This window comes from Streptomyces sp. 2A115, assembly GCF_052245575.1.
GTDB lineage: Bacteria > Actinomycetota > Actinomycetes > Streptomycetales > Streptomycetaceae > Streptomyces.
In genome coordinates this window covers 1-112,443 of the sequence record NZ_JBQQCG010000030.1, presented here as the reverse complement: position 1 = coordinate 112,443, position 112,443 = coordinate 1, and the positions used below count along the sequence as shown (strand labels likewise).

Genomic DNA, 112,443 nt, shown 5'->3' with positions numbered 1-112,443 from the left:
GCGACTCCAAAGACATCACCCGCGCCTCTCTCTGCGTCTCCCCCACCACCCGGGACGCCTTCATAACCGACGTCAGGAACACCCCCCAGCCTTGATACTCACCCGCGCCCTCCGAACCCTCGGTTCCACCTGGCGCCCCCTCTACGGCTTCACCCTCCTCCTCACGGCGTTCACCACCCTCGCCGGAGGCGCCATCGTGGGGGGCGGGTTCCTGGTGGCCTGGGACTCCTTCGAGGGCGCACGGCGGGACGCCGAGTACGCCATCGAGTCCGAGGACTCCTATTCGGCGTACGCGGAGCAGTGGGACACCCTGGTGGTCATCGGTCTCATCGTCACGGTGCTGCTGCTGGACCTCGCCGCCGCTGTCGTCTGCGTGGTGCAGACCGCGCACACGGTCGCTCTGGACCACGCCTTGGAGGGCCAAGGACGGCTGAGCGTCAGGGAGTTGTGGGCGCGCACCCGCCCGTACGTCGGCGGCGCGTACTGGGCGCAGTGGCGGATCTGGGTGCGCGCCGGCGGTGTGGCGTTCCTGGGGGTCGTGCTGTGGGGCGCCGTCGACTCGAACGAGGTACCCGGTGTGGAGCCCTCGAGGATCATTGACACCACGACGATGGCGTACCGGATCGTGGGCTGGGGCCTGCCCCTCACGATCGCGGGGCTCGGCCTGCTCGTCTACTTCCGCCACTGCGTGGCCACGGCGGCCCTGGTCTCCGAGAACTCCTCCTCCAAGGAAGCCGTGAAGCGCGCCTGGGCGCTGACGCGGCGGGCACCCTGGAAGACGTACGGCATCGGTCTGCTCCTCGCGGCCTTCGTCGTGCTCGGTTTCGTCGTGCTCCGGTACGCGGCGGCCCCCCTCGCCCACCCCCTCGGGCTCGCCATGCTCTGGCTGAGCGACGACAACGTGTGGATCACCGGCGTGCTGGTCCTGATCGTCCCCACGGCCTTCGCGCTGTTGCTGCTGCCGTTGGTGGTCCTGCCGCCCGTGTGCGCGGTGGTTGCCCTGTTCTACCGGGATCTCCGCGCTCTGGAGACCGGCGACCGAGTCACCTCGGCCGTGTGAGGACCGGGGGACGACCGGAAGCCCGCAGCGGGACCGGCCCAAAACAGCGCCACATCAACCCCGTTGCGCACTCTCGTGGACACCCGTACCAATTTCTGGGAATCGGCGGAATCCGGGGAACCCATCCCCGCCATCCCCCGTCCAACTCGCATGCTGCCGGATGAGTCTCCGCAGAGCGGTGTCGGCCTCGCTGCTGGCTGCGATCGCTGACTTACCCTCTCCGCCGCCTGCGGCCGACAGCACGCCGTCATCGGCGCGCCCCCCTCCAACTGCGCCGATGACGGCCCCTCACTCCCAGCAGCACCCGTCGCCGGACCGCCATGTGGGCTGTCCGGGCTGTGCGCACCCTTGACTGGAAGAAACTTCCCGGATATCCGTGATCCCTGGAAGTTTCCTTCACGCTCGGGAGTTTCCTTCAAGCTCGCCCCTCCACGGGCCCCTCGGGCCCTCTCCGGAAGGAGCGCACGTGCACACCTCCAGACGTACGCTGCTCGCGGCTGCCGCGGGCACGGCGGCGACCGCTGCCGTCGGTGTCACCCCGGCACGGGCCAAGGACGACGGCACCAAGGACGACACCGCCAGGCACCCCGACTCGAAGCTCCGCGCTCTCATCTCCCGCATGACCCTCGAAGAGAAGGTCGGGCAGCTCTTCGTGATGCGGGTGTACGGGCACTCGGCGACCGCGCCCGACCAGGCCGACATCGACGCCAACCTCGCGGAGATCGGCGTACGGACGCCCGCCGAGCTGGTCGCCAAGTACCGGGTCGGCGGGATCATCTACTTCGGCTGGGCGCACAACACCCGCGAGCCGCACCAGATCGCGGACCTCAGCAACGGGATTCAGAAGGCTTCGCTGGCACAGCCGCGAGGCCTCCCCGTGCTCATCTCCACCGACCAGGAGCACGGGATCGTGGCGCGGGTCGGCGAGCCCGCGACGCTCTTCCCGGGGGCGATGGCGCTCGGTGCCGGCGGTTCGCGTGGCGACGCGCGCGAGGCCGGGCGGATCGGCGGCGCGGAACTGCGGGCGATGGGCATCCGCCAGGACTACACGCCGGTCGCCGACGTGAACGTGAATCCGGCCAACCCGGTCATCGGCGTACGTTCCTTCGGGGCCGACCCGCAGGCCGTGGCCGGGCTGGTGGCGGCCCAGGTGAAGGGGTATCAGAGCTCCGGCGTCGCGGCCACCTCGAAGCACTTCCCGGGGCACGGCGACACCGAGACCGACAGTCACTACGGTTTTCCGGTCATCGAGCACACGGAGGAGCAGTGGGGACGGCTCGACGCACCCCCGTTCAGGGCGGCGATCGCGGCCGGCATCGACTCGATCATGACCGCGCACATCATGGTCCCGGCGCTCGACCCGTCCGGCGACCCGGCCACCCTCTCCCGCCCGATCCTCACCGGCATCCTGCGCGAGCGGCTCGGCTACGACGGGGTCGTGGTGACGGACTCGCTCGGCATGGAGGGCGTCCGCACGAAGTACGGCGACGACCGCGTGCCCGTACTCGCCCTGAAGGCCGGGGTCGACCAGCTCCTCAACCCGCCGAAGCTGGAGGTCGCCTGGAACGCGGTCCTCCAGGCCGTACGCGGCGGAGAGCTGACGGAGGCTCGGCTCGACGCGTCGATTCTGCGCGTCCTGCGGCTGAAGGCGAAGCTCGGTATGTTCAACGACCCGTACGTCACCCATCGCGGCGTCGACCGGACCGTCGGCACCAAGGCCCATCTCGACGCGGCGGACCGGATCGCCGAGCGCACCACGACGCTGCTCGTCAACGAGGGAGGGCTGCTGCCGCTTTCCCGCCGTACGCACAAGAAGGTGCTCGTCGTCGGCGCCGACCCCGCCTCGCCGTCCGGCACCACCGGCCCGCCCACGACCGTACTCGCCGCCGCGCTCACCGAACTGGGCTTCACCGCCACGGCCCTCTCCACCGGTACGGCCCCCTCCGCCGCGGCCATCGCCAACGCGGTCGCGGCGGCCGGGGAAGCGGACGCGGTGGTCGTCGGGACGTACAACGTGAGCGCCGCCGGCTCCCAGAGGACTCTGGTGAACCAGCTCGTCGCCACCGGGCGGCCGGTCGTCGCGGTCGCCATCCGCAATCCGTACGACGTGGCTCAGCTGCCGGAATTGAAGGCCTGCTTGGCGGCCTACTCCTGGACCGACGTCGAGCTGCGCGCGGCCGTACGGGTCATCACGGGGCGGGCCGACCCGGCGGGGAAGCTGCCGGTACCGGTGCAGCGGGCGGACGACCCGGCCCAGGTGCTGTATCCGATCGGCCACGGACTGACGTACTAGACGTACGCCGCACTCCCGGCGCACCACCCCCAAGTGACGCAAAGCACACCGCATGTCTGGCGTGATCCCGCCGCGACGGGTCACGCTGGGCAGGGGATCGGGGGGTGTCATGCGCGATGCGCGTGGTGTGGGTTCGGATGGTGCGCGTGTTCATGGTCGTGCTGGTGGTGCGCGTGGCCGTGCTGCGGGGGTGGTGTGCGCGCTGGTGATGCTGGTGGTGGCGGTACTCACCGGCTGTCAGCAGTCGTCCGGGGCCGAGGACGGCAGGCTCGACGAGGCGACGTCGGCTCCTACGCGGACTTCGGGGTACGGGACGGTGTTCCTCTCGATCGACGAGTGCAGTTCGTTCGGGCGCGAGTCGTTCACCGAGGTGGCGTGCACCAGCGAGAAGGCGGCGGCGCGGGTGATCGCACGGTACGACGGGAAGGTGGGCGACGGGCAGCCGTGCCCCGCCACCACGGACTTCGTACTGCACATCAGCGAGCAGAAGCCCTCCGCCGACGAGGACGGCGACGGCGCGGTTCCGCAGGGCTACGCCTGCATGCGCAACCTGCAGCCCCCGCACCCCGGCGACCCGGGCGGCGGCGGAGGTCCCCGCACGATCGTCGGCGACTGCGTCTACAACGCGACCGCGGGCGAGGTCCGCGAGACGTCGTGCGACGGGAAGGGGAAAGAGCCCCCGGAGTACAAGGTGACCGCGGCGGTGAAGAAGCGCACCGCCTGCCCGGCGTCGACGGCGTTGTACGTCCAGCTGGGCGGGACGAAGCCGGTGGGCTGCGCCCGCCCGGTGTAGCCGAGGGCTTCAACGCCCGGTGGGCTCCAATGGCCGATGGGCTTCAATGGGCGGACGCAGCAAGGGAGTTGCTCAGCCACTGAGTGGCTGAGTGGCTGAGCAACCCGAGGAAGCCGCTTACGGACGGAGCTGGCGCTCCATCTTGCGCTTGTCCAGCTTCGAGTCGTACTTGGCCAGCGGCTTCGCCTTCTCCGGGTTCTCCTGGACCGCGGCCGAGGCGACGCCCGCCCACTCCAGGATGCGGGCCGTGGCGAGGGCCTTCTGGTCGGGGACGAGGTTCGCGACGCCGGCGTAGTGGTTCAGACCGGGTGCGGTGAAGACGTACGAGTCACGGGCGCCCTTGCCGAGGCGGAACGGCTCCGCGCCCCACGGGTCGTTCTGGCCGTACACGAACAGCATCTGGTTCGCGTGGCGCTTGACCCACGTGTCGACGTCGCGCATCGCCCACGGCTGGAACGTCATGGAGATGTCGCGCGGCACGAAGTTCCGCGGCGGCTGGTAGCCGTACCGGATCAGCTTCTTCTCGATGTACGGGAACTCGATCGTCGGGGCGCCGAGCTGCGTACCCGCCTGGTAGTAGTACGGCGTGTACGGCTCCAGGCCCTGGTCCGTGTAGAAGGAGAACCCGGAGACCTCGTCGACCGAGGCCCAGATCTCGTCGTCCGTCGCGTTCTTCGCGTCCGCCGGGATCATGTCGCAGTCGGTGAGCAGCCTGGTCTGCCAGAAGCCCCACACGTAGTCGAGGACGACGGCCTCGTAAGCCTTGTCGAGGTTGCCGACGGTGGTGAAGGTGTAGCCCTCGGCGGCCGCCACCTCCGCGTACTTCTTCTCCAGTGGCTCCCGGCGCACCAGTGCCTCGCGCTGCACCGCGTTCAGCCGGTCGCGGCACTCCTTGGTGCCGACCTTCGCGAAGAATCGGTCGTACGCCGAGTCCTCCTTGTTCACCACGTCGTTGGGCGCGACGTACGCGACGACGCCGTCCATGTCACGCGGGTAGAAGCGCTCGTAGTAGGTGGCGGTCATGCCGCCCTTCGAGCCGCCGGTGGAGACCCACTTCTTGTCGTAGATCGGCTTGAGGGCCTTGAAGATGCGGTGCTGGTCGCTGGCGGCCTGCCAGATGTCCAGCTTGGTCCAGTCGGCCGGGGCGGGACGGGACGGAGTGAAGAAGCGGTACTCCATCGAGATCTGGTTGCCGTCCACGATCTGGGTCGGCTCGCGGCGACTCGGGTTCGTGGAGACGTTGTAGCCGCCGGTGTAGAAGACCGTCGGGCGCGCGGTGTCCTTGTGCAGCACGGTGATGCGCTGCTGGAAGGTGCCCTTGGACGGGTTCCGGTGGTCGACCGGCTGGGTGTAGTTGAGGACGAAGAAGCGGTAGCCGGTGTAGGGCTTCTCCTCGACCAGGCTCATGCCCGGTATCGCGAGGAGCCGGTCCTTGATGTCCGCGCCGATGTCCGCGCTGATGTCCGCGCTGGTGCTTGTGCCGGTGGCTTCCGGCTGGGCGGCGGTGGCCGCCCCGGCCGCACTCAACGTGCCTATGAGCACCACGAGCGACAGCAGCCATCTGAGCGTCTTGCGCATGCACTCTCCCCTGGAATACGCAGATGTCCGCCGGAACCTAGCGGAGCAACTGGCGTCACACCAGGGGAGCTTGGAGATTTGTGCGCATTAGCGGAGCATTAGCAGAGAATCCAACCCGAGCTCACCGAGCCGGAGCCGACGGAGCCCTTCACCCACACGCAGCGGTGTCCCGCGTGCACGGTCTTCGGGCCCGCGTGATTCCTGTACCGCCCTCTGTCGACCGCCGGCCGGCTGCCGCGCGCCCGCACGCTCACCGTCATGTGCTTACGGGCGCCCGGCCGCCTGGGAAAGGTCACCGCGCAGATGTAACCGCGGCTCTTGTAGACGTGCACGGAACCGGTGGAGAAGGGCAGCGTACGCACCTTGCGCCCGGAGCAGAGGGCCGCCGCCTCCGCGTCTGCGGTGCCCGGACCCGCGAGGACCAGCAGTCCCGAGGCGGTCAGCACAGCCATGACGAGCGCCAGCCGTCGGCGTATCACGCCACTGCCCACTGTCGTCCCACCCACCACGACCTCCCACCGCGATCGACGTACTGATGTACGGACGCGTGACGTACCCCGAATGGTTGCGCACGGCTGGGGCGGGTGGTCCGGTGGAGCCTTTGGCTGTTTGACCTCGTTTGGGGCGACCTCGCCTGTTTACCCGTTACCCAAAAGGTCAGAATCGAAAGGCGGTCCGTCATGAATCGCTCACGAACGATCAGCCGAGGGCTTGTCGCCGTCGCGCTGCTCACCACGGCCGCCTCGGTGCCGGCCGTGGCCGACGCCCCCGACGTCCGCGACGAGGTTCCTCCCGCGCCGCCCCGCAGTGGCAGCCCCGGTCCCGTCTACGACCGGGTCGCGCACTTCTACGGCGCGTACATCGACGTGGCGAACGACCCGGGCAGCAACGCGGCCGCGGCAGAGTTGCGCAGGTTCTACCTCACCTCCGACCTCCGCTCACGCCTGCTCACATGGGAGAGGCGCAACGACGCGGACGGCATCCTGCGCTCGCAGAACGTGCCGAGCGCCTGGAAGGTGACACCGGGCGACAGCGGCATGGGGCACACGTACACGACGGTCCGGCTGACCTGGGAGTCGGGCCCGGGCACCGGCGGGGAGAAGACGTACACCTACCTCACGGTGCGCTCGGACCTCGAGAGCCGGAAGATCTCCGACATCACTTCGAAGTACTGACGGGCCATCACTTCGAAGTACTGACGGTCGCGGCGGGGTCGGGCTCCCCCACGAACATCCGCCACAACTGCGCGTACCGCCCGCCCAGTTCGAGTAGTTCGTCGTGCGTGCCGTCCTCCGCGACCCGGCCGTCGGCCATGAGCACGACGCGGTCCGCGCGGGCTGCCGTGGTCAGGCGGTGGGCGACGACCAGGGTCGTACGGCGGCCGGCGATGCGGTCGGTGGCCTGGTTGACCTGGGCCTCGGTGGCCAGGTCGAGGGCGGCCGTCGCCTCGTCGAGCAACAGGATGTCCGGGTCGACCAGTTCCGCCCGGGCCAGCGCGATCAGCTGGCGTTGCCCGGCGGAGAGGTTGCGGCCGCGCTCGTCGACCTCGTGGAGGTAGCCGCCGTCCAGCGTGGCGATCATGTCGTGCGCGCCGACCGCGCGGGCCGCCGCCTCCACCTCGGCGTCCGTGGCGTCCGGGCGCCCGTACGCGATGGCGTCCCGGACCGTGCCCTGGAAGAGGTAGGCCTCCTGCGGGACGACGCCGAGTCGGTGGCGGTAGGAGGTGAGGTCGAGGGAGCGCAGGTCCGTGCCGTCGACGGTGACCCGGCCGCCGGTGGGGTCGTAGAAGCGGGCCACCAGCTTCACGAGGGTCGACTTGCCCGCGCCCGTCTCTCCGACGAAGGCCACGGTCTGGCCGGCCGGAATGCTCAACTTCACTCCGCTGAGCGCCTCTTCGGGCTCGTCCGCGGACCCGTACGCGAAGTCGACGTCCTCGAAGGCGATGTCGCCTCGCAGGGCGAGGATCTCGAGTGGCTCGTCGGCGGCCTTCGTGGACGTCGGCTCCTGGAGGAGTTCCTGGATCCGGCCGAGCGAGACGGTCGCCTGCTGGTAGCCGTCGAAGACCTGCGAGAGCTGCTGCACGGGTGCGAAGAACAGGTCGATGTAGAGGAGGTACGCCACCAGCGCGCCGACCGTGAGAGTGCCAGCGTCGACCCGCGCCGCGCCCACGACGAGCACCGCGGCCACCGCGACCGACGACAGCAGCTGAACGAACGGGAAGTAGATCGAGATCAGCCACTGCCCGCGGATACGGGCCTGCCGGTAGCTGTCGCTGCCCTCCGCGAACCGCTTCCTGCCCACGCCCTCGCGCCGGAACGCCTGGAGGATCCGCAGCCCGGACACCGACTCCTGAAGGTCGGCGTTGACCACGGAGACCCGCTCACGGGCGAGTTCGTACGCCTTCACGCTGGACCGGCGGAAGAAGAACGTACCGATGATCAGCGGCGGCAGCGTCGCGAAGACGACCAGCGCCAGCTCCACGTCGATCACCAGCAGGGCGACCATGATGCCGAAGAAGGTGACGACGGAGACGAACGCGGTGACCAGACCGGTCTGCAGGAACGTGGACAGCGCGTCCACGTCCGTCGTCATCCGGGTCATGATCCGGCCGGTCAACTCCCGCTCGTAGTAGTCGAGTCCGAGGCGCTGGAGCTGCGCGAAGATCTTCAGCCGGAGCGAGTACAGGACGCGTTCGCCGGTGCGTCCGGTCATGCGGATCTCGCCGGTCTGCGCCGTCCACTGGACGAGGACGGTGAGCAGCGCGAGGGCGGACGCGGCCCAGACGGCGCCGAGCGCGACCTCGGAGACGCCCTGGTCGATACCGTGCCGGATCAGGACGGGCAGGAGCAGGCCCATGCCCGCGTCGACGGCCACGAGGCCGAGGCTGGCGAGGAGAGGGAGCCCGAAGCCGCGCAGGAGGCGTCGGAGTCCGTACGACTCCTCGGGCGTGACCGCGCGTGCCTCGTCGATGGCGGGCATGTCGGTGGCCGGGGGCAAGGCCTCGACCTGGGCGAGGAGTTCGGGCGTGGCGGGCATCCCGTCCATCGCCATGTCCTTGGGCTCGCGCTCCCCCGCCCACAGCTTGGGCGTGATCCCGCGTTCGGCGTCGAACTCGGCGTCCAGTTCCTCGCGTACGGAGGTGTCCTCGCACGGGCAGGAGGGCTGGGCGTGCCCCGGTGAGACGCCGCCGAGCTCGTCCGGGTCGGTGAGCAGGCGCCGGTAGAGAGGGGAGCGCTCGGTGAGCTCCTGGTGCGTACCGATGTCCGCCAGGCGGCCGTCGTCGAGGACGGCGATGCGGTCGGCGAGGTTCAGGGTGGAGCGGCGGTGGGCGATGAGGAGGGTGGTGCGGCCCGCCATGACGTGTTTGAGGGCCTCGTGGATCTCGTGTTCGACCCGGGCGTCCACCGCGCTCGTCGCGTCGTCGAGGACCAGCAGTCGCGGGTCGGTGAGGATCGCCCGGGCCAGGGCGACGCGCTGACGCTGGCCGCCGGAGAGGGTGAGGCCGTGTTCGCCGACCTTGGTGTCGTAGCCCTCGGGCAGCTCGGCGATGAAACGGTCTGCCTGCGCGGCGCGGGCCGCGGTCTCGATCTGCTCCTGGGTGGCCTCCGGGCGGCCGTACGCGATGTTGGCGCGCACGGTGTCCGAGAAGAGGAAGGAGTCCTCCGGTACGAGCCCGATCGCGGCCCGGAGCGATTCGAGGGTCAGCTCTCGCACGTCGTGGCCGCCGATGAGCACGGCGCCTCGGGTCACGTCGTAGAAGCGCGGCAGGAGGAGCGAGACGGTGGACTTGCCGGAGCCGGAGGAACCGACGACGGCGAGGGTCTCGCCCGGGCGGATCTCGAAGGACAGGCCGTCCAGGACCGGGCGGTCGTCGTCGTAGCCGAAGGACACGTCGTCGAACTCGACGGTCGCGGGGGCGTCGGCGGGGAGGGGCTTGGTGCCGTCCTCGATCGACGGCTCCGTGTCGATCAGCTCCAGTACGCGCTCGGCGCCGGCGCGGGCCTGCTGGGCGACCGTGAGCACCAGGGCGAGCATGCGGACGGGGCCGACGAGCTGGGCCAGGTACGAGGAGAACGCCACGAACGTGCCGAGCGTGATCTGGCCCCTCACCGCGAGCCAGCCACCGAGCGCCAGCATGGCGACCTGACCGAGGGCGGGGACCGCCTGGAGGGCCGGGGTGTACCTCGAGTTCAGGCGGATCGTGCGCAGGCGGCCCGCGAAGAGCTTGCGGCCGATGTGTCTGAGCTTCCCGGTTTCCTGGTCCTCCTGGCCGAAGCCCTTCACGACGCGTACGCCGCTGACCGCGCCGTCCACGACGCCGGCCACGGCCGCCGCCTGTGCCTGGGCGTACCAGGTGGCCGGGTGGAGCTTCGAGCGGCTGCGCTTCGCGATGAACCACAGGGCCGGGGCCACTGCCAGCGCGACCAGGGTCAGCGGCAGGGACAGCCAGGCCATGATCACGAGGGAGATCAGGAAGAGGACTATGTTCCCGATGGTCATCGGGAGCATGAACAGCAGGCCCTGGATCAGCTGGAGGTCGCTGGTCGCGCGCCCCACCACCTGGCCGGTCGACAGCTCGTCCTGGCGGCGGCCGTCGAGCGCCGTGATCGTGCCGTACATCTCGGTGCGCAGGTCGTGCTGGACGTCCAGGGCGAGGCGGCCGCCGTAGTAGCGGCGGATGTAGGTGGAGACGTAGACGAGGACGGCCGCGCCGATGAGCGCGCCCGCCCAGGGGGCCATGTCGCGGGTGTGGGTTCCGATGACGTCGTCGATGATCACCTTGGTGACCAGCGGTACGAGGGCCATGACGGCCATACCGGCCAGCGAGGCGCCCAGCGCGAGCACGACGTCCTTCGGGTACCGCCAGGCGTACCCGGCCAGTCGTCGTGCCCATCCCCGTTGCGGCTGTGTCACGCCTGGTGCCTTCCGTTCGTCTTGGGCAGCCTGCGCATCCTGGTCGCCCTGGTCATCCGGAAGGCACCAACACGGGATGAACCGGATTTCATCCCTCCGCAATGTTCGGAAGGCTCCGGTCGGGGCTTCGGAAGGGGTCGTCAGGGCGGCGAGCCACAGGGCGCGTCGGCGGGCCCGCTGCCGCCGCGTTTCCTCGTGCCTCTCATGGGCGACGAGATACGGGCGGACCATCGCGTTGTCCTCGCCGCGCAAGGGGCGGGAGTCGGGGTGACGGGCGGTCCGCTCATGGAAGTACGAGGGGGCGGGAGCTGGGTGCGCCGGAACGGTGACCGCGAGGCGATGGCGTCCCGAGCCGGGGAGCAAGAGCCGTAGCAGCGGCTCGAAGAGGCGGGCGATACGGTGACTCATGTCGTCAACTTCCTTGGGTTGGTTGATGGCCACGCCCCCGGACCGGTCGCACGGTCGCGGGGGTATCGCTTTGTGTAGCGATCCACTCACAGAGTGAGACGGGGCGGACTAGGCTCGCCAGAGGGTGGAGTGTGACCAGGCGTTTGTCGCAGGGGATTTGGCCATGAGCAATACGTACGGTGACTGGCTCAAGCAGCAGCGGGAGACGGCTGGGCTGACACAGCAGCAACTGGCCGAGTCGGCGATCATGACCCGTTCGCACATCGCGCACATCGAGGCGGGGCGCCGTGTGCCTTCGAAGGAGGACGCGCGACGCCTGGACAGGGCCCTGAACACGGGGAACGTGCTGAGCAGTTTCTTGCCGCAGGACGACGTGGCGGTCGAGGATTACTTCGAGGCAGCCAGGCATCTCGAACAACAGGCAACGGTGATCCGCGAGTTCGCGCCCACCTTCGTACCTGGCATCTTGCAGACGGACAGGTACGCGCGTGCCCTTCTGAGCGTCGGATACCCGCCTGCGAGGGAAGAGGACGTGACAAGATCGTCGTCACACGGCTTGAGCGCGCGAAGATCCTCACCGACCCAGTGACACCCGTAGTGTGGGCACTGCTCGACGAGGCAGTCCTACGACGCCCGGTCGGCGGCCCGGAGGTCATGGCGGAACAGCTCATGCACATCGTCCGCCTGACTGAGGACAAGCGTGTACGCACACATGTGATTCCGTACAGCGTGGGCGCGTATCAGATCCTGAACAGCATGCTGACGCTGATGTGGTTCGAGGACCAGCCCCCCGTGGCCTATTCCGAGGGCCTACAGTTCGGCAAGGTTCACGATGCCCCGGCCATCGTCGAACGACTCCAAGGCGCCTACCATCTCGCACTGAGCGACGCGTTGCCCCTACGAGAGTCCCTTGCCCTATTGAGGGCAACAGCGAAGGACTACGGACACCATGCCTGAACACACCATCCCCAGCGCGGACATACTGAGCGGTTGGCGCAAGTCGTCCTACAGCGGGACCGAGGCCAACAGCTGCGTCGAGGTTCTGGACGACCACCCCTCAGGGTTCCCCGTCCGGGACTCCAAGATCCCGAACGGTCCTGCCCTGGTCTTCCCTCCGGCCGGTTGGTCATCGTTCGTCACAGCCGTCAAGGGCGGTAAGTTGCCCGCCTGAGGGGCGCTTCGGACCGAGCCGCACCCGCCCAGCGGACCAGTACCCATAGCCAGAGCGTGAGCACTTCCCCCCGCCGCCATCGCCCGCAGCTGCGGCACGTCACGCAACTTCCTCTACGCCAACTGGAAGTCCGCCTCCGCACTGCACCTGCTCGCACTCAAATCCGAACTCGCGCACGCGTCCGGGCCGCCGGCGGCCCGGACGGACTGCCGGACAAAAGCCCTAGTAGCTCCTCCCCCACTCTCGACTTCGCTCGAGCCCGGGGAGGGACCCCCATCGGAGATCCATCAGAAGCCCCCTAGTGCACCCGGTCCTCGCCGCTCTCTGGCGTGCCCTCGTCCGGAAGGTGCACATCGTTGACGGCGATGTTCACTTCGACGACTTCCAGGCCCGTCATCCGTTCCACCGCCGCGATCACGTTCTCGCGGACTTCCGCGGCGATGTCGGTGATGCTTATCCCGTATTCGACGACGACCTGGAGGTCGATGGCGGTCTGCTTCTCACCGACCTCGACCTTGACGCCGCTCCCAGTGCTTGAGCGCCCTCCCGGGACCCGGTCGCGCACCGCCGCCATGGTGCGAGTGAATCCGCCGCCCAGTGCGTTGATTCCCGGGACCTCGCGTGCGGCGATCCCGGCTATTTTCTCCACCACCCCGTCCGCGATGGTCGTCCGGCCGCGGGTCCCCGGCGGTTCCTGAGGCCCGGGCCGTGCGGCCTGCAGCATCGTGCCCACGCCGGCGCGGGGCTCAGGATCGGCCTTCTGCAGGGTTGAACTGTTCGGCTCCGTCATGCGAAGCCACCTCCTCGGGCGATGCATGGGCTGCCGTAACGGGAGGGGCGGCCGTCGGTCGCCGCGTTTCCGCGCTGCCTTCCCAGTACCGTGCGGGGCACCGGATATGCCCGCACGGCGTCACGTCTTGGCGCCTTCCAGGCGGGGGGAACAGGCGGCTTCCGGCCGTCCGTCGGACCGGGAATGAGGACTATGCTGCTGTACGGACGTCCCAGACCCCGGCGGCTTGTCGTTGCTCGACACAGATGGTGCGGGGAGCGGACCTTTCGTTCGTCACCCGGCGCATCCCTGGAGGGAGCTGGGTGGGTCCTCTGTCCTGTCGCACAGGCAGTCGGGCCGACCGTTGCTCCACCTCCGCCGAACGTACGTCCCTGCCGGGAGCGGGCCAAGGGGGCCGGGAATCCCTGCGTCACCGCGTGCGCTGCCGGATGGCCGTGAGAACCGAGGCATCTTGCCCCTCCCACAGCTCACCGTCTACCGCCATGACCGAAGGAAACGGGCACTGCTGACCCTGTCCGGTGAAATCGACCTGGAATCGGCTCCACTGGTGCGTACGGCACTGGACCGGTGTATTGGCGACGGTATCCGCACCATCGATGTCGACCTCACCCCCGTCACCTTCTGCGACTGCAGCGGCCTCAACGCCTTCCTCCATGCCTCCCAGCAGACCACCGTGACGGGCGGGACCCTGCGACTGCACTACCCGCCACCGATGCTGGCCTTGCTGGTCGACCTCGCCGGCTGCGCGTTCCTGCTCCTCGGCCTTCCGTTCGGGCACCTGCCACCTCCTTTCGGTCTGCCCCGGCCACGGATCCAGGCAGAGGCAGGCACGGAGGGAGCGATGGCGGATGCGTGAGCGACCGCATGCGCACCATCGATGTCGGCCTCACGGCATCCCGGGTGCCGCGACGCCTGGACACAGTCCGTAGGGCCCGCCGGAGGAGTAAGCTGGGGGTTACCGAGAGTATTTCGCGCACCGGCCTCCACGCTCGTGTCGTTTTCGGCGATTGGCTACGCCGGGGCCGGTTCCGACCGGTCCGGAGCAGGGTTCGCATCATGACTGCGACCGTTTCGTACGCGCCGACACTCGAAGACCGGCCCTCCCCTCCGTCTCTCCGCATGTCGCTGGCTCCCAGTGGTTCCGCACCGGCTCTGCTGGACGGCGCCTGGTGGCCGCGCTCCCGCGATCTCTGGGCGGAACTTCCTTCGCTGACGGCCGTGCTCGATCCGCTGTGGGGGCGGATCACCAGGGTCACGGTCAATCCCGCACACTGGCCGACCGTCCCGCACAAGGTGCCCGTCGACGGGCATGTCGTGAAGGTGGGCTCGTTCCTGGCCGAGCAGGATCCGCACCAGCTGTTGCTCCTCTCCTACCGCATGGGCCGCTGGGACCTGCTGGTGATCCCTCCGCAGACGACTCCCGTCTCGGCCGCCTGGCTGATGGCCGCCGCGAGCGATCCACTGCGCACGTCGACCGCGAGCCAGCTGATGGACGAGGCGGCGCGCCTGCGCACAGTGACGGAGACCGACCGGGCCGTGGAGGCGGTCTGGGACGCCGAAGGAGGCCATGCGGCAGGCGGTCCACCCTCCCGTCCACGGATCCCGGCAGTCACTGCTCCGGTACTCGGCATCCCGTCGGTCATTCCTCCGAATCCGGCCAAGGGGATGTGAGGGCCATGGAGACCTTCCTGACCGTGGTCGCGCTCCTGGCGATGGTCGCCCTGGGCGCGTTCCTGATCCACCGGTTGAACAACCAGCACGACGAGCGCATCGCCGCTTTCCACTACGGCCGCTCCCGGCCTGCTGCCCGGGGACCGGCGCCATCGGCCCCGCAGAAGGTTCGCGGACGCGCCGGAACGAGCGGCACCGGCGATCGCCGCGACCATCGCGACGGGGGACGTGGGCGGCTCCGGCCACGGCGCCGGACCCGGATCCGGACGGAAGAGAAGTGAGCGCCATGCACCCCGTCAGGCTCCTGGCAGACACCAGCAGTGAGCCGGTGCTTCCCGGCACCGCGGTCTTGCGGATGGAGACGACACCCAAGCGGACGGGGACGTTCGACGGCGCGTGGTGGCCAAGGTCTCGCGACCTCGAAAGCGAGCTGTCCGGCCTGGTCACGGCCCTGACGGCTCGGCTGGGCCCCATCGCCCGCGTCGGTCTCGACTCGAGCGACTGGGACGAAACCCCGGGGCACCTGGTCGTCGAGGGGCATACGGTCCACATCGGCTGGTCCGCCGTCGGAGACAGCACGATGATCGTCACCCGGGGCGACCAGGACCATTTCCTGTTCCTGGTGATCCCTCCGCAGACGGCCCCCGCGCCCGCCCGCGCCGCGATGGCCATGGCCGTACGGGACGACAACGCCGTCTCGGCCGAGCATCTTCTCGCCGCCGCCGGCATCACCCCGGCCGGCCGGGGTGACATACCGCCCGGCTCTCCCCACTAGCGGGACCAGCGGGAGCCGCACCGCTCAGCAATCGCACAACCCGCAGCCCAGGACCCCGGCCGCCGCACCGCAGACGACAGGCCGGGGTCTTCCCGCGCCGTGTGCTTCCCGGACCGCTCGGGTTCCGGGACACGAACGACGTAAGGAATGTGAGAACGATGGGTGTTGTGATCACCGTGCTGGTGGTGTTCGCAGTGGCCGGGCTGATCCTGCTCGCCAAGAGCCTGCGCAGCGTCCAGCAGTACGAGAGAACCGTCTCGCCTCCGACATCCGTCGGCCGGGGTTCGCGATGGTGATCGCGGAGACGGACCACCTGGTGGGATGCGCCTTCGGATTCCCGGTACGCGGCGACGGCTTCTGGCGGCTCGGATGTGACGGAGCATCACCGCACGGCATCGAGCAACTCACCGAGTCAGGCGGCGTCTTCGCGATCACCGACATCCTGGTCCGCCCGCACCCGCAGGACCAGGACGTGGCCCGCCGGTTGCAGGAGCGGCTGCTGACCGACCAGCAGGCGGCACTCGGCGCCACCGTGGTGGACCGGGCCGACCGCCCGACGCTCACCGCGCTCCGCTCCTGGGGATGGCTGGACGTGGGAGAGATCTGGAGGCCGATCAGCGCCACGCTGCGGGTGCTGGTCCTTCCCGTCGGGGAACCAACCGACGCGCGGCTGGAGAGCCTTGCGCACGATGCCTGGACGCGGTGGCCCGGGTGAGGTCCCACCGCCGGTCGGCCCGTATCCAGGCGCTGGTCGCCGAGCAGGCGGCCCGAGGCGGCGCCCGGGTCGGCGTGGTGGACGTGTGCACCGCGGCCGTGGCCGCGCTCCCGGTCGGCGGAGCCGGAGTATCCGCGATGTCCCGGACCACGACAAGCCATCCGCTGTGCAGCACCGACACCATCAGCGAGCAACTGGAAGAGCTCCAGCTCACCCTGGGCGAGGGGCCCTGCGTGGACGCCTTCCTGCACGGCTCGGCCATCCTGATACCCGATCTGCTGACCGGCGCAATGCAGGACCGCTGGCCCGTGTTCGCCGATGCCGCTCTGGAAGCCGGAGCGCGCGCGGTCTTCGCGCTCCCCTTGCAGATGGGCGCGATCAGCCCGGGAGTTCTGGACCTGTACGCCGACGTGCCGACCGTGCTGGACACGGAGGAGCTGGCCGACGCGCTGGCCTTCGCCGATCTCGCGACGCTACTCCTGCTCGACGCGCGCATCGACGAGAGGGGCGCACCGGTCGACGGAGCACTGGCAGATCGCGGCTTCGAGGACCTGGGCGGACACCGGGCGGAGATCGACCAGGCCACCGGCATCCTCACCGTCCAACTCGGCGTCGGCATCGACGAAGCCTTCGTCCGGCTCCGCGCCTACGCCTATGCGCAGGGACGCCGACTCGCCGAGGTGGCCGCCGACGTGGTGGCCCACCGGCTCCGCTTCTCCCCCGACGCGGAACCAAGACGGACCGACGAGGAAACCTGACGCACCGCTGCCATCCGATGAACGTGCTGTACTTCCCGCCCCTTCCCGGCGGGACCAGTCTCAAGCGAGGGTGTCACGATGAATCAGCAGCTCCTGGCCAAGACCTTCGTCGAGCTGGCCGACAACCTGGTCGCCGACTTCGACCTCATCGACTTCCTGCGCCTGCTCACCGACCGCTGCGTCGGCATGCTCGGCGCAGGCGCCGCCGGGGTGCTGCTCGCCGACCGGGACGGCAAACTCCGCGTGATGGCCGCCTCCGACGAACAGGTACGCCTGCTGGAGCTCTTCCAGCTCCAGAACGACGAAGGCCCCTGCCTCGAGTGCTTCCGCACCGGCACACAGGTGATCGTCCCCGACCTGACCCGAGAGGTCGACCGCTGGCCGCGCTTCGTCACAGCGGCCCACCGCAGCGGTTTCGGGGCAGTCCAGGCGCTGCCGATGCGTCTGCGGGACGAGGTCGTCGGCGCTCTGAACCTCTTCCGCGCCACCCCGGGCCCCTTCGACCCGGCCGCCACATCCGTCGCCCAGGCCCTGGCCGACGTCGCCACCATCAGCCTCCTGCAACAACGCACCACCCACCGCAGCACGGTGCTCAACGAACAGCTGCAGGCGGCGTTGAACAGCCGGGTACTGATCGAGCAGGCCAAGGGGAAACTCGCCGAACGCCAGAACATCGACATGGAACAGGCCTTCACCGCACTGCGCGGCTACGCCCGCGCCCACAACCGACGCCTGTCCGACGTCGCCCGCGCCTTCATCGACAACTCCGAACGCCTCCCCGGTCTCTGCGTCTGACAGCACCCAGAACGCGAAAGCGACCGCGTCGCCCCCGTGCACCCGGGACGTTGTCACGATGCCCTTCTCAGGTCGTGGGCGTCGGCCATCACCTGGTCGCGCAGGCGTGCGCAGGTGCGGGTGATCAGACGGGAGACGTGCATCTGAGAGACACCGAGCTGTAGGCCGATGCGGGCCTGCGTCATCTCGCAGAAGAACCTCATGTACAGGATCTGCCGTTCGCGTTCGGGCAGTGCCTGCAGCAGGGGGCGGAGCGCCTCACGGTTGACGACCCGGTCGAAGCCGGGCTCCATGCCACCGAGGGTGTCGGTCAGGGGGTGGCTGTCCTCCCAATGGCCGGGCACAGCGTCCAAGGACCGGGCGGTGAAGCTCTCCAGCGCCCCCTGACCCAGCCGTACCTCGGCCTCGGTCAGGCCGGTGTGTGCGGCGATCTCGTGGACTGCGGGGAAGCGGCATCCAAGCGAAGAGGACAGCTCATGGTCGGCGGAGCGGACCCGACTGCGCAGCTCCTGTACGCGCCGCGGCACATGCACGACCCAGAGTTCGTCACGGAAGTGCCGCTTCACCTCGCCGAGGATCGTCGGTATGGCAAAACTCGGGAAGGCGGTGCCGCGACTGGGGTCGAAGCGGGCTACCGCCTTGACCAGGCCCAGTTGGGCGACCTGCTTGAGGTCCTCGAAGGTCTCACCACGATGGCGGAAGCGCCGGGCGAGCCGTGCGGCCATCGGCATCCAGGCGCACACCACCTCATGCCGCAACGCGGACTTCTCCGGGCCGCCCGGTAGGGCAGCGATTCGGCGGAACGCGGCGTCGGTGTCCGGCGCGTCGTCGTAGTCGTCGGAGGGGTATGCGGTTCGTGGGCTCTGCGTGCGTTGGTCCGGCATGGGCACGTGTCTCCCTGATGGGTGGCGTCACTCACCGTGGGAGCCGGCAGACCGCAGCGCACACGGGAGCAGCGCAAGCTGCTCCCACGGGCGTGCCTCCGGTCTGAAGCACACCGGCCGAGTTCCCGGACAGCCCGCTTTCAAACAGCTCTCCGCGACATAACTGCGGCTGCCCACGGGCCCCGTACCCTGGCTCGTCGCCGCGTCCCACCCCGTCCTCGACAAGCTGGTCGGCGCACTCACCGTCCATCTGCCTGCGGCGCAGTGGCCCCGCGCCCCCAACGGGCCCCGGCGCGGCGCCGATCCGGGGCTATGCTGCTGAACAGACGTCCCAGACCCAGGCGCCGCGACCGCCCATCGGCCACGATGGGAGTCCCGCACGACTTCCGGCCCCCTGAACCGAGGCGCGTCATGCCCGCTCCGCGGCAACCACACGAACTCCAAGGCTCTGAGCCGTCCGCGATGGACACGGTGCGTCTGCGCCGGCTGAACCGCTGGCAGGCCGAGGGCCTGCGGGAGGACCTGGCGGATCTGTACGTGGAGTCTTCCGTCGCCGCTCCCGGTGAGGAGTTCCACGACCGGCAGAAGTTCCTGCACCGCCTGGCGGGCGACGTACAGCTGCCGGGATTCGACATGCTGGTCGCCGAGGCAGAGGCTTTGACCGGCTGTGTCTCAGGGTTCCCCGTGCCGCGCGACGGCGCCTGGTGGGAGGGATTCGACGGACCGCTACCGCAGAACCTGGAGCAACTGACCGCGTCCGGGCATGTCTTCGCGATCCTTGAAACTCTCGTCCATCCGCACCAGCACGCCCACGGGCTCGCCCGCCGACTCCAGGAGCGTCTGCTCTCCGACCACCAGTCTTCGCTTGGTGTCACGTTGGTGGATCAGTCCGACCGTTCGACCTTTGCCGCCTTCAGGAACTGGGGCTGGCAGGAGGCGGGACAGATCCACCGCCTGCCCGGCCCAACGAACTTACGAGTACTCGTTCTTCCTCTTGGCGAGCGCACGGCGGAACATCCGGACGGCCTCGCCCACAACGACCAGACCCAACGGCCCGAGTAGCCCGGCGCCGGCCGGACGCGGTGCGTCGGGCGCCCTGCATCACGCGGACTTCGTCTCCCGGGCCGTTCAGCTCCTGCCCGGCGAGGCGCTCTTCCTCTACAGCAACGGACTCACCGAGGCCCGTACCTCCCAAGGCACCCGGTTCGGCAGGAGCGGCCTGGCCGCTCACCTCACCGCGCTGCCGGACACCTTCCCAGCAGGAACCGCCGACGATGTCGCGCTCATCGCACTCAGCGCCACCCGCCACGGCACCCTCCGGCGCCTCGGGCATCGCGCACACCAGCCTGCCCTCCCACCCCCGATAGCACTTGACCAGACCGAACGGCCGAAGATCCGACGGGCCGGTGTTTGAGATCCCCGAGGTGGGCTACACAGGAGGGGCGTCCGACGGCCGGCCCGGGCGAAGGCACCGGAGAGTTGAGCTCACAGCTCCCGGTGCCGTCCGCTGGAGGACACTCCGTCACCCCCGGTCCGCCGCATGCAGGCGCCGCAGCGCCCGGCGAAACTCCCGCTGTATCTCTTCCGGGAGCGTCTCGTCCTTCGTCGTGGCGACCAGAGCCGCAGCCACGTCCCGGAGCTTGATATTGCAGTGCTGCGACACGCCCACCAGCAGATCCCATGCCCTCCCGCTAGAACACGGCGCCAGTGCCATCACCATGCCGCGCGCCTGGTCGATCACCGCACGGGTGTCCAGCGCCCGCCCCAACTGCTCGTTCTTGGCACGCAGATCGACGACCTCGGCCAGCAAAGCCGCATCGCCTGCCGAAGCCACAGCCGTCAGCAGCGGTCGTTCTTCAGGGGGCGCGGTCACCTGGCGTATGGTGCGTATCTCGGCAGTCCTCACAACGCAGTCCTCACAACACAGTCGTCGTGCCCATGGGCGGTCAGCGGCGCGCCAGTTGCCTCTCACCGGCCGCGCCGGGCTTGTAGGGCAGGCCGTAATAGACCGCTTCGAGGACATCGATCTTGTGTGACTCGGTGTCGACGACGTCGAGGTCGCGCCATTCCCGGACATCGGCTGCGTGAATCATGACCTCTCCCTACCGAAGGACTTGCCTGGTCGGCATGAATCTCCTCGTAGGTCTGCCGTATGAAGCCGCCGCAGCGCACGACGCAGCGCACGATGGATCTGCCCCGGGAGCTGCTCACCCTCCGAGGTGGCAACCACAGCCGCGGCCACCTCCCGGAGTTTGAGATCGCACTGCCGTGAGACATCCACCAGCAGGTTCCTGGCCGCCCCGCGACGGCAAGGGGTCAGGGCCATCACCATGCCGCAGGCCTGGTCGACCACCACACGGCCGGACAGTGCCCGCCGCAGCTGATCGTTCTCGGCGCGCAGCGCGACGACATCCTGCCGGACCGGCGCGTTCCCCCACGAGACCTCGGCCTTCAGATCCCACCATTCTTCTTGGATCACAGTTGTGCGTTGCATGGCACGTGCCTCTCCGGGCTCTCGACGTGTCCGGCCTGGCTGAAGCCGTTCCGGATTCCCTGGCCGCTGGGTCGCTGCACGGGTCACCTGCGGTGTTCGCGGTCCTGCCGGTCCTCACGCCTCCAGCGCGCTCGGTGCTGACGGCTGTAGCGACGGTCCCAGCGGTCCTGACGATCCCGGCGCTCCTGATAGTCCCTGTAGTCCCCGAGATCGGACCTACTGCCCCGGCCCCGGCCCCGGCCACGATCGCGGCCGTAGCGGGTGGCCATCAAGACCAACACCGCCGCGGCCACCCACCAGATGGGATCGAGGAAGCCGAAACCGAACAAGACCATGATGAGGATGAGTAGCAGGACCAACACGGCGGACCTCCCCGGGAGCGGGACACGGCATCGATACCGGGGACTGGGGCCTCACGTCACAGCGTAGTCCTGCCCAAAGATTGCGGATACGGCGCGACATCAGTGCGTCCTGTCCGGCACGGATGGCGGCTTGACACCTATCCGGGAAATGCAGGGAGGGCCAGCGTGCGTCGTGCCGCCCCGGCCCCCGGCAGCGTCGCACCGCCATCGCGCTCCCCAGGGGGCGCACCCGGCGCCTCAGGGAGCAGCCGCCGTCCCTCGAGCCCCGCGAGCACTACGTGACTCAATGGGCCGCCGCCCATGAGCAGTTCGTCGAATCACCGCAGAAAGCCGTCACCGAGGCGGACGCGCTGCCGGCGCGCCTGGCAAGGGACCGCGCGGTTTCCCTGACGGCGAGCAGTTCAAGGAGCAGTTGGCTGCCCTCTCCATCCGCCACGCCTGCTTCGTCCAGGGTTATCGCCGCATGCACACAGCCACCCGCGTCCCTCGCCGACCAGGGCCACGCGCCGTGGCCGCCGACCCGACGTCATGCGAAGGGAAGGAGCACATGATGGCGCACGACGCCGAGCCCGCACGGCAACCCCCCGGCCGGGGGCCTATGCATTTCGCGATTCGCTCGCAAATTCCGGCGAAGCCACTCGAATGAATCGTAACCAGATTCCTCTGCGAAATACCTAATGGGCCCGATGGCGCTGATTGCTTGCCCGGGCGGGCGAGGGGCAAATTCACCACAGGGCGATTCTGCCCATCGGAGACAGCCAGGCACTACTGGCGGAATGGAGACGCACCACCGGAAGATCACACAGGTCCCGGCGTGAGGCCACCGAAGGAACCGTTTTAGGTGCGCCACCAGGAGCGAACCCGATTAGCGATCTTGCGTGCAGCGTAAGAGTGATCGACACACGTTACGGGATACACGCCTGTCATGGTCACGCTGCTACGCCAAGACATTCGACGCACGGAGGCCTAAGAAGAGTACTGGTTGATGCAACACACGAGTATGTCCGAGCCGCACTGACCGTAGTAATATTGAACGCGGGTTGGTTCACTCTCACGTGCAACCGCCCGGAAGGGCGACTCCGGCGTGTATACGCCGGAGTCGTTGCCTTGGCCGTCAGCACGACAACAAGAGATGCTTCAACACTCGCCTCGCGGACCTCGTGGACAGAGAGCTCGCAGACTGGAAAGTCCCAGGGCTGCCGATCCGGATGCCCGGACGCGATATTCCGTGGGGCCGACACGGACCGGTGCCCCGCTCAGGAAGGAGGCGGCATGATCCAGGCAGCCGATATCCGTGAATGGCGCAACCAGGATGTCGTCGATCCGAAGGGGCACAAGATCGGCGTGCTCGAAGCGGTCTACGTGGACACCACCACCGATGAACCGGCGGCGGCCACCGTCCGGACCGGATTGCCCACCCGGCACCGTCTGGTCTTCGTCCCCCTCGATGAGGTGCTCTTGGGGCCGGGCTATCTCAAGGTGCCCTACGCCAAGAGCCTGGTGAGAAACGCTCCTTCGATCGGCACGGATGACGTTCTTCCCGCCGAGCACGAGGAAGCGATCTTCCATTACTACGGCATGGCCTACCAGCCGGGCGCGGGCGGCGAACGGCAACTCGCACGCCGCTGAGCGACCGCGCCCAGTCCAAGGGAGGTGTCCGAGCCATGGCGCTCTTCCTGCTGCTCGTCCTCATTGCCGTCATCCTGGGCATCATCGGCGTGGCAGCCGAGGGCCTGGGCTATCTGCTGATCATCGGCATCGTGGTCCTCGTGGCCAGTGTGGCCTTCGCCGCCGCCCGAGTGTCCCGGCGTGCAAAACGACGTCCCCTCCGGTGACAAAGGAAGACGATCGTCGCCGGACTCTCACCTCACGGCAAGTCCACGCCCAGGAACAGCGAAGCGGAGGATGCGGCGTCACACGGCTTGAGCGCGCGAAGATCCTCGTCGACCCCGTAACCCCCGTAGTGTGGGCGCTGCTTGACGAAGCGGTGCTGCGTCAAGCGGCGCCGAGAGCTGGAAGGCCTGGTTCTTCGGCTCGCTGGACGACCAGCCAGCTCAAGGCCGCTCTGTCCGCGGACCCGAGCGTGCCGTGTCCGCGGGCGGCCTGAGCCGCCTGCCGAACACTCAGCCGCTCTGGACCAGCCCCGCCACGAGTTTCGCGACCCGGGCCCGGGACACGTAGGTGGTGTCGACGACCTCGGCCTCCCGGTTGAGCCAGGGCAGAGCGCGCTGGTAGTCGGCCAGATGGTCGAGCCGCCACTGCAGGGCGCCGATGCTCTCCGGGTCCATGTCGTTCTGGATGCGCTCGACCAGGGTGTCGTGGTCGGTGTCGAGGAGCAAGTGGCGTAAGGGGATGCCCGCTTCGGCCAGGCCCGTGCGGATCTCCCGCCAGTAGGACTTCTCCAGCACGGTCTGGGGGACGATCAGCGTGCCGCCCACGTGGTCCAGGACCTGGCGCGCGGTTTCCACGACCAGGCCGCGCCACGGTGGGAGGTCCTGGAAGTCGCGCCGGGGCTTTCCCAGGATGTGCAGCAGCATGTAGCCGACCTGCTCGGCGTCGAACAGTGTGGAGTCCGGGAGGAGGGAGGTGAGCTCTTTCGCGGTCGAGGTCTTGCCGACGCCGAAGGCGCCGTTCAGCCAGATGATCATGCGGTCGGCACCGCCGGGAACGCCTCCTTGGGCGTGCTCGTCGGCGTGTATCTCCGCGTACTCGCGGTGGTTGGCACCAGGTCCTTGTGGATCGCCCGGGCCACGGTCTGGATCGTGGTGACGCCGTAGTTCATCGTGCTGTTGCCGTGGGTCAGGATCGAGATCGTGTAGTCGCGGCCGCCGCCCTTGAACGTGCCGACGCTGTGGACGCGCCAGCCGTGCGTGGAGCGGGACAGCCAGCCGTTCTTGACGTGGACCGACACGGAGGAGGGCGCTCCCGCCGGTGTGCCCCAGCGTTGCGAGGAGATGACCTTGCCCATCAACTTCAGTGTGTACGCACGGGAGTTGTCGCTCAGAACCGAGTTCCTGGCGGTGAGGAGGGCGAGGAGTCTCTGTTCGTCCCGGACGGTGATCTGGGTGAGACCCCAGTAGCCGTCCGCGCCGGGCTTGGTCTGGGTCATGCCCGCGGCGGTGAGGAAGCCCTTCACCTTGGAGACGCCCAGCTGCCTCCAGAGCTTGGTGGTCGCCGCGTTGTCCGACTTGGTGATCATGGCGGTGGCGAGGTCGGACTCACGCTGGGTCAGGAGGCGGTTGTGCTTCTTCGCGTCCCAGAGGAGCGTCGCGAGCACGGTCACCTTGACGATGCTGGCCGAGTCGTAGGCCTTGGTCGATCTCAGGGTGCATGTGGTGTTCGTGCTGCGGTCGTGCAGACCGACGGCGACCGTGCCCTTGCGGTTCGCGAGCGCCGCGGTGATGTGCTGCTGAAGCTTCCCGGCCAGGCCCGCCTTGGCGGACGTACAGCTGACCTGCGGTGTGGTGGCGGCCGCGGCGGGCGTCGCGGCCACGGCGAACGGTACGAGCATCCCGGCGCCGAGGCTCGCACAGAGCACGCGGGCACGCCGGGATATCCGGTGAGTCACAGAGCTTTCCCATTCCCTCGAGTACATACGGGTGCACGCCGGCGCACCCTCGCCTCTCCTGACTCACCGAGACGGTTGAAGGTTGTACACGTGTTCCATGAACGGGAGTTGGGAGTGGGGATTGCGGAGTGGGGTCACCGTGGCGCGGGCCATGCCATCCGGCGGTGGTCCTCCACGACTTCAGGGCCACACCGGCCCACGACCGACGGATCACGAGTCCGATGAGTCCGATGAATCCGTTGCGCCGGTCAGCGGTCCGGGGACAGGGATTTCGGCCTCCGGATCGTCGTAGGCGGTCAGCGGAAGTCGGGCGCCCCGGCTCTCCGCGATGCGGTGCACGTCCCGCAGCGCCTCCGCCATGCGGGCGGCCAGGAAGCGGAGTTGCGGGCCGGTGGCCTTGTGGTCGGCGAGCATGTCGGCGGCGTGGTCGAGGAGTTCGACGGACATACCGAGCTGCACACTTTCGATGTTGTCGGCCACGCGGGAGACGTACCCGGTCCCGTCGGTCACGAGGTAACAGGGCTTGCCTTCCGGGCCGGCCCACGGGAGCAGTCGCGCCGCTTCTGTTCGGCCGCCGGTCACGCGGTCACCTCCACACCGTGGATGTGCCGCGGTCCGATGTCGACGCCGTGCACGGCGAGCCAGAGGGCGCGTCGGCGGGCACGCTGCCGCCGCGCTTCCTCGCGCCTCTCATGGGCGACGAGATACGGGCGGACCATCGCGTTGTCCTCGCCGCGCAAGGGGCGGGAGTCGGGGTGACGGGCGGTCTGCTCATGGAAGTACGAGGGCGCCAGAGCGTCGTGCGCCGGAACGGTGACTGCCAGGCGATGGCGTCCTGAACCGGGGAGCAAGATCCGTAGCAGCGGCTCGAGGAGGCGGGCGATACGGTGACTCATGTCGTCAACTTCCTTGGGTTGGTTGATGGCCACGCCCCCGGACCGGTCGTACGGTCGCGGGGGTATCGCTTTGTGTAGCGATCCGCTCACAGAGTGAGACGGGGCGGGCTAGGCTCGCCAGAGGGTGGGGTGTGACCAGGCGTTTGTCGCAAGGGAGTTGACGATGAGCAGCAATTACGGCGACTGGCTCAAGGCGCAGCGCGAGGCGTCAGGACTCACGCAGAAGGAGTTGGCCGACGAGGCGATCATGACTCGCTCACATATCGCGCACATCGAGGCGGGTCGCCGCATCCCCTCCAAGGAGGACGCGCGCCGTCTGGACAAGGCTCTGAACACGGGGAACGTACTCAGTAGCTTCCTGCCGCAGGACGACACGGTGGTCGCCGATCACTTCGAAGTGGCACGGCAACTTGAGCAACAAGCCACCATGATCCGCGAGTTCGCGTTCTCCCTGGTGCCTGGCATCCTCCAGACGGAGAGGTACATGCGTGCGGTCCTACGTACCGCCTTCCCACCATGGAGTGAAGACGAGTGTGACAAGGTCGTCGTCACGCGGCTTGAGCGCGCGAAGATCCTCACCGAACCGGTGGGGCCCGTAGTCTGGGCGCTGTTGGATGAGGCAGTGCTTCGGCGCCCGATCGGTGGCCGAGATGTCATGACGGAGCAGATCATGCACATCGTCCGCCTGGTCGAGGACAACCGCGTACGTGCGCACGTGCTGCCGTTCGGCTTGGGTGCTCATCCACTCCTGCAGAGCATGCTGACGCTGATGTGGTTCGAGGACCAGCCGCCAGTGGCGTACACCGAGGGCATGCGCGTGGGCAAGATCCACGATGCCCCGGGCATGGTCGAACAACTCCAGGGCGCTTACGATCTCGCCCTGAGCGACGCACTGCCACTCAAGGAGTCACTCGCCCTGCTGAGGGCGACAGCGAAGGAATACGAACACCATGACTGAGCGCACGATATCGAACGCCGCCCCGCTCAACGGCTGGCGCAAGTCGTCCTACAGTGCGAACGACGCGGGCAGTTGCGTCGAGGTGCTGGACGGGTACCCGTCGGGCATCCCCGTCCGGGACTCCAAGATTCCGAACGGCCCTGCCGTGGTCTTCCCTCCAGCCGGTTGGTCATCGTTCGTCACGGCCGTCAAGGGCGGTAAGTTGCCCGCCTGAGTGGGCGCTTCGGACCGACCCGCCCCCGCCCAGCGGACCACTACCCATAGCCAAAGCGTGAACACTTCCCCCCCACCGCGTTCAAACACCGCTCGTTTGAGTGCCCAAAGGACATTCCTCCCCCTCCGTGTTCACGCTTTTCGCACGATAGGGGTCATGAGCCGGCGATTCGCGTACGAGCGCAACCCGCACAGCACAGGTCAGGTGATCGCCACCGTACGCACGCTGATGCGCGCCGACGGACTGGACGTGTCCCTCGCCGCCATCGCCCGCAGCTGTGGCACGTCACGCAACTTCCTCTACGCCAACTGGAAGTCCGCCTCCGCACTGCACCTGCTCGCGCTCAAATCCGAACTCGCGCACGCCTTTCACGAGGCGCACCGCGCCTGCCCCAGCGACGGCACCGTCCAAGGGATCAGCGACCACCTGTCACACGTGGTGCGCCTCGTCCGCCGCCATCCGACCACGGCCGCCGTCGCCCGGTCCTCCCCCACGGCACTCACGGCCGCGCACACAGCGATCGAGGGCCCACTGGTACAGGTCGTGACGGAGCAGCTCAGCGATCTGCTCCACCCGCTCGTCCCGCGCGGCGGGATCTGGGGCGACCTCGCACTGAACTCCAGGACGTGGAAGATCCTCTGGATCGCCCGCCCCGCCGCCCTCTGCCCCGAAGCCGTCGGCGACCAGCATTGGGAGGACACACTGGACGGTGCCTTCACCGAACTGCTGCGTGATCTGCTCTCCCGCTGGTCTCCCACTGCATGACCTTCCACTGAATGACGGCCGTCCACCGCTGAGTCGGACGGGGAGTACGCCGCCCAGTGGCACCCCGAGTGGTCAGCTGTCCGGTGGCGGCAAGACCGGCACACCCCCGAACGGCACCTCCGGCGAGCAGGGCGGCGCCACCCGCCCCGGCGGTACGGGCGGCATGGCAGGCGGCATGGGCGGCTTCGGCCGCGGTGCCGACAGCGAGATGATCGCCTACCTGAAGGAGCACCGGGGACGGCGCCAAGTGGCCGGTGGCGGTGTCGAGTTCGCAGAGCGCCGCCCAGATGATCACCAGCAGCGAGCAGCCCGTCATCTCCATGTGGGGCTGGTCCGGCACCGACAAGGCGATGACTCTCGCCGAGCGGAAGGAGCTCGCGAAGAAGGGCGAGCCGCACTACATCACGCTCGGCGGCGGAGGCATGGGCGGAGGCATGGGCGGAGGCGGCGGCATGGGCGGCTCCGACAGCTCCGAGGCCTCCGGCACGCAGGCGGCGCAGAACACCCAGGCGCTCTACCGCCCGGACACCTCGGACGTCAATTAGGGCAAACCCTCCGCCAATTGGGGAAAACCCTCGCGCGGCACAGCCCCTGACCTGGGAACGGCCAGGGGTTGCGTCGTATGCGAGAACGTCACACAAACGCCTCGTCCCGGTTACACGGCCGACCCCCCGCCCATGTCACGCTCCCGCTTGACCGAAAAGTCAACACGCGTAGAACACGGCACAGTTGAGCAGGATGCCGCGTTCCGGCGCGTGCCGTCCCCGGGAAAGGGCACCCCCATGTCCGTTGCGCAGATAGGCAGATGGAAGGCGCTGGCGGCGACCATATCCGCCGTCCTCGTCGGCCTCACCCTTCCGACGGTCGCCGCGACTCCCGCGAGCGCCACGACCACCGCGTACGACAGCACGTACTACAAGAACGCGATAGGCAAGACCGGCACAAGCCTGAAGTCCTCCCTCCACACGATCATCACCCCCCAGACCAAGCTCTCGTACTCGGCGGTCTGGGAAGCGCTGAAGGTCACCGACCAGGACCCGAACAACAGCGGCAACGTGATCCTGCTGTACGGCGGCCAGTCCCGCAGCAAGTCCCTCAACGGCGGCGACGTGGGCGACTGGAACCGTGAGCACGTCTGGGCCCAGTCCCACGGCAGCTTCGGCACCTCGGCCGGCCCCGGCACCGACCTGCACCACCTGCGCCCCGAAGACGTACAGGTCAACAGCACCCGCGGCAACAAGGACTTCGACAACGGCGGCAGCGCGGTCAGCGGCGCCCCCGGCAGCTACACCGACTCGAACTCCTTCGAACCCCGCAACGCCGTCAAGGGCGACGTGGCCCGCATGATCCTCTACATGGCCGTCCGCTACGAGGGCGACGACGCCTGGGCCGACCTGGAGCCCAACGACGCGGTCACCAACGGCAGCGTCCCCTACCACGGCCGCCTCTCCGTCCTGAAGCAGTGGAACGAGCAGGACCCGCCGAGCGCCTTCGAGGAGAGGCGCAACCAGGTCATCTACGACACCTACCAGAAGAACCGCAACCCGTTCATCGACCACCCGGAGTGGGTCGAGGCGATCTGGTAAGCACCGCGATCTCTGAGCCCCAGCCGATTTCCCGGTAACGGCGCCGCACGGGATGGCACCATGGCGCCCGACGGAGGCGAGGTTGCGACAGCAGCCCGGGGGCAGGGAGGCCATCCGTGGCAGGGAGTCAGTTACTGGCACGAGCGGGCCTGGCGGCTCTGGCCATAGTGCCGCCCGCAGCGATCGTGCTTCAGCTGCGGGACGGCATCGCCGACCGGCCGGTGCTCAGTGCGGTGCTGCTGGTCGGCTACGAACTCCTCGTGCTGGTCGTGGGCTTCACCGGCAAGGTGTTCGGTGAACTGCACGCCAGGTGGGCCGCGCGCGCCGCGGACCACCTGGACCGGCTGGTTCGCGGCAGACTGTCACGCTTCGAGCGCCGCTACCGGCAGTTCGTCCAGTTCGGGCACCGCTTCACCGACCTCAAGGGACTTGCCACCCAAGGCGACCAGACCCCCCTGTTGCGCGAGGTCTTCGTGGACGTGAGCCTCCTGCCCAGCCCGCTGCACAAGGTCTCGGAGAGCACCCTGACCGGACCACCGCAGCCGGCTCCCGCACGCGCTTCCCTGGAGACCCTGCTCTCCTCACCGGAACCAGTCGTCCTCGCCATCACGGGCGCACCCGGCACGGGAAAGACGACGCTGCTGGAGTACACCGCGGTGCGGCTCGCGCCCCGACGCCGCCGCAGCAGGGACTGCCCCCGGACCCTGCCGGTCTTCCTCTTCCTGCGCCGCCACGCCGCTGCGGTCGTGGCCGATCCCGACGTCACGCTGGCGGACAGGATTCGCGGCACACTGGGCGGACTGCAGTCGACGGAACCACCGGGCTGGTTCGAGGACCGCCTCGACCAGGGGCACTGCGTCATCATGCTCGACGGTCTCGATGAAGTCGCCAGGACGCGTGACCGGCATCTGATGGTCGACTGGGTGGAGCAGCAGATCACCCGCTATCCACGCAATGACTGGATCATCACGTCGCGGCCGCACGGTTATCAGAACCGTTCCCTCACTGGCGCGCAGACCCTGCAGGTGCGGCGCTTCACCGGAGAGCAGATCTCTCGCTTCCTGCACGGCTGGTACCGGTCCATCGAGCAGATCAGCACCGGGCTGGCCGACGAAGGCGTACGGCAGATCGCCGCGGGACGGGCAGCCGACCTCCTGGAGCGCCTGCGGGCCCGGCCCATGCTCTATGACCTGGCGTCCAACCCGCTGCTGCTCACGATGATCGCCAATGTGCACCGCTACCGCCGGGCACTGCCCGGCAGCCGGAGCGAGCTGTACGCCGAGATCTCCCAGGTTCTTCTCTTCCGCAGGCAGGAGGCCAAGGGGCTCGAACCGCCCGACGAGGCAGCGGAGTTGAGTGGCCAGCAGAAGGAACTGGTCCTCTGCGAGCTCGCCTACGCGATGATGGTCGAGCACATCCGCGACATTCCCGCGGACCGGGCGGAGGAGCTGACACGGACGGCGCTGAGCCGGATCGACGAGGGCCGTGACCCCCAGGCGTTCCTCGAGTCCATCGTGACCAGCGGCCTGCTGGTGGAGCGTGACATCCAGGTCTACTCCTTCGCCCACCAGACCTTTCAGGAGCACTTGGCGGCCATGCACGTACGGGCGCACCGCCTTGACCGCACACTCGTCGATGCGGTGACCGATCCGTGGTGGCGTGAGGTCATTCTGCTGTGGGCGGCGTTCTCCGATCCCAGCTCGGTCATCGAGGCGTGTCTGGCCGAGGGCGGCGCCCACGCACTGGCGCTCGCCTTCGACTGTCTGGATGAGGCGGTCACCGTCCGGCCGCAGGTCCGCCGGGATCTGGAGGAGTTCCGGAGGAGGGCGCTGCAGTCTCCACCCGGCTCGGGGCACCGCAGGCTCATGACGGCCATCACTGTGAGCCGTTCGCTGCGGCCCGCCGTCAGGTTGACCGACGACGTCTTCCTGTGCGACTGCCCGGTGTCCCGCGAGGTGTTCCAGCTCTTCGCTGAGGAGTTTCCCGAAGCGAGCGCGCACTGCGCCGCCGCGCGCCAGACGGCGGGCGGTGCCGCTGTCGGCATCACCGCGAACGCGGCCCGCGTCTTCGTCCCGTGGGTGAACGGCCTGGTCACCGGGAGCTCCGTCTACCGCCTGCCCAGCCGGGCGGAACTGGACGATCCGGCAGCACAGCATGTCATCGGCGTCACGAGCCACAAGGTGTGGAGCAGCGACGATCCGGCGGGGGCGGCGCCGCCCCCGCCCGAGCTGTGGATCCGCGACGGCCAGAGCTGCCCATGGTCGGTGAGCGGCGAACGGGTCCGCGACAGGCTTCGGCAGGACCGCACCGCCGTACCGTCCCTTCTCGCGGCGATCGGTTGCACCGTCGTCCATGCGAACGCACGAGCACTGCGCCGGGCCTTGGACCGTGTCGATCAGCTCTGCCGCGCAGTCGTCGAACGCGACAGCGGCGACCTCGGCGCCGTCGCCTCCCGACTCCGCGACCACTTCGAGTCGACGAACAGCGGTGACGTGCGCGTGCTCGTCGACGCAGCCCGCGCGCTGGCCCGCTCCTTCACACGCGAGCGGGACTTCGAGCGTGCGGGCACACTGCTCACCGGGATGATCAGCGCACTGGCCGCCGCTGTCCACAGCGGCAAGGACACGGACCTCTACTTCGCCCACGCCGTCACACACGACTTTGTCAACGCGGTGGAGCGGGATGCCGCGCACCACGGTGGCATCCAGCCGTCCGAGCACGTTGCCGACGCCCGCGAACGCGCCCGCCTTCTCGCCGACGCACTGGATCTGGCGCTGGCGCTGACCGCAGCCCGCGGACTGAGCGGCCAGTTGGACCGGGGCACGGGGCGGGCCGTTGGGGGCGGCGCCGCTCACCTGCTCGATTCGATTCTGGACACCGAGCACGGCTACGACCTGGGGCTGGACGTGGAGGAGGCCCTCGGCTTCCGCGCGCCGGCGCCACAGGACAGCAGCACGTGGACGGTGCCCGACACGGCGGAACTGTTCAGCCCCGTCCCCGAGCCCGGAGAGGTGCCGACCGTTCTCGATCCGCTGCGCGGGCCTGTCCTCGCCCTCGCGCCGGGCGCCGTGATCTCACTGGCTCTGCGGCTGGCCGCGCATCTGGACGGATCGCTCGAGCACGGCAAGCCGCGCGCTGTCCTGGTGGCGCTACTGGAGCGGTACGGCGTGCGCCTCGGCGACGACACCGCTCCCGTCGTGGTTCCCCCCGAGGAACTGTGGGAACACCTCACGCTGCTGCCGTCGGCCGTGGCCGACGCATGTGCCGGGCTCACCGAGATCGGCACCGCCGGATGGCGGCCTCTGGCGCAGCACCTGGCGGTCCAGGTGGCGGCACTGGGCAGTGGGCTGCAGTCGCAGACCGACGGGCCGCACCCCGTCACCGCGGCGGCGCTGCGGCTCGGCGCCCTCACACTCAGCGCCCTCGGGGATCGGTTGGACAGCGCGGATGTCGTCGCGCACAGCCGGGCGGTGGCTCTCGGCACCACCGTTCTCCAGGACCGGGCGGACGGCGTCCTGACGCCCAGTGAAGTGCTGCTCCTCGTCCGCAGCTGAGCCGGACCGGCGGCCAAGGGCCGCCCCGTGATGGATGGGAAGTTCAGCGTCATGGTTACCAACCGATGACATTCGGGCGTACAACCGGTGGCGCCCATTCCGAGTCTCACTCCATGAACGTGGCGCACCGCCGCGCGGAAGTGGACCGACTCGAAAGGCCTCACGCATGTCCCGAGCACGACGCAGAACCCGCTCCGCGCGGCTGACCGCGCCTCTGGCCGCAGCGGCGCTGCTGGCCGGCGGCGCCGGCGCCTGGGCCCTCACCGGGGCCTCGGCCCAGGCCGCCGCCACCGGGTCGGTGGAGGCCCAGGACGACTTCAACGGTGACGGTTACGCCGACCTGGTCGTCGGTGCCCCGGGCGCCACGGTCTCGAGCCAGGCCAAGGCCGGCTACGTGGCCGTCATGTACGGCTCCTCCAGCGGGCTCTCCGCATCGAAGAAGAAGCTCATCAGCCGGTCCACCAGCGGGGTTCCCGGCTCGGCCACCGCGAGCCAGCGGTTCGGGTCGACCTTCACCAAGGGCGACCTGGACGCCGACGGCTACGGCGACCTCGTGATCGCGGGCGGCAAGGCGGGCTCCGTCATCGTGTGGGGCTCCGCATCCGGGCTCACCGGCGGCACGAACATCGCCGGGTACGGGGAGGCTCCCCAGGTCGGTGACTTCGACGGTGACGGCAAGGCGGACCTCACCCTGTTCGCCCAGCAGCAAGTCGCGGGCGACGACCCGCCGAGCGGCGCGGCCACCGTGTGGAAGGGCCCGGTCTCGCGTGACGGAAAGCCGACCGCCACCCTGCCCATCCTGGACAAGTCCCTGTGGTGGGGCCACGACACCGACGGCGCGACCTGCGCCACCAACGACCGCTGCCAGGAGGACGGCGACTCGATCAGCGGTCCCATCAGGTCCGGCCAGGTCGGCGACGTCAACGGCGACGGCAAGGACGACCTCGTCCTGTGGCGGTATGCCGGTGACGGCGTCTGGGCCAACCGTCTGCTGCTCGGCGGCGGCAGCACGGGCTTCACCAACGGCTGGGCCCCCGGAGAGGCCTCGGCGACCGGCACGGGCACCGGCGTCGGGGACGTGAACGGTGACGGGTTCGACGACGTGGTGGCCGGCAACAGCTGGGCCGGCAAGGTGGAGGTCGCGCTCGGCTCGGCCTCCGGCCTGTCCCGGGACCGCGTTCAGACCTTCGACCAGGACCTGGCCGGATTCCCGGGCGTGGAGGAGGAGGGCGACGAACTCGGCGCCGCGGTCTCGGTCGCCGACGTCGAGGGTGACGGCTACGCCGACATCGCCCTGGGCATACCGGGCGAGGACGTCGGCACGATCGCCGACACCGGCTCGGTCGCTCTGGTCCACGGCAGCGCCTCCGGCGTCACCGGCACCGGAGCCCAGGTCTTCCACCAGAACACCGCCGGGATGCCCGGAGTCGCCGAGACGAACGACCGCTTCGGCGTCACCGCGACCCTCCTGGACGTCAACGGCAACGGCCGCCTCGACCTCGCCGCCGCCTCCACGGCCGAGAACGCCAACAACGGCGCGGTCTGGGTCCTGCGCGGCACATCGACCGGCCTCTACACCAAGTCGGCCTTCGCCTTCGGCCCGAAGACCCTGTCGGCCCCCTTCACGAACGCGCTGTTCGGCTCGTCCCTGCGGTGACCCGCTGAACGCGGTACGGCGGGGCGGCCCGGCCGCCCCGCCGTACCGTCAGTCCAGGTGCGTCGGCTCGAACATCCGGAGCACCGCCGGGAGTACGACCACCGAAGGACCTGGCGCGGCAAGGGACTTGGCGAGGTCGTCGGCCAGGGAGTCCGGAGTGGTCCGTACGCCCGGGACGCCGAAGGACTCCGCGAGCGCCACGTAGTCCGGGCGGGCCAGTTCCGTCGCCGTGGTCTGGCCGAAGGCGTCGGTCATGTACTCGCGCAGGATGCCGTATCCCCCGTCGTCGACGATGAGCCAGGTCACGTCCAGGCCGTGCTGCTTGGCCGTGGCCAGCTCGGCGATGGAGTACAGCGCGCCGCCGTCGCCGGAGACCGCCAGGACGGGGTGCGTGGGATCGGCCACCGCGGCACCCAGCGCCGCCGGAAAGGCGTAGCCGAGGCCGCCCGAACCCTGGGCGGAGTGCATGGTGTTCGGGCGGCGGGCGTCGAAGGCGGCCCAGGCCCAGTAGGACAGGATGGTCATGTCCCAGAAGCTCGGCGACCGGTCGGGCAGGGCCTGCCGGACGGCGGCCAACACCCCTTGTTCCAGGGTGAGTTCCTGAGCGTCGAGGCGCGCACGGATCAGGTCGAGGACGGCACGTACGCGGTCCGCCGCCGTCGCGCCCTCCCTGTCCTGCCCGTCCTTTCCGTCTTTCCCGTCCTGCCCGTCCTGCCCGCCTTCTCCGTCCTCCCGTACGGGCACCGTTTCCAGCAGCGCCGACAGCGCGAGGCGGGCGTCCGCGTGGATGCCCAGGGCCGCGTGGTTGGACTCCAGCTTGCCGAGGTCCGCCTCGATCTGGATGACGCGGCCCCGCGGCTTGAACGTGTAGTAGTTCGAGGAGAGTTCGCCGAGCCCCGAGCCGACGACGAGGAGAACGTCCGCGTCCTCCAGGAAGTCCGTCGTGTGGCGGTCCTCGAGCCAGGACTGGAGCGAGAGCGGGTGGTTCCAGGGGAACGCGCCCTTGCCGCCGTAGGTGGTGACGACGGGCGCGGACAGCTTTTCGGCGAGCTGACGAAGCTTCCCCGCCGCGTCGGCCCGTACGACACCGCCGCCCGCGATGATCGCCGGGCGGGCCGCCTTCGACAGCAGGTCGGCGGCCACGGCGGTCAGTTCGGGGCGCGGAGGAAGGTCGTGGGGCGTCGCGTCGGCCGCCGTGACGACCGGCAGCATCGTCTCGGCGGTCAGCACGTCCTGCGGGATCTCCACCCACACCGGCCCGTGCGGGGCGGTCAGCGCCGACTCCCAGGCCGCGGCGATCGCGGACGGGATCTGCGACTGCGTACGGACCGTGTGAACGGACTTCACGACACCCCTGAACGAGGCCTGCTGGTCCGGGAGTTCGTGCAGATAGCCGTGGCGGCCGCCGCCCAGCCCCGCCGTCGGGATCTGGCTGCTGATCGCCAGCACGGGCGCGCTCGCGGCCGCGGCCTCCTGGAGCGCGGCCAGCGAGGTGAGGGCGCCCGGGCCGGTCGACAGCAGCAGCGGGGCCGCCTCACCCGTGATCCGGCCGTACGCGTCCGCCGCGAACCCGGCGTTGTTCTCGACCCGCAGACCGATGTACGCCAGGTCCGAGCGGCGCAGGGCGTCGAACATGCCGAGCGCGTGCTGGCCGGGCAGACCGAAGACGGTGGTCGCGCCGAGACCGGCGAGGGTCTCCACGACCAGGTCTCCGCCGTTGCGGCCGGGGGGAGGATTGAGCGCGGCCTCCGTCTGGGCGGCGGTCGGGCGGAGCTCCAGGTCGTGGTCGTGGGTCACTTGGCCTCGGTCTCCTTGCGAGCCTGCGCGATCTCGCGTGCCCCCGGGATCCGGCGGGCCTCCGCGATCTGGCGGGACATGATGGTCGTCAGTTCGTACGCCGTGTGGGACGCGGCGACGGAGGTGATCTCGGCGTGATCGTACGCGGGGGCGACCTCCACGACGTCGGCGGAGACCAGGTGGCAGGAGGCCAGGCCGCGCAGGATCTCCAGGAGTTCGCGCGAGGTCATGCCGCCGGCCTCGGGGGTGCCGGTGCCGGGCGCGTGGGCCGGGTCGAGGCAGTCGATGTCGATGGAGATGTACAGCGGGCGGTCGCCGATGCGCTGCCGCAACTGGTCGGCCACCTCGTCGGCGCCGCGCCGGTAGACGTCGGCCGAGGTGACGATGCCGAAGCCCAGCTTCTCGTCGTCGGTCAGGTCCTGCCTGCCGTACAGGGGCCCGCGGATGCCGACGTGGGACAGCGCGGAGGTGTCCAGAATCCCCTCCTCGACGGCCCGGCGGAACGGGGTGCCGTGCGTGTACTCCGCGCCGAAGTACGTGTCCCAGGTGTCGAGGTGCGCGTCGAAGTGCAGCAGCGCGACGGGGCCGTGCTTCTTCGCGACCGAGCGGAGGAGGGGGAGGGCGATGGTGTGGTCGCCGCCGAGGGTCATGAGCCGCGCGCCGGTGCCGAGGAGTTCGTCGGCGGCCCCTTCAATGGCCTCCACGGCCTCGTTGATGTTGAAGGGGTTGGCCGCGATGTCCCCGGCGTCGGCGACCTGCGCGAGGGCGAAGGGGGACGCGTCCTGCGCCGGGTTGTACGGGCGCAGGAGCCGACTCGCCTCGCGGATCGCGTTCCCGCCGAAGCGGGCGCCCGGCCGGTACGAGACGCCGCTGTCGAAGGGCACACCCACCACGGCGACGTCGGTGGTGCCGACCTCGTCGAGCCGGGGCAGCCGGGCGAAGGTCGCGGGGCCCGCGTACCGCGGCACGCGGGACGAGTCGACGGGGCCACGGGGCGTCTCGTTGCTGCTCATGGAGTTCTGCCTTCTTTCCTACGCTTCGTCGCGTATGTACTACTGGATTCGACTCTACTGGGGAGCCGGGACCGGTTCGGACACGGGTTCGGGCGCCCGGCCCGCCAGCCGCTCGCGCCAGGCGGCCAGTACCGCCGCGTCGGTCGCGGGCGTGGCGAGGGAGACGATCAGGTACGCCGCCAGCGAGGACAGCAGCCCGTAGTAGACGGGTTCGTTCGCGAGGATCCCGTAGGCGGCCATCAGCGAGATGACCGCGAGGCTGCCGACCGCGACGGCGGCGAGGGCGCCCTGGGCGGTGCCGCGCTTCCAGAGCAGGCCGCCGAGGATGGGGACGAGGAGACCGCCGACGAGCAGGTTGTACGCGACGGTCAGGGCCTCGACGACGTTGTTGAGGGCGATCGCCGTACAGATCACCGCGACGCCCATGATGAGGATGAAGGCGCGGTTGCCCCTGACCTCGTCATGGTCCCCGCTCTGGGGTCGTACGGCTCCCCGCAGCCGCGACCAGATGTCGTTGTTGGCGACGGTCGCGCAGGCGATGAGGGCGCCGGAGGAGGTCGACATCACGGCGGCGAGGGCCGCGGCCAGCACCAACCCCCGTACGCCGACGGGCAGTTCGTTCTTGACGATGGTCGCGAAGGCGTCGTCGGCGCTGCCGAGCTTCGGATACAGGACCTTGGCGGCCGTACCGATGACGGCGCCGGCGAGCGCGTACGCCAGGCAGTACGTGCCCGCGACCGTGCCGCCCCACTTGGCGGTCGTGTCGCTGCGCGCGGTGAACACGCGCTGCCAGATGTCCTGCCCGATGAGCATGCCGAACGTGTAGATGAGCACGTAGGTGAAGATCGTTTCTCCGCCGATGCCGAGGGGGTCGAAGTACTCGGTGGGGAGCGAGTCCTTCATCTCGCCGAACCCGCCGGCCTTCACGACCGCGATGGGCAGGAGCAGGAGCAGCACGCCGATGGTCTTCACGACGAACTGCACCATGTCGGTGAGGGTGATGGACCACATGCCGCCGAGCGTCGAGTACGCGACGACGATGGACCCGCCGAGAACGATCGCGACCGTCCGGTTCATGTCGAAGAGGACATCGAAGATCGTGGCGTAGGCGATGGTCGAGGTGACCGCGAGCATCAGCGTGTAGGCCCACATGACGACGCCGGAGATGACCCCGGCCCGTCCGCCGTACCGCAGGTCGAGCATCTCGGAGACGGTGTATACCTTGAGCCGGGCGATGCGGGCGGAGAAGAAGACGGAGAGGGCCAGGAGCCCGAGGCCGATGGTGAACACCATCCAGGCGCCGGAGAGCCCGTACTGGTACCCGAGGCCGACCCCTCCGATCGTGGACGCGCCGCCAAGCACGATCGCGGCCATCGTCCCGGAATACATCGCCGGGCCGAGACGCCGCCCCGCGACCAGGAACTCGCTCTTGGACCTGGCGCGGCGCATACCCCACCAGCCCACGGCCAGCATGCCGGCCAGATAGACGACGATCACGGTGTAGTCGACGGCCACGGGGCCCACCTTTCTCGACGGTTGAGGTGGTTCGGGGCACGACACTAGGTGGCCGGAAAGCAACGCTGAAGTGTACGTTTCATCCACTGTCACCGGACCGGATGGAGGAAACGTCCACCATGCCGGACCCTGCCGCCCCCGCAGCCCCTCCCACACCTCCCGTACCTCTCGCCGCTCTGCTGGCCCGGGAGGACCTCGGCCTGAGCCAGATCGCGGGGCCGGAGGACGCGGCCACGGTGATCCACTGGGCGCACACCTCGGAGATGGCGGACCCGTACCCGTATCTGCTCGGCGGCGAGCTGCTGCTGACGGCGGGCGTGCACATCCCGGAGGCGGCGGGCTCGGGCACGTACTTCGACGACTACGTCTCCCGGATCGTCGAGGCGGGCGGCGCGGCCCTCGGCTTCGGTGTGGCCCCGGTCCACGACAGCGTGCCGCGCGCCCTGGTCGCGGCCTGCGACCACTACGGGCTGCCCCTCCTGGAGGTGCCGCCCCGCACGACCTTCTCGGGAGTGGCCCGAGCGGTCTGGCAGCTCATGGCCCAGGCCCGCCACACCGAACTGCGCCGCGTCACGGAGGCCCAGCAGAGCCTGTCGGCCGCGGCGGCCCGCCCGGACCCGGTCCCGTCGGTTCTGCGACAGCTCGCGCAGCGGGTGGGCGGCTGGGCGGCGTTGTACGCGCCGGACGGGGCGGAGGTGGCTGCGGCGGGGCGGATGCCGGGCGCGGGGGCGGAGGTGGGCGGGGCAATGGCTGAGCTGGCGACGGTGGTACGCCCCACCACCAAGGGAACCCCCGGCCCCACCACCACGGGAACCGCCACCCCCACCCCCGCTCCCTCCTCCGCCACCGACACCGTCGCCGGCGCGCACCTCGCCGCGTACGCCCTCGGCACGGGCCGGGGCTTCGTACTGGGCGTGGCGGCCCCGCGCCGCGACCCCGGCGACCACACGATCGCCTCGGTCGGCGCGGTCCTCCTCTCCCTCCTCACCGACGAGCACCAGAGCGGCACGGGCGCGGCCCGCTCCTCGGCACTCGTACGGCTGCTGCTCGGTGCCGCGCCGCGCGAGGTGGCACCGCTGCTGGGCGGCGAACGGTGGGTGGTGGTCCACGCACGGCCGGACGGACCCGACAGACCCGGCGGCCACGCGCCGGACGCCGTCACCGCGTCCGCGCTCGGGGCGGCGCTGGGCTCCCCGCTGGTCGACGTGGACGGCGACGTCGTACGAGTGCTCGTCCCCGCCACCAGTGCCGACGACCGCGAACTCTCCGCTCAGCCGGGCTGGACGTGCGGCGTCAGCGCCCCGGTCGGCCCGCACGAGTGGCCGACCGCCGACACCCAGGCGGCCCGCGCCCTCTCCCGCGCACGGGGCACCCGCACACCCCTGGTCCACCACGGCGAACGCCCGGTCCTCGCCGACCTGGTCCCCGCGACCGAGGCCGCCGGCCACGCCCGCACGGTCCTGGCCCCCCTCACCGCCACCCCCGCCGGCCCGGCCCTCACCGAGACCCTGCGCACCTGGCTCTCCCTGCACGGCAGTTGGGACCGCACAGCGGTGGCCCTCTCCGTCCACCGCAACACGGTCCGCCAGCGCATCGCCCGCTGCGCGACGCTCCTGGAAACGGACCTGGACGCCCCGGACGTACGCATGGAGCTGTGGTTCGCCCTCCGCCTCACCCCTTAGACACCGGCGCACTTTCCGCGGCGCGGGACACCGGCGCATTCAGGGGCGCGGGGAACTGCGCGACCAGCCCCCACCCACCCGCACCCGACAAACAACCCCACCTACACCCAAACCCAGAGTGACCCATGTCCCACGCTTCGATACACCGGCTCCACCCAGCGGAGCGCACCGGCAGAATGGGGCCATGCCGATATCCGGGATCCCCAGCCGCGTCGACCTTGTTGACCACCTCGTACGGACGCGTATAGCGGGGGACGTAGCCACTCCCCGTGAGAACAACCTCTCCCACTACCGCAAGCTGGCCAACGGCGACCGCAACTACTGGCTCGGCCTGGAGCTCGGCGACCGCTGGATCGACGAGCAGGACGTCCTGGCCGTCATGGCCGAGCGGTGCGGCGTGAACGACGACCCGGAGTATCGTTTCGGCCAGGACACCATCGACCCGGACCTGACGGTCGACGCGCTGGACCGGATGGCGGGCCGGCTGCGCAAGGCGGCGGCCGGCAATCAGCGGGTGCTGTTCGCGACGGGCCACCCGGGCGGCCTCCTGGACGTGCACCGCGCGACGGCCGCCGCGCTGCGTGCCGCGGGCTGCGAGATCGTCGTGATCCCGGACGGGCTGACCACGGACGAGGGCTATGTGTTCCAGTTCGCGGACGTCGCGGTCCTGGAGCGCGGCGCGACACTGTGGCACACCCACTCCGGCGAGCCGATGCGGGCGATCCTGAGGGGCCTGGAGAGCGAGGGCCGCCCGCTGCCCGACCTGGTCGTCGCCGACCACGGCTGGGCGGGCTGCGCGGGCCAACTCGGCGTCGACTCCATGGGCTACGCGGACTGCAACGACCCGGCCCTGTTCCTCGCCGAGGCCGAGGGCACGGTCCAGGTGACCATCCCCATGGACGACCACGTCACGAGCCCCCGGTACTACGACCCGATGACGGCGTATCTGCTGGACGCGGCAGGGCTCACGGCGACGGACTGAGCGAGCGTCATCCCCGGGGTTTCACCGGGGAATCCGCACAAGACCCTCCTGGATCACCGTGATCGCCAGCCGCCCGTCCTGCGTGTAGATACGGGCCTGCCCGAGCCCCCGCCCGCCGGACGCGGACGGCGACTCCTGGTCGTACAGGAGCCATTCGTCGGCGCGGAACGGGCGGTGGAACCACATCGCGTGGTCCAGGGAGGCCCCGACGACATCTCCGGTGACCCAGCCGCCGCGGCCGTGGGCGAGGAGGACGGAGTCGAGGAGCGTCATGTCGGAGACGTACGTGGCGAGGCAGACGTGCAGGAGAGGGTCGTCCGTGAGCTTGCCGTTGGCGCGGAACCACACCTGGGAGCGGGGTTCGCGCGCCTCGCCGACGCTCGCGAACGGCGGCGCTTCGACATAACGGAGGTCGACGGCCTCGCGCGACTCCAACACCCGCTGGGCGACGCCCTGGTCGCGGTACAGGTCCACGTACTGCGGGAACATCTCCGCCGCCGTCGGCAGGGTCTCCGGATCGGGTGCGGCCGGCATGTCGGCCTGGTGCTCCATGCCCTCCTCGTACGTCTGGAAGGACGCGGAGAGGTGGAAGATCGGCTTCCCGTGCTGGACGGCGACCACCCGGCGCGTGGTGAAGGAACGGCCGTCGCGGATGCGGTCGACGGTGTAGACGATCGGCGCGCCGGGGTCCCCGGGGCGCAGGAAGTACGCGTGCAGGGAGTGGGCGGGCCGGTCCTCGGGGACCGTACGCCCCGCGGCGACCAGTGCCTGCGCCGCGACCTGCCCGCCGAAGACGCGCGGGACGACGGCGAACCGGGACTTGCCGCGGAAGATGTCCTGCTCGATCCGCTCGAGGTCGAGCAGATCGAGCAGGGCTTCAAGTGCCTGACTCATGTGTCGGTTGTACCGTGCAGTGGTTTCTCGGGCCTTACAGGCCCATGTCCTTGGCGATGATCGACTTCATGATCTCGCTGGTGCCGCCGTAGATGCGGTTGACGCGGTTGTCCGCGTAGAGGCGGGCGATCGGGTACTCGTTCATGAAGCCGTAGCCGCCGTGCAGCTGGAGGCACTTGTCGATCACGCGGTGGGCGACCTCGGTGCAGAACAGCTTCGCGGACGCGGCCTCGGCCGGGGACAGCTCGCCCGCGTCGAGGGCTTCCAGGGTGCGGTCGGAGACGGCCTGCGCGGCGTCCACCTCGGCCTGGCAGGCGGCCAGCTCGAACTTGGTGTTCTGGAAGGAGGCGACGGGCTTGCCGAAGACGGTGCGCTCCTGGACGTACTCCTTGGCGAACCGGACGGCCGCCGCGGCCTGCGCGTACGCGCCGAAGGCGATGCCCCAGCGCTCGGAGGCCAGGTTCTTGCCGAGGTAGCCGAAGCCCTTGTTCTCCTCGCCGAGCAGGTCCTCGACCGGCACCTTCACGTCGACGAACGCCAGCTCGGCGGTGTCGGAGACCTTCAGGCCGAGCTTGTCGAGCTTGCGGCCGACGGAGTAGCCCTCGGACTTGGTGTCGACGGCGAACAGGGAGATGCCGAAGCGGCGGTCGTCCTCGCGCGGGGCGGAGGTACGGGCGCAGACGATCACGCGGTCGGCGTGGACGCCGCCGGTGATGAAGGTCTTGGCGCCGTTGAGCACGTAGTGCGTGCCGTCCTCGGAGAGCTTCGCGGTGGTCTTCATGCCCGCGAGGTCGGAGCCGGTGCCCGGCTCGGTCATCGCGAGGGCCCACATCTCCTCACCGGAGACGAACTTCGGCAGCCACTTCTTCTTCTGCTCGTCGTTGCCGAGCATCTTGATGTAGGGCAGACCGAGCAGCACGTGCACGCCGGAGCCGCCGAAGGAGACACCCGCGCGGGCCGTCTCCTCGTACATCACGGCCTCGAACTTGTACGAGTCGATGCCCGCGCCGCCGTACTCCTCGTCGACGCGTATACCGAAGACGCCCAGCTCACCGAGCTTGTAGTAGAAGTCGCGCGGCGCCTGGCCCGCGGCGAACCACTCGTCGTACACGGGGACGACCTCGGCCTCGATGAAGGCCCGGAGGGTCTCCCGGAACGCCTCGTGATCCTCGTTGAACACCGTACGGCGCACCGTCGCCACCCCTCCTCGCGCCTAAGCCGGCGCCGCTCTCGCGTTTGTGGTTGCTCGCCGTCGGGCTTCCTCGACTGGAGGTCGCGTCGATTGACGCTTGTGACCGATGGCTAAGCGCTTGCTCAGACAGCACGTTACCCGCCGGTTGGGACGGTCGTCCAGAGCAACCACCCCGAGACGCTCGTCACGCCCTGGCCAGCCCTTGGTCAGGTCCTGGTCAGCCCTGGTCAGGCCCCAGTCATCCCGGCAGCCCACTCCCCGGCCGCGCCTCCCGCCGCCGCGAAGGCGCCGCGCGCCATCCGGTGCAGCAGCGCCGCCGTGGCCGCCCGCCCGGGCAGGGACCCCGGGCGGCCCATGTGGGGCGTCGAGTTCAGCAGCCCGAAGACGGCGTGCACGGCGGCCCGCGCCACCGGTTCCGCCGGCTCCGGGTAGACCTCGCGCACGACCTCCACCCACAGCTCGACGTACTGCCGCTGCAGCTGCCGTACGAGCTTGCGGTCGCTGTCCCGGAGGCGGTCCAGCTCGCGGTCGTGCAGGGTGATGAGCGGGCGGTCGTCGAGCGCGAAGTCGATGTGCCCTTCGATGAGCGAGTCGAGGACCGTCTCGGGGTTCCCGTCGGTCTCCGCCACCCGGCGCTTGCCACCGGTCAGCAACTGCCCGCTGATCCCCACGAGCAGCTCGGCGAGCATCGCGTCCTTGCCCGCGAAGTGCCGGTACAGGCCGGGTCCGCTGATGCCGACCGCCGCCCCTATCTCATCGACCCCCACACCGTGGAAGCCGCGCTCGGCGAAGAGCCGGGCGGCCTCCTTGAGGATCTGCTCGCGGCGGGTGGGGGCGTCGGTTCTCGTGGCCATGAGGTAATTCTAGACAGGGAGGTTAGCGCTCGTTAACCTGAAGGAAACGGGTTAACGCTCATTAACTGGATTTCATCGACTGTCCATGGGCCGGCGATCACTGGGTGACACCGGGTGAGAGGACCGCAGGATGCACGAGGCACCGGAGCTGACCAGCACTGCTGACCCCGCGTCGGCGGCCTGGCGGGCCAACGAGGCGGCGCACCACGCCCTCGTCGACGAGCTGCGGCAGAAGCTGGCCGCGGCCCGGCTCGGCGGCGGCGAGCGGGCCCGCGCCCGGCACACCGCCCGCGGCAAGCTGCTGCCGCGCGACCGCGTGGACACCCTCCTCGACCCCGGCTCCCCCTTCCTGGAACTGGCCCCGCTGGCGGCCGACGGGCTGTACGAGGACCAGGCACCGGCGGCGGGCGTCATCGCCGGGATCGGGCGGGTGAGCGGCCGCGAGTGCGTGATCGTCGTCAACGACGCGACGGTCAAGGGCGGCACGTACTACCCGATGACGGTGAAGAAGCACCTGCGCGCCCAGGAAGTGGCCCTCGAGAACCGCCTCCCTTGTATCTACCTGGTGGACTCCGGGGGCGCCTTCCTGCCCATGCAGGACGAGGTCTTCCCCGACCGCGAGCACTTCGGGCGGATCTTCTACAACCAGGCACGTATGTCGGGCGCTGGGATTCCGCAGATCGCCGCCGTTCTCGGCTCGTGCACGGCGGGCGGGGCGTACGTACCGGCGATGAGCGACGAGGCCGTGATCGTCCGCGATCAGGGCACGATCTTCCTGGGCGGCCCGCCCCTCGTGAAGGCCGCCACGGGTGAGGTCGTGACCGCCGAGGAGCTGGGCGGCGGCGAGGTCCACTCCAGGGTCTCCGGCGTCACGGACCACCTCGCGGAGGACGACGCGCACGCGCTGCGCATCGTCCGCACGATCGTTTCCACGCTCCCCGCGCGCGGGGCCCTGCCCTGGGCGGTCACGCGGGGAGTGGAACCCAAGGTGGACCCTGCCGGGCTCTACGGCGCGGTGCCGGTCGACTCCCGCACCCCCTATGACGTACGCGAGGTCATCGCGCGCGTGGTCGACGGTTCGCGTTTCGCGGAGTTCAAGTCGGAGTTCGGGCAGACCCTCGTCACCGGCTTCGCCCGGATCCATGGTCACCCGGTCGGGATCGTCGCCAACAACGGCATCCTGTTCTCCGAATCGGCCCAGAAGGGCGCCCACTTCATCGAGCTGTGCGACCAGCGCGGGATCCCGCTGGTGTTCCTGCAGAACATCTCGGGCTTCATGGTGGGCCGTCAGTACGAGGCCGGGGGCATCGCCAAGCACGGCGCCAAGATGGTGACGGCGGTGGCCTGTACGCGTGTTCCGAAGCTGACGGTGGTGGTCGGCGGTTCGTACGGCGCGGGGAACTACTCGATGTGCGGCCGGGCGTACTCGCCGCGCTTCCTGTGGATGTGGCCGAACGCCAAGATCTCCGTAATGGGCGGCGAGCAGGCCGCGTCCGTCCTCGCGACCGTCAAGCGGGACCAGCTGGAGGGACGCGGCGAGTCCTGGCCCGCCGAGGAGGAAGACGCCTTCAAGGACCCGATCCGGGCGCAGTACGAGCGCCAGGGGAACGCCTACTACGCGACGGCCCGGCTCTGGGACGACGGCGTGATCGACCCGATGGAGACCCGGCAGGTGCTGGGGCTGGCTCTCACGGCTTGCGCGAACGCCCCGCTGGGCGAGCCGGGCTTCGGCGTCTTCCGGATGTGAGGGCGGATGCGAGCGCGGAGACGAAGGCCGTCGTGAGGGCGGACGCGAAGGCGGAGGCGAAAGCCGTCGTGAGGGCGGACGCGAAGGCCATTGCGAAGGCGGACGCGAAGGCGGACGTGAGGGCGAATGTGAGGGGACGGACGACGATGTTCGACACAGTGCTTGTGGCCAACCGGGGCGAGATCGCGGTCCGGGTCATCCGTACGCTGCGGCAGCTGGGCCTTCGCTCGGTGGCCGTCTTCTCCGACGCGGACGCCGACGCCCGGCACGTACGCGAGGCGGACACGGCGGTACGGATCGGTCCGGCGCCGGCCGCCGAGAGCTATCTGTCGGTGGAGCGGCTGCTGGAGGCGGCCGCGCGGACGGGCGCACAGGCCGTCCACCCGGGCTATGGGTTCCTCGCGGAGAACGCCGCGTTCGCGCGGGCCTGCGCCGGCGCCGGGCTCGTCTTCATCGGACCGCTCCCAGAGGCGATCTCCCTCATGGGCGACAAGATCCGCGCGAAGGAGACGGTGCGGGCGGCCGGGGTTCCGGTGGTGCCGGGGTCGTCGGGCAGCGGGCTGTCCGACTCCCAACTGGCCGAGTCGGCGCGGGAGATCGGGATGCCGGTGCTGCTCAAGCCTTCGGCGGGGGGCGGGGGCAAGGGCATGCGGCTGGTACGGGACGCCGGGGTTCTGGCCGACGAGATCGCCGCCGCCCGGCGCGAGGCCCGTGCCTCCTTCGGCGACGACACCCTGCTCGTCGAGAGGTGGATCGACCGTCCCCGGCACATCGAGATCCAGGTCCTGGCGGACGGCCACGGCAACGTGGTGCATCTGGGTGAGCGCGAGTGCTCCCTCCAGCGCCGGCACCAGAAGATCATCGAGGAGGCGCCGAGTGTGCTGCTCGACGCCGGGACGCGGGCCGCGATGGGTGAGGCGGCGGTCCAGGCGGCGCGGTCGTGCGGGTACGCGGGCGCGGGCACGGTCGAGTTCATCGTGCCGGGGAATGATCCGTCCTCGTACTTCTTCATGGAGATGAACACGCGGCTCCAGGTCGAGCATCCGGTGACCGAGATGATCACCGGGATCGATCTGGTGGAGTGGCAGCTTCGGGTGGCGGCGGGCGAGCGACTCCCGTACGGGCAGGAGGACATCACCCTCACCGGGCACGCGATCGAGGCCCGTATCTGCGCCGAGGACCCCTCGCGGGGCTTCCTCCCCTCCGGCGGCACCGTGCTGAAGCTGCGCGAGCCGCAGGGCAACGGCGTCCGCACGGACTCCGGCCTCACCGAAGGCACGGAGGTCGGGTCGCTGTACGACCCGATGCTGTCGAAGGTCATCGCGTACGGGCCCGACCGCGCGACCGCGCTGCGCCGGCTCCGGGCCGCGCTGGCGGAGACGGTCACGCTGGGGGTGCAGACGAACGCGGGGTTCCTGCGGCGGCTGCTGGGCCATCCGGCGGTTGTCGCGGGCGAGTTGGACACGGGGCTGGTGGAGCGGGAGGTCGAGGGGCTGGTCTCGGGGGAGGTGCCGGGTGAGGTTTACGTGGTGGGTGGGTTGCTGCGTCAAGCAGGTCTCTTCCCCAAGCCCGCCCCTTCCCGAAGCCATGGGGCTCCGCCCCCTGGACCCCCGCTGGGGGCTTTGCCCCCAGACCCCCATCGGCCTGAACGGCCTCGTCCTCAAACGCCGGACGGGCTGGGTGGCCCTGGACTGGGCTGGGTCGATCCGTTCTCCGTACCGAGCGGCTGGCGCCTTGGTGGTGAACCGGCCTGGACGGTGCACCACTTGCGGGTACCGGGCCACGACCCCGTGACCGTCCGCGTGCGCGGAACCTTGCGGGATGCCGAAATCGCCTGGGGGTCTGGGGGCCTGCCACCGGTTTCGGGAAGGGGTGGGCTTGGGGAAGGAAACCCCCCCACCGTCACCCTCCACCTGAACGGTCAGACCCACACCTTCCACCACGCCAACACCTGGCTCGGCCGCGACGGCGACGCCTGGGACGTCCGCGACCACGACCCGGTCGCCGCCTCCCTGAGCGGCGCCGCGCGCTCCGGAGTCGACTCCCTCACCGCCCCCATGCCCGGCACCGTCACCGTCGTGAAGGTGGCCGTCGGGGACCAAGTCGCCGCCGGGCAGAGCCTGTTGGTGGTCGAGGCGATGAAGATGGAACACGTCATCTCCGCCCCGCACGCCGGGACCGTCGCCGAGCTGGACGTCACCCCGGGGACCACGGTCGCCATGGACCAGGTCCTCGCCGTGATCGCGCCCCACGAAGAAGCCGACGCGGAGGAGACCCCGTCATGACCACCCCCGAGCTCGGGCTCCCCATGCCCGTACCGGCCGAGGATCTCCCGGCCCGCGTCCGCATCCACGAGGTCGGCGCCCGGGACGGACTGCAGAACGAGAAGGCGACCGTCGCGACGGAGACGAAGGCCGAGTTCATCCGCCGCCTGGCCGGCGCGGGGCTCACCACCATCGAGGCCACCAGCTTCGTCCACCCGAAGTGGGTGCCCCAACTGGCCGACGCCGAGGACCTGTTCCCCCTCGTACGGGACCTGTCCGACCTGAGCGGCATCGCCCTCCCCGTCCTCGTACCGAACGAACGGGGTCTGGACCGCGCCCTGGCCCTCGGCGCGACCGGTATCGCGGTCTTCGCCAGCGCCACGGAGTCCTTCGCGAAGGCCAACCTCAACCGGACCGTCGACGAGGCACTGGCGATGTTCGAGCCGGTGGTCGGCCGGGCCAAGGCCCAGGACGCGCATGTCCGCGGCTACCTCTCCATGTGCTTCGGCGACCCCTGGGAAGGCCCCGTGCCCGTTCCTCAGGTCGTACGGGTCTGCAAGGCGCTGCTCGACATGGGCTGCGACGAGCTGAGTCTGGGCGACACGATCGGCGTGGCGACCCCCGGGCACGTACGCGAGCTCCTCGCCGCCCTCAACGCCGAGGGCGTCCCCACGGCCTCCCTCGGCGTGCACTTCCACGACACGTACGGCCAGGCCCTCTCCAACACCCTGGCCGCGCTCCAGCACGGCGTCACCACCGTGGACGCGTCCGCCGGAGGCCTCGGTGGCTGCCCGTTCGCGAAGAGCGCCACCGGCAACCTCGCCACCGAGGACCTCGTGTGGATGCTGACGGGCCTCGGCATCGACACCGGCGTAGATCTCGGCCTCCTCACCGCCACCAGCGTGTGGATGGCCGAGCGACTGGGCCGACCCAGCCCGTCCCGCACCGTCCGCGCCCTCTCCCACAAGGAGTGATCCTCCATGTCACTGGACCACCGCCTCTCCCCCGAACTCGACGAACTCCGCCGCACGGTCGAGGAGTTCGCGCACGATGTCGTGGCGCCGAAGATCGGTGACTTCTACGAGCGTCACGAGTTCCCGTACGAGATCGTCCGCGAGATGGGCCGGATGGGCCTGTTCGGGCTGCCGTTCCCGGAGGAGTACGGCGGCATGGGCGGCGACTATCTGGCGCTGGGCATCGTCCTCGAGGAACTCGCCCGCGTGGACTCCTCGGTGGCCATCACCCTCGAAGCCGGCGTCTCCCTCGGCGCCATGCCGATCCATCTGTTCGGCACCGAAGAGCAGAAGCGGACCTGGCTTCCCCGTCTCTGCTCCGGCGAGTCGCTGGGCGCCTTCGGCCTGACCGAGCCGGACGGCGGCTCGGACGCGGGAGCGACTCGTACCACCGCCCGTCTCGACCCGGAGACGGACGAGTGGGTGATCAACGGCACCAAGTGCTTCATCACCAACTCGGGAACCGACATCACGGGCCTGGTCACCGTCACCGCGGTCACCGGCCGCACCCCCGAGGGCAAGCCCCTCATCTCCGCGATCATCGTGCCGTCGGGTACACCCGGCTTCACGGTCGCGGCTCCGTACTCGAAGGTCGGCTGGAACGCCTCCGACACCCGCGAACTGTCCTTCTCCGACGTCCGCGTCCCGGCCGCGAACCTGCTCGGCGAGAAGGGCCGCGGCTACGCGCAGTTCCTGCGCATCCTCGACGAGGGCCGCATCGCCATCTCGGCCCTGGCCACCGGCCTCGCGCAGGGCTGTGTGGACGAGTCGGTGAAGTACGCGAAGGAACGGCAGGCGTTCGGCCGGAACATCGGCTCCTACCAGGCCATCCAGTTCAAGATCGCCGACATGGAGATGAAGGCGCACACGGCCCGGCTGGCGTGGCGCGACGCGGCGTCCCGGCTGGTGAGCGGGGAGCCGTTCAAGAAGGAGGCCGCCCTCGCCAAGCTCTACTCGTCCACGATCGCCGTCGACAACGCCCGTGACGCGACCCAGATCCACGGCGGCTACGGCTTCATGAACGAGTACCCGGTGGCGCGTATGTGGCGCGACTCCAAAATTCTTGAGATTGGAGAGGGCACAAGCGAGGTACAACGAATTCTGATCGCCCGGGAGTTGGGTCTCGTCGGCTGAGAAGTTGCGGGAGCTGGGTCTCATTGGCTGAGAGGTCGCGCGTGAGCCGGCTGAGGGGCGGCACGCGAGCCGGCACGCGAGCTGGGCTCGTTGGCCGAAAAGATCACGCCATCGATCTTCGCGCTCCCCCGTGTCGCACAGGGTGTGCACAGCCACGGCGGCGAGCCGCCCCGGGCATCGCAGCAGGTGAGAACCACCCCCTGGACACATAGCGAGGTTAGGCTAACCTATCTTTCGCACTGTCCGGTGGGTCACCCACCCTGTTCGAAAGCAGCCAAAGCCATGTCCAACGCCCGCGCCAACCACCTCTCCCGCCGCGGCATCCTCGCCGCCGGCGGCGCCCTCGGCCTCGGCGCCGTTCTCGCCGCCTGCGGCGATGACGACTCGGAAAGCGGCGGCTCGGCGGACGAGACGAAGGCCGCCGAGTCCGGCCCCTGGTCGTTCAAGGACGACCGCGGCACGACGGTGAAGCTGGACAAGATACCGGCGAACATCGTCACCTTCACCGGTGTCGCCGCCGCGCTCCACGACTACGGCATCGAGGTCAAGGGCGTCTTCGGCCCGACCGAGACCGGGGACGGCAAGCCCGACGTCCAGGCCGGCGACATGGACATCAGCAAGCTGACGATCCTCGGCAACGAGTGGGGTCAGTTCAACATCGAGAAGTACGCGACCCTCGCCCCCGACGTGCTGATCTCGACGATGTTCGACGACGCCGGCACCCTCTGGTACGTCCCGGAGGAGTCCAAGGACAAGATCCTCGAGCTCGCCCCGAGCGTCGGACTCTCCGTCTACGACCGCCAGTTGCCCGAGCCGCTGGAGCGCATGCTCGCGCTCGCCGAGTCACTCGGCGCCGATGTGAAGGCCGCCAGGACCGTCGAGGCGAAGAAGAAGTTCGAGACGGCCGCCGAGCGCCTGCGCAAGGCCGCCAAGGCGCGCCCGGAGATCAAGGTGCTCGCCGGTTCCGCTAGCCAGGACATCTTCTACGTCTCCGGCTCGAACCTCTCCATCGACCTGGAGTACTTCAAGGCCCTCGGCGTGAACCTCGTCGAGCCGCCGGCCAAGATCCTCAAGGCCAGCGGTGGCTGGTTCGAGAACCTGAGCTGGGAGAACGTCGACAAGTACCCCGCGGACATCATCATCATGGACGACCGCACCGCCACCATCCAGCCCGCCGACATCACCGAGGCCACCTGGAAGCAACTGCCCGCCGTCAAGGCCGGCCAGGTCATCGGCCGCACGCCGGAGCCGATCCTCTCCTACGCCAAGTGCACCCCGATGCTCGACAACCTCGCCGAGGCCATCGAGAACGCCAAGAAGGTCGCGTAGCAAACCGACCGAGGGCCCCGGGGGCGCGAGGAACTGCGCGAGCAACCCACGAGGACCCGCAGCTCCCCGCAAACCCTCACCCCCTCCCCCCTAGGGGCGCGGGGAACTGCGCGACAAGCCCCCACGGCCCGCAGGTGAGACACAACCAGCGCTGGACCACCCGACCCCTGACGAAAACTCAGGAGCAAGCATGACGACGGCCGTAGCCGCCCCCTACCGTTTCTTCTCCCTCCAGGTCGAACGGACAAGGCGGCTCGGCCCGTCTCTCGTCCGGGTCACCTTCACGGGCCCCGACCTGACAGCCTTCGCCTCCGACGGCCGCGACCAGAGCCTCACGCTCTTCCTGCCGAGGCAGGGGCAGAGCGAGCCCGTCCTGCCGATGGAGTACGGCGAAGGCTGGCGGGAGGCATACCTCGGCATCCCCGACGACGTACGCGCGGTGATGCGCTCATACACGCTCCGGGCACTGCGCCGCGACGTGCGCGGGGTGACCACCGAGATCGACATCGACTTCGTGCTGCACGGCACGGAGCCCGGCGCCGCCCACCCGGCGGGCCCGGCGTCACGCTGGGCGGCCGACGCGCGGGCCGGTGCCCGCGTCGCCCTGCTCGGCCCGGCGATCGCCGACAACGCGGCGATCCGTTTCCGCCCGCCCGCCGACGCCGACCTGGTCGTCATCTGGGCGGACGAGACCGCTCTGCCCGCCGCCTCCGCCATCCTGGAGACGCTGCCGGCCGGGACCAAGGCGCGTGTCTGGCTGGAGGTCCCGCACGCGGGCGACCGCATAGAGCCGGTCACGGCCGCCGACGTCGACGCCGAGATCACCTGGCTGGTACGCGACGAGGGATCCCCCATGGCCCTCGACGCGATCCGGGCCGCCCAACTCCCGTCGTCCGAGGCCCCGTACGCCTGGATCGCGGGCGAGTCGGGCCGCGTGAAGGTGCTGCGCCGCCATCTCGTGCGGGAGCGCGAGATCGACCGCAAGCGGGTCACGTTCGTCGGCTACTGGCGGCGCGGACTGAGCGAGGAGCAACTGCGCGAGCAAGGAGAGTGAGCCCGGGGAGGGGTACGTCACGGCAGTGACCGGTGGGGCGGGATCGCGCTCGAACTTAGGTTAGGCTAACCTAAGTTCGACGATGCGACCCGCCCCCCACTTCTGTACCGCTCTTCTGTACCGCTCTTCTGTACCGCACAGATGAACCCGCACCGCACAGATGAACCGCTGTACCGCTCGGACTCCCCCCGCACGAAGGGCCTACACATGCGTTCACACCTGCTCAATGACACGACCGCGGAGCGGTACCGCCGCTCCGTGACCGAAGGAATCGAGCGGGTGGCAGCCAAACTCGCCACCACGGACCGGCCGTTCACCGGCGTCACTGTCGACACACTCGCCCCCAGCATCGACAAAATCGATCTCGACCGGCCGCTGCTCGACACCACCGCGGCCCTCGACGAACTCGAAGAGGTCTACCTCCGCGACGCGGTCTACTTCCACCACCCGCGCTACCTCGCCCACCTCAACTGCCCGGTCGTGATACCGGCGGTGCTGGGCGAGGCGGTGCTCTCCGCCGTCAACTCCTCCCTGGACACCTGGGACCAGTCGGCCGGCGGCACCCTCATCGAGCGCAAGCTCATCGACTGGACCACCGAGCGCATCGGCCTCGGCCCGGCCGCCGACGGCGTGTTCACCAGCGGCGGCACGCAGTCCAATCTCCAGGCGCTGCTGCTCGCCCGCGAGGAGACCAAGACCGACACGCACGCCAAACTGCGCGTCTTCGCCTCCGAGGTGAGCCACTTCAGCGTCAAGAAGTCGGCCACCCTGCTCGGTCTGAGCGCCGACTCGGTCGTGTCGATCCCCGTCGACCGCGACAAGCGCATGCAGACGGTCGCGCTCGCCCACGAACTGGAGCGCGCCAAGCGGGCCGGCCTCGTCCCCATGGCCGTGGTCGCCACTGCCGGCACCACCGACTTCGGCTCCATCGACCCGCTGCCCGAGATCGCCGCGCTGTGCGAGCAGTTCGGGACGTGGATGCACGTGGACGCGGCGTACGGCTGCGGACTGCTGACCTCCCTGAAGAACCGGGGCCGCATCGACGGCATCGAGCGCGCCGACTCCGTGACCGTGGACTATCACAAGTCCTTCTTCCAGCCGGTGAGTTCGTCCGCCATCCTGGTCCGCGACGCGGCCGCCCTGCGCCACGCCACCTACCACGCGGAGTACCTCAACCCGCGCCGCATGGTGCGGGAACGAATCCCCAACCAGGTCGACAAGTCCCTGCAGACCACCCGCCGCTTCGACGCGCTCAAGCTGTGGATGACGCTGCGCGTGATGGGCTCCGACGGCATCGGCCAGCTCTTCGACGAGGTCTGCGACCTGGCGGAGCAGGGCTGGCAGGTGCTCGCCGCCGACCCGCGCTACGACGTGGTCGTCCAGCCGTCCCTGTCCACCCTGGTCTTCCGATACATCCCGGCGGCCGTCACCGACCCCTCCGCGATGGACCGGGCCAACCTGTACGCCCGCAAGGCCCTGTTCGCCTCCGGTGACGCGGTGGTCGCGGGCACCAAGGTCGGCGGCCGTCACTTCCTCAAGTTCACCCTGCTCAACCCCGAGACCACGACGGACGACATCTCCGCCGTACTCGACCTGATCGCCGGACACGCCGAGCAGTACCTGGGAGAGTCCCTTGACCGCGCTTCCTGAAACCCCTGAAAAGACGTACGACTTCGTGGGAATCGGGCTGGGTCCCTTCAACCTCGGCCTTGCCTGCCTCACCGAGCCGATCGGCGAACTCGACGGTGTCTTCCTGGAGTCCAAGCCGGACTTCGAGTGGCACTCCGGGATGTTCCTGGAGGGCGCGCACCTCCAGACACCGTTCATGTCGGACCTGGTCACGCTGGCCGACCCGACGTCCCCGTACTCCTTCCTCAACTACCTGAAGGAATCGGGCCGTCTGTACTCGTTCTACATCCGCGAGAACTTCTACCCGCTGCGCGTCGAGTACGACGACTACTGCCGCTGGGCGGCCTCGCAACTCTCCAGCGTCCGCTTCAGCACGACGGTCACGAAGGTGACGTACGAGGACGGCGTGTACCTCGTGAACACAGGCGCCGGCGACGTGTTCCGCGCCCGCCACCTCGTCCTCGGCACCGGCACTCCGCCGTACATCCCCGAGGCCTGCGCCGACCTCGGCGGGGACTTCATCCACAACTCCCGCTACCAGCAGCACAAGCGGGAGTTGCAGAGCAAGAAGTCGATCACGCTGGTCGGCAGCGGGCAGTCCGCCGCCGAGATCTACTACGACCTGCTGAGCGAGATCGACGTCCACGGCTACCGGCTGAACTGGGTCACACGCTCGCCCCGCTTCTTCCCCCTCGAGTACACCAAGCTCACGCTGGAGATGACCTCCCCGGAGTACATCGACTACTTCCACGCGCTGCCGGAGCGGACCCGCTACCGCCTCCAGACGGAGCAGAAGGCCCTGTTCAAGGGCATCGACGGCGAGCTGATCGACGCGATCTTCGACCTGCTCTACCAGAAGAACCTCGGCGGCCCGATCCCCACCCGCCTGCTCACCAACTCGTCCCTCAACAGGGCGAGTCACGAAAACGGCACGTACACCCTCGGCCTCCGCCAGGAGGAGCAGGAGAAGGACTACGAGCTGCACTCCGAGGGCCTGGTCCTGGCGACCGGCTACAAGTACGCGGAGCCCGAGTTCCTGAAGCCCGTACGCGACCGCCTCCGCTACGACGCGCAGGGCAACCACGACGTCGCCCGCAACTACGCCATCGACACGACCGGCCGCGGCATCTTCCTGCAGAACGCCGGCGTGCACACGCACTCGATCACGTCCCCGGACCTGGGCATGGGCGCGTACCGCAACGCGTACATCATCCGTGAGCTGCTCGGCACCGAGTACTACCCGGTCGAGAAGTCCATCGCGTTCCAGGAGTTCGCCGCATGAGCCCCACCATCGGGGCGCTGAGTCTGCGCCCCCTCGACCCCCTCAACGACGCCGAGCTGCTGCACTCCTGGGTGACCCACCCCAAGGCGGAGCACTGGATGATGCGGCACGCCAAACTCCAGGACGTGGAGCGCGAGTACATGCGGATCGCCGCCCACGAACACCATGACGCGTACATCGGGCTGCACGACGGCGTGCCCGCGTTCCTGATGGAGAGCTACGACCCGCAGTACGTCGAACTGGTCGGCCTGTACGAGCCCCAGCCGGGCGATGTCGGCATGCACTTCCTGGTGGCGCCGACGGACCGGCCGGTGCACGGCTTCACCCGGGCCGTGATCACGGTGGTGATGGAGTCCCTGTTCGCCGACCCGCGCACCCGCCGGGTCGTCGTCGAACCGGACGTGACCAACAAGGCGGTGCACGCGCTGAACGAGGCCGTCGGCTTCGTGCCCGTCCGTGAGATCGAGAAGCCGGAGAAGCGCGCACTGCTGTCCCTCTGCACGCGTGAGCGGTTCCTGGCTACCCGAGGAGTGGCGATATGACCCTGTCCGACGCCCTGTCCTATGCCGGAGCGCACCTGTCCGATGCCGTGGCGCACCTGTCCCCCGAGCGCTGGGCGCGGGCCAACCGTCTCCTCGTCCGCAAGGCCCTGGCCGAGTTCGCCCACGAGCGGCTGTTCACGCCGGAGCTCGCCGGCGACGGCGCGTACGTGGTCCGCAGCGACGACGGCCTCACCCGCTACCGCTTCACCGCGACCCGCCACACCCTCGACCACTGGCAGGTCGACGCCGAGTCGATCACCCGGCACCGGGACGGCAGGGAACTCCCCCTCGCCGCCCTGGACTTCTTCATCGAGTTCAGGAAATCGCTCGGCCTGAGCGACGAGGTGCTGCCGGTCTACCTGGAGGAGATCTCCTCCACCCTCGCCGGGACCTGCTTCAAGCTCACCAAACCCGAGATCACCTCCGCCGAGCTCGCGAAAAGCGGCTTCCAGGAGATCGAGACGGGCATGACCGAGGGCCATCCGTGCTTCGTCGCCAACAACGGGCGGCTGGGCTTCGGTGTCCACGAGTACCTCTCGTACGCGCCGGAGACCGCGAGTCCCGTACGGCTGATCTGGCTGGCGGCGCACCGCTCACGGGCCGCGTTCACGGCGGGGGTGGGTGTCGAGTACGAGTCCTTCCTACGGTCCGAACTGGGCGACGTGACGCTGAGCCGTTTCTCTGGCACGTTGCGCGACCAAGACCTCGACCCCGACGACTACCTCCTCATCCCCGTCCACCCCTGGCAGTGGTGGAACAAGCTCACCGTCACCTTCGCGGCCGAGGTCGCCCAGCGGCACCTCGTGTGTCTGGGCGAGGGCGACGACGAGTACCTGGCCCAGCAGTCGATCCGGACGTTCTTCAACAAGAGCGCCCCGGAGAAGCACTATGTGAAGACCGCCCTGTCGGTCATCAACATGGGCTTCATGCGGGGCCTGTCCGCCGCCTACATGGAGGCGACTCCGGCCATCAACGACTGGCTGGCCGGGCTCATCGACAACGACCCGGTGTTGAAGTCCACGGGCCTGTCGATCATCCGCGAACGCGCGGCCGTCGGCTACCGGCACCTGGAGTACGAGGCCGCCACCGACCGCTACTCGCCGTACCGCAAGATGCTCGCGGCCCTGTGGCGCGAGAGCCCGGTGTCCTCGCTCCAGCAGGGCGAGAGCCTGGCCACCATGGCCTCCCTCGTCCACGTCGACCACGAGGGCGCCTCCATCGCGGCCGCGCTGATCGAGCGCTCGGGCCTGCCGCCGGTGGAGTGGCTGCGCCGGTATCTGCGCGCGTACCTCACGCCGCTGCTGCAGAGCTTCTATGCCTATGACCTGGTGTTCATGCCGCACGGCGAGAACGTCATCCTCGTCCTGGAGGACGGCGTCGTGCGGCGCGCGATCTACAAGGACATCGCCGAGGAGATCGCCGTCATGGACCCGGACGCGGTGCTGCCGCCGACGGTCGAGCGGCTGCGCGTCGACGTACCCGAGGACAAGAAGCTCCTGTCGCTCTTCACGGACGTCTTCGACTGCTTCTTCCGCTTCCTCGCCGCGAACCTGGCGAGCGAGGGCGTCCTCGACGAGACCGACTTCTGGCGGACGGTCGCCGGCTGCGTACGCGACTACCAGGCGGGCCATCCCGAACTGGCGGACAAGTTCCGGCAGTACGACATGTTCGCCCCGGAGTTCGCCCTGTCCTGCCTCAACCGGCTCCAACTGCGCGACAACGGGCAGATGGTGGACCTCTCCGACCCGGCCGGCGCCCTCCAGCTCGTCGGCACCCTGAAGAACCCGATCGCCGAACTGTAGAACCCCTCACCGGGCCTCAACGGGCCCCACAAGCAGGCGGGCGTCCCACGTACGGTCCCAGGGGCGCCCGCCGTCGTATTCAGCTGTTCCTGTCCGACTACTCGGCGGGCCAAGGAACTTGCGGCGACTTGTAGTAGCCGATCCCCAGCGCGTCCCACCGAGGTGCCTGCGCGGCCAGCCGCACTTTGTACGCGTCCCAGTCGTGCGTCGAGGCGGGCGACCAGCCGAGTTCCGCGACACCGGGCAGCCGCGGGAAGGTCATGTAGTCGAGGTGGGCCGGCGTCGAGAGCGTCTCCGTCCACAGCGGCGCCTCGACGCCCTGCACGGCCGAACTGGGCGCTCCCGGAAGGTAGTTGCCCGGATCCCAGTCGTACGACCGCCGCACCTCCACATAGCCCGCCCAGTCGAGCCCGAGCGGAGTGTCCTCGGTGTACTTCATGTCCAGGTAGGCCCGGTCGGCCGGCGACAGCACGATCCCGGTCCCGTTCCGCGCCGCCGCCGCGACCCGCTCCTTCTCCTCGGCGCTGGTGCTGTCCAGGCCCCAGTACTGGGCCAGCGCGCCCTTCGCCGGAGTCGCCCCGGTCAGCTGGTGCCAGCCGATCACGGTCTTCCCGTACTTGGCGACCATGGACTGCACGCGGTCCATGAACTTCACATAGTCCTCGTGGCTCGTCGAGTGCGCCTCGTCACCGCCGATGTGGAGGTACTTGCCGGGAGTGAGCGCGGCCAGCTCGCGGATCACGTCGTCCACGAAGTCGTAGGTCACCGGCTTGTCGACACACAGCGAGCTGAAGCCGACGTCGGTGCCGGTGTAGAGCGGGGGCGCGACGCCGTCGCAGTTCAGCTCCGCGTACGAGGCCAGCGCGGCGTTGGTGTGGCCGGGCATGTCGATCTCGGGCACGACCTCCAGATAGCGCGAGGCGGCGTACTGGACGATCTCCTGGTAGTCCGCCTTCGTGTAGTAGCCCCCGGGGCCGCCGCCGGCCTGCGTGGAGCCGCCGTACGTGGCGAGCCGCGGCCATGAGTCGACGGCTATGCGCCAGCCCTGGTCGTCGCTCAGGTGGAGGTGCAGCTTGTTGACCTTGTAGAGCGCCAACTGGTCTATGTATCGCTTGACTTGGTCGACGGTGAAGAAGTGCCGGGAGACGTCCAGCATCGCGCCGCGGTAGCCGTAGCGGGGCTCGTCGTCGATGGTGCCGCCCGCGACGAGCCAGGGGCCGGGCTGCGCGGAGTCCTTCTCGACCGAGGCGGGCAGGAGCTGGCGCAGGGTCTGGACGCCGTGCAGGAGCCCGGCGGGTTGCCGGGCCGTGATGGTGACGCCGGACCCGCCGCTGTCGAGCCGGTAACCCTCGTCACCGAGGGAGGTCGGGCCGAGCTTCAGCCGGATCCCGGATCCGCCGCCCGACGTGACGGGCAGTCGGTAACCGGTGGACGGTCGCAGGACGGCGGCGAGGTACTCGCCGATGCGGCGGGCCTCTTGCGAGTCGTCCACGCGGATGCGCGTACCGCTGGTGATCCGGTACGGGGATCCACCGGAGGTGACCGAGGCGGGAGCGGGGACCACGCGGTCGAGAGGGGTCGCGGATTTCGAGTCGGCGGGCTCCGCGTCGGCGACAGGCGCCGCTCCGGCGACGGAGATGCCCGCCGCCGCGACGAGCAGCAGCGAACCGAGAAGGCGGGGCGTTCTGCGGTGCGGTCTCACAAACGGTCCCTTCCTGAAGCTCCGACAGGTTCCGATAGGTATGGACCACTCTCTCGCGAGACCGGTGGAACAATCCCCTTCATGGCGGAAATCATCCAGAAGGACGGCACCTGGACTTTCGACGGGGACGCCCTGCGCCTCGTGCCCGGCCGCGACAAGAACGTGAGCCTGTTGCGCAAGACCCTGGGCGAACTCACCGTTCCGCTGGGCGCGTTGGCCGGTATCTCCTTCGAACAGGGCAAGAGGTCCGGGCGGCTCAGGCTGCGACTGCGTGAGGGCGCGGACCCACTGCTCCAGGCGACCGGCGGCAGACTCGCGGACTCCGCCGACCCGTACCAGCTGACGGTCGAGTCGGACCGCTACGGCGTCGCCGAGTACTTCGTGGACGAGACCCGCAACGCGCTGCTCCTGGACCAGGTCCCGGCCACCGCCGTCGACCGCTACCTGCTGCCTGGCCCGGCCATTCCGCTGTCGGCCTCCGCCGGAGACGGCACCGCGAGCTTCGACGGGGACCACGTCCGCCTCGAGTGGAACTGGAAGACGGAGGAGGCCAAGGCGGCCGCCGGCCCCCGCACGCTCGCCCTGGCCGACATCGAGGGCGTGGAGTGGCAGCCCTCGCCCGTGCTGGAGAACGGCTACCTCCGCTTCACCGTGCGCAACGCCCCCACGAAGGCACCGCCCAAGTACGACCCCAACTCCATCGACCTGTGGGGCTCCAAGAAGGACCAGCTGATGGCGATGGTCGCGGCCGCGGTCCAGGCACGGCTCCCGCATCCGGCGGCACCGCCCATGGAGGACGCACGGCCCAAGCGGCTCACCGCTGCCTCCGCCGCCCCCGAGACGCCCGCCGAGGCCGACCACGACGCCCTCCTGCGCCGCCTGCGGGAACTCGGCCAGCTGCACAAGTCGGGCGTCCTCACGGAGGAGGAGTTCACGCTGGCCAAGCAGGCGATCCTCAAGCGGATGTAGCGGATGTAGCGGACGTAGCGGATGTGGCAGATGTAAAGGACCGACCCGCTCCCATCGGTCACACCTCACACCTCACACCTCACCCCCGGCGCCCGTCCATGGATGGAGCTCGGCTCCTCGCCCGTCTCGGCGATCCCCCACACCCTCGGCGTGGCCGGGCGCCCCTTCGGCGCGGGTGTGACGTCCACTCGCGGGAAGGAGTAGCTCGCACCACCGGCCGGAGCCGCAGGCCGGACCGTTCGGGAAACAGCCCCCGCAAGAGTTTCAACAAGTTTCTGCCCGACATCGGGCAGGATTCTTGCGATTGCCAGCGATTTACCTCAGGATCGACGGGTGCACGACGAACTTGTTGATCATCTGACGCGCTCCACGCCCCTGAGCCGGGGCGAGGCGCTACGGGTGGTCCAGGACGTCCTCGCCTACTTCGACGAGACGACCGAGACGTACGTCCGTCGCCGCCATCGGGAACTCCAGGCCCAGGGCCTGGTGAACTCGGCGATCTTCGAACGGATCGAGGCGGACCTCAAATATCGCGCGGTCGCACCGCCGGAGCTCACGCTCAGGCAGCTGCGCCGCATCGTCTACGGCTAGGAAACACTCTGTATGTGCGGGATCGTGGGATACATCGGCAGGCGTGATGTGGCACCGCTCCTCCTCGAAGGCCTGCAGCGCCTCGAGTACCGCGGCTACGACTCGGCGGGCATCGTCGTCACCACTCCGTCGAGCGGCCGCCTGAAGATGGTCAAGGCCAAGGGCCGGGTACGTGACCTGGAGGCCCGCGTCCCCAAGCGTTTCGCCGGCACCACCGGCATCGCTCACACCCGCTGGGCCACTCACGGCGCCCCCTCCGACGTGAACGCCCACCCCCATCTGGACGCCGAGGGCAAGGTCGCCGTCGTCCACAACGGCATCATCGACAACGCCTCGGACCTGCGGAAGAAGCTGGAGGCCGACGGCGTCGAGTTCCTCTCCGAGACCGACACCGAGGTCCTCACCCACCTGATCGGCCGCTCCCAGGCCGAGAAGCTGGAGGACAAGGTCCGCGAGACCCTCCGGGTCATCGAGGGCACGTACGGCATCGCCGTCATGCACGCCGACTTCGCCGACCGCATCGTGGTGGCCCGCAACGGCTCCCCGGTGGTCCTCGGAATCGGCGAGAAGGAGATGTTCGTCGCCTCGGACATCGCCGCGCTCGTGACCCACACCCGCCAGATCGTCACGCTGGACGACGGCGAGATGGCGACCCTGAAGGCCGACGACTTCCGTACGTACACCACCGAGGGCACCCGTACGACGGCCGAGCCGACCACCGTGGAGTGGGAGGCCGCCTCGTACGACATGGGCGGCCACGACACGTACATGCACAAGGAGATCTCCGAACAGGCCGACGCCGTGGACCGGTGCCTGCGCGGCCGCATCGACGACCGGTTCTCCACCGTGCACCTGGGTGGCCTGAACCTGGACGCCCGCGAGGCCCGCCAGATCCGCCGCGTGAAGATCCTCGGCTGCGGCACCTCCTACCACGCGGGCATGATCGGCGCCCAGATGATAGAGGAACTGGCCCGCATCCCCGCGGACGCCGAGCCCGCCTCGGAGTTCCGCTACCGCAACGCGGTGGTCGACCCCGACACCCTGTACGTCGCGGTGTCCCAGTCCGGTGAGACGTACGACGTACTGGCCGCCGTACAGGAGTTGAAGCGCAAGGGCGCGCGGGTCCTCGGCATCGTGAACGTGGTGGGCAGCGCCATCGCCCGCGAGGCGGACGGCGGCATGTACGTGCACGCGGGTCCCGAGGTCTGCGTGGTGTCGACGAAGTGCTTCACGAACACCACGGTCGCCTTCGCGCTGCTCGCGCTGCACCTGGGCCGCACCCGTGACCTGTCGGTCCGGGACGGCAAGCGGATCATCGAGGGCCTGCGCAAGCTGCCCGGCCAGATCTCCGAGATCCTCGACCAGGAGGAGGAGATCAAGAAGACGGCCGAGCAGTACGCCGAGGCCCGCTCGATGCTCTTCATCGGCCGCGTACGGGGCTACCCGGTGGCCCGTGAGGCCTCGCTGAAGCTCAAGGAGGTCTCGTACATCCACGCCGAGGCCTACCCCGCCTCGGAATTGAAGCACGGCCCGCTGGCCCTGATCGAGCCCGCGCTGCCGACGGTCGCGATCGTCCCGGACGATGATCTTCTGGAGAAGAACCGCGCCGCCCTGGAGGAGATCAAGGCCCGCAGCGGCAAGATCCTCGCGGTCGCGCACCAGGTGCAGGAGAAGGCCGACCAGACGATCGTCGTCCCGAAGAACGAGGACGAGCTGGACCCGATCCTGATGGGCATCCCGCTCCAACTCCTCGCCTACCACACGGCGTTGGCCCTGGGCAGGGACATCGACAAGCCGCGCAACCTCGCGAAGTCGGTGACGGTGGAGTAGCCGTCCCGCGGCAAAACATGAACGGCTCCCCGTGTGTGCCACCTATGCACACGGGGAGCCGTTCCTACAGGAGCCGGGGCCGCCCAAAACCCCGGCCCGCGCGCCCGCCTCAGCCGGTGACCGTCATTCGCCGGCCGGCAGCGCGTCGTGGGACCGCGGTGGGCCAGTGGGCCAGGAACGCCGTCGCGGCGTACCAGGCCGCGGCGCCCGCCACCACGGCGAACCAGCCGCCGACCTGACCGATCGCCCCGGTGTCCCCGAAGCGCGAGATGGCGAGAAGCACGAGCGCGACGCAGAACAGCCCGTAGGTGGCCTGCGCGAGCACGCCACCGCCCGCCGCCCCGAGCGTCAGGCTCAGCGCGACCAGAGCGAACAGCAGCAGGAAGAGCCCAGCGGCGTTGTCGGAGACCGCCGTACCCGCGGTGACTCCCCAGCCGCCGGCCGTCGCACCCCAGGTGAACCACAGGGCTCCGAGCCCCGCGAAGGCCGTACCTGTGGACACATCGCGGTCGCGGAAGGCGAACAGGCCCGCGACGAACAGCGCGACGCCGCCGACGTAGGTGGCCAGACCCACGGCGTCGGCCGCCGTCACGCCGTCGATCACTTCGGTGTGGCCGAGGCCGAAGGCCAGCAGGGTGAGTCCGAGGGCGAGATGGCCAAGGGTGGTGATGGTGCTTCCCGCAGAGACATCTTTGTCCACGGCGGGCTCCCTTCTTGCATGTGCACGTGCGCGATGCGTGTCACTGGACCGTGCGGTAGGTCCGGTGACCGGTATGTACCCTTCACAAGGGCACAAACCACCTCTACGCGCGAGTAGGTTTGCCCGACGCACAAGGGAAGTTGACGATTCGTCCGCCTCATCTCACCTGGGACAACGGTGAGTTACGGAAAGACAACAACGGAAGCGTGGATCACGGGATCACGATGACCGGGCGCTTCGCGCGCTTCGCGAGCCGTCCGGCGACCGAGCCGAAGATGCGGCCGACGATGCCGTGGGTCGATCCGACGACGATCGCGTCCGCCTCGTACTCACACCCGACCTCTTCGAGTTCGTGGCAGATGTCGCCGCCGCGCTCGACGAGGATCCAGGGCACCTCGGCCAGATAGTCCGCGCAGGCGAGCTCCAGCCCGAGGACCTCGGTGCGATGATCCGGTACGTCGACGAAGACCGGGGGCTCGCAGCCCGCCCACACGGTGGTGGGCAGTCGGTTGGCGACGTGCACGATGATCAGGCCGGAGCCCGATCGGCATGCCATGCCGATCGCGTACGCGAGGGCGCGCTCACTGGACGTGGAGCCGTCGAAGCCGACGACGACGCCGTGCTTGAAGGCGGGATCGCAGGACTGACGTGGGTCTTCCGCCGCCAAGGGCTCGGCCGCCGTGGGATCGGCGACGGGGCGCTTGCGGTCCGCGGGTTCGAAGAATTCGTGACCGGCCATGGGTGTCTCGGCGTTCGGATCCTCGTGGGTGGGACGACGGGTGCTGCGGAGCTGTGTCCGGGAATCAGTGTCCGGGAATCATCTTCCCGACCCCATACCCCCAAGGGTACGGCGGCACGCCTCCTCTGCCCAGATCCCGCTCTCGCCGCGGGAGGGTTCCAGGGAGCATGCACGAGAGGGCGCCCGTAACGCAATGGTTGCTGCCCCGTACAGGCGGTTTGCAGAGCGTTCACCCAGGCGGGAAGGCCCGGGATCGCGCGCCCCAGGGGCGCGGGGCTGTGACATATGCGGCTCCGCCGCGTGGGCGCGAGGAACCACGACGGACCCGCAGCCGAAGCACCGGATCCCGGCGGAGCCCCCAGAGCTGCCCGGGGAGCCCCCGGGCAGCTCCCGGCCCGGATCCGTGACCGGCCGGTCGAACACGCGTTGAACCCCGGTAAGCCCACGCCTCAGGGAGCCCTACCGTGTCCGGACCCTCGACCGCGCCTCAATCCCCCTCCAGGCCGCCCGCCGCACAGGACGCGGTGAGCGACCTGGTGCGCTGGGCCGCCTTCAGCTGCGTCCTGGTTCCGGTCGTCCTCGTCGGGTACGGAACCTCCCTGGCGGGGGCGACCGGCACGGCCCTGGGCCTCGCCGCGGTGACCGGGGCGTGCCGGGTGCTGCTGCGCCGGTCGGAGCAGGGCGCGGCACGCCTGTCGGCCGAGGAGCGGGCGCCGCATCATGGGCGGCACTGCAGGGTAGGCGCGGGGGCACAAAGAGGGGGCCGTCACACAGGCGGAAATTCGCCGGTTGACTGACCGGTTTTTACGCATGGACCCGTTGCTTTTCAGCCAACTTCCGGGCACCGCACACCCCTTGACCGAACAGGCCTCCACCCCCCGTTCGACCTGCACTGAAAGGGTCCCGCAGGGTGCCCGCACCCTACGTGGACCGGCCACGGGGACGAGGCCCACTTCCCTGTACGGCCCACGAGTGCAACGCTTCGTGATCGAATGCTTCACGCCAAGTTGCCATGTCGACAATCTGCCGAGTGCTGAACTGGTCACCTCGGCACCATGGGACACAGTAGATTCGATCTTGACTGTCTTTACGGCGGGGGACTCGTGCAGGACCGAGGGGAAACGTGCAGGAGCGACACAACCGAGGAGCCGCGACCACCGAGGGGGGCTTAGCAGTATGAGCCACGACTCCACTGCCGCGCCGGAAGCCGCGGCCCGGAAACTTTCCGGGCGACGCCGCAAGGAGATCGTCGCGGTGCTGCTGTTCAGCGGCGGCCCCATCTTCGAGAGTTCCATACCACTGTCGGTGTTCGGTATCGACCGCCAGGACGCCGGCGTGCCGCGCTACCGACTACTGGTGTGTGCCGGTGAGGAAGGCCCACTGCGGACCACAGGGGGGCTTGAACTCACCGCGCCCAACGGGCTGGAGGCGATCTCCCGGGCAGGCACCGTCGTGGTGCCGGCCTGGCGGTCGATCACCTCACCGCCACCGGAGGAGGCGCTCGACGCACTGCGCCGGGCCCATGAGGAAGGCGCCCGCATAGTCGGGCTGTGCACCGGCGCCTTCGTCCTCGCGGCGGCGGGACTGCTGGACGGCCGCCCGGCGACGACACACTGGATGTACGCGCCGACGCTGGCCAAGCGCTATCCGTCGGTACACGTCGACCCGCGTGAGCTGTTCGTGGACGACGGCGACGTACTGACGTCGGCGGGCACGGCGGCCGGGATCGACCTGTGTCTGCACATAGTGCGGACCGACCACGGCAACGAAGCCGCCGGAGCGCTGGCCCGCCGTCTGGTGGTCCCGCCCCGGCGCAGTGGCGGTCAGGAGCGCTATCTCGACAGGTCTTTACCAGAGGAGATCGGCGCCGACCCGCTCGCGGAGGTCGTCGCCTGGGCGCTGGAGCACCTCCACGAGCAGTTCGACGTGGAGACACTGGCGGCACGCGCGTACATGAGCAGGCGTACGTTCGACCGCCGGTTCCGCTCGCTCACCGGGAGCGCTCCCCTGCAGTGGCTGATCACGCAGCGGGTGCTCCAGGCGCAGCGGCTCCTGGAGACGTCCGACTACTCGGTGGACGAGGTGGCGGGCCGCTGCGGCTTCCGCTCCCCGGTGGCCCTGCGCGGTCACTTCCGCCGCCAGCTCGGCTCGTCCCCGGCGGCGTACCGGGCCGCGTACCGGGCGCGTCGCCCCCAGGGCGAGAAGCCCGCGGACTCCGAGAGCTCTCCGCCACCACAGGTACCGCAGGAGGCACCCGTCCCCCTCCAGACGCGCCGTACGGCGGCCGCCCACACGGTCGGCGCGACGTCGTCGTCCGTCTCCACGGAGTCGGGGCGGCAGGGCGCGGAGGTGTACGCGGCAGGTCGGCCGAGCCTGCCGGGGCAGCGCAGCGCACCGTAGTCGCGCCATGGCGTTTCGTACCGGGCCCGGACCACAGCGGTCCGGGCCCGGTACCCGCGCCCCTTCGGGGCCGGGGTACCGGGCCCCGAAGGGGCGCGGGGCTGTGACATTCGCGGCTCCGCCGCGGGGCGCGCCCAGCCCCCACAACCCGCACATAACGCTCTGCCTCATGCTCTGCCTCACCCAGCGGAGCGCCCGCGTGCGGGAGCGGGCCGTAGGGTGACCCCATGAACGATCGCATGGTGTGGATCGACTGCGAGATGACCGGTCTCTCGTTGTCCGACGACGCGCTCATCGAGGTGGCCGCGCTGGTCACCGACTCTGAGCTGAACGTGCTCGGCGAGGGGGTGGACATCGTGATCCGGCCGCCCGACGCCGCGCTGGAGACCATGCCGGACGTGGTGCGCCAGATGCACACCGCCTCCGGTCTGCTCTCCGAGCTGCCCGGTGGTACGACCCTGGCGGACGCGGAGGAACAGGTCCTCGCCTACATCCGTGAGCACGTCAAGGAACCGGGCAAGGCCCCGCTGTGCGGAAACTCGGTGGGCACGGACCGCGGTTTCCTGCTGCGCGACATGCCCACGCTGGAGGACTACCTCCACTACCGCATCGTGGACGTGTCCTCCGTCAAGGAGCTCGCCCGCCGCTGGTACCCCCGGGCGTACTTCAACAGCCCGGAGAAGAACGGCAACCACCGTGCCCTGGCCGACATCCGCGAGTCGATCGTCGAGCTCCGCTACTACCGCGAGGCGATCTTCGTCCCCCAGCCGGGCCCCGACTCGGACACGGCCCGCGCCATCGCCGCGAAGCACGTCCCACCTGCTCAGTAGTCCCCACGGAAAGGCGGGCGCGAGCACCCCTTCGGACCCTGTACACTTTTTCTCGGCCGGTCGGTGAACCACTTCGGAGAATCGCCGGTCATGGTGGGTGTAGCTCAGCTGGTAGAGCACCTGGTTGTGGTCCAGGATGCCGCGGGTTCAAGTCCCGTCACTCACCCTGATTCTTCAGCCGGTGGCCTGAAAAGGTCACCGGCTGAAGGCTTTTCAGGGGGCAGGTTTTCAGGGGGAAGCGGGGCAGGAGGGGTAGCGGGCTCCGCGAGCCTCGCCCCGCCTCCGGGCGGGGCGAGGCTCGCGCCTTCGGACAAACCGCGAGTGAGCCCTACGACGAGGCCCGCGCCACCAACTCCGTAGCCAGCACCACCTGTCGTCTCTCCAGGCCCCGGGACACCGCCGGGCGCCGGTCCGCGATCTCGTCCATCAGGAGGTCGAGCATCGCGCGGCCCATCTCCTCTATCGGCTGGCGCACGCTCGTCAGGGGCGGGTCCATGTGGCGGGCGATGGCCGAGTCGTCGTAACCGACGAGGGCCACGTCGTCGGGTATGCGGCGGCCGGCCTCGCGCAGGACCTGGCGGGCGCCGGCCGCCATGACGTCGGAGCCGGCGAAGACCGCGTCCAGGGACGGGCAGCGGGAGAGCAGTTCCGTCATCGCGCGTCGGCCGCCCTCCTCCGTGAAGTCACCGGCGACGATGAGGCGTTCGTCGACCTCGTACCCCGCCTCGCGCAACCCCTCGCGGTAGCCGTCCACACGGCGCTGGGCGCCGAAGACGTCGAGGCGTCCGGCGAGGTGGGCTATGGTGCGCCGGCCCTGGGCGAGCAGGTGCTCCACCGCGAAGCGGCCGCCGCCGAAGTTGTCCGAGTCGACGGACGGAAGCGTCTCGTCCGCGGACCTGCGGCCGCTGATCACCGCCGGGATCTCCAGCTGGGACAGCAGGTCCGGGAGCGGGTCGTCCGCGTGCACCGAGACCAGCAGAACCCCGTCCACGCGGTGCGCCGCCAGGTACTGGGCCAGCCGGCGCCGTTCCCGGTCACTGCCCGCGAAGATCAGCAGGAGCTGCATCTCGGTGTCGGAGAGCGCCGCGCCCACACCGCGCAGCATGTCCGAGAAGTACGGTTCGGCGAAGAAGCGGGTCTCGGGCTCGGGGACCACCAGGGCGATGGCGTCCGTACGGTTGGCCGCCAGGGCGCGGGCCGCCGTGTTCGGTACGTAACCGAGTTCCGCGACCGCCGCCTCGACGGCCGCTCGGGTGGCGTCGCTGACCCGAGGAGAGCCGTTGATGACGCGGGAGACCGTGCCGCGGCCCACTCCTGCGCGCGCGGCGACCTCCTCGAGGGTCGGCCGCCCGCCGCTCCGGCCTCGCGCTCCGTGGACTGACATGGCCCGCCTCCCGATCCGACACGGCTCACACCGCGTTTGGGCTGGAATCTAACAGTCTTGATCCAGTCTTGATCCGGGCCGGGCTTCAGGAGAGAAACCCTCCTCACCCCGGCCGCACCTCTCGGCACCCACGCCACAGGTTTCCGGGGATCTTCTCTCCCGGTCTCCAGCGGCTTTAGTTAACAGCCCGATAACCGAAGACATATCTCCGCGTCCCCACCCTTGACACCCCCGCGTGAACCGACGACTCTTCAACACATCACTTGTGGGAGCGCTCCCACGGTACCTGACACATACACATCCCGCACGTTCCCCGCCCGAGCCGCAGCTAGAACGAACGGGCCCAACAACGCAGTTGGCCGGGGGGTCGGCACGTCAGGGCAACAGGAGGACGCAATGCGAGCACGTACCCGTTTCGCCCGCCGGACGACGGTTATCGCGGCCGTCACCGCGCTGGGCGCCGGGCTGCTGGCCGGCTGTGCCGACGACGGCGGCGACGACGGCGACTCGAACTCGTCGGGCGGCGGCAGTGGCAAGACCACGATCACGCTGGGTCTCTTCGGCACCCAGGGCTTCAAAGAGGCCGGCCTGTACAAGGAGTACGAGAAGCTCAACCCGAATATCAAGATCGCCGAGAACGTCATCGAGCGGAACGAGAACTACTACCCGCCGCTCATCAACCACCTCACCACCAACAGCGGTCTGCAGGACATCCAGGCCATCGAAGTCGGCAACATCGCCGAGGTCGCGCAGACCCAGGCGGCGAAGCTGATGGACATGTCCAAGGTGGAGGGTGTCGAGGAGAGCAACTGGCTGGACTGGAAGTGGAAGCAGGCCCAGACCGACGACGGTCAGGTGGTCGGCCTCGGCACCGACATCGGCCCGATGGCCATCTGCTACCGCAAGGACCTGTTCGAGGCGGCCGGCCTGCCCACCGACCGCGAGGAAGTGGGCAAGCTGTGGGAGGGCAGCTGGGACAAGTTCCTCGAGGTGGGCGCGGACTACAAGGCGAAGGCCCCGAAGGGCACCACCTTCGTCGACTCGCCCGGCGGTCTGCTCAACTCGATCCTCAGCAGTGAGTCCGAGAAGTTCTACGACGCCTCCGGCAAGGTCATCTACAAGACGAACCCGGCCGTCAAGGACGGCTTCGACCTGACCGCGCAGGCCGCCGAGGACGGACTGGTCGGCAAGCAGACCCAGTTCCAGCCCGGCTGGGACACCACGATCGCGAACAGCAAGTTCGCCGCGGTCTCCTGCCCGCCGTGGATGCTCGGCTATCTCAAGGGCAAGTCGAAGCCGGAGTCCGCGGGCAAGTGGGACGTCGCCAAGGCTCCCAAGGCCGGCAACTGGGGCGGGACCTTCCTGGCCGTGCCCAAGTCGGGCAAGAACACGAAGGAAGCGGCGAAGCTGGTCGCGTGGCTGACCGCGCCCGAGCAGCAGGCGAAGCTGTTCGACGTGCAGGGCAGCTTCCCGAGCTCCCCGGCCGCGTACGAGCTGCCGCTGGTGAAGAACGCGAAGAACGACATGACCGGTGACACGCCGATCGGCACGATCTTCGCCGCGATGGCCAAGGAGATCCCGGCCCAGATCATCGGCCCGAAGGACCAGATCGTCCAGCAGGGTCTGACCGACAACGGCGTGATCCTGGTGACCCAGGGCAAGTCGCCCAAGGAAGCCTGGGAGACGGCCACCAAGACCATCGACAACAACCTGGAGAAGTGACCGGTATGCCCGCCCGGCACGACACCGCCGTGCCCCCCTCGAAGGAGGGGGGCACGGCCCCGGCCCGTCCGCCCGCCGACAAGGTGCCCGAGGCGGACAAGCGCCGCCGGGACCGGCTCTCCCGCCGCTGGCAGCGCGACCTGCGCTGGAGTCCGTACGCCTTCGTCTCACCGTTCTTCCTGCTGTTCCTCGCGTTCGGTCTGTTCCCGCTGCTCTACACGGCCTGGGCCTCGCTGCACACCGTGGAGCTGACGGCGCCGACGGACATGGAGTGGGCGGGACTGCGCAACTACACGCGCATCTTCGACGACGAGTTCTTCTGGAACGCGGCGAAGAACACCCTGACCATCGGCATCATCTCGACGGTCCCGCAGTTGCTGATGGCGATGGGCCTGGCCCACATCCTCAACTACAAGCTGCGCGCCTCGACCTTCTACCGGGTCGCGATGCTCGCGCCGTACGCGACGTCGATCGCCGCGGCCTCCCTCGTCTTCGTCCTGCTCTTCGGCCGCGACTACGGCATGATCAACTGGGCGCTGAACCTCGTCGGCATCGACAACATCGACTGGCAGAACGAGAAGTGGCCCTCGCAGTTCGCCGTCTCCACGATCGTCATCTGGCGCTGGACCGGCTACAACGCGCTGATCTACCTGGCCGCGATGCAGGCGATCCCGCAGGACCTGTACGAGTCCGCGGCCCTCGACGGTGCCTCGCGCTGGCGGCAGTTCATCCATGTGACGCTGCCCTCGCTGCGCCCGACGATCCTGTTCACCGTGGTCGTCTCGACCATCGGCGCGACCCAGCTCTTCGGTGAGCCGCTGCTGTTCGACCCGAACAAGGGGGCGTCCGGCGGTCCCGAGCACGAGTTCCAGACGCTCGGGCTGTATCTGTACGAGCAGGGCTGGGTCAACCTGCACCTGGGCCGGGCCTCCGCCATCGCCTGGACGATGTTCCTGATCCTCATCGTGATCGGAGTCATCAACTACGTCATCTCGCGCCGGCTGCGCGCCAGTAGTTAAGGAGAACCGGCCGTGACGACGACACTGACGAAACCGCCCGCGCCCCAGGACACGCCGCCCCCCAAGCGGCGGCGCTCCATGGCCAAGCGGGCCGGCGGGCACCTGCACGCCGGACCGATCGCGTACATCATCCTCGCCCTGTTCACCATCGGCTCGCTGTTCCCCCTGGTGTGGACGGCGATCGCGGCCTCGCGCGACAACCAGCGGCTCGCCGAGACCCCGCCGCCGTTCTGGTTCGGCGGCGGACTATTCGACAAGCTCGAACTCGCCTGGGAAAACGCCAACATGGGCGAGGCGATGATCAACACCACGCTGGTGGCCGGAACTTCGGCGGTCACCATCGTGTTCCTCTCCACCATCGCCGGGTTCGCCTTCGCCAAGCTGCGCTTCAGAGGGCGCGGCGCGCTGATGCTGCTCGTGATCGGCACGATGATGGTGCCGCCGCAGCTCATGATCATCCCGCTCTACATGATGGTCGCCGAACTCGGCTGGACCGACCAGCTCCAGGCGGTGATCCTGCCGTCGCTGGTGAACGCCTTCGGGGTGTTCTTCATGCGGCAGTACCTCATCCAGGCACTGCCCGACGAGATCATCGAGGCGGCCCGGGTGGACGGCGCGAGCAGCTGGCGCGTGGTCTGGCACATCGTGTTCCCGGCGGCCCGGCCCGCGATGGCCGTGCTCGGCATGCTGATGTTCGTGCAGACCTGGAACGACTTCCTGTGGCCGTTCCTGGTGCTGACCCAGACCGGCAATCCGACCGTGCAGGTCGCGGTCGCGGGCCTCGGCCGCGGCTTCACCCCCGACCAGTCGCTGATCATGGCGGGCGCGCTGCTCGGCACCCTGCCGCTGCTGGTCGTCTTCACGATCTTCGGCAAGCAGATCGTCGGCGGCATCATGCAGGGCGCCGTCAAGGGCTGACCCCCTTTCTTGTGGGGCCGGGTCATCGCTGCCCCGGCCCCTCTCCCCCTTTCCCCTTCCCCCTCCCCCTCCTACCCGTCGGTCTCCATGACCCCTATGGGAGCGCTTCCATGCCTGAGCCAGTGACCTTTCCGCCCACCTTCCTCTGGGGGGCAGCGACCTCCGCGTACCAGATCGAGGGGGCAGTGCGGGAGGACGGCCGTACGCCCTCGATCTGGGACACCTTCAGCCATACACCGGGCAAGACGGCCGGCGGCGAGAACGGCGACATCGCCAACGACCACTACCACCTGTACCGCGACGACGTGGCGCTCATGGCGGAGCTGGGCCTGACCGCGTACCGCTTCTCGGTGTCCTGGCCGCGGGTGCAGCCGACGGGCCGCGGCCCCGCGGTCCAGCGGGGCCTCGACTTCTACCGCCGCCTGGTCGACGAGCTGCTGTCCCACGACATCAAGCCGGCGCTCACCCTCTACCACTGGGACCTGCCCCAGGAGCTCGAGGACGCGGGCGGCTGGCCGGAGCGCGACACGGCGCTGCGCTTCGCCGAGTACGCGCAGATCGTCGGCGAGGCGCTCGGCGACCGGGTCGAGCAGTGGATCACGCTCAACGAGCCGTGGTGCAGCGCGTTTCTGGGGTACGGCTCGGGGGTGCACGCGCCGGGCCGTACGGACCCGGCGGCTTCGCTGCGAGCCGCGCACCACCTCAACCTGGCGCACGGCCTCGGGACTTCGGCCCTCCGCGCCGCCATGCCCGCCCGCAACAGCATCGCGGTGAGCCTCAACTCCTCGGTGGTCAGGCCGAATTCGCAGGACCCGGCGGACCTGGCGGCGGTCCAGCGCATCGACGACCTGGCCAACGGGATCTTCCACGGACCGATGCTGCACGGCGCGTACCCGGAGACCCTCCTCGCGGCGACGGCCTCGGTGACGGACTGGTCGTACGTCCTGGACGGCGACCTCGCCCTGATCAACCAGCCGTTGGACGCGCTCGGCCTCAACTACTACACCCCGACGCTCGTCGGCGCCGCCGAGGCCGCCCCGGACGCTCCGCGCGCGGACGGCCATGGGGTGAGCGAGCACTCGCCGTGGCCGTCCGCCGACGACGTGATGTTCCATCAGACTCCGGGCGAGCGTACCGAGATGGGCTGGACGATCGACCCGACGGGCCTGCACGAACTGATCATGCGGTACACGCGGGAGGCACCCGGGCTGCCCCTGTACGTGACCGAGAACGGCGCCGCCTACGACGACAAGCCGGAGCCGGACGGCAGCGTCCACGACCCGGAGCGGATCGCGTATCTCCAGGGTCACCTGTCGGCGGTGCGCCGAGCCATCACCGACGGCGCCGACGTCCGCGGCTACTACCTCTGGTCCCTGATGGACAACTTCGAGTGGTCCTACGGCTACGGCAAGCGCTTCGGCGCGGTGTACGTGGACTACGCGACCCAGGCTCGGACGCCCAAGTCGAGTGCGCTCTGGTACGGAAAGGCGGCCCGGACGGGAGCGCTGCCGACGGTGGACACCGAGTAGACCATCTCTCCGAATAGACCATTTCCCAGGGGCAACGGGGGACGGGGCGCGGCACGGTGAGGGGGGTGCCGCGCCCCGCACACGTGCAAGTCGTACAGGTCAGTCGGCTGTGGCGAGACCATTCCACCGCGCCCGCACAGACCAATGCCCGGACAACGGTCACCAGCACACGGGAGCGCATGAACCAGTCGTCGATCAGGGAAGCCGCGTGGCCCGGCCGAGGTCGAGCGTGCCCTCGCGCCGATTGGAGAGGACCGCGCACGTCGCATGTACATGCTCCGCGTCCCGGTAGCGTGAGCCGTCCTCGTCCGTACGGAGCTTGAAGCGCGGAAAACCCAGCGCGGTACAGCGCAGCACCGCGTCCGTTTCGCCGACCCGGCCGAACGAGACGGGCGCGATGTCCGGGTCCGCGTCGTCCAGGAGGGCGAGGACGGCGACGTCGATCCCCTCGTGCCGCCATGCCACGCTCGCCTCGACGATCCGCTCGCCCGGCCGCTCGGCCTGGAACCGCACCCGGACGTCCGCCGCCCCCTCGACGACATGCGCGGCGGTCAGCACCTTGCCCGGTGCGACGAGGTAGCCCGAGCCTCGTCGGCCCGAACCGCTGCCCGCCAGAGCGACGATGACCTGGGCGACCCGCTCCGGCAGCAACCCCCGATCGCCCCTCACACTGCGATCAGAGCTCGCCGTCAACCTCGCCGCCCGCGATCAGCACCGGTCGCGTCGTCGCGCTCCCGTTCTCCAGCACAGCCCTCGGAGTCAGAGTGACCGTGATCGCATGCCGGTCGAAAGCGTCGACTACACAGCGACGAGACGCACCCTGTCCCCGCAGAGTTTGGCCATGTCGTCGATGTCCGAGGTGAGCATGACGACCGGGCGATGTTGCCGCAGCGCCGTCTCGGCCACGGCTGCGTCGATCGCGTACTTGTGACCGTGCAGCCCGGCACTGATCAGCATGTCTGACGCGGCCCTCGCCTCCTCGTCACCGATGTGCACGATCCGCATGCCGGACAGCACCCAGGCGAGCCGCGCCCTGTCGGTCCGGCGATGGACCGCTTCGATGATGGTGAGTGCGCTGATGACCACCTCCATGCCCCTCTTCCGCGCCTCGGCAACGAGGGCCACGACTGGCTCGTGATCGCCGACGAGCTTGGACAGGCCTTCGCAGTCGAGGACGAGGGCGCCTTCGTGGCTCAACTTGCGGCGGGCCACTGCCCCTCCTCGGCGAACACCTCGTCGAAGACGCGACGAGCCCGCTCCTGTTCCTGCTCGGAGATGGGTCCCTGGCGGTGCTCGTAATCGGCCAGGTACTCATCCAGGATCTGGCCGCGCAGTTCACGCTCCACCGCCTCCGTGATGAATGCGGAGAACTCACGCTTGCCGACCCGTTGACGGATCGCCTCGGCCGTCCCCTCCGGGAGCGAGAGGCTGACCCTGGTGGCGGGCCCTTCGCCGATGCTGTACGGATTCTCACCCATGCGGCGAGATTATCAAATGAGTAGGAATCCCGTCGAGCCGCAGCTCCCAGCCGACGAACCATCCCTACGGATGCAGCGACCCCTCCCCCACCACCCGAACCCCCGTCTCCTCCCCCGGCCGTACCGACAGCGGTCCCGCCACCCTGATGTCGACCGGGTCGTCGTGGCCGGCGACCGACACGGTGACCATGGCGTCGTGGCCGTAGAAGCACACGTCGGTCACCGTGGCCCGTACCGCGCCTGCCGTGTCCGGGCCGGTCAGGCGGAGTTGTTCCGGGCGGAGCATTACCGTGCCGGCGCGCAGGCCCGCGGGCAGGGCGGGGAGCAGCGGTACGGGGCCGAGCGGGGTGGAGGCCGTGCCGTCGCCGCCGACCGTGCCGGGGAGCAGGACCGCGTCGCCGACGAAGTCCGCGACCCAGGGGTCGGCGGGGTGGCGGTAGAGGTCCTGGGGCGTGGCGCACTGGGCGACCCGGCCGTCGCGGACGACCGCGACGACGTCGGCGGTGGACAGGGCCTCCTGCTGGTCGTGGGTGACGAGGACGGCTGTCGCGCCGGTGGCGCGCAGCGCGGCCCGTACGTCCGCCCGTACCCCCGCCCGCAGTGCGCTGTCGAGGGCGTTGAACGGCTCGTCCAGGAGTACGAGTCGGGGGCGCGGGGCGAGTGCCCTGGCCAGGGCGACGCGCTGTTGCTGGCCGCCCGACAGCTCGTGCGGCATGCGGTCGCCGTAGCCCCCCAGACCGACCAGGTCCAGCATCTCCTCCGCGCGGCGCTTTCGCTCCCCCCTGTCCACGCCCGTCAGGCCGAAGGCCACGTTGCGCGCCACGCTCAGGTGCGGGAAGAGCGCGCCCTCCTGCGGCACGATGCCGACGGAGCGTCGCTCGGGCGGGAGATGAACCCCCGGGCCGGTCAGGACCCGGTCGCCCACTCGGACCGTGCCCGCGTCGGCGCGCAGGAAGCCCGCGACGATGCGCAGCAGGGTGGTCTTCCCGCAGCCGGAGGGGCCGAGGACGGCGGCCAGGGCTCCGGCGGGCACGGTGAGGTCCAGCTGCTGGAGGACGGGCGCCCCGGGGCCGTACGACTTGGTCAGCCCCTCCACGTGCAGTTCGTTCCCCGTTGCGAGCGGTTCGGTCATGTGCGGTGCCTGCCTAGGAGGTACGAGGGGACGGCGGCCAGCAGGATCAGCGCGGCGGCGTAGGGGGCGGCGGCCGCGAAGGATCCGGCGCCGGTCTCGGTCCACAGTCGGGTGGCGAGGGTGTCCATGCCGGTGGGGCGCAGGAGCAGGGTGGCGGGCAGTTCCTTCATGCAGACCACGAAGGTGAGTGCCGCGCCGGCCGCCACCCCGGGCGCGGCCAGCGGCACGGTGACCTCGCGCAGGACCTGCCACGGCCGCCGCCCCAGCGACCGGGCCACGTCCTCCAGGGCGGGCGGCGCCTGGAGCACGGCCGCCCGGGTGGCGGCCACCGCGACCGGCAGGAAGAGGACGGCGTACGCGCCGACCAGCAGCGGGAGTCGCTGGTACAGCGGGTAGGCGTACCGGACCGCGAAGAAGACCAGCGACAGCGCGACCGTGATGCCGGGCAGCGCGTGGCCCGCGTACGCCGCCTGTTCCAGGAGCCGCGCGCCGCGCCCCCGGTACCGGGCGGCGATCACCCCGACCGGCAGGGCGAGGGCCGTGGTGAGAGCGGCGCCGGCTGCCGCGACTCCGAGCGTGGCCCAGGCCGTGTCCGCGAGTCCGCCCAGGTCCCAGGTCGCCGAGCTGCCGACGGCCAGCCAGTACCCGAGGGTGCCGAGCGGGAAGACGACGGCAACGGCCGCCACCGCCCCGCACCACAGCAGCGCGAGCGGCCGCCACCGGCCCAGGGGGAGCGGAACGGCCGGGCGGGCGGTGCCCGTTCCGGTCCTGGTGTGCCCGGCGCGTCCGCGCGTACGGGCCTCGGCGGTGACCAGTGCCACCGTCATCACCACCAGCACCACGCTGAGGGCGGCGGCGGGCGTGCGGTCGAAGGAGGCGCGGTACGAGGTGTGGATGGCCCGGGTGAAGGTGTCGTACCGCATGAGGGAGACCGCGCCGAAGTCGGAGAGGACGTACAGCGCGACGAGCAGTGCACCGCCCGCGGCCGCCGGTCGCAGTTGGGGGAGAGTGACCCGGAGGAAGGTGCCCAGCGGGCCGTGGCCGAGGGAGCGGGCCGCCTCCTCCTGCGCCGGGTCGATGCCGCGCAGCGCGGCGGCGACCGGCAGTTGGACGTACGGGAAGCTGACCAGGGTCAGGGCGAGTGCGGCGCCGCCGAACCCGGCGAGACCGGGCTCCGCGGACAGCCAGGCGAACGCGGCGACATAGCTGGGTACGGCCAGCGGCAGCGTGGCCAGCACCGACCAGGCGCGGGCACCGGGCAGGGCGGTGCGCACGGTCAGCCAGGCCAGCGAGACGCCCAGCACCAGGCAGGCCGCCACGACGGCGGCGGTGAGGCCGAGGCTGCGGCCGAGGAGCTGGAGGGTGCGTTCGTCGGCGACGATCTTCCAGGCGTAGCCGGGACCGCGTTCGAGAGCGCGCACGCCGAGGTAGCCGAGCGGGAGCAGGGCGAGGAGGGCGGCGGCGCAGGCGGGGACGAGCAGGATCAGCGGCGGTCTCCGGCCGGTTCGCGTACGAACCTGTCTCCTCCCGGCCTCCGTACGAAATCCGCGTGCTCCTCCGACCGTACCGACGCCCTCGCGCCCGGCCGGGGCGGATGCTCCGGCGGGGCGGGAGGCGGACTCCGATGACGCGGACTCCGGTGGTGGTGTGCGCACGCCGGTCAGACCAGCCCGACGTCCTGGAGCATCGCCTGGGTCTCCTGGACGGACTCCAGCTTGCCCAGGTCGATCTCTGGCGACTGGAGGGAGTCGAACGGCGGCAGATCCTCGACGGTGCTCGTGACACCCGCGGCCAGCGGGTACTCCATGGTCTTGTCGGCGAAGTAGGTCTGGGCCTCCTTGGACAGCAGGAAGTCGACGGCCTTCTGGGCGGTCTCGCTCTGCCCGCTGTCCTTGAGGACGCCGGCCCCGGCGACGTTGATCAGCGCGCCGGGGTCCTTGCCGGGCAGGAAGTGCAGCTTGGAGCCGACCTTGTCCTCGCCCTTCTCGGCGACCCGCTCGTACCAGTAGTAGTGGTTGACCAGGCCGAGGGAGACCTCGCCGGCCTCGACCCCGTCCAGGGTGGCCAGGTTGTGCGCGTAGGTCTTGGCGCCGTTGTCCTTCAGCGCCTTCAGCCACTCGCGGGTGGCGTCGTCGCCCTCCAGGACGCGCATGCCGGTGACGAAGGCCTGGAAGGAGGGGTTGGTGGGCGCGATGCCGACCTTGTCCTTCCACTCCGGCTTCACCACGTCGTGGACGCTGTCCGGAACCTTGTCCTCGGTGACCTTGTCCGGGTTGTACGCGATGACGCGGACGCGCCCGGAGAGGCCGATCCAGTCGCCCTCGCCACCCCGGTAGGCCGTGTCCACCTTGTCGAGGGTGGCCTGGGGCAGCTTCTCCAGCATGCCTTCCTTGGACAGGGCACCGAGGGCCCCAGCGTCCTGGGAGAAGAACAGTCCGGCCTTGGTGCGGTCGCCCTCCTCCAGGATCTGGGCGGCCAGTTCGGCGCTGTCGCCGTAGCGCACGTCGACCTCGGAGCCGATGGCCTTCTCCAGCTTGTCCAGGAGCGGCTTGACCAGTTTCTCGTTACGGCCGGAGTAGATGACGAGGCTGGAATCACCCTCTCCCTGGCCGCTCTCGTCACCGTCGGAACCGCAAGCGGCGAGGGCGGGGAGAAGCAAACCAGCCGCGACGAACGCGGTGATCCGGCGAGCCGAGGGGCGTCGCATGGTGAGGAACCTTCCTGCGTAGCTCGCCTTTACGCCGCTGTCGCGTCGTCGGTCAGCAAGCGGCCAATCGATATTTTCAAGCCAACTGTGAACATGCTATGAATAAGGTAAAGCTTGCCTAAGCGTCAAGGGGCCTGTGTTAGCGGGGCCTGTGTAAACGGCGGACGCTGGACGCTGCCGCGGAAAGGTCGCGCCCCGGTGATAGACCCCTCTGGCCCCCTTCGGGTCCCGTCCCCCGTCCGGCCCCCGCGCCCCGCCACCTCGCTCGCCACCAGGTCGCTTCCGTTCGCGAAACCGCCCGTACGGCGCCCGCGCGCGCACGGTGTGCCCTTCGCACGCGACCTCGCGGCGTACGGCGACCGCGTCGCCCTCCACACACCAGCGGGTGAAGTCACCTACCGCGCACTCGCCGAACGAGTCGCCGCCACCGCCGAACGCCTCGGCCCCACCCGCCGGTTGGTCCTGCTGGCCGGCACCAACCGGGCCGAAGCACTCGTCGTCCACCTCGCGGCCCTCTCCGCCGGCCACCCCGTCCTGCTCGTCCCCGGCGCCAGCGACAGCACGGTCGGCTCGCTGACCACCGCGTACGACCCGGACGTCGTGGCCCGGCCGGACGCGGACGGCAACTGGACCATCGAGGACCGGCGCCGGGCCCCGGAAAGCACCCGGAGCGCCGGGAGTACCGGGAGTACCGGGAGTACCGGGAGCGCCCACACCCTCCATCCCGACCTCGCGCTGCTGCTGAGCACCTCCGGTTCGACCGGCTCACCCAAACTGGTGCGGCTCTCCCACGAGAACCTGCAGGCCAACGCCGAGTCGATCGCCACGTACCTCGGCATCACCGACACCGACCGCGCGGCCACGACCCTCCCCCCGCACTACTGCTTCGGCCTGTCGGTCATCCACAGCCACCTGCTGCGCGGCGCCGGGCTGATACTCACCGAGCGGTCGGTGTCGGACCCGGCCTTCTGGCAGGAGTTCCGCGCCGCCGGAGGCACCTCCCTGGCAGGGGTGCCGTACACCTTCGACCTGCTCGACCGGGTCGGCTTCGACCGGATGGCACTGCCGCACCTGCGCCGCGTCACCCAGGCCGGAGGCCGCCTGGCACCCGAACGGGTGCGGCGCTATGCCGAGTTGGGGCACCGATCCGGCTGGGAGCTGTTCGTCATGTACGGGCAGACCGAGGCGACGGCCCGCATGGCCTACCTGCCGCCGCACCTCGCCGCCGGGCACCCGGAGGCGATCGGCGTACCGATCCCGGGGGGCTCCTTCCGACTGGCCCCCGTGGACGGCGTGGACGGCGTAGACGGCGTAGACGGCGTAGACGGCCTGGACAGTCACGGGCCGGATGTCGGCGAACCGGCCCATCCGGAGGTCGGCGAACTCGTCTACTCCGGGCCGAACGTGATGCTCGGCTACGCCGAGAGCCCCGCCGACCTCGCCCTCGGCCGCACCGTCCACGAGCTGCACACGGGCGACCTGGCCCGGCGCGCACCCGACGGGCTGTACGAGATAGTCGGCCGCCGCAGCCGGTTCGCGAAGATCCTCGGCCTGCGGATCGACCCGCAGCGCGTCGAGGCCCTGCTGGAACAGCACGGGGTGCGGGCGTACTGCGCGGGCGACGGGGACGCGCTGGCCGTGGCCGCGCTCGGCGGTGCGGTCCGGGAGGTCGGCGAGGAGGCTCTGGCCCGGCTCCGGCGACTGGTCGCGGAGGGGTGCGGGCTCCCGGCCCGCGCCATACGGATCCGAGTCCTCGCCGAACTCCCGCGACTCACCACGGGCAAGCCCGACTACGAGGCCGTACGACGACTGACGCGCCCGGTACGGCGCCCGGCATCGGAGAAAGCGACGGGGGCCACCGTGGCCGAACCCGCGACGGCCGAACCCACGGTGGCCGAACCCACGGGGGATCTCCGCCGGCTCTACGCCGAGATCCTCGACCGCACCGATGTCACCGAGGACAGCAGCTTCGTGAGCCTCGGCGGTGACTCGCTCTGCTACGTCGAGATGTCGCTGCGGCTGGAGGAGTCGCTGGGCGGGCTGCCCACCGACTGGCACACGAGGCCGATCCGCGAACTGCGCGCCCTGGCAGCACCCGAGGCGGAAACGACGGAAATGGCGGAGGCGGCGGGAACGACGGAGCCTCGAGGCCCATGGCCCCGGAGACCCTTGCGAAACCTGCGAAACCTGCGGACCCTCTGGTCCCGGCAGCCCTGGAACAACCGCCACACCCGCCGCACCAGCCGCACCAGCCGCACCCTGGAGACCGGCATCGCCCTGCGCGCCGTCGGAATCGTCCTCATCGTCGGCTCGCACATCCAGGTCTTCTCGGTCCAGGGCGCCGCCCATGTGCTGATCGGCGTCGCGGGCTACAACTTCGCCCGCTTCCACCTGACCGACGCCGCCCACCGCGAGCGCGTACGCCACCTGTGGCGCAGCATCGCCCGCATCGCCGTACCGAGCATGGCGTGGATCGCCGGCGCGGTCGCCCTGACCGGCCTGTACGACCCGGCCAACGCCGTACTGCTCAACAGCCTGCTCGACCAGGGAGCCGAACGCCACGAGTGGCACTACTGGTTCGTGGAGGCCCTGCTCTACTTCCTGGTCGCCCTCGCCGTCCTCATGGCCGTACCGCTGCTGGACCGGCTGGAACGGCGGTACGCGTTCGGAGTGCCGCTGCTGCTCATGGCGGTCGGTCTGATCGGCCGATACGACCTGCCGGACCTGGCCCCGGCCCGCTTCCACCTGGGCCCCACCGTGGTCTTCTGGCTGTTCGCACTGGGCTGGGCGGCCGCGCAGGCGAAGACCGCGGGGCAGCGGTCGCTGCTGACGGCGGCGCTGCTGCTCACCCTGCCAGGCCTGTTCCACGACCAGCCCCCGCGCGCGGTTCTCGTGGCCACCGGACTGGCCCTGCTCATCTGGGTCCCGATCCTCCCCAGCCTCGGCCCGCTCAACCGGATCGCCGGCATCCTGGCGAGCAGCTCCCTCTACATCTACCTGACCCACTTCCAGGTCTACCCCTACCTCCGCGACGACTTCCCGCTCCTCGCCCTCGCCGCCTCCTTGGCGGTGGGCATCGGGTACGCGGCCGTGGCGACGCGGGTGGTACGGACGGTCCGGTGGATGTGAACCACGGCCGCCGGCGCCGGAGTTGAGGCACGGCGCAGAAAGTGTCCCGGACTCCGTCGAGAACACCGCCGAGACGGTCCGCGAAGAAGGCACGGAAGGCCGTCCGCGAAGGCCCGGACCGGCAGCGTACGGCCCGCCCGCTCACGCCTTCAGGACCTTCCCAGGCGCTCCACCCAACCTGCTCTGACCTGGCCTTTCACTCGGTTCGGCGCTACGGTCCGCGCATCGCGAAAGGGGAGCGGATGGACCGCGACATACGCACGGTGGAAGACGTACTGACACTCCTGGACGGCCTGTTCGCACCGGACGCCGACCGCTGGACGGAGGGCGGCGCCGACTGGTGGGACGGCTTCTACGCGGACCGCTCCAAACCCGTACCGTTCTTCGCGGCGAAGCCGGACGAGAACCTGGCGTCGTACCTCGACCGCGGCCTGATCACCCCGGGCCGCGCCCTCGACGTGGGCTGCGGCCCGGGCCGCAACGCCCTCCACCTCGCCTCGCGTGGCTTCCAGGTGGACGCGATCGACCTCTCCCCCGCGGCCATCGCATGGGCGGAGGAGCGCGCGAGCGAAGCCGGCGCGGACATTCGCTTCCATTGCGGGGACGCCTTCGCCCTCGCCGCCACGAGAACCGATCTGTCCGGCCGCCCGTACGACCTGATCTACGACTCCGGCTGCTTCCACCACCTCCCGCCCCACCGCCGCATCAGCTACCTCGCCCTCCTCGACCGGGCCCTCGCCCCGGGCGGCCACCTCGCCCTCACCTGCTTCGCCTCCGGCGAGATGGGCTCCGAACTCCCCGACACCGCCCTCTACCGCCAGTCCCAGTCCCAGCTGCACGGCGGGCTCGCCTATACCGCCGACTCCCTGCGCTGGATCTTCTCCGACCTGGCAGAGGTCGAGCTGCGGCGCATGCGCGACGAACCGCCCGAGTCCCCGCACTTCGGCGAGCCCTTCCTCTGGACGGCACTGTTCCGACGGTGACGCGCCCCGGCCGGGTGGGGGGAAGAAGGACCGGCCGGGGCGCGTAACCCCCCGTTCGAAGATGGCTACTTGTTGGGCTGCTCACAGGACTGCCGACAGGGCTACCGGCACAGCTGCCGACACGGCCGCGGGCACAGCCACGGACACAGCCGCGGACACTGCTTGTCCCTGGTGGCGGACCACATGGAGAGCCAGGCGAGGCCCTTCGGCCTTGCGCCGACGCCTACTGCTCATCGCGTGCCTGCCTCTGCTGTTCACGGGGGTCCCGGAGGGTGGGTACGGCAGCACGCTAGCGATCGGGAATCGGGCAAATCGCTTGATCCGGACGGCGGTTGGGGATCTTAGGGTGCGCTTAAGGGAGAGATCGGGGACGGTTAAAGGTCGAGACCAATTCGGCCTCCTCGTCCGGGTGCGTCAGCTCACGGCCGTACGCCTGCGGCGCCGTACGGCCGCTCCCCGATGCCCACGCCGCACCGGCTCACGCCCGTCCAGCTGGATCCAGATCCGGACCTCGGTTCCGCCCAGAACGGAACGCCCGATCCGCACGTCCCCGCCCGTCGACTCCGCGAGCCGCCGCACGATGTCGAGTCCGAGTCCGGTGGAGCCGTCGCTTCCCGATCCGCGGCCGCGCGCCATCGCCGCCTCCGGGTCCACGATGCCCGGGCCCGCGTCCGACACCAGCACGATCACGGCGTCCTCGCCGTTGTGCACGTCGACCGCGAAGGCCGTGCCTTCCGGGGTGTGCCGGAAGACGTTGCCGAGCAGCGCGTCGAGCGAGGCGGCGAGGTCGGCGCGGGCCACGGGTATGCGTACGGGCCGGTCGACGCCCGCCACTCGCACCTTGCGTCCCTCGTCCTCGGCGAGCGCCGACCAGAAGTCCATCCGTTCCCGGACGACCTCGGCCGCGTCGCACCCGCCGCCGACCCCTGTCACCGCGGTCTGCGGCTTGGCGTCACGGGCCGTCCGGATGATCGTGTCGACCTCGCGCTCCAACTGCGCGACCGCGGCCCTGGTCTGGTCGGCGGCTGCTCCATCGCCGAGCGAGGCCGCGTTCAGCCGGAGGACGGTCAGCGGCGTACGCAGCCGATGTGACAGGTCAGCCGCCAACTCCCGCTCGTTCGCGAGCAGTTGGACGACCTGGTCGGCCATCGAGTTGAAGGCGACCGCCGCGAGCCGCAACTCGGTCGGCCCCTCCTCGGGCACCCGGACGCCCAGCTTCCCCTCCCCCAGCTCGTGCGCGCTCTCGACCAGGCGCCGCGCGGGCTGCACCATCCGCACGCCGAGCCGGTCGGCCACCGCGACCGACCCGACGATGAGCGCGATCCCAACCCCGGCGAGTACGGCCCAGGCCGTGGCGACCCCGTTGGTGACCTCGGACTCGGGGACGTACACCTCGACGACCGCGATCTCGCCCGAGCTCAGGGCGACGGGCTGGAGCAGGGTGGAACCGCCGGGTACCTCGGTGGTGGAGGCCCGGCCCAGCTTCCGGGTCGTGGCGATGTCCTCGCCGTCGGCACGCTGCCGCCCGATGTCGATCGCCTTCTCGCCGTCACCCGTGGAACCGTCGTCCCCGGAGCCATCGCCCGCGGAGCCGTCACTGGCGGGTATGTGCACGGCCATCCCCGCGTCCGAGCCCGCGGAGGCGACGACCCGCTCCAGCTGGTCCCGGTCGGTGGTGATGGAAAGCGCAGGGGCGATGGCCGCGGCCTCCCGTTCGGCGTTCGAGAAGGCCCGGTCCCTGGCCATCTCCCTGATGACGAGGCCGAGCGGCACCGCGAAGGCCACCACCACCATCGTGGTGACCGCCACGCACACCTTGACCAGCGCCCACCTCATCGAGGCGGCTCCGTCCCCGACGGCCCCGACGGCCCCGACGCCCCCGGCGGCTCCAGCTTCACGCCCACTCCCCGCAGGGTGTGCAGATAACGCGGCCTGGCCGCCGTCTCGCCCAGCTTCCGCCGCAGCCACGACAGATGGACGTCGATGGTCTGGTCGTCCCCGTACGACTGCTGCCACACCTCGGCGAGCAGCTCCTTGCGGGCCACGACGACTCCGGGCCGCCCGGCGAGGAAGGCCAGCAGATCGAACTCACGCCGGGTCAGATCGAGGCGTACGCCGTCCAACTCGGCCTGGCGGCGCAGCGGGTCGATGGACAGGCCGCCGACCCGGAGCTCCGGCGAGGGGGAGGCGTCCCCGGCCGAGGACCGGGAGCGGCGCAGCACCGCCGCCATCCGTGCCGACAGGTGCTCGACCGAGAACGGCTTGGTCAGGTAGTCGTCCGCACCGTCGTTGAGCAGCCGGACGATCTCCGTCTCGTCGTCCCGCGCGGTCGCGATGATCACGGGCACGTCGGTGATGCCGCGCAGCATCTTCAGTGCCTCCGACCCGTCCAGGTCCGGCAGGCCCAGATCCAGGATCACGACGTCGAAACGGAAATGGGCGACCTCGCGCAGCGCCTCAAGTGCGGTGCCGACACTGCGCACCGTGTGCGCGGCCTCGGTGAGATGCCGGATGAGGGCCGAGCGTACGAACTGGTCGTCCTCGACCACGAGCACACTTGCCATGGCCCGCACCGTACGCCATACGGGGGACGCCGGTCCGGGCCTGTGGACAACTCCCCGGCGAGCTGTCCGAGGGCTCGCGCCGAGTGCTTCCAAGGCACTCACGCAGGACACGTGTGGGGCGCGTGGGGCAGTATGGCCCGCGATGCGCAGAGGACTCGTACACGCTTTGGCTTGGTCGCTCGCCACGGGCGCGGCGGTCACGCTGTCGTGGTGGGGCGTCCACACGGTGATGACGGGAACGGCGTACGATCCGCCGCGCGCGCTGCCCATCACGGCGGACGGGGCGACCGCCGAGGCGGCGAAGCCGTTGTCCTCGTCGACGAGTCGGCCCGATTCCGATTCCGGGTCTGATCCCGAGCCCGAGTCGTCCACGAGCGCGAACGAGAAGCCGGGCAAGGGCGGCAGACCGGCCTCGACTCCCGAACCATCCACGTCGGGCGGTCCCGGTCGTAGTCCCAGCCCGGGCACTGGCGCGGGTACGGATACTGGTGCGGGTGCCTCCGGTGAGGTCAAGAGTTACGACACCGAGGGCGGTCGGGTTGTCTTCGACCTCGGGAACACTTCCGCGTCGCTGGTGTCTGCGACGCCGGCCTCGACATGGTCGATGCAGGTGTGGAAGACCGAGACGTGGATTCGGGTGGACTTCTCTTCGGGGGCCGATCGAGTTTCGGTGTTCTGTACGTGGCATGACTCGGCGCCACGGGTTGAGATCAACAATTACTGAGGCGGGTCGCTCCGCGCGGGTCGCTCCGCGCTGAGGCCGGTGGGTTGTCTGCGGGTCGTGGGGGCTGGTCGCGCAGTTCCCCGCGCCCCTGAAGGGGCGCCGTCGTGCGGGCGGCTCGGCGCGGCGGGCCGAGTCCGCCGCCGACTAACGGAACACCGACGGCGGTGGTGCCGGTGACGCCACAGCTCCTGCGTCTGTGACCGGTGACGCTCCTCCCGTGAAGTCCCTCAGCGCCTTGCCGTGTTCGACTCTCGCGGGGTGGGGGTCGGAGGCCGCGCGGCGGGTGAGTTCGGGGATGGGCAGGGGGTGGTCGGAGGCGACCAGGACGGCGTTGCCGAAACGTTTGCCGCGCAGGACCGTCGGGTCGGCGACCAGGGCCAGCTCGGGGAACACGCTCGCGGCGGTGGCGATCTGGCCGCGCAGATGGGCGAGCGGCGGGCCGTCGGCGAGGTTGGCGGCGTACAGGCCACCGGCCTTGACGACCCTGCGTACGTCGGTGAGGAATTCGGACGACGTCAGATGAGCGGGCGTCCGCGCCCCGCTGAAGACGTCCGCGATGACGAGGTCCGCCCAGCCGTCCGGCACCTTGGCCAGGCCTTCACGCGCGTCGACGGATCGGACGCGAATCCTGGCGTTCGGGTCCAACGGCAGCTCGCGGCGGACCAGTTGGACGAGGGCCGCGTCGCGTTCGACGACCTGCTGGGTGGAGCGGGGGCGGGTGGCGGCCACGTACCGGGCGAGGGTGAAGGCGCCGCCGCCGAGGTGCACGACTTGCACGGGTTTGCCGGGCGGGGCTACGAGGTCGACGACGTGGCCGAGTCTGCGCTGGTACTCGAAGTTCAGGTACGCCGGGTCGTCGAGGTCGACGTGCGACTGCGGGGCCCCGTCGATGAGCAGGGTCCAGGCGCGCGGCCGGTCCCGGTCGGGCATCAACTCGGCAAGCCCGCCGTCGACGGCCTCGACGACGGCTTCGCCGGCCGCACGCCTGCCGTCCGACCGCCTGTCGTCCGGCCGCTTGCCGTCCGACCGCTTGTCGTCCGACCGTCTGCCGTCCGACCGTTTGTTCCTAGCCCTCGCCATCCGCCCATTATCCGGGGAGGTGCCCCGACAGGGGCGCGGGGCGTGACACCATGCGGCTCCGCCGCGTGGGCGCGATCAGCCCACCACTACCCGCACCTCACACACGGACCCCCAGCCCACGGGCCCTCAAAACCTCAACGGCAGTTGTCCGCAGCCTCGATCAACCGCGCCGCCTCCCCGAGAGCGGCCCGCAAAACGACCGGGTCCGTGGCCAGGTCGGCGTCACCCGGCGGCAGAAGCCAGTCCGAGCCCTCCACAGGCGGCTCGGGCGCGAGGCTCGCGAAGCTGACGCCACGCCCGTCGGTCTGCGTACACGTACTGCCTGGGACGTCCCAGGCGTCAGCCGTGCCCGGCGGCACCAGAAATCCCAGAGTGTCGCAGCTGTCGTCGTGCAGGACCGGCCCGACCGCCTCCGCCGCCGCGCCGCGGCGCAGGATGTCGACGGCCTCCAGCCCTTGTCGCGCGGGCACGGTGACGAGATCGCAGGGATCCTCGGACCGCTCACCCTCGCCACTCGGCGGGGCGCTGCACTCGGGGGTCGGTCTGTGCCCCGCCACCGAGAGCGGCGTACAAGAATCGATGCTCTGCCTGGTCTCCATCCTGGCCTCCACCACGGAACCCTCCTCGATCGAACGCACCGCATGGTTCAACGCGCCGAAGCGTCAACGGCTACGGCGGAACTGGGCCGCAAAGGATGGCAGTTCATGGCAGATCAGGGATGAGATATCCGGTTTGTAGCCAAACTCCGCGTGCTGGGATCGTCACAGCCGGTACGTTCGTGCCCGCCGGAAATCGAGCGCGACACGACCGACTGACTGACCTGGCCGATCAACTCGCCCTCGCTCCGGCATGGTTCGACGGTTCGCGAGAGAGGGCCCGGCCATGGCGTCGTCAACGACGACCACGTCGTCCCAGTCACCTCGGCCACCACGGCCGAATCTTGCCTTCCGGCGGGTGCGCGGTCAGCGCTCGCCCGGCGAGTTCGCCGCGGCGGTGCGACGGGCCGCTCGCGAGATCGGCGAGCGGGTCAGCTGCGACGCACGCTACATCGGGCGGGTCGAGGCGGGCGAGATCCGTTGTCCCAACTACGCGTACGAGCGGGTGTTCCTGCACATGTTCCCCGGCCGCACGCTGACGGACCTGGGGTTCGCGCCCCGTTCGGCGGTACGCGGCCGGGGGGCGCGCACCACCGACGGGGCGCCCTCGGCGCACATCACGAGCCCGGTGTACGCCCCGCATGAGGCGAACAGGGCGTACGAGCCGTATGACAACACGCACGACTCGCATGACCCGCACGACACTTACGACACGTGTGACCCACATGACCCATATCGCACGTACGACCTGCATGACCCGCATGACCCGCATGACCCGTACGAGAACGACCATCAGAACCCCGAGGAGAGCGACGTGCAGCGTCGCGCATTCATGAGCGGCGGTACCGCCACCGTGGCGGCCGCCTCGCTGGCCCCCTTGACGCTCGCGCTCGGCGGTGTCGCCACTGCCGCGGACCGTTCCGTGCGGCGGGTCGGCGAGGCCGAGGCGGGGGCCCTCGAAGAGGCCGTACGCAAGATCCGGCTGCTGGACGACCGGCACGGCGCCGACGGGCTGTACCGGAGAGCGGCGGCTCCGCTGCGTGCCGCGTACGCCCTGCTGGACGCGGGCGCGACGCGGCAGGCGACCGCCGATCGGCTGCACGCGGGGGCCGGTGAACTGGCCATCTCCGTGGGCTGGTTGGCACACGACTCGGGGCGTTTCGACGACGCGCGCTCCCACTACGCGGAGGCTCTCGCGACCGCCCGGGTGGCCGGGACCCCGGCCCTGGAGGCGCACGCCTTCTGCAACACGTCCTTCCTCGCGCGCGATGCGGGGCGACCGCGCGAGGCGGTGCGGGCGGCCCAGGCGGCTCAGCACGCGGCGCGTCCGCTGGGCTCGGCCCGGCTCATGTCACTGCTCTCGCTGCGCGAGGCGGGCGGCTGGGCGGGGCTCGCGGACCGCACCGGTTGCGAACAGGCGCTGACCCGCGCCCAGGCGCTGTACGGTCGTGGCCCCTGTGACGCCGATCCGGAGTGGATGAGCTTCTACGGAGACGCCGAACTGGCAGGCCTGGAGGCCCAGTGCTGGTCGATGCTGGGCGACTGGAGCCGTGCGGCCCACCAGGCGCGGCGTGCCGCACGGCTCCAGGACCCGCACTTCACACGCAACATCGCGCTCTACACGGCCGAACTCGCCGATGACCTGGCCCGCGCCGGGCATCCCGACGAGGCCGCCGCGGCGGGGCTGCGCGTCCTGGACCTGCTCGACGAGGTGCAGTCCTCGCGCGTCCAGACGATGCTGGCGGGCACCGCGCGCGTGCTGCTGCCGCACAAGAGGGCGTCGGGAGTGTCGGCGTTCCTGGAGAGGCACGCGGAGCTGCCGCGCACGGCGTGAGCCAGGCAGCGGCCTCGGGTCTACAGGCAGTGGCCTCGGGGGTATTCGGATTGCCGTACATGTCGCGGACGGTGACGCCTCCCGGCCGCGCACGGCATTGGCAAGGGCGCCGTTGACACCGGAGGCGGATCAGCAGAAGTACGGGTGACGCCCCGATTCCCACCCAGGTTCACACCCGGGCTCACGCCCCGGCCAGGTGCCCCAGGTCGTTCCAGCTCTCGATCGCCGGTTCCCCGTACGCCCAGCCAAGAACGGACAGCGACGTCGGGTTCAGCCGTATCCGCCCCGCGAACGCGATCGGCAGTCCCAGCCAGCGCGCACCGATCGACCGCAGGATGTGCCCGTGGGCGAAGACCAGCACGTCACGGTCCTCGGCGAGCGCCCACTCGACGACCTCGTCCGCGCGCGCGGAGACCTCAGTGAGGGTCTCCCCCTCGGGCACCCCGTCCCGCCAGATCAGCCACTCCGGCCTGGCCACCTGGATCTCGGCGGGGGTCATGCCCTCGTACGCGCCGTAGTCCCATTCCATGAGCGTGTCCCAGGTGGCCGCCCGGTCGCCGAACCCGGCGAGTTCGCAGGTCTCACGCGCGCGTGCCAGCGGGCTGGTGCGTACCTCGACGCCGGGCAGCCCGTTGAGCGGTGCCCGGTGCAGGCGCTCGCCGAGCAGCTTGGCGCCGCGCCGGCCCTCCTCCAGGAGCGGGATGTCGGTCCTGCCGGTGTGCTTGCCGGACAGCGACCACTCCGTCTGTCCGTGCCGGGCCAGCAGGATGCGCGGTGCCATGAGGGGCCTTTCCGGGAGGCATGACGGAAGGAATGAAGGGAGGAATGAGGCTTGGATCACTCCATCATCGCTCACCGGCCACTGGAGCAACCCACTGGGCGATCTCAGCGTCTTTGAGCACCAGGGGCGCCCCCCAGGGGCTTTCGCGTACACCGTAAATTGGCTGGCCTGTGTCACATCGGCCAGGGAAGCTGGAGGGGGAGGGATCGGATGCTGCGGACCGATGTACCGGGCACCGAGGCGGTACCACGCACCCGCCTCCGCTGGTGGACAGAACTGCCCATCATTTTGCTGGTGTACGGGGCGTACTCGGCGGGACGGCTGCTCGCGCGCGGGGACGTGACCAGCGCCGTCGACCACGGTCTGGCGATCCTGCGCGTCGAGAAGTTCTTCTATCTCAACGCCGAGCACCCGCTGAACCGTCTCTTCACGCGGGAGCCCTGGATCGGCATACCCGCCGACTTCTGGTACGCGTCGCTGCACTACATGGTCACGCCCGCCGTGCTGATCTGGCTCTTCCGGTCCCGGACCGTGCGCTACAGAGCCGCCCGGACCTGGCTGATGGCCTCCACCTTCGTCGGCCTGATCGGCTTCACGCTGCTGCCGACCTGCCCGCCGCGGCTGCTGTCCGCGAGCCACGGGTTCGTCGACACGATGGCCCAGTACAGCGACTACGGCTGGTGGGGCGGCGAGGCGAGCGCGCCGCGCGGGCTCGGCGGCATGACGAACCAGTACGCGGCGATGCCGAGTCTGCACGTCGGCTGGGCGCTGTGGTGCGGGGTGATCCTGTGGCGCTACGGGGGCACGCGGTTCACCAAGGTCCTGGGGGTCGCGTACCCGTTGATCACCACGATCGTGGTGATGGGCACCGCCAACCACTACTTCCTCGACGCACTCGCGGGCGCCGTCGTCATGGGGATCGGGCTGCTGGTGACCCGGCCGGTGCTGCGGGTCGCGGACATGGTCCGGGCGCGGCTCGGGGTCCGGACTCCCGCACCGGTCACGGCGGGCCGCACACCGGTCACGGCGGGCCCGCACGCCGCAGGTTCCTCAATTGTCAGTGCGGGGTGCCAGACTTCCACGGGTGAGCAATTTCCCCGACAGCGCAAGGTCCGTGCCACTCCGGGCGCAGAGCAGGGAGCCGAACCGGGAGCGAGTCCCACCGACGCGGGGGACGGCGCTCCGGCACCGGCTCGCTGAGCTGCGCGGCCCGGCGGTTCCGCCGCAACCGCTCGACGCGCGCGCTCTCGCGGCGCTCGCCGCGAACCCCGGCTGCAAGCGGCGCGCGATCCTCGACGGGGCGGGGGTGAACAAGTCGGCGCTGGCGAGCGCGCTCGGCTCGCCGTCGGCGTTCGGGCAGTCGCAGTTCGCGTTCATGCGGGGCAATGCCTTCGAGGCGCGGGTCAAGGCCGACGGGGGTGCGGAGCTGCTGCGGCTCGTGCACGAGAAGCTGGACGCCGGGGCCGTGCCGCCCACGGCCGGTGTCATTCCCGACCTCACGGCCGTCGGCCCCGAGGGCCGCACGGCCCGTACGGCCCTGGCTCTGCGCGAGGCCACGGCGGCCGGCACCTGGACGCTGCTCGACCACCCTTTGCTCGCGCTGGACGTCGCGGGCTCCCCCGCCTTCCTGGAGCCGGACGCGGTGGTCGTCCACCCCGACGGGAGCTGGACGGTCGTCGAGATCAAGTCCTTCCCGATGCTGGACGGCTCGGCGGACGCGGCGAAGGTCGGCGCGGCGGCACGGCAGGCCGCGGTGTACGTACTGGCGCTGGAGCGGGTCGCGGCGCGGCTCGGCGGGGAGCCGGAGGGGCGCGGCGAGGAGCCGGAGGGGCGCGATCAGGACAGCGCTCCCGCGCCCGAGGTCCGGCACAAGGTGTTGCTGGTCTGCCCCAAGGACTTCTCCAACCTCCCCGCCGCCTCAGCTGTCGACATCCGCAAGCAGCGCTCGGTGACCCGCCGCCAGTTGGACCGTCTCACCCGCATCGAGGACATCGCCGACGCGCTCCCCGAGGGCACCTGTTTCGCCCCTGACCTGCCCGCCGCCGACCTGACGGCGGCGGTCGAGTCGGTCCCGGCGACGTACGCCCCCGAGTGCCTCTCCGCCTGCGAACTCGCCTTCCACTGCCGCGACCGCTCCCGCGCGGACGGCGCGGTGACGTCGCTGGGGCGATCACTGCGGGCGGAGTTGGGCGGGCTCGCGAAGGTCGATGACGTCCTGGCGGCGGCCCGCGGCGAGGCCGGCGATCCGGACGACCCGGCGGTGGCCGCGCTGCGGAGAGCGGCGGAGTTGCGCGCGGAGGCGCTGGGCGGCACCGAGACGCTGCGGCCCGAGGTGTCCGGGCGTGCGACGTGCTGAGCCCGTTCCAACTCCGCCGCGGTATCCGTCCCGAAAGGGGCGCGGGGAACTGCGCGACCAGCCCCCACCGACCCGCACGTAATCCACGACCCGCACATACCACCCCGAACCGCGCGGAGCGCGGCGTCGCGACAGCCACCGGCCAAGAGGGAGCCGCATGTCCCTGATCACCACCCTCGCCCGCCTCGAAGCCGTCGACACCGGCCGGGCGCAGCCCCTCGCCACGGTGCGCCACCGGCATCTCTCCGAGCACCCGCTCGTCTTCGTGCCGCTCATCACCGCCGGTGAGGCCGGGGCGCCGCTGGGCGCGCTGGTCGGGACCGACCGGGACGCGCCGCGGCTGCTCGTCGTACCGCAGCCCCGGGACCGTGACCTGCGGTTCGCGTTCCTCGCGGAGCTGGCGGACATCGTGCTGCCGTACGTCGACTCGTACGCGCAGGACGTGGAGTCCGCCGAGCGCAACGAGACCGATCCGGAGACCGGCAAGCGGGTCAAGGTGGAGGTCGAACTGTGCGCGGACGCACCGCAGTTGATCGTGCCGAGCCGGTCGGGCATCGATCTCGTACGGCTGTTGGGGCGTTCCATGCGGTTCAGGCGCACCGCCGAGCAGGATCCGGAGACACCGCATCCGGCGCCGCCGCGCGTGCCGCTGCTCGGGCGGTGGCTGACGCATTTCGGGGAACGGGCCCGCGTGCCCGGTTCAGCGCTGCTGCTCGCGCTCACCGACGTACTGTCCCGGCACTGGGCGACCGGACAGAGCAGCCTGGAGGACCAGCACCTCGGGGCGCTGCTGGCCTGGATCGATCCTCCCGAGGGCGAGTCCGGCGCCGAGGCCGCGCTGCGGGCCGAGCTCCAGCGGGACCCCAAGGGACAGCTGGTCTGCCCGCCCGCCGGGCCCGCCACCGACCCGGCGTTCGACAACAAGCTGCTCGCCCCCGCCATCGAGCGCTACGACCGCGCGCGTACGGCACTCGCGGCCGCCGAGGACGGCATCCAGGCGGACGACCGACTCGGAGAACTCACCGCCGCCGAGCGGCAGATCCGCGACCTGGTGGCAAGCCGCACCCGTCCCACCTGGGACGCGGTGTGGCGCGGCCTCGACCTGCTGCGCGCGCTGCCCGAGGGCGCCCACGCGGCGGACCGATGGACCCGCGACCGCTGGTCGTTCACAGGCCACCGGGACCGCGTCCTCGCCGGAGAGCCCCCGCAGCCGCGCCGCGACGACGCGGTCACCGCCGCGAACAAGCTCGCCACGCGCGAGCGCGAACAGGCCCGCCTCGAAGCCCAGGAGGCCCTCGACGACCCACTCGTCATGGCCGGACGGCGCCTCGCCGGCGAGGCCTTCGCGGGCGAGGTCACAGATGTCGTCATGACGTACAGCGAGGGCAAGCGGCCCAGCCCCCGCCCCCTGGTGACCGTCCGCACGGACGACCGGCCGCACCTCGGCGAGCGCGCCAAGGTCTACCGCTCACTCGGCGGCAAGCCGCAGGCAGCCGAGTTCGTGGGGTACGCGGAGAAGGGCGAAACGGGGGCGTACGAGTCCGGTGGCGTCCCCGACGACAACGGCGCTCCCGACGACGACTGCGCCCTCGGTGGCAATGGCGCCCTGGTCGTCCTGCGTGTCGTCGACAAGATGGGCCGCGGCAAGGAGCCCGAGACCGGGTCGGTGCCGGAGAAGGGCGACCTCATCTGCTTCACGCTCTTCGAGCACGAACAGCGGGGCGGCGCGAAGCTGCCCGACCCGGAGGAGACGCCGTGGACCCACGGCGGGCCGCCGGGCGACACCTCCGCCCCGCCATCCGACCCGGTGACCGAAGAGGACGTCCTGTGACCACCGCGACCACTGCCGCCGGCTTCGACCCCGGCGCCGAAGCCGGCCGCGCCACCGACGCGATCCTGCGCGACACCCTGCACGGGACGCACCGCGGGGTCGTCGTCGACTCCCCGCCCGGCGCCGGCAAATCCACGCTCGTCGTCCGGGCCGCGCTCGAACTGGCCGAGGCCGGGCGCCCGTTGATGGTCATCGCGCAGACCAACGCGCAGGTCGACGACCTGGTCCTGCGGCTCGCCGAGAAGAACCCCGGGCTGCCCGTCGGCCGCCTGCACAGCAGTGACGCGGACCCTTACGACAAGGCGCTCGACGACCTGCCGAACGTCCGCAAGTCCGCGAAGGCCGGAGACCTCGCCGGGCTCGACGTCGTCATCTCCACGGCCGCGAAGTGGGCACACGTCAAGGGCGTCGAGCCGTGGCGGCACGCGATCGTCGACGAGGCGTACCAGATGCGGTCGGACGCGCTGCTCGCCGTGGCCGGACTCTTCGAGCGGGCGCTGTTCGTGGGCGACCCGGGCCAGCTGGACCCGTTCGCGATCGTCGGCTCGGAGCAGTGGGCGGGCCTGTCGTACGACCCCTCGGCCTCCGCAGTGACAACGCTCCTCGCCCACAACCCGGAGCTCCCGCAGCACCGTCTCCCCGTCTCCTGGCGGCTCCCGGCGTCGGCGGCGCCGCTGGTCTCGGACGCGTTCTACCCGTTCACGCCGTTCCGCAGCGGTACGGGCCACGGCGACCGCCGCCTCGCCTTCGCCGTCCCGTCGGACGGTTCGGGCCCGGACCGGGTCATCGACGAGGCGGCGGAGGCGGGTTGGGGCCTGCTGGAACTCCCGGCCAGACACACACCTCGCACGGACCCCGAGGCGGTACGCGCCCTCGCCCAGGTCGTACGCCGCCTGCTGGACCGAGGCGGCGCGGCGACCTCGGAGCGCTCCCCGGCCCCCGTCCCGCTCACCGCCGACCGCATCGCCGTCGGCACGGCGCACCGCGACCAGGCGGCGGCGGTCCGCTCGGCCCTGGCGGAGCTGGGCGTCCAGGAGGTGACCGTCGACACGGCGAACCGCCTCCAGGGCCGCGAGTACGACGTGACCGTCGTCCTGCACCCCCTCTCGGGCCGCCCAGACGCGACGGCGTTCCACCTGGAAACGGGCCGCCTCTGCGTCCTGGCGTCCCGCCACCGCCACGCCTGCATCGTCGTCTGCCGCGCCGGAGTCACCGACCTCCTCGACGACCACCCGTCCACGGAACCGGTCCAGCTCGGAGTCACGGTGAAGTTCCCGGACGGCTGGGAGGCGAACCACGCGGTGCTGGCGCATCTGTCGGAGCACCGGGTGGCTTGGGGGCAGTAAGGGAGCACGGGGTGTCGTGAGGGTGGCGCGGGGGCGTACATCCGGGCCGGTCAGCCGGGCCTTGGGCCCACTTGCGCGGTCAAGGGACAATGGACGATGGCCCCACCACACGGAGGGGTCGACCACCGTACGAGAAGGAGAAGTCATGGCGGAGCCCACGCCGCGTCGGAACGAGCCGCGGCTTCGCCCCGCGCCGCTGCTCTTCGAGCCCGCGGAGGCTGTCGCCGACCCTGAGCACTTCTTCGACCTGGAGTCGATCGACGACCCCCGGGCGCTGCTGTCCCGGGCCACGGAGCTGACCCACGCGTTCCGCGCGGCCACCGACCGCGCCGTCGAGTTCCAGGCGATGGCCGCCGCACAGCTCGCCGATCCCCGGCGGTTCGACCGGCTCACGCCCGCGGTGATCGCCGAGCAGGCCGAGTGGACCGAGGACTACGCGAAGAAGATGGTGGAGTTCGGACGGGAGCTGCTGAGCGGGGCGGACGCCGAGGGGTACGCCGACCCGATCTGAGGCACTCGCGCTGAGGCACTCGCGACCGGCCGCTCCCGACAAGCCGCCCCCTGGCGAGCCGTTCCGACGAGCCGCCCCGAAAGACCCCGCGGCATATGCCAGCCGCGCAAGATACTCCACCCCGCCCACCCCTGTCTCCGTTTCCGGCAACCCTCGGGAACGGCATCCTCACCCCCCGTAGACGTATAGCCATGAGCAGCACACGGAACCCGGCAAGCACCGTCTCCCAAAGCCCCGGCGAACCGTTCCCGGAGCGGTTCGCCCTCTCGGGCACCAGCTCGGACGTCAGCCCGGGCATCGGCTCAAGCGTCAGCTCGGACGTCAACGCGGCGGGCGCCGCCTGGCTCGCCTCGACAGGAACGTATCCGCGCAGCACGCTCGCCCTCTGGGCGGACCGCCCCACCGCCCCGGTGGTCCTGCCCTGCGGCTCCGCCTTCGACGTCGTCAATACCCCCGCGATCTTCGGCCGCCACATGCTCGACCGGTTGTGGGGCGAGGGCCCGGGGTCGGGTCCGGTGGCCGTGTACGGGGGGCGGATCCTCCTGTTCGCCGCTCCGGGCACCGCGCAGCGCCTGCCCTCGCTCCTGAAGTGGGAGGAGTGGGGATCCGGCGGCACCTCGGGCCGCGGCCGCTCGATCCCACCACTCCTCTGCCACGGCACCGGCGACGCGGTGACGGTCCCCGCCGCCCTGAACGCCGCGCCCGCGTCCGCGCCCGCCCACTGCCCCGACTCCCGCTGGCTCGTCGCCCCCGACACCCGTCGGCCGTGGCTGCCGGGTCCTGAGGTCCTGCTCTGGGCTGCCGTGCGGGCGGCCCGTGCGGCAGGATCCGGCGGAGGCGGCCCCAGGGCCGACGAAGGTGCGGTCGACCAGGTCCGTCCGAGGTGGGGGGACCAGGAGGCCCCCTTGACGGAGGCGCGGATATCGATTTTTCCTCCCGCCGATCAGGGTGCTAAGGTCTACGACGTCAGCAGGCGCCGCTAGCTCAGTTGGTTAGAGCAGCTGACTCTTAATCAGCGGGTCCGGGGTTCGAGTCCCTGGCGGCGCACAGACGGTGAAAAGCCCCTCGCGGAAGCGGGGGGCTTTTCGCATGCCCTCACGGCCTTCAGACGCCCGCGACAGATACCCCGGATACCCCGCGACCCGCACCAGAGCACGCTCAGCGCCGGGCACTGGCAGAGATGGTGACCGTCCACGCCCCCGAAGGCGTCCGGTCCCCCACCTCGATCCGTACGTCCTCGCCCGGCACGGTGAAGCTCTCCCCGATCCCCACCGGCGCGTCCGCGAGCGGAGGGTAGACCGAGCCCTCCCAGCAGGACTCGGACTCGGGGTGCGCGTCGACGACCTCGATCGGCCCGCCCCCGGACTCCGCCTCGCTGCGTACGCGGTAGACGAGTACGCCCTGCGAACAGATCGCCCCGTCGTTGCCGACCGGCGCCCGTGCCTCGAACGCGACCACGCTGTCCGCCCCGGTGCGCACAACCGCCAGCTTCGTACCGTTCCCGGATCCGAAGCCGCTCCCGGACCCGAAACCGCTCTCGGTTCCGAAGCCCATCGCCCCGGAAGCGCCCCCCGACACACTCGACCCACCAGGCCCACTGAACCCGCTCGGCCCGCTCGACCTGCTGGCCCCAACAGCCCCACCAGCCCCGAAGGAATCCGGAAAGATCTCCGACCCCGCCGCAGCCGCCCCCTCCCCTGCCCCCTCCCCCGGCCCGACCTCCAACGGCTCCAGCGTCAGCCGCGTACCCCCGTCTCCCGCGTCCCGCACACACGCCACCTGGCGCGGTTCCAGCCATCCGAGCTTCCACTTGTGCCAGCCGAACAGGTCGGGCGCGAGCCCGAACTGGCTGCCCATGAGGTCCCAGTCGCCGACGTACGTGTCCCAGTCGGCCTTGCCGTCGGAGGGCCGTTGGTAGAGGTCGGGCAGGTCGAAGACATGGCCGGTCTCGTGGGCCAGCACCAGCCGGTCCGGCGGATGCTGCTCGAAGACCGTGACGACCCGGCGGATGTCCGTCCCGTCGGCCCGCAGCGGCGTGTCCAGGTTCACCACCTTCGTAGCGTCCGAGTCGACGCCCGGCGCGTCCGGATCGGCCACGAAGTAGACGATGTCGTAGCGGGAGAAGTCGACCCGGTCGTCCGCCGCGGCGAGGGCGTCACGCAGATACGCCGAGCGCCGTGCCGCGCTCCAGTCGCGCTCTATGGCGTACGAGGTGGAGGCCCGCGGCATCCGGATCCAGTCGCCGAGCGGGTGCGGGCGCAACTGGAACTTGCCGTACGAGGCCCGTTCGAAGAAGCGGCTGGTGGCCGGGAAGTAGTCGGCCGTCAGTTCGGCGGGGGTCGTGAGCGGGTCGGCGTCCGGGAAGGAGAGGAAGACCATCACGGCGTCGAGACGGCGGGTGGGGCGCGGATATGCGGCGTTCCAGGTGTCCAGGCCTTCCGAGTGGTGGGCCTCGGTCCGCTCCAGAGCGCACGGCATCGAGAGGGGGACGGCGTTCGAAGGGCCCGTCACCAGGGATGTGGCGGCGAGCGCGGTCATGGAGGTGAACGCGGCCGCGGGCCCACGCCAATTCGGCCCGCGCCAGTCCGGGCCACGCCAGTCCGATCCCCACCGGCCCAGAACACGCCAATCCGGAACACGGCGACCCAGAACACGTCGGCCCAGAACACGCCAGTCCGGAACACGCCAGTCCGGAACACGCCAGCAGGCGCCAAGCCGGCCCGGGCTGTGCCGACCGAGGCCCTTCCGACGGGGTCGAACCCCGCCACGGGTGAGCCCCTTGAGGGGGAGCAGACGCGGCACGTCGACCTCCGGATGCGGAATTCGGGATACCGCACCCAGCCTGTTCCGTTTTGATCAGTTACGTCCTGTTTATCTGCACCAAAGGAGTGAGAGGGCCGACATTCGACCGAGAACACCGGGGAGCACCAGGGGGGCGCCCAGTCACGCCGACACCCCGAGCACTCACGGAACGTCACAAGCGATCGGCCAGGAAAGGAACCCGTCCAGGTGCGGGCAGAAACGATCTGTCAAAGTGAGGCGTTCTTCCGGGACACTGAGGAGTAGCTGGAAGGGCCTACGGGCAAGCTCTATGATCGGCACACTTTCCTGCGCGGACACGGCTAGAGCGGCCGTCCACCACCGGCCGACCACCCGACGAGACCTGTACGACGAACGAGTGCACAGCGGGAGCGAACGGTGAGCGGAACGTCCGATGGGCCGGCACCCACGGCAGATCTCGTCCGACCGACCGTCACAGAGAGTCACATCACGACCTCTCCTCACGCCGGGACCCCTCCTCACGAGGAGCGGGCCCCACGCGTCGAGCCCCTGGTCGGCCCCTCGATCGGTCCTTCGATCGGTCCTTCGATCGGTCCTTCGATCGGTCCTTCGATCGACCCCTTGACCAGCCCCTCGATCGCGTCGGCGCCTCCACCCGAGGCCGAAGCCGACGAAGCCCACTCCGCCGTCGACGTCGGAGCCGGAGTCGGAGCCGGAGTCGGAGCCGGAGCCGGAGTCGGAGCCGGAGCCGGAGTCGATGCCCGCACCTTTCGCGCCACCTTCGCCGCCGCCCCCCTCGCGATGGCCGTGGTCGGCCGCGACGGCTTGGTCGTCACGGCCAACGACACGCTGTCCGCGCTGCTCGGCGCGGGCCCGGAAGGGCTGACCGGCCGGATCGCCGCCGACCTGGTGGACCTGGCCTCGGACGCCCGCACCTGGCACGCGTACCGCGAGGTGCTCCGCGGCCGCCAGGCCCGCCTGCGCTGCACGCGTCGGCTGAAACACCCCGACGGCCACTCGCTCTGGGCCCAGGTGACGGTCAGCCCCCTGCCCGAGGAGGAGCAGGCGGTCCTGCTCTCGGTCTCCGACATCAGCGCCCGCCGCGAACTCCAGGCCCGGCTACGGCACTTGCAGATGCACGACGCGGTGACACGGCTGCCCAACCGCACGCTCTTCTTCGAGCGCCTGTCGGCCGCACTGGAGGCGGAGACGTACGAGGAGTCCGGCACCGGCCGGATCGGGCTCTGCTATCTGGACCTGGACGGCTTCAAGGCGGTCAACGACACGCTCGGCCACCGCCTCGGCGACCGGCTGCTCGCGGCCGTCGCGGAGCGGCTGACGCGCTGCGCGAACGCGGCCGGGTACGCGAGAACGGCCACGCCGCTGGTCGCCCGGCTCGGCGGCGACGAGTTCGCACTGCTGGTCGAGGACTCGACGGGTACCGAGCAGCTGGCGGACCTGGCCGAGTCCGTACTGAAGTCCCTCCAGGCGCCCTTCGACCTCTCCGGGCAGCGGCTCTCGGTCTCGGCCTCGATCGGTGTCGTCGAGCGGCACGCGGCGGGCAACACCGCCACCGGTCTCATGCAGGCCGCCGACACGACGCTGTACTGGGCGAAGGCCGACGGCAAGTCCCGCTGGACGCTCTTCGACCCGGAGCGCAACGCCCACCGCATGACCCGCCAGGCCCTCTCCTCCACCCTCCGGCCCGCCGTCGAGAAGGGTGAATTCGCCCTGGAGTACCAGCCGTTGGTCTGCATGGAGGACGGCGGCGTGAGCGGGGTCGAGGCACTGGTCCGATGGAACCATCCTCAGTTCGGCACACTGACGCCGAATCGGTTCATCGGATTGGCGGAGGAGGACGGTTCGATCGTTCAGCTGGGCCGCTGGGTGCTGGCCACCGCCTGCCGGCAGGCCCGCCGCTGGCAGTTGGACCACCCGGACGCGGAGCCGCTCTTCGTCAGCGTGAACGTGGCGGTGCGTCAGGTCTGGGACTCCGACCTGGTGGCGGACGTGGCGGCGATCCTCGCGGAGACCGGACTGGCCCCGCACCTCCTCCAGTTGGAGCTCACCGAGTCCGCCGTGATGGGCTCCGCGGGCCGGCCGCTCCAGGCCCTCCAGGCGCTCAGCGACATGGGCGTACGCATCGCCATCGACGACTTCGGCACGGGCTACTCGAACCTCGCCTACCTCAGCCGCCTGCCGGTCTCGGTCCTGAAGCTCGACGGTTCGTTCGTGCGCGGTTTCCAGTACGAGGATTCGGGCGCCCATCCCAACCCGGCCGACGAGATCATCGTCGAGGCGATGATCCAGCTGGCCCACCGGCTCGGCCTGACGGTCACCGCCGAGTGCGTGGAGACGGCGGGCCAGGCCTCCCGGCTGCGGCGCATCGGCTGCGACACCGGCCAGGGGTGGCTGTACTCCCGGCCGGTGGCGGCGGATCGTATCTCCGCACTATTGGCAGCGGCGACCTGCCCTCAGCCCTGAGCCTTCACCTCGGTCTTCGGCAACTCGTAAGCGTCCGCGATCAGTTCGTACGAGCGCAGGCGTACGTCGCCGCTGTGGGCGTTGCCCGTGATCATCAACTCGTCGGCGCCGGTGCGCTTCTGGAGGTCGTCGAGGCCGGAGCGGACCTCGTCGGCGGTGCCGTGGATGACGTTCGCGTTCCAGGAGTCGATGAAGTCCCGCTCCATCGGGCTGAATTCGTACGCCTCGGCCTCCTCCGGAGTGGGGACCAGGCCGGGGCGGCCGGTACGCAGTCGGACCATGTTCAGCGCGGCGGCCATGACCTGGCGGCGGGCCTCCTTCTCGTCGTCCGTCGCGAGCGCGGAGACGCCGATGAGGGCGTACGGGGCGGACATGAGCGCCGACGGCTGGAAGGACTCGCGGTAGAGGTCCAGGGCCGGGATCGTGTTCTGGGCCGAGAAGTGGTGCGCGAAGGCGAACGGCAGGCCGAGGGCTCCGGCGAGGCGGGCGCTGAAGCCGGAGGAGCCGAGCAGCCAGATCGGGGGGCGGTTCGGGGACTGGACGCCACCGGGTGAGGTCGCCTGGATCGGGCCGGGGACGGCGTGGATCCGGCGGTACCGATGGCCGTCCGGGAAGTCGTCGTCCAGGAAGCGGGTGAGTTCCGCGAGCTGCTCGGGGAAGTCGTCGGCGCCCTCGTTAAGGCGCTCCGTGCGGCGGAGGGCGGCGGCCGTGGCCCCGTCCGTGCCCGGGGCTCGGCCGAGGCCGAGGTCGACGCGGCCCGGGGCCATGGCTTCGAGCGTGCCGAACTGCTCCGCGATGACCAGGGGGGCGTGGTTCGGGAGCATCACGCCGCCGGAGCCCAGGCGGATGCGGTTCGTGTGGGCGGCGAGGTGGGCGAGGATCACGGCCGGGGAGGAGGAGGCGACGCCCGGCATGGAGTGGTGCTCAGCCACCCAGTAGCGGTGGTAGCCACGGTTCTCTGCGAGGCGGGACAGGTTGACGCTGGTCTGTAGGGCGTCGGTTGCGGTTCGGCCCGCGCCGACGGTGACCAGGTCCAGTACGGAGAGTGGCACCGGGGCGGTGCCCGCTGCCTTGCCTCGGATTTCGTGGGGCGTCGTCTGGTCCGCTGCCGGCACGGGGGCCTCCTGTTTCGTACGTCTCGCTTTCGCGGGGTACGAACAGGAGGATGGCTCCGCTTATTCCCGGGTGAAGTGATGTGCGGGTTCGTGTGGGGGGGCTGGTCGCTCCCCCACTCTCGGCTTCGCTCGAGCGGGGGACCTCCATCGCGGCGGAGCCGCACGATGTCACAGCCCCGCGCCCCTTACGGGACGCACCCTTGACGTGACGACTAGACCTGCACGATCGGTTCCTTCGTGAACAGCGTGCCCAGCTCGGGCGCGTTCACCCTGCGGTCTGCCAGGCGTAGGGCCTCCCAGACCGTGACCTGGTTGGCGGTGAGGATCGGCTTTGACAGTGCCTTTTCCAGGTCGGAGATGTAGGAGGCCGTGTGGAGGGCGGTGTCCGGGAGGAGGACCGCGTCCGCCGACGGATGGTCGCCCTCCTCGGCCAGGAACAGGACCTCGTCCCGGCCCCACGTCCCGACCTCGGCCGCCGTGATGATGCCGCTGCCGCTGACCGAGACCACCTCGATCCCCGCGGCCGTCAGGAACTCGGCGAAGAGAGCGGCCACGTCGTCCGGGTAGGTGGCGGCGATCGCGACCCGCCGCGCGCCGACCTCGGGCACGGCGTGGGCGAAGCCGAAGGACGTCGAGGAGGCGGGCATGCCTGCCGCCAGGGCCAGCGAGCGGACCTGGTCGTGGGCGCCCTCCCAGCCGTACACGAAACTGCCGCTGGTACAGGCCCAGACCACCGCCTCGGCCCCGGACAGCCGAAGCTCCTCGACCCCGGCGGCGAGCCGGTCCGTCGAGCCCATCTCCAGCAGGGCGTCCACGCGGTGGGCGTCCTCGCCGATGTCCGTGTGGACGAGCGGGAGGCGGATGTCGCTGCCCAGGAGCTGCTCGATGCGCGGATAGTCGTCCTCGGCCGAGTGGCCCGGGTAGAGGAATCCGAGAGCCGTCATGCCCAACCTTCCTGTTCTTCCGGCAGTGCGGGCGGTACGGGCCGCTGCCGCGCCGACTCGTCGATCAGCGCTTGATACGGCCCTACCGCTCGGGTACCCAGATGGCGCAGCGCGGCCCACATCGTCACCTGGTTGGCCGAGATCACCGGAATGCGCAGTTCGGCCTCCAGCTGCGGGAGGACGTCGTACGTGGGGAGGTTGGTGCAGCTGATGAAGAGGGCGTCGGCGGAGCCGCGGATGGCACTGCGGGCCATGTCGACCACGTCTCGGTACGGGACTTTCCAGATGTGCCTGGTCAGGCCCATGTAGGCGCGGCCGGTGACCCTGATGCCCGCCTCGGCTAGGTAGTCCTCCAGGGACTGGGTGACCGAGATCGTGTAGGGGGTGACCAGCGCGACCCGTCGCGCGTCGAGTTCGTCCAGTGCCTGCAGGAGCGCGCCGGACGTGGTCACGGAGGGCATCGCGCCCGCTCGGGTCATGGCCTCGCACATCGCGCGCTCGCCCGCGATGCCGCCGACGAAGCTGCCCGACGTGCAGGCGTACGCGACGATCTCCGGCTCGACGGCGTTCAGCGCGCGCACCGCGTCACCGAGTGTCTCGTGCTCGCTGACCAGGCGTGCCAGGTCGAGACTGACCTCGACAGGCACGTACGGGGTGCGTGTGACGTGCAGCGATACATGGTCGGGCACCCACCGCCACAGCTCGCGGTCGAGGGCGAAGTCGAACGGTGCGACGACACCGACACCCCTTTGAGGGTGTGGTCCGCCAAGGAAGGAGACGTCCATGAGCAGCCCCAAACTCAGGTCGAGCGAGCGGTGGAGACCGGCCGGGAGGCCGGGGGGACACAAGCCGGCGCGTGCCGGGACGTCGGGACAGGGGAGTACACGCAGGGACGGGAATCAGACTGAAACGGGCCCCTGTTGACGAAGGTAGGTTCCGGTGCGAGCGTGGTCAATCCGCGCATCTCAGACGGCTTGGCCGTGTCCCGCGAGAGTGCCCCCAGACTCAGAGAAGCGGACCCGCATTGCGAAACGGTTTCCCCCCGATGACCGCTCCCACGTCCCCGCACATGGCCGAAAAAACGACGCTGCTCGTGCTGGACGCCGAGCCGCCGCCCCGGCTCGGCCGGCTGACCGGGCGCGTACGGATCGAGCACGCCGACGAGTCGACGCTGGCGTCGCTCCTTCCCGCGGCGGATGTCCTGCTGGTGTGGGACTTCACCTCGCACGCGGTGCGCCGGGCCTGGCCCGGTGAGGGGCCCCGGCCGCGCTGGGTGCACACGGCGAGCGCGGGCGTGGACCACCTCATGTGCCCCGAGCTCGCCGCGTCCGACACGGTGGTGACCAACGCGCGCGGCGTCTTCGACCAGCCGATCGCGGAGTACGTGGCCGCGCTGGTCCTGGCGATGGCCAAGGATCTGCCGCGCACGTGGGAGCTCCAGCGCGCCCGGGAGTGGCGGCACCGCGAGTCGCAGCGGATCGCGGGCACGCGCGCGTGCGTGGTGGGTTCCGGGCCCATCGGGCGGGCGATCGCGCAGACCCTGAAGGCTCTGGGCATCACGACGGCTCTCGTCGGGCGCACCCCGCGCTCCGGGGTCCACGGCCCCGAGGAGCTCGACCGGCTGATGGCCCGCGCCGACTGGGTGGTGTCGGCGGCGCCGCTCACGGCGGACACGTACGGAATGTTCGACGCGCGGCGCTTCGGGCTGATGCAGCCGTCGGCGCGCTTCGTCAACGTCGGACGCGGGCAGCTCGTCGACGAGGAGGCGCTGGCTCAGGCGCTGTCGCGGCGGTGGATCGCGGGGGCGGCGCTCGACGTCTTCGAGCATGAACCGCTGGGCCCCGGCAGCCCGTTGTGGGAGGTCCCCGGGCTGATCGTGTCGCCGCACATGAGTGGGGACACCGTGGGCTGGCGGGACGAGCTGGGCACGCAGTTCGTGGAGTTGTACGAGCGCTGGGAGGCGGGGAAACCGCTGACGAACGTGGTCGACAAGTCGCGTGGGTACGTACCAGGACACTGAAGTCTCGCCGGCTGGAGGACGGATGACGGAGCTCACGGAACTCACCGAGCTGACCGCGGTACAACTCGTCGACGGCTACCGCAAGGGCGAATTCAGCCCTGTGGACGCGACGCGCGCGGCCCTGGAACGGGCGGAGCGCATCCAGCCGACCATGAACGCGTTCGTCCGCGTCGACGCGGACGACGCCCTCACGCGGGCGGCCGAGTCGGCGGACCGCTGGCGGCGCGGAGAGCCCGCGGGCCTGGTGGACGGGGTTCCGGTCACCGTCAAGGACATCCTGCTGCTGCGTGGCGCCCCGACCCTGCGCGGCTCCAAGGCCATTGATCCACAAGGCCGTTGGGACGAGGACGCCCCCTCGGTCGCCCGGCTGCGCGAGCACGGCGCCGTCTTCCTCGGCAAGACGACGACACCCGAGTTCGGGTGGAAGGGCGTCACGGACTCACCGCTGTCCGGGGTGACGCGCAATCCGTACGACGCCTCACGCACGGCGGGCGGCTCCAGCGGCGGGAGCGCGGCCGCCGTGGCGCTGGGCGCGGGGCCGCTGTCCCTCGGCACGGACGGTGGCGGGAGCGTGCGTATCCCGGCGGCCTTCTGCGGGATCTTCGCGCTGAAGCCGACGTACGGGCGGGTGCCGCTGTATCCCGCGAGCGCGTTCGGGACGCTCGCGCACGTGGGGCCGATGACGCGGGACGCCGCCGACGCGGCGCTGCTGCTGGACGTGATCAGCGGGTCGGACTCCCGCGACTGGTCAGGGCTCGGGCCGCCGACCGGGCCCTTCTCGGACGGCTTGGACGGCGGGGTGCGCGGGCTGCGGGTCGCGTACTCGCCCTCGCTGGGCGGCCAGGTGGCCGTGCAGCCGACGGTCGCGGCGGCGGTACGGCGGGCGGTGGAGGGGCTGGCCGCGCTCGGCGCGTACGTCGAGGAGACCGAACCCGACGTCACCGACCCCGTGGACGCCTTCCACACCCTGTGGTTCAGCGGCGCCGCCCGGGTGACCCAGCACCTCGGACCCCACCAGCGGGCACTGCTCGACCCGGGGCTGCGGGAGATCTGCGCGACCGGCGCCGGCTTCAGCGCGCTCGACTACCTCGCCGCCGTGGACGTCCGCATGGATCTCGGGCGGCGGATGGGGCGGTTCCACGACACGTACGACCTGCTGGTCACGCCGACGCTGCCGCTGACCGCGTTCGAGGCGGGGGTGGAGGTGCCGCGCGGTTCGGGGCACCGGCGCTGGACCGGCTGGACACCGTTCACGTACCCGTTCAACATGACGCAGCAGCCGGCGGCGACCGTCCCCGTCGGGGTGGACGGGGACGGTCTGCCGGTGGGGATGCAGATCGTGGCCGCGCGGCATCAGGACGCGCTTGTCCTGCGGACGGCTCACGCGCTGTATTCGGCGGGGGTCGCGGGGATCGCACCCCCGGCTGAGGCGCGAGGGGCCGCGCCCCTTTAGGGGCACGGGCCCTGACGGGGGCGCGGGCCCTGACGGGGGCGCGGGCCCTGACGGGGGCGCGGGCCCTGACGGGGGCGCGGGGAACTGCGTGACCAGCCACAACCGGCCCGCAGTGTCCCCACCACCCGCGGAGCGCTCCGGCTCAGACCCTCCGGAAACTCAGCGTCTCCCCCAACGCTCCCGCGCGCCACAGGTCGTTGCACGCCTCCGCCAGCTCGTCCAGCCCCTCCACGACCTGCCCCCACACGATGCCCGGCACCCACCCCACATCCCCGTTGAGCAGCAGATTGTTGCGCTCGTAAAAAAGCGCGAGGTCGATCACCGGTGTGCCCGCCCGCACGCCGGAGGCACCCCCGTAGCCGTACGCCTGCGTCCCCAACTGGGTGCCCGAGAAGGAGAAGTAGCAGAGGTCGCCGGGGATGGGAGTGACGGTCGGGTTCTCCAGTGGTGGCTCCGACTCGGCGAAAGCCGGGAAAAGGGCATAGATCTCGTTACGGGCATACTTCGCGTGGTATACGTCGCCGCTCAGCGGAAGGGCGTCCCAGACCGCCGCACAGGTGATCGGGGCGCGGTCGTCGAGCAGTCGTGCCGTGCCGTGGACTTGCCGCTTGACCAGCGAGATTTCAATGAAACGATCGGCCATGCCCTCCATGGTCCCGCGCGGGTCAAGACCGCGTCGGCGCCACACAGGGCTGAAATCGATCTGCATAACTCGCTTGGTCCCGGGTAGCCGCGCGGCCATGGCTCCACCACTTGGGAATGACGCACGGGAAGAAGAGAAACGCGGCGTGAGCCGCCGGTCGTTGCTGGCGGGCGTCGCGGCACTCGGCGCGCTCGGAGCAGCCGGTTGCAGCCGGGTCGCCACCACGGCGGCCGGCGTGGAGGGCGGTGATCTCCTCGACCGCCTCAAGGCCCAGGGCGTCGTACGCCTCGGCATCGCGGGTGAGATCCCCTTCGGCTACATCGACAAGAACGGCGAGCTCACCGGCGAGGCCCCGGAGCTCGCGAAGGTCATCTTCAAACGGCTGGGGGTGGACAGCGTCCAGCCGGTGCCTACGGAGTTCGGCTCGCTCATTCCCGGCCTCAACTCCCAGCAGTTCGACGTCGTCTCCGCCGGGATGTACATCAACCCCGAGCGCTGCGAGCAGGTCATCTTCTCCGACCCGGACTACCAGATGCTCGACGCGTTCATCGTGCGCAAGGGCAACCCGAAGAACCTGCGCGACTACAAGGACGTGGTGCGGGAGAAGGCCAAGTTCGCCACCGGGACCGGCTACGCGGAGATCGGCTACGCGGTCGAGGCCGGGTACAAGCAGAGCGACATCCTGATCGTCCCGGACCAGGTCGCGGGTCTGAACGCCGTCGAGGCGGGGCGCGTCGACGTCTTCGCGGGGACGGCGCTGACCACCCGTGAGGTCGTCAAGAACTCCCGTACGACCGAGTCGACCGAGCCGTTCGCGCCACTCGTGGAGGGCAAGCCGCACGTCGACGGCGGCGGCTTCGCGTTCCGCCCGACGGAGACGAAGCTGCGGGACGCCTTCAACGTGGAGTTGCACAAGATGAAGGAGAGCGGCGAGCTGTTCCGCATCCTCAAGCCCTTCGGTTTCACCGAGAAAGAGATGACCGATATGACCGCGAAGGAGTTGTGCGGCGGATGACATCGGGACTCTGGGAACTCGTACTGAAGGGGATCTGGACCACCATCCAGCTGCTGGTCTTCAGCGCGCTGCTGGCCGCGGCCGTCTCCTTCGTGGTGGGCATCGCGCGCACCCACCGGCTCTGGATCGTCCGCTTCCTCGCGGGCCTCTACACCGAGGTGTTCCGCGGCACCTCCGCGCTGATCATGATCTTCTGGGTGTTCTTCGTGCTGCCGCCCGCCTTCGGCTGGCAACTCGTCCCGATGTGGGCGGGCACGCTGGCGCTCGGGCTCACGTACGGGGCGTACGGCTCCGAGATCGTGCGCGGCGCCCTGAACTCCGTCGACCCGGCACAGCGTGAGGGCGGCATCGCGCTGAGCTTCACGCCCTGGCAGCGGATGCGGCTGATCCTGCTGCCGCAGGCGGTGCCGGAGATGATCCCGCCGTTCTCGAACCTGCTGATCGAGCTGCTCAAGGGCACGGCGCTGGTCTCCGTGATGGGCATGGGCGACCTGGCGTTCAGCGGCAACCTGGTGCGGCTCGCGCTGCAGGAGAGCGCGGAGATCTACACGTACGTCCTGCTGATCTACTTCGTGATCGCCTTCCTGCTCACGCGGCTCATGCGCGGTCTGGAGCGACGGCTGAAGGCCGGGGTCGGCAAGGCGCCGGAGCTCCGCAAGATCCCGATGCCCCGGCCCGAGACCACCGGAGTCGGCGCGGGCGGAGGTGCCTCATGAAATGGGACTGGAGCGCCGTCGGCGACTTCATGCCGCACTTCTGGGACGGACTGCTGGTCACCCTGCAGGCCCTGGTGCTCGGCTCGCTGATCTCCTTCGCCCTCGGTCTGGTGTGGGCGCTGCTGATGCGGGCGCCGACCCGCTGGGTGCGCTGGCCGGTGGGAGTCGTAACGGAGTTCATCCGGAACACCCCGCTGCTGGTGCAGCTGTTCTTCCTCTTCTATGTGCTGCCCGAGTGGAACATCACGTTCTCCGCGCTGACCACCGGTGTCGTCGCGATCGGCCTGCACTACTCGACCTACACGATGCAGGTCTACCGGGCCGGCATCGAGGCGGTGCCCCCCGGCCAGTGGGAAGCGGCCACGGCACTGAACCTGCCCCTGCGGCACACCTGGACCGCGGTGATCCTCCCGCAGGCGATCCGCCGGGTCGTGCCCGCACTGGGCAACTACGTCATCTCGATGCTCAAGGACACCCCGATGCTGATGACGATCACCGTGCTGGACATGCTCGGTGAGGCGCGGCTCTTCGCCCAGCAGAACTTCCAGTTCACGGAGCCGCTCACGGTCATCGGCGTGGCCTTCATCCTCATTTCCTATCCGGCTTCCCTCCTCATGCGAGCCCTGGAGCGACGTCTTGTCCGCTGACACCCCTTTGATGAAAGACCCCGACGCGGGCGCCAACCGACCGGTGGACGGCAGCGAGCTGATCCGTTTCGACCAGGTCACCAAGCGTTTCGGGGACAACGTCGTCCTCGATCACCTCGACTTCTCGGTCGACTCAGGCAAGCACGTCACGCTGATCGGGCCCTCCGGCTCCGGCAAGACGACGATCCTGCGCCTGCTGATGACGCTGACCAAGCCCGACGAGGGCACGATCAAGGTAAACGGCGACTACCTCACCCACGAGGAGAAGAACGGCAAGCTCGTCCCGGCCGGCGAGAAGCACATCCGCGAGGTCCGCAAGAACATCGGGATGGTCTTCCAGCAGTTCAATCTCTTCCCGAACATGAAGGTGCTGCGCAACCTCACCGAGGCGCCGGTCACCGTGCTCGGCATGTCCAAGGACGCGGCCGACGAACGGGCGCGCGACCTGCTCGAACTGGTCGGCCTGACGGAGCACGTCGACAAGTACCCGAGCCAGCTCTCCGGCGGCCAGCAGCAGCGCGTCGCGATCGCGCGGGCCCTGGCGATGCGCCCCCAGGTGCTGCTCCTGGACGAGGTGACCTCCGCGCTCGACCCCGAGCTGGTCGCGGGCGTCCTCGACGTACTGCGGGACATCGCGCGCACCACGGACATCACGATGCTCTGCGTGACGCACGAGATGAACTTCGCCCGGGACATCTCGGACCAGGTGCTGATGTTCGACTCGGGCCACGTCATCGAGTCCGGAGCCCCGGAGAAGATCTTCGGCGATCCCGACCACGACCGGACCCGCGAGTTCCTGAGCGCGGTCCTGTAACCGAATACACCGGACACCCTGATCCGACCCGCGCCGGGGGGC

At 70.0% G+C, this 112,443-nt stretch carries 103 protein-coding genes, 2 tRNA genes and 2 pseudogenes (1 of these 107 only partly in view); 68 read left to right on the top strand and 39 right to left on the bottom strand.

Annotated features, from left to right (window positions below):
* The 4 genes from ACTWQR_RS25650 to ACTWQR_RS25635 all read left to right on the top strand — a co-directional run.
* Positions 1 to 95 carry the 3' portion of a DUF397 domain-containing protein gene (locus tag ACTWQR_RS25650; protein WP_443229509.1) on the top strand. It extends 148 nt beyond the left edge of the window, so 95 of the gene's 243 nt are visible here — the last part of the coding sequence; its start codon lies off the left edge, out of view; the stop codon is at positions 93 to 95.
* Positions 92 to 1,060, top strand: a complete 969-nt coding sequence (locus ACTWQR_RS25645) for a hypothetical protein (protein WP_443229508.1) — start codon at positions 92 to 94, stop codon at positions 1,058 to 1,060. The genes ACTWQR_RS25650 and ACTWQR_RS25645 overlap by 4 nt, the downstream gene beginning before the upstream one ends.
* A gap of 466 nt (positions 1,061 to 1,526) precedes the next feature.
* Complete coding sequence (locus ACTWQR_RS25640; protein WP_443229507.1) at positions 1,527 to 3,353, top strand: glycoside hydrolase family 3 protein; 1,827 nt, start codon at positions 1,527 to 1,529, stop codon at positions 3,351 to 3,353.
* 208 nt (positions 3,354 to 3,561) lie between these two features.
* Positions 3,562 to 4,146 carry a hypothetical protein gene (locus tag ACTWQR_RS25635; protein ID WP_443229525.1) on the top strand — a complete coding sequence of 195 codons (585 nt, stop codon included), beginning with the start codon at positions 3,562 to 3,564 and terminating at the stop codon, positions 4,144 to 4,146.
* Positions 4,147 to 4,263: 117 nt separating this feature from the next.
* Here the strand turns inward: ACTWQR_RS25635 and ACTWQR_RS25630 are convergent, their stop codons facing one another.
* Together ACTWQR_RS25630 and ACTWQR_RS25625 are read right to left on the bottom strand one after the other, a co-directional pair.
* Complete coding sequence (locus ACTWQR_RS25630) at positions 4,264 to 5,724, bottom strand: S28 family serine protease (protein WP_443229506.1); 1,461 nt, start codon at positions 5,722 to 5,724, stop codon at positions 4,264 to 4,266.
* Between the two features lie 98 nt (positions 5,725 to 5,822).
* Positions 5,823 to 6,215, bottom strand: coding sequence for a hypothetical protein (locus ACTWQR_RS25625; RefSeq protein WP_443229524.1), 393 nt, complete (start codon positions 6,213 to 6,215; stop codon positions 5,823 to 5,825).
* A gap of 189 nt (positions 6,216 to 6,404) precedes the next feature.
* Here ACTWQR_RS25625 and ACTWQR_RS25620 point away from each other — a divergent pair, with 189 nt between their 5' ends.
* On the top strand, positions 6,405 to 6,899 hold the full coding sequence (locus ACTWQR_RS25620; protein WP_443229505.1) for a hypothetical protein: 495 nt from the start codon (positions 6,405 to 6,407) through the stop codon (positions 6,897 to 6,899).
* Between the two features lie 7 nt (positions 6,900 to 6,906).
* On the opposite strand, the gene ACTWQR_RS25615 is transcribed toward ACTWQR_RS25620, so the two are convergent.
* Entirely contained in the window at positions 6,907 to 11,046 is a 4,140-nt protein-coding gene (locus ACTWQR_RS25615) for an ABC transporter ATP-binding protein (RefSeq protein WP_443229504.1), read from the bottom strand.
* A gap of 163 nt (positions 11,047 to 11,209) precedes the next feature.
* Here ACTWQR_RS25615 and ACTWQR_RS25610 point away from each other — a divergent pair.
* Positions 11,210 to 12,003: pseudogene (locus ACTWQR_RS25610) on the top strand (helix-turn-helix domain-containing protein).
* On the top strand, positions 11,996 to 12,217 hold the full coding sequence (locus ACTWQR_RS25605; RefSeq protein WP_443229503.1) for a DUF397 domain-containing protein: 222 nt from the start codon (positions 11,996 to 11,998) through the stop codon (positions 12,215 to 12,217). Before ACTWQR_RS25610 ends, ACTWQR_RS25605 begins: the two are co-directional and overlap by 8 nt.
* 298 nt (positions 12,218 to 12,515) lie before the next feature.
* Here the strand turns inward: ACTWQR_RS25605 and ACTWQR_RS25600 are convergent, their stop codons facing one another.
* Entirely contained in the window at positions 12,516 to 13,007 is a 492-nt protein-coding gene (locus ACTWQR_RS25600) for an Asp23/Gls24 family envelope stress response protein (RefSeq protein WP_443229502.1), read from the bottom strand.
* Between the two features lie 451 nt (positions 13,008 to 13,458).
* Here ACTWQR_RS25600 and ACTWQR_RS25595 point away from each other — a divergent pair, with 451 nt between their 5' ends.
* The 8 genes from ACTWQR_RS25595 to ACTWQR_RS25560 all read left to right on the top strand — a co-directional run bounded on the left by ACTWQR_RS25595 (position 13,459) and on the right by ACTWQR_RS25560 (position 17,721).
* Positions 13,459 to 13,863, top strand: coding sequence for an STAS domain-containing protein (locus ACTWQR_RS25595; protein ID WP_443229501.1), 405 nt, complete (start codon positions 13,459 to 13,461; stop codon positions 13,861 to 13,863).
* A gap of 200 nt (positions 13,864 to 14,063) precedes the next feature.
* Positions 14,064 to 14,678: a DUF5994 family protein gene (locus ACTWQR_RS25590; RefSeq protein WP_443229500.1), complete on the top strand. Its 615-nt coding sequence runs from the start codon at positions 14,064 to 14,066 to the stop codon at positions 14,676 to 14,678.
* 5 nt (positions 14,679 to 14,683) lie between these two features.
* Positions 14,684 to 14,959 carry a hypothetical protein gene (locus tag ACTWQR_RS25585; RefSeq protein WP_443229499.1) on the top strand — a complete coding sequence of 92 codons (276 nt, stop codon included), beginning with the start codon at positions 14,684 to 14,686 and terminating at the stop codon, positions 14,957 to 14,959.
* A 5-nt stretch (positions 14,960 to 14,964) separates the two neighbouring features.
* Positions 14,965 to 15,453: a DUF5994 family protein gene (locus ACTWQR_RS25580; protein WP_443229498.1), complete on the top strand. Its 489-nt coding sequence runs from the start codon at positions 14,965 to 14,967 to the stop codon at positions 15,451 to 15,453.
* A 158-nt stretch (positions 15,454 to 15,611) separates the two neighbouring features.
* Positions 15,612 to 15,749 carry a hypothetical protein gene (locus tag ACTWQR_RS25575; protein ID WP_443229497.1) on the top strand — a complete coding sequence of 46 codons (138 nt, stop codon included), beginning with the start codon at positions 15,612 to 15,614 and terminating at the stop codon, positions 15,747 to 15,749.
* Positions 15,743 to 16,168: a hypothetical protein gene (locus ACTWQR_RS25570; protein WP_443229496.1), complete on the top strand. Its 426-nt coding sequence runs from the start codon at positions 15,743 to 15,745 to the stop codon at positions 16,166 to 16,168. The genes ACTWQR_RS25575 and ACTWQR_RS25570 overlap by 7 nt, the downstream gene beginning before the upstream one ends.
* Complete coding sequence (locus tag ACTWQR_RS25565) at positions 16,165 to 16,926, top strand: ANTAR domain-containing protein (RefSeq protein ID WP_443229495.1); 762 nt, start codon at positions 16,165 to 16,167, stop codon at positions 16,924 to 16,926. The genes ACTWQR_RS25570 and ACTWQR_RS25565 overlap by 4 nt, the downstream gene beginning before the upstream one ends.
* 78 nt (positions 16,927 to 17,004) lie before the next feature.
* On the top strand, positions 17,005 to 17,721 hold the full coding sequence (locus ACTWQR_RS25560; protein WP_443229494.1) for an ANTAR domain-containing protein: 717 nt from the start codon (positions 17,005 to 17,007) through the stop codon (positions 17,719 to 17,721).
* A gap of 53 nt (positions 17,722 to 17,774) precedes the next feature.
* Here ACTWQR_RS25560 and ACTWQR_RS25555 read toward each other — a convergent pair whose 3' ends face one another.
* Positions 17,775 to 18,605, bottom strand: coding sequence for a SigB/SigF/SigG family RNA polymerase sigma factor (locus tag ACTWQR_RS25555; protein WP_443229493.1), 831 nt, complete (start codon positions 18,603 to 18,605; stop codon positions 17,775 to 17,777).
* A gap of 462 nt (positions 18,606 to 19,067) precedes the next feature.
* On the opposite strand from ACTWQR_RS25555, the gene ACTWQR_RS25550 reads away from it, so the two are divergent.
* Together ACTWQR_RS25550 and ACTWQR_RS25545 are read left to right on the top strand one after the other, a co-directional pair.
* Positions 19,068 to 19,667, top strand: coding sequence for a hypothetical protein (locus ACTWQR_RS25550; protein ID WP_443229492.1), 600 nt, complete (start codon positions 19,068 to 19,070; stop codon positions 19,665 to 19,667).
* Positions 19,600 to 20,019 carry a SpoIIE family protein phosphatase gene (locus tag ACTWQR_RS25545; protein ID WP_443229491.1) on the top strand — a complete coding sequence of 140 codons (420 nt, stop codon included), beginning with the start codon at positions 19,600 to 19,602 and terminating at the stop codon, positions 20,017 to 20,019. Before ACTWQR_RS25550 ends, ACTWQR_RS25545 begins: the two co-directional genes overlap by 68 nt.
* Before the next feature lie 108 nt (positions 20,020 to 20,127).
* Here ACTWQR_RS25545 and ACTWQR_RS25540 read toward each other — a convergent pair whose 3' ends face one another.
* The 4 genes from ACTWQR_RS25540 to ACTWQR_RS25525 form a co-directional block, all read right to left on the bottom strand.
* Positions 20,128 to 20,478, bottom strand: coding sequence for an ANTAR domain-containing protein (locus tag ACTWQR_RS25540; protein ID WP_443229490.1), 351 nt, complete (start codon positions 20,476 to 20,478; stop codon positions 20,128 to 20,130).
* 73 nt (positions 20,479 to 20,551) lie between these two features.
* Positions 20,552 to 20,698, bottom strand: coding sequence for a hypothetical protein (locus ACTWQR_RS25535; protein ID WP_443229489.1), 147 nt, complete (start codon positions 20,696 to 20,698; stop codon positions 20,552 to 20,554).
* Complete coding sequence (locus ACTWQR_RS25530; protein WP_443229488.1) at positions 20,695 to 21,099, bottom strand: ANTAR domain-containing protein; 405 nt, start codon at positions 21,097 to 21,099, stop codon at positions 20,695 to 20,697. The genes ACTWQR_RS25535 and ACTWQR_RS25530 overlap by 4 nt, the downstream gene beginning before the upstream one ends.
* 83 nt (positions 21,100 to 21,182) lie before the next feature.
* Complete coding sequence (locus ACTWQR_RS25525; protein ID WP_443229487.1) at positions 21,183 to 21,461, bottom strand: hypothetical protein; 279 nt, start codon at positions 21,459 to 21,461, stop codon at positions 21,183 to 21,185.
* A 1,272-nt stretch (positions 21,462 to 22,733) separates the two neighbouring features.
* Here ACTWQR_RS25525 and ACTWQR_RS25520 point away from each other — a divergent pair.
* From ACTWQR_RS25520 to ACTWQR_RS25510, 3 genes and pseudogenes are all read left to right on the top strand, one after another.
* Positions 22,734 to 23,090 carry a PRC-barrel domain-containing protein gene (locus tag ACTWQR_RS25520; RefSeq protein WP_443229486.1) on the top strand — a complete coding sequence of 119 codons (357 nt, stop codon included), beginning with the start codon at positions 22,734 to 22,736 and terminating at the stop codon, positions 23,088 to 23,090.
* A 35-nt stretch (positions 23,091 to 23,125) separates the two neighbouring features.
* A complete protein-coding gene (locus ACTWQR_RS25515; RefSeq protein ID WP_443229485.1) occupies positions 23,126 to 23,296 on the top strand; it encodes a hypothetical protein in 171 nt (56 codons plus the stop codon).
* 77 nt (positions 23,297 to 23,373) lie between these two features.
* A pseudogene (locus tag ACTWQR_RS25510) lies at positions 23,374 to 23,460 on the top strand (transcriptional regulator); the annotation flags it as partial.
* A 124-nt stretch (positions 23,461 to 23,584) separates the two neighbouring features.
* Here the strand turns inward: ACTWQR_RS25510 and ACTWQR_RS25505 are convergent.
* From ACTWQR_RS25505 to ACTWQR_RS25490, 4 genes are all read right to left on the bottom strand, one after another.
* A complete protein-coding gene (locus tag ACTWQR_RS25505; protein ID WP_443229484.1) occupies positions 23,585 to 24,109 on the bottom strand; it encodes an AAA family ATPase in 525 nt (174 codons plus the stop codon).
* Positions 24,106 to 24,972, bottom strand: coding sequence for a serine hydrolase (locus tag ACTWQR_RS25500; RefSeq protein ID WP_443229523.1), 867 nt, complete (start codon positions 24,970 to 24,972; stop codon positions 24,106 to 24,108). Before ACTWQR_RS25500 ends, ACTWQR_RS25505 begins: the two co-directional genes overlap by 4 nt.
* 267 nt (positions 24,973 to 25,239) lie before the next feature.
* Positions 25,240 to 25,611 carry a hypothetical protein gene (locus tag ACTWQR_RS25495; protein WP_443229483.1) on the bottom strand — a complete coding sequence of 124 codons (372 nt, stop codon included), beginning with the start codon at positions 25,609 to 25,611 and terminating at the stop codon, positions 25,240 to 25,242.
* Entirely contained in the window at positions 25,608 to 25,925 is a 318-nt protein-coding gene (locus ACTWQR_RS25490; RefSeq protein WP_443229482.1) for a hypothetical protein, read from the bottom strand. Before ACTWQR_RS25490 ends, ACTWQR_RS25495 begins: the two co-directional genes overlap by 4 nt.
* 163 nt (positions 25,926 to 26,088) lie before the next feature.
* Here ACTWQR_RS25490 and ACTWQR_RS25485 point away from each other — a divergent pair, with 163 nt between their 5' ends.
* The 7 genes from ACTWQR_RS25485 (at position 26,089) to ACTWQR_RS25455 (ending at position 34,659) form a co-directional block, all read left to right on the top strand.
* Positions 26,089 to 26,883, top strand: a complete 795-nt coding sequence (locus ACTWQR_RS25485; protein ID WP_443229481.1) for a helix-turn-helix domain-containing protein — start codon at positions 26,089 to 26,091, stop codon at positions 26,881 to 26,883.
* Entirely contained in the window at positions 26,876 to 27,097 is a 222-nt protein-coding gene (locus ACTWQR_RS25480; RefSeq protein ID WP_443229480.1) for a DUF397 domain-containing protein, read from the top strand. The genes ACTWQR_RS25485 and ACTWQR_RS25480 overlap by 8 nt, the downstream gene beginning before the upstream one ends.
* Positions 27,098 to 27,253: 156 nt before the next feature.
* Positions 27,254 to 27,862 carry a hypothetical protein gene (locus tag ACTWQR_RS25475; RefSeq protein WP_443229479.1) on the top strand — a complete coding sequence of 203 codons (609 nt, stop codon included), beginning with the start codon at positions 27,254 to 27,256 and terminating at the stop codon, positions 27,860 to 27,862.
* Positions 27,863 to 28,122: 260 nt separating this feature from the next.
* A complete protein-coding gene (locus ACTWQR_RS25470; protein WP_443229478.1) occupies positions 28,123 to 28,407 on the top strand; it encodes a hypothetical protein in 285 nt (94 codons plus the stop codon).
* 237 nt (positions 28,408 to 28,644) lie between these two features.
* The gene (locus ACTWQR_RS25465; protein ID WP_443229477.1) at positions 28,645 to 29,448 is read left to right on the top strand and encodes an endonuclease I family protein; all 804 of its coding nucleotides are present in this window, start codon (positions 28,645 to 28,647) and stop codon (positions 29,446 to 29,448) included.
* A 116-nt stretch (positions 29,449 to 29,564) separates the two neighbouring features.
* Positions 29,565 to 33,002 carry an NACHT domain-containing protein gene (locus tag ACTWQR_RS25460; RefSeq protein WP_443229476.1) on the top strand — a complete coding sequence of 1,146 codons (3,438 nt, stop codon included), beginning with the start codon at positions 29,565 to 29,567 and terminating at the stop codon, positions 33,000 to 33,002.
* A gap of 166 nt (positions 33,003 to 33,168) precedes the next feature.
* Entirely contained in the window at positions 33,169 to 34,659 is a 1,491-nt protein-coding gene (locus tag ACTWQR_RS25455; protein WP_443229475.1) for an FG-GAP-like repeat-containing protein, read from the top strand.
* Between the two features lie 48 nt (positions 34,660 to 34,707).
* On the opposite strand, the gene ACTWQR_RS25450 is transcribed toward ACTWQR_RS25455, so the two are convergent.
* Genes ACTWQR_RS25450 through ACTWQR_RS25440 form a run of 3 tightly spaced genes read right to left on the bottom strand, consistent with a single transcriptional unit; the run spans position 34,708 to position 38,984 of the window.
* A complete protein-coding gene (locus tag ACTWQR_RS25450) occupies positions 34,708 to 36,456 on the bottom strand; it encodes a thiamine pyrophosphate-binding protein (RefSeq protein WP_443229474.1) in 1,749 nt (582 codons plus the stop codon).
* Positions 36,453 to 37,469, bottom strand: a complete 1,017-nt coding sequence (gene speB, locus ACTWQR_RS25445) for an agmatinase (protein ID WP_443229473.1) — start codon at positions 37,467 to 37,469, stop codon at positions 36,453 to 36,455. The genes ACTWQR_RS25450 and speB overlap by 4 nt, the downstream gene beginning before the upstream one ends.
* A 54-nt stretch (positions 37,470 to 37,523) precedes the next feature.
* Complete coding sequence (locus ACTWQR_RS25440; RefSeq protein WP_443229472.1) at positions 37,524 to 38,984, bottom strand: sodium:solute symporter; 1,461 nt, start codon at positions 38,982 to 38,984, stop codon at positions 37,524 to 37,526.
* A 119-nt stretch (positions 38,985 to 39,103) separates the two neighbouring features.
* On the opposite strand from ACTWQR_RS25440, the gene ACTWQR_RS25435 reads away from it, so the two are divergent.
* Together ACTWQR_RS25435 and ACTWQR_RS25430 are read left to right on the top strand one after the other, a co-directional pair.
* Positions 39,104 to 40,666 carry a PucR family transcriptional regulator gene (locus ACTWQR_RS25435; protein ID WP_443229471.1) on the top strand — a complete coding sequence of 521 codons (1,563 nt, stop codon included), beginning with the start codon at positions 39,104 to 39,106 and terminating at the stop codon, positions 40,664 to 40,666.
* 184 nt (positions 40,667 to 40,850) lie between these two features.
* On the top strand, positions 40,851 to 41,648 hold the full coding sequence (locus ACTWQR_RS25430) for a phosphatase (RefSeq protein ID WP_443229470.1): 798 nt from the start codon (positions 40,851 to 40,853) through the stop codon (positions 41,646 to 41,648).
* A gap of 21 nt (positions 41,649 to 41,669) precedes the next feature.
* Here the strand turns inward: ACTWQR_RS25430 and tesB are convergent, their stop codons facing one another.
* From tesB to ACTWQR_RS25415, 3 genes are all read right to left on the bottom strand, one after another.
* Positions 41,670 to 42,542: an acyl-CoA thioesterase II gene (tesB, locus tag ACTWQR_RS25425; protein WP_443229469.1), complete on the bottom strand. Its 873-nt coding sequence runs from the start codon at positions 42,540 to 42,542 to the stop codon at positions 41,670 to 41,672.
* A gap of 34 nt (positions 42,543 to 42,576) precedes the next feature.
* Entirely contained in the window at positions 42,577 to 43,734 is a 1,158-nt protein-coding gene (locus ACTWQR_RS25420) for an acyl-CoA dehydrogenase family protein (protein ID WP_443229522.1), read from the bottom strand.
* A gap of 227 nt (positions 43,735 to 43,961) precedes the next feature.
* On the bottom strand, positions 43,962 to 44,588 hold the full coding sequence (locus ACTWQR_RS25415; protein ID WP_443229468.1) for an SACE_7040 family transcriptional regulator: 627 nt from the start codon (positions 44,586 to 44,588) through the stop codon (positions 43,962 to 43,964).
* Between the two features lie 130 nt (positions 44,589 to 44,718).
* Here ACTWQR_RS25415 and ACTWQR_RS25410 point away from each other — a divergent pair, with 130 nt between their 5' ends.
* The 10 genes from ACTWQR_RS25410 to ACTWQR_RS25365 all read left to right on the top strand — a co-directional run bounded on the left by ACTWQR_RS25410 (position 44,719) and on the right by ACTWQR_RS25365 (position 58,384).
* Positions 44,719 to 46,335 (top strand): carboxyl transferase domain-containing protein, encoded by a 1,617-nt coding sequence (locus ACTWQR_RS25410; RefSeq protein WP_443229467.1) that lies wholly within the window; start codon positions 44,719 to 44,721, stop codon positions 46,333 to 46,335.
* Positions 46,336 to 46,481: 146 nt separating this feature from the next.
* Positions 46,482 to 48,620 (top strand): acetyl/propionyl/methylcrotonyl-CoA carboxylase subunit alpha, encoded by a 2,139-nt coding sequence (locus tag ACTWQR_RS25405; protein WP_443229466.1) that lies wholly within the window; start codon positions 46,482 to 46,484, stop codon positions 48,618 to 48,620.
* Positions 48,617 to 49,573, top strand: coding sequence for a hydroxymethylglutaryl-CoA lyase (locus ACTWQR_RS25400; protein WP_443229465.1), 957 nt, complete (start codon positions 48,617 to 48,619; stop codon positions 49,571 to 49,573). The genes ACTWQR_RS25405 and ACTWQR_RS25400 overlap by 4 nt, the downstream gene beginning before the upstream one ends.
* Before the next feature lie 12 nt (positions 49,574 to 49,585).
* Positions 49,586 to 50,746 carry an acyl-CoA dehydrogenase family protein gene (locus ACTWQR_RS25395; protein ID WP_443229521.1) on the top strand — a complete coding sequence of 387 codons (1,161 nt, stop codon included), beginning with the start codon at positions 49,586 to 49,588 and terminating at the stop codon, positions 50,744 to 50,746.
* A gap of 282 nt (positions 50,747 to 51,028) precedes the next feature.
* Positions 51,029 to 52,075: an ABC transporter substrate-binding protein gene (locus tag ACTWQR_RS25390; RefSeq protein ID WP_443229464.1), complete on the top strand. Its 1,047-nt coding sequence runs from the start codon at positions 51,029 to 51,031 to the stop codon at positions 52,073 to 52,075.
* A gap of 190 nt (positions 52,076 to 52,265) precedes the next feature.
* A complete protein-coding gene (locus ACTWQR_RS25385; protein WP_443229463.1) occupies positions 52,266 to 53,129 on the top strand; it encodes a siderophore-interacting protein in 864 nt (287 codons plus the stop codon).
* Between the two features lie 207 nt (positions 53,130 to 53,336).
* The gene (desA, locus tag ACTWQR_RS25380; RefSeq protein ID WP_443229462.1) at positions 53,337 to 54,779 is read left to right on the top strand and encodes a lysine decarboxylase DesA; all 1,443 of its coding nucleotides are present in this window, start codon (positions 53,337 to 53,339) and stop codon (positions 54,777 to 54,779) included.
* The gene (locus ACTWQR_RS25375) at positions 54,763 to 56,040 is read left to right on the top strand and encodes a lysine N(6)-hydroxylase/L-ornithine N(5)-oxygenase family protein (protein WP_443229461.1); all 1,278 of its coding nucleotides are present in this window, start codon (positions 54,763 to 54,765) and stop codon (positions 56,038 to 56,040) included. The genes desA and ACTWQR_RS25375 overlap by 17 nt, the downstream gene beginning before the upstream one ends.
* Positions 56,037 to 56,582 (top strand): GNAT family N-acetyltransferase, encoded by a 546-nt coding sequence (locus ACTWQR_RS25370; RefSeq protein WP_443229460.1) that lies wholly within the window; start codon positions 56,037 to 56,039, stop codon positions 56,580 to 56,582. The genes ACTWQR_RS25375 and ACTWQR_RS25370 overlap by 4 nt, the downstream gene beginning before the upstream one ends.
* The gene (locus ACTWQR_RS25365) at positions 56,579 to 58,384 is read left to right on the top strand and encodes an IucA/IucC family protein (protein WP_443229459.1); all 1,806 of its coding nucleotides are present in this window, start codon (positions 56,579 to 56,581) and stop codon (positions 58,382 to 58,384) included. The genes ACTWQR_RS25370 and ACTWQR_RS25365 overlap by 4 nt, the downstream gene beginning before the upstream one ends.
* Before the next feature lie 97 nt (positions 58,385 to 58,481).
* Here the strand turns inward: ACTWQR_RS25365 and ACTWQR_RS25360 are convergent, their stop codons facing one another.
* Positions 58,482 to 60,086, bottom strand: coding sequence for a beta-N-acetylhexosaminidase (locus ACTWQR_RS25360; RefSeq protein ID WP_443229458.1), 1,605 nt, complete (start codon positions 60,084 to 60,086; stop codon positions 58,482 to 58,484).
* Positions 60,087 to 60,167: 81 nt separating this feature from the next.
* Between ACTWQR_RS25360 and ACTWQR_RS25355 the strand changes: the two genes are divergently transcribed.
* From ACTWQR_RS25355 to glmS, 3 genes are all read left to right on the top strand, one after another.
* The gene (locus ACTWQR_RS25355) at positions 60,168 to 61,055 is read left to right on the top strand and encodes a DUF4429 domain-containing protein (RefSeq protein WP_443229457.1); all 888 of its coding nucleotides are present in this window, start codon (positions 60,168 to 60,170) and stop codon (positions 61,053 to 61,055) included.
* Positions 61,056 to 61,388: 333 nt separating this feature from the next.
* Positions 61,389 to 61,646, top strand: a complete 258-nt coding sequence (locus tag ACTWQR_RS25350; RefSeq protein ID WP_443229456.1) for a hypothetical protein — start codon at positions 61,389 to 61,391, stop codon at positions 61,644 to 61,646.
* 12 nt (positions 61,647 to 61,658) lie between these two features.
* The gene (gene glmS, locus ACTWQR_RS25345) at positions 61,659 to 63,476 is read left to right on the top strand and encodes a glutamine--fructose-6-phosphate transaminase (isomerizing) (RefSeq protein ID WP_443229455.1); all 1,818 of its coding nucleotides are present in this window, start codon (positions 61,659 to 61,661) and stop codon (positions 63,474 to 63,476) included.
* A 109-nt stretch (positions 63,477 to 63,585) separates the two neighbouring features.
* Here the strand turns inward: glmS and ACTWQR_RS25340 are convergent, their stop codons facing one another.
* Together ACTWQR_RS25340 and ACTWQR_RS25335 are read right to left on the bottom strand one after the other, a co-directional pair.
* Complete coding sequence (locus ACTWQR_RS25340) at positions 63,586 to 64,176, bottom strand: GPR1/FUN34/YaaH family transporter (protein ID WP_443229454.1); 591 nt, start codon at positions 64,174 to 64,176, stop codon at positions 63,586 to 63,588.
* Positions 64,177 to 64,387: 211 nt separating this feature from the next.
* Positions 64,388 to 64,915: a universal stress protein gene (locus ACTWQR_RS25335; RefSeq protein WP_443229453.1), complete on the bottom strand. Its 528-nt coding sequence runs from the start codon at positions 64,913 to 64,915 to the stop codon at positions 64,388 to 64,390.
* Between the two features lie 464 nt (positions 64,916 to 65,379).
* Between ACTWQR_RS25335 and ACTWQR_RS25330 the strand changes: the two genes are divergently transcribed.
* The 4 genes from ACTWQR_RS25330 (at position 65,380) to ACTWQR_RS25315 (ending at position 68,311) form a co-directional block, all read left to right on the top strand.
* Complete coding sequence (locus tag ACTWQR_RS25330) at positions 65,380 to 65,712, top strand: hypothetical protein (protein ID WP_443229452.1); 333 nt, start codon at positions 65,380 to 65,382, stop codon at positions 65,710 to 65,712.
* Positions 65,713 to 66,091: 379 nt separating this feature from the next.
* On the top strand, positions 66,092 to 67,315 hold the full coding sequence (locus tag ACTWQR_RS25325) for a helix-turn-helix domain-containing protein (RefSeq protein ID WP_443229451.1): 1,224 nt from the start codon (positions 66,092 to 66,094) through the stop codon (positions 67,313 to 67,315).
* A 227-nt stretch (positions 67,316 to 67,542) separates the two neighbouring features.
* Positions 67,543 to 68,145: an oligoribonuclease gene (gene orn / locus ACTWQR_RS25320; protein ID WP_443229450.1), complete on the top strand. Its 603-nt coding sequence runs from the start codon at positions 67,543 to 67,545 to the stop codon at positions 68,143 to 68,145.
* Positions 68,146 to 68,238: 93 nt separating this feature from the next.
* A tRNA-His gene (locus tag ACTWQR_RS25315) sits at positions 68,239 to 68,311 on the top strand.
* 162 nt (positions 68,312 to 68,473) lie between these two features.
* Here the strand turns inward: ACTWQR_RS25315 and ACTWQR_RS25310 are convergent.
* A complete protein-coding gene (locus tag ACTWQR_RS25310; protein ID WP_443229449.1) occupies positions 68,474 to 69,529 on the bottom strand; it encodes a LacI family DNA-binding transcriptional regulator in 1,056 nt (351 codons plus the stop codon).
* 396 nt (positions 69,530 to 69,925) lie between these two features.
* On the opposite strand from ACTWQR_RS25310, the gene ACTWQR_RS25305 reads away from it, so the two are divergent.
* From ACTWQR_RS25305 to ACTWQR_RS25290, 4 genes are all read left to right on the top strand, one after another.
* The gene (locus ACTWQR_RS25305; protein ID WP_443229448.1) at positions 69,926 to 71,251 is read left to right on the top strand and encodes an ABC transporter substrate-binding protein; all 1,326 of its coding nucleotides are present in this window, start codon (positions 69,926 to 69,928) and stop codon (positions 71,249 to 71,251) included.
* A gap of 5 nt (positions 71,252 to 71,256) precedes the next feature.
* Complete coding sequence (locus tag ACTWQR_RS25300; RefSeq protein ID WP_443229520.1) at positions 71,257 to 72,270, top strand: carbohydrate ABC transporter permease; 1,014 nt, start codon at positions 71,257 to 71,259, stop codon at positions 72,268 to 72,270.
* A gap of 12 nt (positions 72,271 to 72,282) precedes the next feature.
* Positions 72,283 to 73,188 (top strand): carbohydrate ABC transporter permease, encoded by a 906-nt coding sequence (locus ACTWQR_RS25295; RefSeq protein WP_443229447.1) that lies wholly within the window; start codon positions 72,283 to 72,285, stop codon positions 73,186 to 73,188.
* A 110-nt stretch (positions 73,189 to 73,298) separates the two neighbouring features.
* The gene (locus ACTWQR_RS25290) at positions 73,299 to 74,717 is read left to right on the top strand and encodes a GH1 family beta-glucosidase (RefSeq protein ID WP_443229446.1); all 1,419 of its coding nucleotides are present in this window, start codon (positions 73,299 to 73,301) and stop codon (positions 74,715 to 74,717) included.
* A gap of 195 nt (positions 74,718 to 74,912) precedes the next feature.
* Here the strand turns inward: ACTWQR_RS25290 and ACTWQR_RS25285 are convergent, their stop codons facing one another.
* The 6 genes from ACTWQR_RS25285 to ACTWQR_RS25260 form a co-directional block, all read right to left on the bottom strand.
* Positions 74,913 to 75,386, bottom strand: a complete 474-nt coding sequence (locus tag ACTWQR_RS25285) for a trypsin-like peptidase domain-containing protein (RefSeq protein WP_443229445.1) — start codon at positions 75,384 to 75,386, stop codon at positions 74,913 to 74,915.
* Between the two features lie 129 nt (positions 75,387 to 75,515).
* Positions 75,516 to 75,929, bottom strand: coding sequence for a DNA-binding protein (locus tag ACTWQR_RS25280; protein WP_443229444.1), 414 nt, complete (start codon positions 75,927 to 75,929; stop codon positions 75,516 to 75,518).
* Positions 75,911 to 76,195, bottom strand: a complete 285-nt coding sequence (locus ACTWQR_RS25275) for a hypothetical protein (RefSeq protein ID WP_443229443.1) — start codon at positions 76,193 to 76,195, stop codon at positions 75,911 to 75,913. Before ACTWQR_RS25275 ends, ACTWQR_RS25280 begins: the two co-directional genes overlap by 19 nt.
* Before the next feature lie 64 nt (positions 76,196 to 76,259).
* Complete coding sequence (locus tag ACTWQR_RS25270) at positions 76,260 to 77,327, bottom strand: ABC transporter ATP-binding protein (RefSeq protein WP_443229442.1); 1,068 nt, start codon at positions 77,325 to 77,327, stop codon at positions 76,260 to 76,262.
* Complete coding sequence (locus ACTWQR_RS25265) at positions 77,324 to 78,982, bottom strand: ABC transporter permease (RefSeq protein WP_443229441.1); 1,659 nt, start codon at positions 78,980 to 78,982, stop codon at positions 77,324 to 77,326. Before ACTWQR_RS25265 ends, ACTWQR_RS25270 begins: the two co-directional genes overlap by 4 nt.
* 5 nt (positions 78,983 to 78,987) lie before the next feature.
* The gene (locus ACTWQR_RS25260) at positions 78,988 to 80,034 is read right to left on the bottom strand and encodes an iron ABC transporter substrate-binding protein (protein ID WP_443229440.1); all 1,047 of its coding nucleotides are present in this window, start codon (positions 80,032 to 80,034) and stop codon (positions 78,988 to 78,990) included.
* A gap of 324 nt (positions 80,035 to 80,358) precedes the next feature.
* Between ACTWQR_RS25260 and ACTWQR_RS25255 the strand changes: the two genes are divergently transcribed.
* Both ACTWQR_RS25255 and ACTWQR_RS25250 read left to right on the top strand, forming a co-directional pair.
* Positions 80,359 to 83,163 carry an AMP-binding protein gene (locus ACTWQR_RS25255; RefSeq protein WP_443229439.1) on the top strand — a complete coding sequence of 935 codons (2,805 nt, stop codon included), beginning with the start codon at positions 80,359 to 80,361 and terminating at the stop codon, positions 83,161 to 83,163.
* A gap of 242 nt (positions 83,164 to 83,405) precedes the next feature.
* Complete coding sequence (locus ACTWQR_RS25250; protein WP_443229438.1) at positions 83,406 to 84,146, top strand: class I SAM-dependent methyltransferase; 741 nt, start codon at positions 83,406 to 83,408, stop codon at positions 84,144 to 84,146.
* Between the two features lie 414 nt (positions 84,147 to 84,560).
* Here ACTWQR_RS25250 and ACTWQR_RS25245 read toward each other — a convergent pair whose 3' ends face one another.
* Together ACTWQR_RS25245 and ACTWQR_RS25240 are read right to left on the bottom strand one after the other, a co-directional pair.
* Complete coding sequence (locus ACTWQR_RS25245; RefSeq protein WP_443229437.1) at positions 84,561 to 85,982, bottom strand: ATP-binding protein; 1,422 nt, start codon at positions 85,980 to 85,982, stop codon at positions 84,561 to 84,563.
* Positions 85,979 to 86,710 (bottom strand): response regulator transcription factor, encoded by a 732-nt coding sequence (locus ACTWQR_RS25240; protein ID WP_443229436.1) that lies wholly within the window; start codon positions 86,708 to 86,710, stop codon positions 85,979 to 85,981. Before ACTWQR_RS25240 ends, ACTWQR_RS25245 begins: the two co-directional genes overlap by 4 nt.
* A gap of 142 nt (positions 86,711 to 86,852) precedes the next feature.
* On the opposite strand from ACTWQR_RS25240, the gene ACTWQR_RS25235 reads away from it, so the two are divergent.
* Positions 86,853 to 87,434: a hypothetical protein gene (locus tag ACTWQR_RS25235; protein WP_443229435.1), complete on the top strand. Its 582-nt coding sequence runs from the start codon at positions 86,853 to 86,855 to the stop codon at positions 87,432 to 87,434.
* Between the two features lie 144 nt (positions 87,435 to 87,578).
* On the opposite strand, the gene ACTWQR_RS25230 is transcribed toward ACTWQR_RS25235, so the two are convergent.
* Positions 87,579 to 88,364 (bottom strand): spermidine synthase, encoded by a 786-nt coding sequence (locus ACTWQR_RS25230; protein ID WP_443229519.1) that lies wholly within the window; start codon positions 88,362 to 88,364, stop codon positions 87,579 to 87,581.
* 284 nt (positions 88,365 to 88,648) lie between these two features.
* Entirely contained in the window at positions 88,649 to 89,113 is a 465-nt protein-coding gene (locus ACTWQR_RS25225; protein WP_443229518.1) for a hypothetical protein, read from the bottom strand.
* A gap of 283 nt (positions 89,114 to 89,396) precedes the next feature.
* Here ACTWQR_RS25225 and ACTWQR_RS25220 point away from each other — a divergent pair, with 283 nt between their 5' ends.
* Entirely contained in the window at positions 89,397 to 90,944 is a 1,548-nt protein-coding gene (locus tag ACTWQR_RS25220; RefSeq protein WP_443229434.1) for a hypothetical protein, read from the top strand.
* A 181-nt stretch (positions 90,945 to 91,125) separates the two neighbouring features.
* On the opposite strand, the gene ACTWQR_RS25215 is transcribed toward ACTWQR_RS25220, so the two are convergent.
* A complete protein-coding gene (locus tag ACTWQR_RS25215) occupies positions 91,126 to 91,725 on the bottom strand; it encodes a histidine phosphatase family protein (protein ID WP_443229433.1) in 600 nt (199 codons plus the stop codon).
* Positions 91,726 to 91,935: 210 nt separating this feature from the next.
* Between ACTWQR_RS25215 and ACTWQR_RS25210 the strand changes: the two genes are divergently transcribed.
* The 7 genes from ACTWQR_RS25210 to ACTWQR_RS25180 all read left to right on the top strand — a co-directional run bounded on the left by ACTWQR_RS25210 (position 91,936) and on the right by ACTWQR_RS25180 (position 98,816).
* Positions 91,936 to 92,925: a phosphatase PAP2 family protein gene (locus ACTWQR_RS25210; protein WP_443229432.1), complete on the top strand. Its 990-nt coding sequence runs from the start codon at positions 91,936 to 91,938 to the stop codon at positions 92,923 to 92,925.
* Positions 92,840 to 94,081 (top strand): hypothetical protein, encoded by a 1,242-nt coding sequence (locus ACTWQR_RS25205; RefSeq protein WP_443229517.1) that lies wholly within the window; start codon positions 92,840 to 92,842, stop codon positions 94,079 to 94,081. The genes ACTWQR_RS25210 and ACTWQR_RS25205 overlap by 86 nt, the downstream gene beginning before the upstream one ends.
* 157 nt (positions 94,082 to 94,238) lie before the next feature.
* On the top strand, positions 94,239 to 95,912 hold the full coding sequence (locus ACTWQR_RS25200; RefSeq protein ID WP_443229431.1) for a hypothetical protein: 1,674 nt from the start codon (positions 94,239 to 94,241) through the stop codon (positions 95,910 to 95,912).
* The gene (locus ACTWQR_RS25195; protein ID WP_443229430.1) at positions 95,909 to 97,258 is read left to right on the top strand and encodes an AAA domain-containing protein; all 1,350 of its coding nucleotides are present in this window, start codon (positions 95,909 to 95,911) and stop codon (positions 97,256 to 97,258) included. The genes ACTWQR_RS25200 and ACTWQR_RS25195 overlap by 4 nt, the downstream gene beginning before the upstream one ends.
* A gap of 145 nt (positions 97,259 to 97,403) precedes the next feature.
* Positions 97,404 to 97,769, top strand: a complete 366-nt coding sequence (locus ACTWQR_RS25190; protein WP_443229429.1) for a hypothetical protein — start codon at positions 97,404 to 97,406, stop codon at positions 97,767 to 97,769.
* Between the two features lie 191 nt (positions 97,770 to 97,960).
* The gene (locus tag ACTWQR_RS25185; RefSeq protein ID WP_443229428.1) at positions 97,961 to 98,752 is read left to right on the top strand and encodes a bifunctional DNA primase/polymerase; all 792 of its coding nucleotides are present in this window, start codon (positions 97,961 to 97,963) and stop codon (positions 98,750 to 98,752) included.
* Positions 98,743 to 98,816 (top strand) — tRNA-Lys (locus tag ACTWQR_RS25180). The genes ACTWQR_RS25185 and ACTWQR_RS25180 overlap by 10 nt, the downstream gene beginning before the upstream one ends.
* 111 nt (positions 98,817 to 98,927) lie before the next feature.
* Here ACTWQR_RS25180 and ACTWQR_RS25175 read toward each other — a convergent pair.
* Positions 98,928 to 100,307 carry a M6 family metalloprotease domain-containing protein gene (locus ACTWQR_RS25175; protein ID WP_443229427.1) on the bottom strand — a complete coding sequence of 460 codons (1,380 nt, stop codon included), beginning with the start codon at positions 100,305 to 100,307 and terminating at the stop codon, positions 98,928 to 98,930.
* Between the two features lie 660 nt (positions 100,308 to 100,967).
* On the opposite strand from ACTWQR_RS25175, the gene ACTWQR_RS25170 reads away from it, so the two are divergent.
* Complete coding sequence (locus ACTWQR_RS25170) at positions 100,968 to 103,034, top strand: putative bifunctional diguanylate cyclase/phosphodiesterase (RefSeq protein WP_443229426.1); 2,067 nt, start codon at positions 100,968 to 100,970, stop codon at positions 103,032 to 103,034.
* Here the strand turns inward: ACTWQR_RS25170 and ACTWQR_RS25165 are convergent.
* From ACTWQR_RS25165 to ACTWQR_RS25155, 3 genes are all read right to left on the bottom strand, one after another.
* Complete coding sequence (locus tag ACTWQR_RS25165) at positions 103,025 to 104,149, bottom strand: LLM class flavin-dependent oxidoreductase (protein ID WP_443229425.1); 1,125 nt, start codon at positions 104,147 to 104,149, stop codon at positions 103,025 to 103,027. The genes ACTWQR_RS25170 and ACTWQR_RS25165 overlap by 10 nt on opposite strands.
* 212 nt (positions 104,150 to 104,361) lie before the next feature.
* Positions 104,362 to 105,093 (bottom strand): maleate cis-trans isomerase family protein, encoded by a 732-nt coding sequence (locus tag ACTWQR_RS25160; RefSeq protein WP_443229424.1) that lies wholly within the window; start codon positions 105,091 to 105,093, stop codon positions 104,362 to 104,364.
* Positions 105,090 to 105,878 (bottom strand): maleate cis-trans isomerase family protein, encoded by a 789-nt coding sequence (locus ACTWQR_RS25155; protein ID WP_443229423.1) that lies wholly within the window; start codon positions 105,876 to 105,878, stop codon positions 105,090 to 105,092. The genes ACTWQR_RS25160 and ACTWQR_RS25155 overlap by 4 nt, the downstream gene beginning before the upstream one ends.
* Positions 105,879 to 106,138: 260 nt before the next feature.
* Here ACTWQR_RS25155 and ACTWQR_RS25150 point away from each other — a divergent pair, with 260 nt between their 5' ends.
* Positions 106,139 to 107,113 carry a D-2-hydroxyacid dehydrogenase gene (locus ACTWQR_RS25150; protein ID WP_443229422.1) on the top strand — a complete coding sequence of 325 codons (975 nt, stop codon included), beginning with the start codon at positions 106,139 to 106,141 and terminating at the stop codon, positions 107,111 to 107,113.
* 22 nt (positions 107,114 to 107,135) lie between these two features.
* The gene (locus ACTWQR_RS25145; protein WP_443229421.1) at positions 107,136 to 108,566 is read left to right on the top strand and encodes an amidase; all 1,431 of its coding nucleotides are present in this window, start codon (positions 107,136 to 107,138) and stop codon (positions 108,564 to 108,566) included.
* A gap of 142 nt (positions 108,567 to 108,708) precedes the next feature.
* On the opposite strand, the gene ACTWQR_RS25140 is transcribed toward ACTWQR_RS25145, so the two are convergent.
* Complete coding sequence (locus ACTWQR_RS25140) at positions 108,709 to 109,209, bottom strand: DUF3830 family protein (protein ID WP_443229420.1); 501 nt, start codon at positions 109,207 to 109,209, stop codon at positions 108,709 to 108,711.
* A gap of 97 nt (positions 109,210 to 109,306) precedes the next feature.
* On the opposite strand from ACTWQR_RS25140, the gene ehuB reads away from it, so the two are divergent.
* The 4 genes from ehuB to ehuA are packed head-to-tail and all read left to right on the top strand — an operon-like array spanning position 109,307 to position 112,401.
* Entirely contained in the window at positions 109,307 to 110,224 is a 918-nt protein-coding gene (ehuB, locus tag ACTWQR_RS25135) for an ectoine/hydroxyectoine ABC transporter substrate-binding protein EhuB (RefSeq protein ID WP_443229419.1), read from the top strand.
* Positions 110,221 to 110,940: an ectoine/hydroxyectoine ABC transporter permease subunit EhuC gene (gene ehuC / locus ACTWQR_RS25130; RefSeq protein ID WP_443229418.1), complete on the top strand. Its 720-nt coding sequence runs from the start codon at positions 110,221 to 110,223 to the stop codon at positions 110,938 to 110,940. The genes ehuB and ehuC overlap by 4 nt, the downstream gene beginning before the upstream one ends.
* Complete coding sequence (ehuD, locus tag ACTWQR_RS25125) at positions 110,937 to 111,587, top strand: ectoine/hydroxyectoine ABC transporter permease subunit EhuD (RefSeq protein WP_443229417.1); 651 nt, start codon at positions 110,937 to 110,939, stop codon at positions 111,585 to 111,587. The genes ehuC and ehuD overlap by 4 nt, the downstream gene beginning before the upstream one ends.
* A 10-nt stretch (positions 111,588 to 111,597) precedes the next feature.
* The gene (gene ehuA, locus ACTWQR_RS25120) at positions 111,598 to 112,401 is read left to right on the top strand and encodes an ectoine/hydroxyectoine ABC transporter ATP-binding protein EhuA (RefSeq protein ID WP_443229416.1); all 804 of its coding nucleotides are present in this window, start codon (positions 111,598 to 111,600) and stop codon (positions 112,399 to 112,401) included.
* Positions 112,402 to 112,443 lie beyond the last annotated feature (42 nt).

Bases quoted from the DNA above. Each gene is read 5' to 3' on its own strand.
- ACTWQR_RS25635 (WP_443229525.1), top strand. From the start codon at position 3,562: ATGCTGGTGGTGGCGGTACTCACCGGCTGTCAGCAGTCGTCCGGGGCC.
- ACTWQR_RS25630 (WP_443229506.1), bottom strand. From the start codon at position 5,724: ATGCGCAAGACGCTCAGATGGCTGCTGTCGCTCGTGGTGCTCATAGGC.
- ACTWQR_RS25620 (WP_443229505.1), top strand. From the start codon at position 6,405: ATGAATCGCTCACGAACGATCAGCCGAGGGCTTGTCGCCGTCGCGCTG.
- ACTWQR_RS25615 (WP_443229504.1), bottom strand. From the start codon at position 11,046: ATGAGTCACCGTATCGCCCGCCTCTTCGAGCCGCTGCTACGGCTCTTG.
- ACTWQR_RS25605 (WP_443229503.1), top strand. From the start codon at position 11,996: ATGCCTGAACACACCATCCCCAGCGCGGACATACTGAGCGGTTGGCGC.
- ACTWQR_RS25600 (WP_443229502.1), bottom strand. From the start codon at position 13,007: ATGACGGAGCCGAACAGTTCAACCCTGCAGAAGGCCGATCCTGAGCCC.
- ACTWQR_RS25590 (WP_443229500.1), top strand. From the start codon at position 14,064: ATGACTGCGACCGTTTCGTACGCGCCGACACTCGAAGACCGGCCCTCC.
- ACTWQR_RS25585 (WP_443229499.1), top strand. From the start codon at position 14,684: ATGGAGACCTTCCTGACCGTGGTCGCGCTCCTGGCGATGGTCGCCCTG.
- ACTWQR_RS25580 (WP_443229498.1), top strand. From the start codon at position 14,965: ATGCACCCCGTCAGGCTCCTGGCAGACACCAGCAGTGAGCCGGTGCTT.
- ACTWQR_RS25575 (WP_443229497.1), top strand. From the start codon at position 15,612: ATGGGTGTTGTGATCACCGTGCTGGTGGTGTTCGCAGTGGCCGGGCTG.
- ACTWQR_RS25570 (WP_443229496.1), top strand. From the start codon at position 15,743: ATGGTGATCGCGGAGACGGACCACCTGGTGGGATGCGCCTTCGGATTC.
- ACTWQR_RS25560 (WP_443229494.1), top strand. From the start codon at position 17,005: ATGAATCAGCAGCTCCTGGCCAAGACCTTCGTCGAGCTGGCCGACAAC.
- ACTWQR_RS25555 (WP_443229493.1), bottom strand. From the start codon at position 18,605: ATGCCGGACCAACGCACGCAGAGCCCACGAACCGCATACCCCTCCGAC.
- ACTWQR_RS25550 (WP_443229492.1), top strand. From the start codon at position 19,068: ATGGACACGGTGCGTCTGCGCCGGCTGAACCGCTGGCAGGCCGAGGGC.
- ACTWQR_RS25535 (WP_443229489.1), bottom strand. From the start codon at position 20,698: ATGATTCACGCAGCCGATGTCCGGGAATGGCGCGACCTCGACGTCGTC.
- ACTWQR_RS25530 (WP_443229488.1), bottom strand. From the start codon at position 21,099: ATGCAACGCACAACTGTGATCCAAGAAGAATGGTGGGATCTGAAGGCC.
- ACTWQR_RS25520 (WP_443229486.1), top strand. From the start codon at position 22,734: ATGATCCAGGCAGCCGATATCCGTGAATGGCGCAACCAGGATGTCGTC.
- ACTWQR_RS25515 (WP_443229485.1), top strand. From the start codon at position 23,126: ATGGCGCTCTTCCTGCTGCTCGTCCTCATTGCCGTCATCCTGGGCATC.
- ACTWQR_RS25505 (WP_443229484.1), bottom strand. From the start codon at position 24,109: ATGATCATCTGGCTGAACGGCGCCTTCGGCGTCGGCAAGACCTCGACC.
- ACTWQR_RS25500 (WP_443229523.1), bottom strand. From the start codon at position 24,972: ATGCTCGTACCGTTCGCCGTGGCCGCGACGCCCGCCGCGGCCGCCACC.
- ACTWQR_RS25490 (WP_443229482.1), bottom strand. From the start codon at position 25,925: ATGAGTCACCGTATCGCCCGCCTCCTCGAGCCGCTGCTACGGATCTTG.
- ACTWQR_RS25485 (WP_443229481.1), top strand. From the start codon at position 26,089: ATGAGCAGCAATTACGGCGACTGGCTCAAGGCGCAGCGCGAGGCGTCA.
- ACTWQR_RS25480 (WP_443229480.1), top strand. From the start codon at position 26,876: ATGACTGAGCGCACGATATCGAACGCCGCCCCGCTCAACGGCTGGCGC.
- ACTWQR_RS25475 (WP_443229479.1), top strand. From the start codon at position 27,254: ATGAGCCGGCGATTCGCGTACGAGCGCAACCCGCACAGCACAGGTCAG.
- ACTWQR_RS25465 (WP_443229477.1), top strand. From the start codon at position 28,645: ATGTCCGTTGCGCAGATAGGCAGATGGAAGGCGCTGGCGGCGACCATA.
- ACTWQR_RS25455 (WP_443229475.1), top strand. From the start codon at position 33,169: ATGTCCCGAGCACGACGCAGAACCCGCTCCGCGCGGCTGACCGCGCCT.
- speB (WP_443229473.1), bottom strand. From the start codon at position 37,469: ATGAGCAGCAACGAGACGCCCCGTGGCCCCGTCGACTCGTCCCGCGTG.
- ACTWQR_RS25435 (WP_443229471.1), top strand. From the start codon at position 39,104: ATGCCGGACCCTGCCGCCCCCGCAGCCCCTCCCACACCTCCCGTACCT.
- ACTWQR_RS25430 (WP_443229470.1), top strand. From the start codon at position 40,851: ATGCCGATATCCGGGATCCCCAGCCGCGTCGACCTTGTTGACCACCTC.
- tesB (WP_443229469.1), bottom strand. From the start codon at position 42,542: ATGAGTCAGGCACTTGAAGCCCTGCTCGATCTGCTCGACCTCGAGCGG.
- ACTWQR_RS25415 (WP_443229468.1), bottom strand. From the start codon at position 44,588: ATGGCCACGAGAACCGACGCCCCCACCCGCCGCGAGCAGATCCTCAAG.
- ACTWQR_RS25410 (WP_443229467.1), top strand. From the start codon at position 44,719: ATGCACGAGGCACCGGAGCTGACCAGCACTGCTGACCCCGCGTCGGCG.
- ACTWQR_RS25405 (WP_443229466.1), top strand. From the start codon at position 46,482: ATGTTCGACACAGTGCTTGTGGCCAACCGGGGCGAGATCGCGGTCCGG.
- ACTWQR_RS25400 (WP_443229465.1), top strand. From the start codon at position 48,617: ATGACCACCCCCGAGCTCGGGCTCCCCATGCCCGTACCGGCCGAGGAT.
- ACTWQR_RS25390 (WP_443229464.1), top strand. From the start codon at position 51,029: ATGTCCAACGCCCGCGCCAACCACCTCTCCCGCCGCGGCATCCTCGCC.
- ACTWQR_RS25385 (WP_443229463.1), top strand. From the start codon at position 52,266: ATGACGACGGCCGTAGCCGCCCCCTACCGTTTCTTCTCCCTCCAGGTC.
- desA (WP_443229462.1), top strand. From the start codon at position 53,337: ATGCGTTCACACCTGCTCAATGACACGACCGCGGAGCGGTACCGCCGC.
- ACTWQR_RS25370 (WP_443229460.1), top strand. From the start codon at position 56,037: ATGAGCCCCACCATCGGGGCGCTGAGTCTGCGCCCCCTCGACCCCCTC.
- ACTWQR_RS25365 (WP_443229459.1), top strand. From the start codon at position 56,579: ATGACCCTGTCCGACGCCCTGTCCTATGCCGGAGCGCACCTGTCCGAT.
- ACTWQR_RS25355 (WP_443229457.1), top strand. From the start codon at position 60,168: ATGGCGGAAATCATCCAGAAGGACGGCACCTGGACTTTCGACGGGGAC.
- glmS (WP_443229455.1), top strand. From the start codon at position 61,659: ATGTGCGGGATCGTGGGATACATCGGCAGGCGTGATGTGGCACCGCTC.
- ACTWQR_RS25335 (WP_443229453.1), bottom strand. From the start codon at position 64,915: ATGGCCGGTCACGAATTCTTCGAACCCGCGGACCGCAAGCGCCCCGTC.
- ACTWQR_RS25325 (WP_443229451.1), top strand. From the start codon at position 66,092: ATGAGCCACGACTCCACTGCCGCGCCGGAAGCCGCGGCCCGGAAACTT.
- orn (WP_443229450.1), top strand. From the start codon at position 67,543: ATGAACGATCGCATGGTGTGGATCGACTGCGAGATGACCGGTCTCTCG.
- ACTWQR_RS25310 (WP_443229449.1), bottom strand. From the start codon at position 69,529: ATGTCAGTCCACGGAGCGCGAGGCCGGAGCGGCGGGCGGCCGACCCTC.
- ACTWQR_RS25305 (WP_443229448.1), top strand. From the start codon at position 69,926: ATGCGAGCACGTACCCGTTTCGCCCGCCGGACGACGGTTATCGCGGCC.
- ACTWQR_RS25300 (WP_443229520.1), top strand. From the start codon at position 71,257: ATGCCCGCCCGGCACGACACCGCCGTGCCCCCCTCGAAGGAGGGGGGC.
- ACTWQR_RS25290 (WP_443229446.1), top strand. From the start codon at position 73,299: ATGCCTGAGCCAGTGACCTTTCCGCCCACCTTCCTCTGGGGGGCAGCG.
- ACTWQR_RS25275 (WP_443229443.1), bottom strand. From the start codon at position 76,195: ATGGGTGAGAATCCGTACAGCATCGGCGAAGGGCCCGCCACCAGGGTC.
- ACTWQR_RS25270 (WP_443229442.1), bottom strand. From the start codon at position 77,327: ATGACCGAACCGCTCGCAACGGGGAACGAACTGCACGTGGAGGGGCTG.
- ACTWQR_RS25260 (WP_443229440.1), bottom strand. From the start codon at position 80,034: ATGCGACGCCCCTCGGCTCGCCGGATCACCGCGTTCGTCGCGGCTGGT.
- ACTWQR_RS25250 (WP_443229438.1), top strand. From the start codon at position 83,406: ATGGACCGCGACATACGCACGGTGGAAGACGTACTGACACTCCTGGAC.
- ACTWQR_RS25245 (WP_443229437.1), bottom strand. From the start codon at position 85,982: ATGAGGTGGGCGCTGGTCAAGGTGTGCGTGGCGGTCACCACGATGGTG.
- ACTWQR_RS25240 (WP_443229436.1), bottom strand. From the start codon at position 86,710: ATGGCAAGTGTGCTCGTGGTCGAGGACGACCAGTTCGTACGCTCGGCC.
- ACTWQR_RS25235 (WP_443229435.1), top strand. From the start codon at position 86,853: ATGCGCAGAGGACTCGTACACGCTTTGGCTTGGTCGCTCGCCACGGGC.
- ACTWQR_RS25230 (WP_443229519.1), bottom strand. From the start codon at position 88,364: ATGCCCGACCGGGACCGGCCGCGCGCCTGGACCCTGCTCATCGACGGG.
- ACTWQR_RS25225 (WP_443229518.1), bottom strand. From the start codon at position 89,113: ATGGAGACCAGGCAGAGCATCGATTCTTGTACGCCGCTCTCGGTGGCG.
- ACTWQR_RS25220 (WP_443229434.1), top strand. From the start codon at position 89,397: ATGGCGTCGTCAACGACGACCACGTCGTCCCAGTCACCTCGGCCACCA.
- ACTWQR_RS25215 (WP_443229433.1), bottom strand. From the start codon at position 91,725: ATGGCACCGCGCATCCTGCTGGCCCGGCACGGACAGACGGAGTGGTCG.
- ACTWQR_RS25210 (WP_443229432.1), top strand. From the start codon at position 91,936: ATGCTGCGGACCGATGTACCGGGCACCGAGGCGGTACCACGCACCCGC.
- ACTWQR_RS25200 (WP_443229431.1), top strand. From the start codon at position 94,239: ATGTCCCTGATCACCACCCTCGCCCGCCTCGAAGCCGTCGACACCGGC.
- ACTWQR_RS25190 (WP_443229429.1), top strand. From the start codon at position 97,404: ATGGCGGAGCCCACGCCGCGTCGGAACGAGCCGCGGCTTCGCCCCGCG.
- ACTWQR_RS25185 (WP_443229428.1), top strand. From the start codon at position 97,961: ATGAGCAGCACACGGAACCCGGCAAGCACCGTCTCCCAAAGCCCCGGC.
- ACTWQR_RS25175 (WP_443229427.1), bottom strand. From the start codon at position 100,307: ATGACCGCGCTCGCCGCCACATCCCTGGTGACGGGCCCTTCGAACGCC.
- ACTWQR_RS25160 (WP_443229424.1), bottom strand. From the start codon at position 105,093: ATGACGGCTCTCGGATTCCTCTACCCGGGCCACTCGGCCGAGGACGAC.
- ACTWQR_RS25155 (WP_443229423.1), bottom strand. From the start codon at position 105,878: ATGGACGTCTCCTTCCTTGGCGGACCACACCCTCAAAGGGGTGTCGGT.
- ACTWQR_RS25150 (WP_443229422.1), top strand. From the start codon at position 106,139: ATGACCGCTCCCACGTCCCCGCACATGGCCGAAAAAACGACGCTGCTC.
- ACTWQR_RS25145 (WP_443229421.1), top strand. From the start codon at position 107,136: ATGACGGAGCTCACGGAACTCACCGAGCTGACCGCGGTACAACTCGTC.
- ACTWQR_RS25140 (WP_443229420.1), bottom strand. From the start codon at position 109,209: ATGGCCGATCGTTTCATTGAAATCTCGCTGGTCAAGCGGCAAGTCCAC.
- ehuB (WP_443229419.1), top strand. From the start codon at position 109,307: ATGGCTCCACCACTTGGGAATGACGCACGGGAAGAAGAGAAACGCGGC.
- ehuC (WP_443229418.1), top strand. From the start codon at position 110,221: ATGACATCGGGACTCTGGGAACTCGTACTGAAGGGGATCTGGACCACC.
- ehuD (WP_443229417.1), top strand. From the start codon at position 110,937: ATGAAATGGGACTGGAGCGCCGTCGGCGACTTCATGCCGCACTTCTGG.
- ehuA (WP_443229416.1), top strand. From the start codon at position 111,598: ATGAAAGACCCCGACGCGGGCGCCAACCGACCGGTGGACGGCAGCGAG.